General features: G+C 64.8%; 113 protein-coding genes, 1 tRNA gene and 1 pseudogene (2 of these 115 cut by a window edge). 48 read left to right on the top strand and 67 right to left on the bottom strand.

What is annotated here, in order from left to right; translation table 11 throughout:
- Both KUV26_RS14815 and KUV26_RS14810 read right to left on the bottom strand, forming a co-directional pair.
- Positions 1-164, bottom strand: the start of a protein-coding gene (locus tag KUV26_RS14815) for an HlyD family secretion protein (protein ID WP_222508894.1). It extends 1,072 nt beyond the left edge of the window; only the first 164 of its 1,236 coding nucleotides appear in the window; it begins with the start codon at positions 162-164; its stop codon lies off the left edge, out of view.
- A 3-nt stretch (positions 165-167) separates the two neighbouring features.
- Positions 168-632 (bottom strand): hypothetical protein, encoded by a 465-nt coding sequence (locus tag KUV26_RS14810; protein WP_261399903.1) that lies wholly within the window; start codon positions 630-632, stop codon positions 168-170.
- Between the two features lie 138 nt (positions 633-770).
- Here KUV26_RS14810 and KUV26_RS14805 point away from each other — a divergent pair, with 138 nt between their 5' ends.
- From KUV26_RS14805 to KUV26_RS14795, 3 genes are read left to right on the top strand one after another with little or no spacing between them, the layout of a single operon-like run.
- Positions 771-1,733, top strand: coding sequence for an aldo/keto reductase (locus KUV26_RS14805; protein ID WP_222508893.1), 963 nt, complete (start codon positions 771-773; stop codon positions 1,731-1,733).
- Positions 1,734-1,737: 4 nt separating this feature from the next.
- A complete protein-coding gene (locus KUV26_RS14800) occupies positions 1,738-2,808 on the top strand; it encodes an NAD(P)/FAD-dependent oxidoreductase (RefSeq protein ID WP_222508892.1) in 1,071 nt (356 codons plus the stop codon).
- Positions 2,808-3,464 (top strand): DUF938 domain-containing protein, encoded by a 657-nt coding sequence (locus KUV26_RS14795; RefSeq protein ID WP_222508891.1) that lies wholly within the window; start codon positions 2,808-2,810, stop codon positions 3,462-3,464. The genes KUV26_RS14800 and KUV26_RS14795 overlap by 1 nt, the downstream gene beginning before the upstream one ends.
- 23 nt (positions 3,465-3,487) lie before the next feature.
- Here the strand turns inward: KUV26_RS14795 and KUV26_RS14790 are convergent, their stop codons facing one another.
- On the bottom strand, positions 3,488-4,336 hold the full coding sequence (locus tag KUV26_RS14790) for a LysR family transcriptional regulator (RefSeq protein ID WP_261399901.1): 849 nt from the start codon (positions 4,334-4,336) through the stop codon (positions 3,488-3,490).
- Between the two features lie 99 nt (positions 4,337-4,435).
- On the opposite strand from KUV26_RS14790, the gene KUV26_RS14785 reads away from it, so the two are divergent.
- Complete coding sequence (locus KUV26_RS14785; protein WP_222505066.1) at positions 4,436-5,026, top strand: HD domain-containing protein; 591 nt, start codon at positions 4,436-4,438, stop codon at positions 5,024-5,026.
- 87 nt (positions 5,027-5,113) lie between these two features.
- Here the strand turns inward: KUV26_RS14785 and KUV26_RS14780 are convergent, their stop codons facing one another.
- The 8 genes from KUV26_RS14780 to KUV26_RS14745 form a co-directional block, all read right to left on the bottom strand.
- The gene (locus tag KUV26_RS14780) at positions 5,114-5,716 is read right to left on the bottom strand and encodes a class I SAM-dependent DNA methyltransferase (protein ID WP_222508889.1); all 603 of its coding nucleotides are present in this window, start codon (positions 5,714-5,716) and stop codon (positions 5,114-5,116) included.
- Between the two features lie 195 nt (positions 5,717-5,911).
- Positions 5,912-6,916, bottom strand: coding sequence for a PAS domain-containing protein (locus KUV26_RS14775; protein WP_222508888.1), 1,005 nt, complete (start codon positions 6,914-6,916; stop codon positions 5,912-5,914).
- A 131-nt stretch (positions 6,917-7,047) separates the two neighbouring features.
- Positions 7,048-9,555 carry an FAD-dependent oxidoreductase gene (locus tag KUV26_RS14770; protein ID WP_222505069.1) on the bottom strand — a complete coding sequence of 836 codons (2,508 nt, stop codon included), beginning with the start codon at positions 9,553-9,555 and terminating at the stop codon, positions 7,048-7,050.
- Positions 9,556-9,774: 219 nt separating this feature from the next.
- The gene (locus tag KUV26_RS14765; RefSeq protein ID WP_222508887.1) at positions 9,775-10,107 is read right to left on the bottom strand and encodes a hypothetical protein; all 333 of its coding nucleotides are present in this window, start codon (positions 10,105-10,107) and stop codon (positions 9,775-9,777) included.
- Between the two features lie 524 nt (positions 10,108-10,631).
- The gene (locus KUV26_RS14760; RefSeq protein WP_222508886.1) at positions 10,632-11,645 is read right to left on the bottom strand and encodes a VOC family protein; all 1,014 of its coding nucleotides are present in this window, start codon (positions 11,643-11,645) and stop codon (positions 10,632-10,634) included.
- 102 nt (positions 11,646-11,747) lie between these two features.
- Complete coding sequence (locus KUV26_RS14755) at positions 11,748-13,151, bottom strand: FAD-binding oxidoreductase (protein WP_222508885.1); 1,404 nt, start codon at positions 13,149-13,151, stop codon at positions 11,748-11,750.
- Positions 13,152-13,287: 136 nt separating this feature from the next.
- Positions 13,288-15,069, bottom strand: coding sequence for a gamma-glutamyltransferase (gene ggt / locus KUV26_RS14750; RefSeq protein ID WP_222508884.1), 1,782 nt, complete (start codon positions 15,067-15,069; stop codon positions 13,288-13,290).
- Between the two features lie 41 nt (positions 15,070-15,110).
- Entirely contained in the window at positions 15,111-16,097 is a 987-nt protein-coding gene (locus KUV26_RS14745; RefSeq protein ID WP_222505074.1) for a 2-hydroxyacid dehydrogenase, read from the bottom strand.
- Positions 16,098-16,328: 231 nt separating this feature from the next.
- On the opposite strand from KUV26_RS14745, the gene KUV26_RS14740 reads away from it, so the two are divergent.
- Both KUV26_RS14740 and KUV26_RS14735 read left to right on the top strand, forming a co-directional pair.
- Entirely contained in the window at positions 16,329-16,811 is a 483-nt protein-coding gene (locus KUV26_RS14740) for an SH3 domain-containing protein (protein ID WP_261398907.1), read from the top strand.
- Between the two features lie 325 nt (positions 16,812-17,136).
- Positions 17,137-19,350, top strand: coding sequence for an NADP-dependent isocitrate dehydrogenase (locus KUV26_RS14735; protein ID WP_222508883.1), 2,214 nt, complete (start codon positions 17,137-17,139; stop codon positions 19,348-19,350).
- A gap of 80 nt (positions 19,351-19,430) precedes the next feature.
- Here the strand turns inward: KUV26_RS14735 and KUV26_RS14730 are convergent, their stop codons facing one another.
- The 3 genes from KUV26_RS14730 to KUV26_RS14720 all read right to left on the bottom strand — a co-directional run bounded on the left by KUV26_RS14730 (position 19,431) and on the right by KUV26_RS14720 (position 24,384).
- Positions 19,431-21,326, bottom strand: coding sequence for a methyl-accepting chemotaxis protein (locus KUV26_RS14730; RefSeq protein WP_261398898.1), 1,896 nt, complete (start codon positions 21,324-21,326; stop codon positions 19,431-19,433).
- 236 nt (positions 21,327-21,562) lie between these two features.
- Complete coding sequence (locus KUV26_RS14725) at positions 21,563-23,449, bottom strand: methyl-accepting chemotaxis protein (protein WP_222508882.1); 1,887 nt, start codon at positions 23,447-23,449, stop codon at positions 21,563-21,565.
- A 173-nt stretch (positions 23,450-23,622) separates the two neighbouring features.
- The gene (locus tag KUV26_RS14720) at positions 23,623-24,384 is read right to left on the bottom strand and encodes a YdhR family protein (protein ID WP_222508881.1); all 762 of its coding nucleotides are present in this window, start codon (positions 24,382-24,384) and stop codon (positions 23,623-23,625) included.
- An 88-nt stretch (positions 24,385-24,472) separates the two neighbouring features.
- On the opposite strand from KUV26_RS14720, the gene KUV26_RS14715 reads away from it, so the two are divergent.
- The 14 genes from KUV26_RS14715 (at position 24,473) to KUV26_RS14650 (ending at position 37,744) form a co-directional block, all read left to right on the top strand.
- Positions 24,473-24,886: a winged helix-turn-helix transcriptional regulator gene (locus tag KUV26_RS14715; protein ID WP_222508880.1), complete on the top strand. Its 414-nt coding sequence runs from the start codon at positions 24,473-24,475 to the stop codon at positions 24,884-24,886.
- 128 nt (positions 24,887-25,014) lie between these two features.
- Entirely contained in the window at positions 25,015-25,815 is an 801-nt protein-coding gene (locus tag KUV26_RS14710) for a transporter substrate-binding domain-containing protein (protein ID WP_039148525.1), read from the top strand.
- Positions 25,816-25,888: 73 nt separating this feature from the next.
- Positions 25,889-26,551 (top strand): amino acid ABC transporter permease, encoded by a 663-nt coding sequence (locus KUV26_RS14705; protein ID WP_039187376.1) that lies wholly within the window; start codon positions 25,889-25,891, stop codon positions 26,549-26,551.
- Between the two features lie 11 nt (positions 26,552-26,562).
- Positions 26,563-27,225 (top strand): amino acid ABC transporter permease, encoded by a 663-nt coding sequence (locus tag KUV26_RS14700; RefSeq protein WP_222508879.1) that lies wholly within the window; start codon positions 26,563-26,565, stop codon positions 27,223-27,225.
- Positions 27,222-27,944 carry an amino acid ABC transporter ATP-binding protein gene (locus KUV26_RS14695; RefSeq protein ID WP_222508878.1) on the top strand — a complete coding sequence of 241 codons (723 nt, stop codon included), beginning with the start codon at positions 27,222-27,224 and terminating at the stop codon, positions 27,942-27,944. Before KUV26_RS14700 ends, KUV26_RS14695 begins: the two co-directional genes overlap by 4 nt.
- A gap of 65 nt (positions 27,945-28,009) precedes the next feature.
- The gene (locus KUV26_RS14690; protein WP_222508877.1) at positions 28,010-28,969 is read left to right on the top strand and encodes a dihydrodipicolinate synthase family protein; all 960 of its coding nucleotides are present in this window, start codon (positions 28,010-28,012) and stop codon (positions 28,967-28,969) included.
- Positions 28,960-29,910: a proline racemase family protein gene (locus KUV26_RS14685; protein ID WP_222508876.1), complete on the top strand. Its 951-nt coding sequence runs from the start codon at positions 28,960-28,962 to the stop codon at positions 29,908-29,910. Before KUV26_RS14690 ends, KUV26_RS14685 begins: the two co-directional genes overlap by 10 nt.
- Positions 29,911-29,975: 65 nt before the next feature.
- On the top strand, positions 29,976-31,037 hold the full coding sequence (dctP, locus tag KUV26_RS14680; protein WP_222505084.1) for a TRAP transporter substrate-binding protein DctP: 1,062 nt from the start codon (positions 29,976-29,978) through the stop codon (positions 31,035-31,037).
- A 54-nt stretch (positions 31,038-31,091) separates the two neighbouring features.
- The gene (locus KUV26_RS14675) at positions 31,092-31,628 is read left to right on the top strand and encodes a TRAP transporter small permease subunit (protein ID WP_222508875.1); all 537 of its coding nucleotides are present in this window, start codon (positions 31,092-31,094) and stop codon (positions 31,626-31,628) included.
- A gap of 3 nt (positions 31,629-31,631) precedes the next feature.
- On the top strand, positions 31,632-32,942 hold the full coding sequence (locus tag KUV26_RS14670) for a TRAP transporter large permease subunit (RefSeq protein ID WP_222508874.1): 1,311 nt from the start codon (positions 31,632-31,634) through the stop codon (positions 32,940-32,942).
- A 10-nt stretch (positions 32,943-32,952) separates the two neighbouring features.
- Entirely contained in the window at positions 32,953-34,203 is a 1,251-nt protein-coding gene (locus KUV26_RS14665; RefSeq protein WP_222508873.1) for an NAD(P)/FAD-dependent oxidoreductase, read from the top strand.
- Positions 34,204-34,245: 42 nt separating this feature from the next.
- On the top strand, positions 34,246-35,271 hold the full coding sequence (locus KUV26_RS14660; RefSeq protein ID WP_222508872.1) for a trans-3-hydroxy-L-proline dehydratase: 1,026 nt from the start codon (positions 34,246-34,248) through the stop codon (positions 35,269-35,271).
- Positions 35,272-35,411: 140 nt separating this feature from the next.
- Entirely contained in the window at positions 35,412-36,092 is a 681-nt protein-coding gene (locus KUV26_RS14655; protein ID WP_222505089.1) for a GntR family transcriptional regulator, read from the top strand.
- 134 nt (positions 36,093-36,226) lie between these two features.
- Positions 36,227-37,744 (top strand): aldehyde dehydrogenase (NADP(+)), encoded by a 1,518-nt coding sequence (locus KUV26_RS14650; RefSeq protein WP_222508871.1) that lies wholly within the window; start codon positions 36,227-36,229, stop codon positions 37,742-37,744.
- 157 nt (positions 37,745-37,901) lie between these two features.
- Here KUV26_RS14650 and KUV26_RS14645 read toward each other — a convergent pair whose 3' ends face one another.
- The 10 genes from KUV26_RS14645 to rpsL form a co-directional block, all read right to left on the bottom strand.
- Positions 37,902-38,084, bottom strand: a complete 183-nt coding sequence (locus KUV26_RS14645; protein WP_222505091.1) for a DUF3008 family protein — start codon at positions 38,082-38,084, stop codon at positions 37,902-37,904.
- Between the two features lie 192 nt (positions 38,085-38,276).
- A complete protein-coding gene (locus KUV26_RS14640; protein WP_039188990.1) occupies positions 38,277-38,573 on the bottom strand; it encodes a 50S ribosomal protein L23 in 297 nt (98 codons plus the stop codon).
- Positions 38,570-39,187, bottom strand: coding sequence for a 50S ribosomal protein L4 (gene rplD / locus KUV26_RS14635; protein ID WP_222505092.1), 618 nt, complete (start codon positions 39,185-39,187; stop codon positions 38,570-38,572). Before rplD ends, KUV26_RS14640 begins: the two co-directional genes overlap by 4 nt.
- A complete protein-coding gene (gene rplC / locus KUV26_RS14630; protein ID WP_222508870.1) occupies positions 39,184-39,888 on the bottom strand; it encodes a 50S ribosomal protein L3 in 705 nt (234 codons plus the stop codon). Before rplC ends, rplD begins: the two co-directional genes overlap by 4 nt.
- A gap of 18 nt (positions 39,889-39,906) precedes the next feature.
- Positions 39,907-40,221 (bottom strand): 30S ribosomal protein S10, encoded by a 315-nt coding sequence (gene rpsJ, locus KUV26_RS14625; RefSeq protein ID WP_019298501.1) that lies wholly within the window; start codon positions 40,219-40,221, stop codon positions 39,907-39,909.
- 358 nt (positions 40,222-40,579) lie between these two features.
- Positions 40,580-40,978 (bottom strand): hypothetical protein, encoded by a 399-nt coding sequence (locus tag KUV26_RS14620; RefSeq protein WP_222508869.1) that lies wholly within the window; start codon positions 40,976-40,978, stop codon positions 40,580-40,582.
- A 389-nt stretch (positions 40,979-41,367) separates the two neighbouring features.
- Positions 41,368-42,543 (bottom strand): elongation factor Tu, encoded by a 1,176-nt coding sequence (gene tuf, locus KUV26_RS14615; protein ID WP_222505094.1) that lies wholly within the window; start codon positions 42,541-42,543, stop codon positions 41,368-41,370.
- A 63-nt stretch (positions 42,544-42,606) separates the two neighbouring features.
- A complete protein-coding gene (gene fusA, locus KUV26_RS14610; RefSeq protein ID WP_222508868.1) occupies positions 42,607-44,724 on the bottom strand; it encodes an elongation factor G in 2,118 nt (705 codons plus the stop codon).
- 18 nt (positions 44,725-44,742) lie between these two features.
- Positions 44,743-45,213, bottom strand: coding sequence for a 30S ribosomal protein S7 (rpsG, locus tag KUV26_RS14605; RefSeq protein WP_019298618.1), 471 nt, complete (start codon positions 45,211-45,213; stop codon positions 44,743-44,745).
- A 15-nt stretch (positions 45,214-45,228) separates the two neighbouring features.
- Positions 45,229-45,600: a 30S ribosomal protein S12 gene (gene rpsL, locus KUV26_RS14600; protein ID WP_008204009.1), complete on the bottom strand. Its 372-nt coding sequence runs from the start codon at positions 45,598-45,600 to the stop codon at positions 45,229-45,231.
- A 351-nt stretch (positions 45,601-45,951) separates the two neighbouring features.
- Between rpsL and KUV26_RS14595 the strand changes: the two genes are divergently transcribed.
- A complete protein-coding gene (locus tag KUV26_RS14595; protein WP_222508867.1) occupies positions 45,952-46,803 on the top strand; it encodes a putative rhamnosyl transferase in 852 nt (283 codons plus the stop codon).
- Here KUV26_RS14595 and KUV26_RS14590 read toward each other — a convergent pair.
- The 5 genes from KUV26_RS14590 to rplJ all read right to left on the bottom strand — a co-directional run bounded on the left by KUV26_RS14590 (position 46,748) and on the right by rplJ (position 57,430).
- Positions 46,748-47,632, bottom strand: a complete 885-nt coding sequence (locus tag KUV26_RS14590; protein ID WP_222505097.1) for a DMT family transporter — start codon at positions 47,630-47,632, stop codon at positions 46,748-46,750. The genes KUV26_RS14595 and KUV26_RS14590 overlap by 56 nt on opposite strands.
- 145 nt (positions 47,633-47,777) lie before the next feature.
- Positions 47,778-52,019 (bottom strand): DNA-directed RNA polymerase subunit beta', encoded by a 4,242-nt coding sequence (gene rpoC / locus KUV26_RS14585; protein WP_222505098.1) that lies wholly within the window; start codon positions 52,017-52,019, stop codon positions 47,778-47,780.
- Positions 52,020-52,072: 53 nt separating this feature from the next.
- A complete protein-coding gene (rpoB, locus tag KUV26_RS14580) occupies positions 52,073-56,209 on the bottom strand; it encodes a DNA-directed RNA polymerase subunit beta (protein WP_222505099.1) in 4,137 nt (1,378 codons plus the stop codon).
- A 246-nt stretch (positions 56,210-56,455) separates the two neighbouring features.
- Positions 56,456-56,830 carry a 50S ribosomal protein L7/L12 gene (gene rplL, locus KUV26_RS14575; protein ID WP_058286637.1) on the bottom strand — a complete coding sequence of 125 codons (375 nt, stop codon included), beginning with the start codon at positions 56,828-56,830 and terminating at the stop codon, positions 56,456-56,458.
- A gap of 81 nt (positions 56,831-56,911) precedes the next feature.
- Positions 56,912-57,430 carry a 50S ribosomal protein L10 gene (gene rplJ / locus KUV26_RS14570; RefSeq protein WP_222505100.1) on the bottom strand — a complete coding sequence of 173 codons (519 nt, stop codon included), beginning with the start codon at positions 57,428-57,430 and terminating at the stop codon, positions 56,912-56,914.
- 452 nt (positions 57,431-57,882) lie between these two features.
- Here rplJ and KUV26_RS14565 point away from each other — a divergent pair, with 452 nt between their 5' ends.
- Complete coding sequence (locus KUV26_RS14565; protein ID WP_222508866.1) at positions 57,883-58,599, top strand: hypothetical protein; 717 nt, start codon at positions 57,883-57,885, stop codon at positions 58,597-58,599.
- 83 nt (positions 58,600-58,682) lie between these two features.
- Here KUV26_RS14565 and rplA read toward each other — a convergent pair whose 3' ends face one another.
- From rplA to secE, 5 genes are all read right to left on the bottom strand, one after another.
- Positions 58,683-59,381, bottom strand: a complete 699-nt coding sequence (gene rplA / locus KUV26_RS14560) for a 50S ribosomal protein L1 (protein ID WP_222508865.1) — start codon at positions 59,379-59,381, stop codon at positions 58,683-58,685.
- 1 nt (position 59,382) lies between these two features.
- Positions 59,383-59,808, bottom strand: a complete 426-nt coding sequence (rplK, locus tag KUV26_RS14555) for a 50S ribosomal protein L11 (protein WP_019298608.1) — start codon at positions 59,806-59,808, stop codon at positions 59,383-59,385.
- 175 nt (positions 59,809-59,983) lie between these two features.
- Positions 59,984-60,988: a hypothetical protein gene (locus tag KUV26_RS14550; RefSeq protein WP_222508864.1), complete on the bottom strand. Its 1,005-nt coding sequence runs from the start codon at positions 60,986-60,988 to the stop codon at positions 59,984-59,986.
- Positions 60,989-61,264: 276 nt separating this feature from the next.
- Positions 61,265-61,798: a transcription termination/antitermination protein NusG gene (gene nusG, locus KUV26_RS14545; protein ID WP_222456137.1), complete on the bottom strand. Its 534-nt coding sequence runs from the start codon at positions 61,796-61,798 to the stop codon at positions 61,265-61,267.
- 224 nt (positions 61,799-62,022) lie between these two features.
- Positions 62,023-62,220 carry a preprotein translocase subunit SecE gene (gene secE / locus KUV26_RS14540; RefSeq protein WP_019298606.1) on the bottom strand — a complete coding sequence of 66 codons (198 nt, stop codon included), beginning with the start codon at positions 62,218-62,220 and terminating at the stop codon, positions 62,023-62,025.
- Between the two features lie 233 nt (positions 62,221-62,453).
- On the opposite strand from secE, the gene KUV26_RS14535 reads away from it, so the two are divergent.
- Complete coding sequence (locus tag KUV26_RS14535; protein WP_222508863.1) at positions 62,454-64,583, top strand: tetratricopeptide repeat protein; 2,130 nt, start codon at positions 62,454-62,456, stop codon at positions 64,581-64,583.
- A 60-nt stretch (positions 64,584-64,643) separates the two neighbouring features.
- On the opposite strand, the gene KUV26_RS14530 is transcribed toward KUV26_RS14535, so the two are convergent.
- Positions 64,644-64,719: transfer RNA gene (locus tag KUV26_RS14530), tRNA-Trp, on the bottom strand.
- A gap of 177 nt (positions 64,720-64,896) precedes the next feature.
- On the opposite strand from KUV26_RS14530, the gene KUV26_RS14525 reads away from it, so the two are divergent.
- Positions 64,897-65,607, top strand: coding sequence for a lysophospholipid acyltransferase family protein (locus KUV26_RS14525; protein ID WP_222505104.1), 711 nt, complete (start codon positions 64,897-64,899; stop codon positions 65,605-65,607).
- 41 nt (positions 65,608-65,648) lie between these two features.
- Here KUV26_RS14525 and KUV26_RS14520 read toward each other — a convergent pair whose 3' ends face one another.
- The 4 genes from KUV26_RS14520 to KUV26_RS14505 all read right to left on the bottom strand — a co-directional run bounded on the left by KUV26_RS14520 (position 65,649) and on the right by KUV26_RS14505 (position 70,718).
- Entirely contained in the window at positions 65,649-66,146 is a 498-nt protein-coding gene (locus KUV26_RS14520; protein WP_222508862.1) for an NYN domain-containing protein, read from the bottom strand.
- A gap of 193 nt (positions 66,147-66,339) precedes the next feature.
- Complete coding sequence (gene tuf, locus KUV26_RS14515; protein WP_222505094.1) at positions 66,340-67,515, bottom strand: elongation factor Tu; 1,176 nt, start codon at positions 67,513-67,515, stop codon at positions 66,340-66,342.
- Positions 67,516-67,640: 125 nt separating this feature from the next.
- On the bottom strand, positions 67,641-68,240 hold the full coding sequence (locus KUV26_RS14510) for a hypothetical protein (RefSeq protein WP_222505106.1): 600 nt from the start codon (positions 68,238-68,240) through the stop codon (positions 67,641-67,643).
- A 129-nt stretch (positions 68,241-68,369) separates the two neighbouring features.
- Positions 68,370-70,718, bottom strand: a complete 2,349-nt coding sequence (locus KUV26_RS14505) for a DNA topoisomerase IV subunit A (RefSeq protein ID WP_222508861.1) — start codon at positions 70,716-70,718, stop codon at positions 68,370-68,372.
- A 232-nt stretch (positions 70,719-70,950) separates the two neighbouring features.
- Between KUV26_RS14505 and KUV26_RS14500 the strand changes: the two genes are divergently transcribed.
- The 6 genes from KUV26_RS14500 to KUV26_RS14475 all read left to right on the top strand — a co-directional run bounded on the left by KUV26_RS14500 (position 70,951) and on the right by KUV26_RS14475 (position 75,349).
- Positions 70,951-71,649 carry an SH3 domain-containing protein gene (locus KUV26_RS14500; protein ID WP_222508860.1) on the top strand — a complete coding sequence of 233 codons (699 nt, stop codon included), beginning with the start codon at positions 70,951-70,953 and terminating at the stop codon, positions 71,647-71,649.
- Positions 71,650-71,685: 36 nt separating this feature from the next.
- A complete protein-coding gene (locus tag KUV26_RS14495) occupies positions 71,686-72,516 on the top strand; it encodes an SDR family NAD(P)-dependent oxidoreductase (protein WP_222505109.1) in 831 nt (276 codons plus the stop codon).
- A gap of 67 nt (positions 72,517-72,583) precedes the next feature.
- Complete coding sequence (locus tag KUV26_RS14490) at positions 72,584-72,787, top strand: twin transmembrane helix small protein (protein WP_222505110.1); 204 nt, start codon at positions 72,584-72,586, stop codon at positions 72,785-72,787.
- A gap of 6 nt (positions 72,788-72,793) precedes the next feature.
- A complete protein-coding gene (locus KUV26_RS14485) occupies positions 72,794-73,366 on the top strand; it encodes a cob(I)yrinic acid a,c-diamide adenosyltransferase (protein ID WP_174148025.1) in 573 nt (190 codons plus the stop codon).
- Between the two features lie 295 nt (positions 73,367-73,661).
- Positions 73,662-74,420 (top strand): electron transfer flavoprotein subunit beta/FixA family protein, encoded by a 759-nt coding sequence (locus KUV26_RS14480; protein WP_222508859.1) that lies wholly within the window; start codon positions 73,662-73,664, stop codon positions 74,418-74,420.
- A complete protein-coding gene (locus tag KUV26_RS14475) occupies positions 74,420-75,349 on the top strand; it encodes an electron transfer flavoprotein subunit alpha/FixB family protein (protein ID WP_222508858.1) in 930 nt (309 codons plus the stop codon). The genes KUV26_RS14480 and KUV26_RS14475 overlap by 1 nt, the downstream gene beginning before the upstream one ends.
- A gap of 81 nt (positions 75,350-75,430) precedes the next feature.
- Here the strand turns inward: KUV26_RS14475 and KUV26_RS14470 are convergent, their stop codons facing one another.
- Positions 75,431-76,252 (bottom strand): DUF6473 family protein, encoded by an 822-nt coding sequence (locus KUV26_RS14470; RefSeq protein WP_222504901.1) that lies wholly within the window; start codon positions 76,250-76,252, stop codon positions 75,431-75,433.
- 153 nt (positions 76,253-76,405) lie between these two features.
- Between KUV26_RS14470 and KUV26_RS14465 the strand changes: the two genes are divergently transcribed.
- Positions 76,406-77,281, top strand: coding sequence for a 3-hydroxybutyryl-CoA dehydrogenase (locus tag KUV26_RS14465; RefSeq protein WP_222504900.1), 876 nt, complete (start codon positions 76,406-76,408; stop codon positions 77,279-77,281).
- 70 nt (positions 77,282-77,351) lie between these two features.
- On the opposite strand, the gene KUV26_RS14460 is transcribed toward KUV26_RS14465, so the two are convergent.
- Genes KUV26_RS14460 through KUV26_RS14430 form a run of 7 tightly spaced genes read right to left on the bottom strand, consistent with a single transcriptional unit; the run spans position 77,352 to position 82,753 of the window.
- On the bottom strand, positions 77,352-78,248 hold the full coding sequence (locus tag KUV26_RS14460; RefSeq protein WP_222504899.1) for a lysophospholipid acyltransferase family protein: 897 nt from the start codon (positions 78,246-78,248) through the stop codon (positions 77,352-77,354).
- 33 nt (positions 78,249-78,281) lie between these two features.
- A complete protein-coding gene (locus KUV26_RS14455) occupies positions 78,282-78,551 on the bottom strand; it encodes an HPr family phosphocarrier protein (RefSeq protein WP_019296580.1) in 270 nt (89 codons plus the stop codon).
- Positions 78,552-78,959: a PTS sugar transporter subunit IIA gene (locus KUV26_RS14450; RefSeq protein WP_222504898.1), complete on the bottom strand. Its 408-nt coding sequence runs from the start codon at positions 78,957-78,959 to the stop codon at positions 78,552-78,554. It lies immediately after the preceding gene.
- 9 nt (positions 78,960-78,968) lie between these two features.
- Complete coding sequence (gene rapZ / locus KUV26_RS14445; RefSeq protein ID WP_222508857.1) at positions 78,969-79,847, bottom strand: RNase adapter RapZ; 879 nt, start codon at positions 79,845-79,847, stop codon at positions 78,969-78,971.
- On the bottom strand, positions 79,840-80,277 hold the full coding sequence (locus KUV26_RS14440; protein WP_222504896.1) for an HPr kinase/phosphorylase: 438 nt from the start codon (positions 80,275-80,277) through the stop codon (positions 79,840-79,842). Before KUV26_RS14440 ends, rapZ begins: the two co-directional genes overlap by 8 nt.
- 14 nt (positions 80,278-80,291) lie before the next feature.
- The gene (locus tag KUV26_RS14435) at positions 80,292-81,998 is read right to left on the bottom strand and encodes a sensor histidine kinase (protein ID WP_222508856.1); all 1,707 of its coding nucleotides are present in this window, start codon (positions 81,996-81,998) and stop codon (positions 80,292-80,294) included.
- Between the two features lie 50 nt (positions 81,999-82,048).
- Positions 82,049-82,753, bottom strand: coding sequence for a response regulator transcription factor (locus KUV26_RS14430; RefSeq protein ID WP_222508855.1), 705 nt, complete (start codon positions 82,751-82,753; stop codon positions 82,049-82,051).
- 342 nt (positions 82,754-83,095) lie between these two features.
- Between KUV26_RS14430 and KUV26_RS14425 the strand changes: the two genes are divergently transcribed.
- Both KUV26_RS14425 and KUV26_RS14420 read left to right on the top strand, forming a co-directional pair.
- Positions 83,096-84,694, top strand: coding sequence for a phosphoenolpyruvate carboxykinase (locus tag KUV26_RS14425; protein WP_222508854.1), 1,599 nt, complete (start codon positions 83,096-83,098; stop codon positions 84,692-84,694).
- A gap of 173 nt (positions 84,695-84,867) precedes the next feature.
- On the top strand, positions 84,868-85,551 hold the full coding sequence (locus KUV26_RS14420; RefSeq protein WP_222508853.1) for a PAS domain-containing protein: 684 nt from the start codon (positions 84,868-84,870) through the stop codon (positions 85,549-85,551).
- On the opposite strand, the gene dgt is transcribed toward KUV26_RS14420, so the two are convergent.
- The 3 genes from dgt to KUV26_RS14405 all read right to left on the bottom strand — a co-directional run bounded on the left by dgt (position 85,542) and on the right by KUV26_RS14405 (position 88,651).
- The gene (dgt, locus tag KUV26_RS14415) at positions 85,542-86,903 is read right to left on the bottom strand and encodes a dGTP triphosphohydrolase (RefSeq protein WP_222508852.1); all 1,362 of its coding nucleotides are present in this window, start codon (positions 86,901-86,903) and stop codon (positions 85,542-85,544) included. The genes KUV26_RS14420 and dgt overlap by 10 nt on opposite strands.
- A gap of 64 nt (positions 86,904-86,967) precedes the next feature.
- Positions 86,968-87,864 (bottom strand): cation diffusion facilitator family transporter, encoded by an 897-nt coding sequence (locus KUV26_RS14410; RefSeq protein WP_222508851.1) that lies wholly within the window; start codon positions 87,862-87,864, stop codon positions 86,968-86,970.
- A 19-nt stretch (positions 87,865-87,883) separates the two neighbouring features.
- Entirely contained in the window at positions 87,884-88,651 is a 768-nt protein-coding gene (locus KUV26_RS14405) for a sulfite exporter TauE/SafE family protein (protein WP_222508850.1), read from the bottom strand.
- Positions 88,652-88,796: 145 nt separating this feature from the next.
- Here KUV26_RS14405 and KUV26_RS14400 point away from each other — a divergent pair, with 145 nt between their 5' ends.
- The 3 genes from KUV26_RS14400 to KUV26_RS14390 all read left to right on the top strand — a co-directional run bounded on the left by KUV26_RS14400 (position 88,797) and on the right by KUV26_RS14390 (position 91,844).
- Complete coding sequence (locus KUV26_RS14400) at positions 88,797-90,482, top strand: acyl-CoA dehydrogenase family protein (RefSeq protein ID WP_222508849.1); 1,686 nt, start codon at positions 88,797-88,799, stop codon at positions 90,480-90,482.
- Positions 90,483-90,658: 176 nt separating this feature from the next.
- Positions 90,659-91,342, top strand: coding sequence for an SGNH/GDSL hydrolase family protein (locus tag KUV26_RS14395; protein ID WP_222508848.1), 684 nt, complete (start codon positions 90,659-90,661; stop codon positions 91,340-91,342).
- A gap of 109 nt (positions 91,343-91,451) precedes the next feature.
- A complete protein-coding gene (locus KUV26_RS14390) occupies positions 91,452-91,844 on the top strand; it encodes an META domain-containing protein (protein ID WP_222508847.1) in 393 nt (130 codons plus the stop codon).
- Here the strand turns inward: KUV26_RS14390 and recO are convergent.
- The 3 genes from recO to era all read right to left on the bottom strand — a co-directional run bounded on the left by recO (position 91,828) and on the right by era (position 93,946).
- A complete protein-coding gene (gene recO, locus KUV26_RS14385; protein ID WP_222504885.1) occupies positions 91,828-92,553 on the bottom strand; it encodes a DNA repair protein RecO in 726 nt (241 codons plus the stop codon). The two genes, KUV26_RS14390 and recO, sit on opposite strands and share 17 nt — an antisense overlap.
- Positions 92,554-92,622: 69 nt before the next feature.
- Complete coding sequence (locus KUV26_RS14380; RefSeq protein WP_222508846.1) at positions 92,623-92,952, bottom strand: DUF1491 family protein; 330 nt, start codon at positions 92,950-92,952, stop codon at positions 92,623-92,625.
- Between the two features lie 88 nt (positions 92,953-93,040).
- Entirely contained in the window at positions 93,041-93,946 is a 906-nt protein-coding gene (gene era, locus KUV26_RS14375) for a GTPase Era (protein WP_222504883.1), read from the bottom strand.
- Positions 93,947-94,147: 201 nt separating this feature from the next.
- On the opposite strand from era, the gene KUV26_RS23670 reads away from it, so the two are divergent.
- From KUV26_RS23670 to KUV26_RS23655, 4 genes and pseudogenes are all read left to right on the top strand, one after another.
- On the top strand, positions 94,148-94,300 hold the full coding sequence (locus KUV26_RS23670) for a hypothetical protein (RefSeq protein WP_261399900.1): 153 nt from the start codon (positions 94,148-94,150) through the stop codon (positions 94,298-94,300).
- A gap of 53 nt (positions 94,301-94,353) precedes the next feature.
- Positions 94,354-94,532: pseudogene (locus KUV26_RS23665) on the top strand (multicopper oxidase domain-containing protein); the annotation flags it as partial.
- Positions 94,533-94,535: 3 nt separating this feature from the next.
- On the top strand, positions 94,536-94,673 hold the full coding sequence (locus KUV26_RS23660) for a hypothetical protein (RefSeq protein WP_261399899.1): 138 nt from the start codon (positions 94,536-94,538) through the stop codon (positions 94,671-94,673).
- Between the two features lie 451 nt (positions 94,674-95,124).
- Positions 95,125-95,391, top strand: a complete 267-nt coding sequence (locus tag KUV26_RS23655) for a multicopper oxidase domain-containing protein (RefSeq protein ID WP_261399898.1) — start codon at positions 95,125-95,127, stop codon at positions 95,389-95,391.
- 70 nt (positions 95,392-95,461) lie between these two features.
- Here the strand turns inward: KUV26_RS23655 and rnc are convergent, their stop codons facing one another.
- The 9 genes from rnc to folK form a co-directional block, all read right to left on the bottom strand.
- Entirely contained in the window at positions 95,462-96,139 is a 678-nt protein-coding gene (rnc, locus tag KUV26_RS14365; protein WP_222504882.1) for a ribonuclease III, read from the bottom strand.
- On the bottom strand, positions 96,136-96,972 hold the full coding sequence (gene lepB / locus KUV26_RS14360) for a signal peptidase I (protein WP_222504881.1): 837 nt from the start codon (positions 96,970-96,972) through the stop codon (positions 96,136-96,138). The genes rnc and lepB overlap by 4 nt, the downstream gene beginning before the upstream one ends.
- A gap of 58 nt (positions 96,973-97,030) precedes the next feature.
- A complete protein-coding gene (acpS, locus tag KUV26_RS14355) occupies positions 97,031-97,462 on the bottom strand; it encodes a holo-ACP synthase (RefSeq protein WP_222508845.1) in 432 nt (143 codons plus the stop codon).
- Positions 97,459-97,878 (bottom strand): ABZJ_00895 family protein, encoded by a 420-nt coding sequence (locus KUV26_RS14350; protein WP_222508844.1) that lies wholly within the window; start codon positions 97,876-97,878, stop codon positions 97,459-97,461. Before KUV26_RS14350 ends, acpS begins: the two co-directional genes overlap by 4 nt.
- A complete protein-coding gene (locus KUV26_RS14345; protein ID WP_222508843.1) occupies positions 97,878-98,630 on the bottom strand; it encodes a pyridoxine 5'-phosphate synthase in 753 nt (250 codons plus the stop codon). The genes KUV26_RS14350 and KUV26_RS14345 overlap by 1 nt, the downstream gene beginning before the upstream one ends.
- Positions 98,631-98,736: 106 nt before the next feature.
- Positions 98,737-99,378, bottom strand: coding sequence for a DUF2062 domain-containing protein (locus KUV26_RS14340; RefSeq protein WP_222504877.1), 642 nt, complete (start codon positions 99,376-99,378; stop codon positions 98,737-98,739).
- Positions 99,379-99,433: 55 nt separating this feature from the next.
- On the bottom strand, positions 99,434-101,569 hold the full coding sequence (locus tag KUV26_RS14335) for a RelA/SpoT family protein (RefSeq protein ID WP_222504876.1): 2,136 nt from the start codon (positions 101,567-101,569) through the stop codon (positions 99,434-99,436).
- Positions 101,570-101,605: 36 nt separating this feature from the next.
- Entirely contained in the window at positions 101,606-101,959 is a 354-nt protein-coding gene (rpoZ, locus tag KUV26_RS14330) for a DNA-directed RNA polymerase subunit omega (RefSeq protein ID WP_174147996.1), read from the bottom strand.
- Positions 101,960-102,052: 93 nt separating this feature from the next.
- Positions 102,053-102,622: a 2-amino-4-hydroxy-6-hydroxymethyldihydropteridine diphosphokinase gene (gene folK, locus KUV26_RS14325; RefSeq protein ID WP_222508842.1), complete on the bottom strand. Its 570-nt coding sequence runs from the start codon at positions 102,620-102,622 to the stop codon at positions 102,053-102,055.
- Positions 102,623-102,759: 137 nt separating this feature from the next.
- Here folK and KUV26_RS14320 point away from each other — a divergent pair, with 137 nt between their 5' ends.
- Entirely contained in the window at positions 102,760-103,329 is a 570-nt protein-coding gene (locus KUV26_RS14320) for an NYN domain-containing protein (RefSeq protein ID WP_222504874.1), read from the top strand.
- A 65-nt stretch (positions 103,330-103,394) separates the two neighbouring features.
- Here KUV26_RS14320 and KUV26_RS14315 read toward each other — a convergent pair whose 3' ends face one another.
- Complete coding sequence (locus tag KUV26_RS14315) at positions 103,395-103,865, bottom strand: c-type cytochrome (RefSeq protein ID WP_222508841.1); 471 nt, start codon at positions 103,863-103,865, stop codon at positions 103,395-103,397.
- A 140-nt stretch (positions 103,866-104,005) separates the two neighbouring features.
- On the opposite strand from KUV26_RS14315, the gene ispH reads away from it, so the two are divergent.
- From ispH to KUV26_RS14290, 5 genes are all read left to right on the top strand, one after another.
- A complete protein-coding gene (gene ispH / locus KUV26_RS14310) occupies positions 104,006-104,956 on the top strand; it encodes a 4-hydroxy-3-methylbut-2-enyl diphosphate reductase (RefSeq protein WP_222504872.1) in 951 nt (316 codons plus the stop codon).
- Positions 104,957-105,057: 101 nt separating this feature from the next.
- The gene (locus KUV26_RS14305) at positions 105,058-105,672 is read left to right on the top strand and encodes a LysE family translocator (RefSeq protein ID WP_222508840.1); all 615 of its coding nucleotides are present in this window, start codon (positions 105,058-105,060) and stop codon (positions 105,670-105,672) included.
- Between the two features lie 22 nt (positions 105,673-105,694).
- Complete coding sequence (locus KUV26_RS14300) at positions 105,695-106,294, top strand: class I SAM-dependent DNA methyltransferase (protein WP_222508839.1); 600 nt, start codon at positions 105,695-105,697, stop codon at positions 106,292-106,294.
- Complete coding sequence (gene rnhA / locus KUV26_RS14295; RefSeq protein ID WP_174147991.1) at positions 106,287-106,751, top strand: ribonuclease HI; 465 nt, start codon at positions 106,287-106,289, stop codon at positions 106,749-106,751. The genes KUV26_RS14300 and rnhA overlap by 8 nt, the downstream gene beginning before the upstream one ends.
- Positions 106,752-106,767: 16 nt before the next feature.
- Positions 106,768-107,391, top strand: a complete 624-nt coding sequence (locus KUV26_RS14290) for a trimeric intracellular cation channel family protein (protein ID WP_222504869.1) — start codon at positions 106,768-106,770, stop codon at positions 107,389-107,391.
- Between the two features lie 9 nt (positions 107,392-107,400).
- On the opposite strand, the gene KUV26_RS14285 is transcribed toward KUV26_RS14290, so the two are convergent.
- The 4 genes from KUV26_RS14285 to def (KUV26_RS14270) all read right to left on the bottom strand — a co-directional run bounded on the left by KUV26_RS14285 (position 107,401) and on the right by def (KUV26_RS14270) (position 109,695).
- Positions 107,401-107,637: a GlsB/YeaQ/YmgE family stress response membrane protein gene (locus KUV26_RS14285; RefSeq protein ID WP_222504868.1), complete on the bottom strand. Its 237-nt coding sequence runs from the start codon at positions 107,635-107,637 to the stop codon at positions 107,401-107,403.
- Positions 107,638-107,649: 12 nt separating this feature from the next.
- The gene (gene fmt, locus KUV26_RS14280) at positions 107,650-108,555 is read right to left on the bottom strand and encodes a methionyl-tRNA formyltransferase (RefSeq protein ID WP_222508838.1); all 906 of its coding nucleotides are present in this window, start codon (positions 108,553-108,555) and stop codon (positions 107,650-107,652) included.
- Between the two features lie 110 nt (positions 108,556-108,665).
- The gene (gene def, locus KUV26_RS14275) at positions 108,666-109,163 is read right to left on the bottom strand and encodes a peptide deformylase (RefSeq protein WP_222508837.1); all 498 of its coding nucleotides are present in this window, start codon (positions 109,161-109,163) and stop codon (positions 108,666-108,668) included.
- Positions 109,164-109,176: 13 nt separating this feature from the next.
- A complete protein-coding gene (gene def, locus KUV26_RS14270) occupies positions 109,177-109,695 on the bottom strand; it encodes a peptide deformylase (RefSeq protein ID WP_222508836.1) in 519 nt (172 codons plus the stop codon).
- A 98-nt stretch (positions 109,696-109,793) separates the two neighbouring features.
- Here def (KUV26_RS14270) and KUV26_RS14265 point away from each other — a divergent pair, with 98 nt between their 5' ends.
- Together KUV26_RS14265 and KUV26_RS14260 are read left to right on the top strand one after the other, a co-directional pair.
- Complete coding sequence (locus tag KUV26_RS14265) at positions 109,794-110,966, top strand: MalY/PatB family protein (RefSeq protein WP_222508835.1); 1,173 nt, start codon at positions 109,794-109,796, stop codon at positions 110,964-110,966.
- A gap of 2 nt (positions 110,967-110,968) precedes the next feature.
- A protein-coding gene (locus KUV26_RS14260; RefSeq protein ID WP_222508834.1) for a murein L,D-transpeptidase family protein crosses the window boundary here: on the top strand, positions 110,969-111,177 show its start. 322 nt of this gene lie beyond the right edge of the window; the window shows 209 of its 531 coding nt (coding positions 1-209); it begins with the start codon at positions 110,969-110,971; its stop codon lies off the right edge, out of view.

The raw sequence follows: 111,177 nt of genomic DNA, 5'->3' as shown, positions 1-111,177 counted from the left end.
AGCACCATCAGGGTCAGCATCACGCAGGCGGTCAGGCCCCAGCGCAGCTCGTACCAGACGGAAAACAGCGTCAGCTCCCGCCCCAGCCGCTTGCCCTGCACATAGCGGCGGAACAGGAAGTCGGGCAGGATGGTCACCAGCGCGCACAGAAGTGTCTCGATCATGGTTCAGTGCCCCTCCGCTGCCGGTGCCGCCTGCGCAGGCGCAGCGTGCTCAGGTGTGCCCGCCTCCGGGCTGTCCTGCTCCGGGCCGCCGCCCCGCGGCGCCTGCGGTCCCTGCGCCTCACCCTGCCGGCCCTGGCCGCGGATCGCCTCGGCAATCGACCGCAGCGGCGCCGCCAGATCCGGGATCTGGAAACCCGCCATCAGGATCGCCGCAACCCAGAATATGTTGTTGTGGGTGAACAGCGCCAGAAGCGCCAGGATGCCGACCAGCTGGAACTGCGGGTGATTGCTCTTGTGCGCCATCTTCTCGGGCAGCGCGTGCAGGGTAAAATAGGCAACCCCGATCAGCAGGATCAGGGCCAGAGTGAACACCGCCATGAAGCTGAACAGGAAATCGCTGCCGTCCGCCGCGGTGACATAGGAGGGAATGTGCCCCGCCGCCATCGGATGCGCATTGGGCTCCGTCATCGTCCGTCCCCCGTTTCAATAGATTTTTTTAAACTGCCTGCAAATAGTTGCACTCAACCGCGGTTTGACCAAGCATTTTGTCCGCCGGCAGGGGAATTGCCCTTTGCCTGCTCTGCCCTGCGTGCCACTCTCCGCCCCATGACACAGACCCCGGCCAAGATTCTGACCGCCCCCGGCGGCACCCCCGCCAGCCGCTTTGCCTTTGGCTGCATGCAGTTCGGCGGCCGCGCCTCCGAGGCGCAATCGGCTGAGATGTACGCCGCCTGCCGCGCCGCGGGCATCAATCATTTCGACACCGCCTGGGTCTATACCGACGGCAACTCCGAACGGATCCTCGGCCGCCTCATCAAGGCGGAGCGCGACCGGCTGCTGATTGCCACCAAGGCCGGCTACGAGGGCGGCGCCGGCGCCGCCAACCTGCGCGCGCAGCTGGACCAAAGCCGCCGCCGCCTGGACCTGGACATGGTCGATGTCTTCTACCTGCACCGCTTCGACCCCCATACCGATCTGCGCGAAACCATGGACTGCTTCGCCGCCCTGAAGGCAGAAGGCGTGATCCGTTATGCGGCGCTGTCGAACTTTGCCGCCTGGCAGGTGATGAAGGCGCAGATGGCGGGGCTGGCCTCCGGCGTTTCCGTGGACGTGCTGCAGCCGATGTATTCGCTGGTAAAGCGCCAGGCAGAGGTGGAGATCCTGCCGATGTGCGCCGACCAGGGCATCACCGCGGTGCCCTACTCGCCGCTGGGCGGCGGCTTGCTGACCGGCAAATACGCTGCGGGCGGCAGCGGCCGGATCACCGAGGACACGGGCTACGGCATCCGCTACAGCCCCGCCGCCATGCACCAGACAGCCGCGGCGCTGGCAGAGCTTGCCGCCCGGCGCGGCACCCACCCGGCCACCCTCGCCGTGGCCTGGGCCGCGGCGCACCCGTCCGCGCCGGTGCCGATCATCTCAGCCCGCAACGCCGAACAGCTGCAGCCGTCGCTGGCGGCCCTGAACTGCGCGTTGGATGCAGACCTCTACCGCGCGATCGGGGCGCTCAGCCCGCGGCCGTCGCCCGCCACCGACCGGCTGGAAGAACAGGAAGACCACAAGGACTAGACCCATGCAGGATTTCATCGTCATCGGCGGCGGCATGGCCGGCACCAGCGCCGCCGCCCGGCTTGCCCAGCTCGGCAGCGTCACCCTGCTCGAGATGGAGGACGCGCTCGGCTACCACTCCTCCGGCCGCTCGGCCGCGCTGTTCGAGGAAAACTACGGCCACGGCCCCACCCTCGACCTGAACCGCGCCAGCGCCGCTTACCTGCGCGAAAACGGCTACCTGTCGCCGCGCGGGCTGATGCTGCTCGGGGCCAAGGGGGACGCCGAGGGCTTTGCCCGCGACGTGGATGAGCTGGGCATGGCCACGCTGGAGCTGGAGGAAGCCCGCGCCATGGTGCCAATCCTGAACCCGGAGACCGTCGGCTTCACCGCCATCAGCGGCGCCGCCGAGGACATCGACACCGACCGGATGCTGCAGGACTTCGCCAAGGCCTTGCGCGCCGCAGGCGGCCGGACAGTGACCAAGGCGCCGGTGACCGCGATCGCCCGCATCAGCGGCGGCTGGCAGGTCACCGCGGGCGGCGAAACCTACGAAGGCCGCAACCTGGTCAACGCCGGCGGCGCCTGGGCCGACCAGGTCGCGGCGCTGGCCGGCGTCGCCGCCATCGGCCTGCAGCCCAAACGCCGCTCGATGGCGCGGCTGCCCGCCCCGGGCGGCCACGACGTCAGCGGCTGGCCGATGCTGATGGGCGCGGGCGAGACCTGGTACGCCAAGCCTGATGCAGGCAAGCTGCTGGTCTCCCCCGCCGACGCCGACCCGGTGGAGCCGCATGACGCCTATGCCGACGACATGGTGCTGGCCGAAGGGCTGGCACGCTACGAGGAAATGGTGACTGAACCGGTGACCCGGGTCGAAAGCAACTTTGCCGGGCTGCGCAGCTTTGTGGCCGACGGCACCCTGGTGCTGGGGCCGGACCCGGATCAGCCGGATTTCATCTGGTGCGCCGGCCAGGGCGGCTACGGCATCATGACCGCCCCCTCGGCCTCGCAGCTGATTGCCGATCTGGTGGCGGGCCGCAGGCCGGCGCTGGACGCTGCGGTCGTCGCCGCCCTCCTGCCTGACCGGCTGCGCTGATGCCGGTGCGCCCGGTTCCCGGCATGGCGTCAGTTGCCGCGCCGCAGGACGGCAAGCTGTTTGCCCCGGCCGCCGCCCGCAACAGCGGCGCGATCTGCGATCTGCTGGCGGATGCCGCCCCGCCGCGAGGCCGCGCCCTGGAACTGGCCAGCGGCACCGGCCAGCATGTGGCTGCCTATGCCGCCCGCCTGCCCGGCCTGATGTGGCAGCCAACGGAAGTCGACGCCGCCCGCCGCGCCAGCATACAGGCCTATGCCGATGAGGCGGAACTTGCCAATATCCTGCCGCCGGCGATGCTGGATGCCACCGCCCCCGGCTGGGGCGCGGATCATGCAGGTCAGGACCTGATCGTGCTGGTGAACCTGCTGCACCTGATCAGCGCGGGCGAGGCCCGCACCCTGATCCGCGAGGCCGCTGCCGCCCTCGCGCCTGGCGGGCGCTTCGTGATCTACGGCCCCTTCATGCGCGGCGGAGAACTCACCAGCGACGGCGACCGCGCCTTTCACGCCAGCCTCGCCGCCCATGATCCGGAAACCGGCTACAAGGACGATGCCGAGGCCGCTGCCTGGCTGCAGGACGCCGGGCTGGACCTGCTGAGATCGGTGGAAATGCCTGCCAACAACCTGGCGCTGGTTGCGGAACGGCCCGCAAACTGAATTCCGGCGCGGAATTTTCTCGCCTAGCCGCGGCGCACCTCCTGCAGCCCCCGCACCACCTGCCGGATATGCTCCCGCGCCGGGTTGTCGGGCAGATAGAGCGCGCGGCAGCTCAGGCGGATTTCCGGCGCGCCCCCAACCGCATGCAGGTCCCCTGCCGCCAGCGCCTCCTCCGCCATATAGGCGGGGAAATACCCCATGCCGCCGCGTTTGCGCAGATAGCGCAGCCCCATCAGCGCATTGCCCAGCACGATATGCTGGCGGCTGCGGGCGGGCAGAACCTCCTGCAACTGCGCGTCATACTCAGCACCGAATTCCAGATTGATGAAAAGCGGCAGCGCATCGCGCCCCAGCCGCAGGGGACGGTCCGCCACCAGCACCAGCCGCTCCGGCGGCAGTTCCTCAACCGCCTGCCGCGCGCCCGCCGGCACCTCATTGACGATCGCCAGGTCCAGCAGACGGCGCGCCACCGCCTCGCCCATGTCCATCGCGTGGTCGTAATTCAGCGTGAAGGGCACAGTGCCCTGCACCTCCTCCAGCCAGACCGCCACATCGACCAGCAGCGGGTCCCAGACCGACAGCTGTGCCCCCAGCCGCAGCGGCACCCGCCCCGCCAGGCTGGCCTTCAGATCGCCCGCGACAAACTCCCAGGTCCGCATCATCTGCTCGGCATAAGGCCGGAACTGCCGTCCCGCCTCGCTCAGCCGGGTGCCGCCGGGGCCGCGGTCGAACAGCGGCGTGCCCAGCGCCTCCTCCAGCGCCTTGATCCGGGCGCTGACAGCAGTCTGGGTCACGTTCAAGGCCCGCGCCGCGCCGTGAAAGCTGCCTGCGGCCTCGATCGCCAGAAATGTCTTGAATGCGCTGATCTGCATGGCGATCACTATTTCTGCTCAGAGCGAGCAAATCAATTCGTTTTCCTGCTCAGCATGGAGCCGCTAGCCTGCCCAAAGATCAACCAAAGGACCGCGCCAATGCTGGACAAAAGCCACAAGCCAACCTGGACCAGTTTCGAAGAAGCCACCGCCGCCGACTGGGCCGCGGTGGAAAAATACGAAGAGGCATACAACGCCGCCCTGCCCGACCGGATCCTCGATGCGATCCGCTCGCTCGCCGAGGATTGGACCCCCTACCCGGTGAACCGCTACCAGCACAGCCTGCAGGCCGCGACCCGTGCATATGAGGACGGCGCCGATGACGAGATCATCGTGGCGGCGCTGGTGCATGACACCGGCGACATCCTGTCCCCGTACAACCACGGCGAGCTGTCAGCGGCGATGATGAAGCCCTATGTCAGCGAGAAATGCTACTGGATCCTCAAGCACCACTGCGTGTTCCAGGGCTTCTACTACAACCACCATTTCGGCGGCGACCGCAACGCGCGCGACAAATACCGCGACAGCCCCTACTGGGAGGACTGCCGGTATTTCTGCGAAAAATACGACCAATGCGCCTTTGACCCGGACTACCCGACCAAGCCGCTGGAGTTCTTCGAGCCGATCCTGCGCAAGGTGCTGTCGCGCGGCTGGGGCCACATGGAGCTGGCGGAGACAGCGGAGGGCTGAACCGCCCGCGGGGCAGCCTTGGCCGACAGGAATGAGGGGCCGGGCAAGCCGCTTTGCCCGGCCCCGTCAAACGCGCGTGTTTCGATCTCACCCCGCGGCGCGGATGCCAGCACCCATCAGAACCGGCATCGCCGGACCGCCGGCATCCATAGCGAACGCTTGTTCAGCACGTATTGACCCAAGTCCTGCATCCCGCAGCGCCTCTCTCACGTGACGGAGCGTCAGCCCGGAGCCGCCTTCGTCCGAAGCCAGCCAGTCCCACTGCACGAATGTTCCGCCGCGGTTCAATAACCCCGCCAGCACCGCCACGGCACCGTGGTAATCCGGCAAAAAGCTGCAAACCGAAGAGGCGCAGATCAGGTCAAAGCCGCTGAGCCCGTTTCCGGCCCCGCCCGCGCTGCCGCCCAGAATGTCCGCGTGCAGCGCCCTCACGTTGGGCAGCGCCTTGTCCTGCAGCACCGCGATCATCCGCTCCGAAGTGTCAACGGCCACCACCTCTTTCACATGCGGCGCTAGCTTTTCGCTCAAGAGCCCGGTGCCACAGCCGAAATCGAGCACCCGCCTGGCTTGCCAGCCGCCGCCGGAGATGCCCGCGTATTCGTCCAGCGAGGCAAAGGCGCAGTTGGCATAACGCCGGACATCGCTGTTGCCGTCCCAACCGTCGGCATAGTCGTTCCAATCATCATTCATCTTGCCTGCGTGCCCTGCTTTGATGTCTTAAACGCTGGACAGTGAAGGGGAGTGCAGCTGCCGTCAACAGGACGAGGCAAGTGGGCCCGGCCACACTGTGACGCGAGAAAACCAGGGGAAGCGATGGCACTCGAATTCCAATTGCCCCGCTGCAAGGCGCAACCGCCGGGCAGGCGGATGACCGGCCGGCTGGTGTCAGAGCGTGAAGGAGGCAGTGACCACAAGGCCGGTGGCCTGCCAGTCGAAGTCCAGCGCGCCGCCGGAGGCGGAGACAAGCTTGCGGATGATCGCGGAGCCATGCCGGCGCCGGGGCACGGACACTGCCGGGCCGCCGCTTTCCTCCCACCTGAGCTGCAGCGCCTGCCCGTCTGCCGACCAGGACAGCTGCACCTTGCCCCCGGCGCAGCTGAAAGCCCCATGTTTGACCGCATTCGTGGCCAGTTCATGCAGCACCAGTGTGAGCGGGGAGATCAGATGTTCGGGCAGCGCATATTCCGTGCCCGACAGAAGAACCTGCCGTCTGCCCATCGGCGCATAGACGGACAGCAGCTGCAGCGCCAGCGCGCGCAGCTCCGGCGTGCTGCGCGCGGGCTGAACGATGGAATCGATATGCGCCTTGCCCAGGGCCTCCAGGCGGCCGGTCAGGATCCTGCCCAGCTCGCTGCCGCTGGTTTCCTCCTGGGCGGACATCCGGATGATCACCGACATCACGTTCACGATGTTGCCCAAGCGGTGCCGCAGCTCCCGGTCGGCGAGCGCCTGCGCCTGCCGTTCCGCGGCGCGCTTGGCGGAGACGTCCAGCTGCGAGCCGAAGAAATATCTGACCCTGCCCTCCGGATCCAGCACCGGCCCGATCTGCAGCGCATTCAGAAAGGCGCTGCCATCCTTGCGGTAGTTCACGATCTCGACCGTGTCGACCGACTGGCCTGCAAGCAGCTTGCGGACCGCCGCAACGCTCTCGGCCGTGGTGTCCCGCCCCTGCAGGAACCGGCAATTGCGCCCCGTCACCTCTTCCATGGCATAGCCGGTCAGCTCGCAGAATGCGGCGTTGGCGTAAATGATCGGGTTGTCCGGGAGGTTGGGGTCGGTGATGCACAGGGGCAAACGGGCATGGCGCACGGCCTCGGCCATGACGTCATCGCTGCGCAGGAACAGCGCGGTGTCCGGTGCGCCGGGCGCATCTGGAGTTTTTTCCGGCATGCTCTCAGCCTAGACACGAACACTGCGGGCGGCAATTGAATAGTGCGGCCCGCGGGCGGGCGCAGGCGGAGGCCGCAAATGCAAAAGCCCCGGCGCATTGGCCGGGGCTTCCCTGTTTCGTCCGTCAGGCCTTAGCCGTCCTTGCGGATGACCTCGTTCTTCGGATCGTAGGGGCTGTCGCAGGTCACGACCGCATCCCACAGCTTGTCCTGGATCTTGACCTGCAGCTTGGTGCCTTCCACCGCGAACTCGGGCTTCACGTAACCCATGCCGATGGATTTCTCGAAGGCCACCGAGTAGCCGCCGGAGGTCAGGCGGCCCACACGGGTGCCGTCTGCGGCATAGAGCGCCTCGCGGCCCCAGGGATCGGCATCGGCAGGGCCGTCGATCAGCACGGTGCAGCACTTCACGCGCACGCCGGTCTCTTCCAGCTTGGCCTTGCCGTGGAAGTCCTTGGACAGGTCGACAAAGCGCGGCAGGTCGGCTTCCAGCGGGGTCGCGTCGCGGCCCAGCTCATTGCCGAATGCGCGGTAGGATTTCTCCTGGCGCAGCCAGTTCTGGGCGCGGGCGCCGACCAGCTTCATGCCGTGCTTCTCGCCGGCTTTCTCCAGCAGGTCGAACAGGTAGTTCTGCATCTCGATCGGGTGATGCAGTTCCCAGCCCAGCTCACCGGTGTAGGCCACGCGGATCGCGTTGACCGGGCACATGCCCAGTTCGATCTGCTTGGCCGACAGCCAGGGGAAGCGCTTGTTGGAGAGCGCGGTTTCCGGATCGGCGTCGACGATCACCTCTTTCAGCACATCGCGGGACTTGGGGCCTGCGATGGCGAAGACGCCCCACTGGCTGGTCACGTCCTGTATCTCGATGTAGCCGAACTCCTCCATCTTGTCTTCGGCCGCCTTGCGCAGGAAGTCGGCGTCATACTCGGACCAGGCGCCGGCGGAGACCAGATAGTAGTTGTTCTCGCCGTTGCGCACGATGGTGTATTCGGTGCGGGTGGTGCCGGCAACGGTCAGCGCGTAGGTCAGGTTGATACGGCCGACCTTCGGCAGTTTGTTGCAGGTGAACCAGTCCAGGAACTGGGTGGCACCGGGGCCTTTGACAACATGCTTGGTGAAGGCGGTTGCGTCGATCAGGCCAACGCCTTCCCGCACGGCTTTCGCCTCGTCCACGGCATACTGCCACCAGCCGCCGCGGCGGAAGGAGCGGGCGTCGTGGTCGAAGTTCTCCGGCGCGTCCAGCGGGCCGAAGTAGTTCGGGCGCTCCCAGCCGTTGACCCAGCCGAACTGTGCGCCGCGGGCCTTCTGGCGGTCGTATGCCGGCGCGGTGCGCAGCGGACGGCAGGCTTGGCGCTCTTCGTCCGGGTGGTGCAGAATGTAGACGTGCTCATAGCACTCTTCGTTCTTGCGGGCCGCGAACTCGGTGGTCATCCAGTTGGAGGAGTAGCGCTTGGGGTCGAGCGACGCCATGTCGATCTCGGCCTCGCCGTCCACCATCATCTGCGCCAGGTAGTAGCCGGTGCCGCCGGCGGCGGTGATGCCGAAGGAGAAGCCTTCCGCCAGCCACATGTTGCGCAGGCCCGGCGCCGGGCCGACCAGCGGGTTGCCGTCCGGGGTGTAGCAGATCGGGCCGTTGAAGTCGTCCTTGAGGCCGCTTTCGGCGCAGGACGGCACGCGCTCTGCCATTGCCATGTACTGGTCGGCGATCCGGTCCAGGTCCAGCGGGAACAGGTCGGCGCGGAAGCTGTCCGGCACGCCATGCTCAAAGCGCGCCGGCGCGCCGTGCTCGTAGATGCCGAGGATCCAGCCGCCGCGCTCCTCGCGGGCGTAGGATTCGTTGTCGGCGTCGCGGATCACCGGGTGCTCCGGGTTGCCGGCTTCGCGCCATTTGACCAGTTCCGGGTCCTGATCCATGACGATGAAGGTGTGCTCGACCGGGATCGCCGGCATCTTGATGCCCAGCATCTTGGCGGTGCGCTGCGCGTGGTTGCCGGAGGCGGTCACGACGTGCTCGGCGGTGATCACCACCTTCTCGTCGGACTCGACCAGGTTGCCGCCCTTCTCGACCATCTTGGTGCAGGTGACTTCCCAGTGGGTGCCGGTCCAGTGGAACGCGTCGGCCTGCATCTTGCGGACGATCTCGACGCCGCGCTGGCGGGCGCCCTTGGCCATCGCCTGGGTCACGTCGGCCGGGTTAATGTAGCCGTCCTCGGTGTGGTAGATCGCGCCCTTCAGGTCGCCGGTCTCGATCAGCGGCCAGCGCTCCTTGATCTGGTCCGGGGTCAGCCACTCGTATTTGACGTCGCAGGTTTCCGCGGTGGAGGCATAGAGCATGTACTCGTCCATGCGCTCCTGGGTCTGCGCCATACGCAGGTTGCCGACCACGGCGAAACCCGCGTTCAGGCCGGTTTCCTCTTCCAGGGTCTTGTAGAAATCGACCGAGTACTTGTGGATGTGGGTGGTCGCATAGGACATGTTGAACAGCGGCAGAAGGCCGGCTGCATGCCAGGTCGAGCCGGAGGTCAGCTCGTCACGCTCGATCAGCATGACGTCTTCCCAGCCGGCTTTGGCCAGGTGATAGGCAATCGAGGTGCCGACGGCGCCGCCGCCAACAACAAGTGCTTTGACTTGGGTTTTCATTCTCCCGCTCTCCAGCTTAATGAGATTCTTGGATGCGGTTATGCCCGCGCATTGAATTCCGCGCAAAATCAGGCCGACGCAAAAACAACCAAAACCGACCTTGCGCGCCACCGCTTACCGGATTCTGGGGGCGGCCCTGCCGGAAATGGCGTTTTTCTGCGCAAGCAAAAGGGGGCCGCGGCCCCCTGCTGTTCCGCTGTCATGCCGGTGCTGCCGCGGTCAGCAGTCGGCGGCATTGCCGCGGCGGATGCAGACCGGCTGCACCGCGCCGCCGGCGTCCGCCTGCGCCACCTGCTCGCCGCCGCCAAGCAGGCTGCTGCCATAGCTGGCGGCCTCGCTCCAGACGGACTGGCCGTCATCCTGCCCGCCGCGCCCGGCGTGTTCCCGGGCAGCGCGGGCGCGGGCCAGGCGCTCCTGCACGATGGTTCCGTAATCGGTGGCGCTGAGATCGCCCCAGCCAAGGCCGGCATCGCGGGTCTGGAAGTAATAGTCGGCGCCAATCACTGCCTGGGTGCTGACCATCAGGATGCCCATCGCTTTCTTCAGTCCCATCTCTGCCCTCCGGGTCCGCAGATGCCTTGCCGTTCACCTCAGGATCAAAGCTGGCGCAGAAATGCGGCAGTATTCCGGCATTTCAGGGAAATGCCGGCGCAATTGCGCCAGTCCGGCCAGGGCACCTGCCCCGCCGGTTGCTGTCTGATGCTGTCTGATCTGTGCCTGATATTCTGCGGCCAGCGGTTAGGAGTGGCGCCGCCGCCAAGGGGCGGAGGCGGGACGGGAGGATTGCTCCCGCACGCTGAACGTCGTCAGTGCGTGCCCGTGCCAAGGGGCCCTGTTCCTGAGGCCGGGGGTGTCAGGCCCGGCGGGTGACCGCGATCAATTGGGACTATGCCGCAGGCCGCTTAAGATCCCGTGAGGCCAGCGTACGCCGGATGCGCAACACCCCGAACGCTGCGCCTTAGGTCAGTGGTTGCGCAGTGAGTATTTCTGCAAAGATGAAGGCAGAGTCCCGATGTTTTCATCTTCCCCGAACACTCGGAAGCCCGCCCGCTGCGGCGGCCTGCTGCGGGCGCGGGCTACAACGCGGCCAGCGCCCCGGCAATCACCCAGAGGCTCAGCCCGATCCAGGTGCCGGTCAGCCCCCAGTACAGCAGCGGATGGGTGCTGCGGCGGACGGGTTCGATGAAATCGGCGCACCCCGTGCGCAGCGCGGGCCAGCTCCAAAGCAGGAAGAGCACGCCCCAGAACAGCGGGATATCCAGCACCACCGCCAGCCAGATGCACAGCAGGCCCAGCCCGGCCTTCCACGGCAGCTTGACGCTCTGCCCGGCCTTGGCACCAATGCTGTCTTCGGGCTCCAGCGCCCGGATCATGAAAGCCGCACCCTGCGGATCGGCCCCCATCAGGCGGCCGTCCGGCAGCTCCACGGTGACCTCGCCGCCCAGCGCGGACAGGGTCTGTTTTGCCTCCTGCTGCGAGCGGACAGCGAAACAAGGCATCCAGTATCGGAATTTGCCGCGGATCTCTTCCGGCACCTCCTCGGCGACGGCCGCCAGGCTGCCGTCCGGGTGGCGGATATCGTAGACCGGCCAGGGCGTGTCCGCCGTCTTGTGGAAGGTCCAGCCGAACAGATCCTTGTAGAACCCCTCGATCAGTACGACGTCCGGCAGGTGGTGGCAGCGGCGGACCACATGGCCGGGCTGCGGCGGCCCTTGAGGCGGCGCAAGGCTGCTGCCCTCCACCATGGTGAAGCCGGCGCCGGAGGGATCGCGCACCAGCGCGATGCGGCTGTGTTCGTCAAACGGCTGCGGCGAGATCTCGATGATCGCGCCCTCGTGGCGGCGGGCGGCTTCGACACTGGCGTCCAGATTCTCGACATGCACATAGGACATCCAGAAGGAGGGCATGTTTATCCTGGCCAGATACTCCGGCATCGGAAACACCGCCGCGGCAGCCTGCGCCTTGTCCCGGGCGAAGTCGTAGCCGCCATCGCCGCCGAATGACCAGCCGAACAGATCCGCATAGGTCTTGCGCGCCAGTGCCATGTCGAAGGTGGAAAGATCCGTCCAGATGAAATGCCCGATGGTCATGAAGGCCTGCCCGCTTGTTGTGCCTGACCTTGATCTAGGCATTGCGGAGCGCAATCAGAACACGCAAATCCTGCTGTTCTGCAGCTGCGGCGGGCAGGTTGCCTACATCTCCACGATCTTCCCGGGGTTCAGGATGTTCTCGGGATCCAGCGCCGCCTTGATCGCCGCCATATACCGGGTGGCCTCGCCCAGCTCCTGCTGCAGGTAGGGGCGCTTGCCCTGGCCGATGCCGTGCTCGCCGGTGCAGGTGCCGTCCATTTCAATCGCCATCTCGTTCAGCCAGCCGATATATTCGTCCGCCTTCTGGCGTTCGGCATCGCTGTCCATGTCGATCAGCAGCAGCGCGTGGAAATTGCCGTCGCCGACATGGCCGACCATCGGCGCCAGCAGGCCCATGCTCTCGGCCTTTTCCCGTGCCGCGCCGACGCATTCCGCCAGCCGCGAGATCGGCACGCAGACATCGGTCGAGATCCCCTTGGCGCCGGGGCGCAGCTGCAGGCTGGCCCAGTACATGTCGTGGCGCGCCTGCCAGAGCTTGCTGCGCTCCTCTGGCGTCGAGGTGGCGGCGGTATCAAAGCCGCCGAATTCTTCAGCAATAGAGGCAAAGATGTCCGCCTGCTCCACCACGCCTGCGTCGGAGCCGTGGAATTCCAGCAGCAGCAGCGGCGTTTCCGGCAGGTCGAGGCCGGAATAGGCATTGGCGGCGCGCACGCTCATCTCGTCCAGAAGCTCGATCCGGGCCACCGGGATGCCGTACTGGATGGTCGTCATCACCGCGCGGCAGGCTTCATCCACGCTACGGAAGGCGCAGCGGGCGGAGCGGATCGCCTCGGGGATGCCCTGCAGTTTGAGCGTCAGTTCGGTGATCAGGCCCAGGGTGCCTTCGGAGCCGACCAGCAGGCGGGTGAGGTCATAGCCGGCCGAGGATTTCTTGGCCCTTTGCGCGGTGCGGATGACACCGCCGTCGGCCATCACCGCCTCCAGCGCCAGCACGTTGTCCTTCATGGTGCCGTAGCGCACCGCGTTGGTGCCCGAGGCCCGCGTCGCCGCCATGCCGCCGAGCGAGGCATTGGCGCCGGGGTCGATGGGGAAGAACAGGCCCTGGTCGCGCAGATAGGTGTTCAGCTGCTCGCGGGTGACGCCGGGCTGCACCACCACATCGAGATCCTCCGCGTGAACCGCAAGGATCTTGTCCATCCGCATCATGTCGACGCAGATGCCGCCGGCGGGGGCGTTCACATGCCCCTCCAGCGAGGTGCCGGTGCCGAAAGGAATGACCGGCACGCCATGTTCGGCGCAGACCTTGACGATCTCCGCCACCTCTTCGGTGGAGGTCGGGAAGACCACCGCATCCGGCGCCTGGTTGGTGATCCAGGTGGTGGTGTGGCCGTGCTGCTCGCAAATGGCCTGGCCGGTCTGCAGCCGGTCGCCGAACTTCCGGGTCAGCGCCTCGATGGCGGCGGCAATCCCGGCCTCGTTTCGCGGCAGTGATGTGGCTTGGACCATGGCGGCCTCCCCTGAAAAAATTCACCTGTTAACCTATGCCCGGCGTCCGGAGTTCCGCAATACCCAGAACCCCGTAGCCATTGCGCGTCACACTGCGGGCAGCGCCCGTCCCGGCGAGGCGGGCCTGGCAGCTGCCTCAGCCGCCGAGCGCAATCCCCTCGCGTCTCGGATCGGCTGCCCCCTTCAGCCCGTCGCCGATTTCAACCGCATGCAGGCCGGAGGTGAGGTCGCGGGCCTCCACCTCATAACCCATCCCCGTCAGCGCCTCCGACAGGTCCTCGGCGCCGGTGCCGGCCTCCACATCATAGGTGCCGAAGCGGTTGACCAGATGCGGCAGCGCCAGCGCCGCCTGGATATCCATCCCCCAGTCGGCCCAGGCAATGATTGACTTGGCCACGTAGCCGATGATGCGGCTGCCGCCGGGCGAGCCGATGGCCAGCACCGGCTTGCCGTCCTTCAACACGATGGTCGGCGCCATCGAGGAGCGCGGCCGCTTGCCCGGCTCGAGGCGGTTGGCGATCGGCACCCCGTCCTTGTGGGTGCGGAAGGAAAAATCCGTGAGTTCGTTATTCAACAGGAACCCGGCCGCCATCAGCCGCGAGCCGAAGGCGTTCTCGATGGTCGTGGTCATCGACAGCACGTTGCCGTACTGGTCGACGATGGAGATGTGGGAGGTCGAGGGCAGCTCGATCGACTCGTCATCCGCCAGCATCAGAGCATGGTCGAACTCGGGCGCGCCCGGCGCCGCTTCGGGCAGCGCGTCGTCTCCCTGCAGCAGTTCGGCGCGGCCCGCCAGATAGTCCGCAGCGACAAGGCCGTGGGTGGGCACCGGCACATAATCGCTGTCGGCCATGTAGCGGCCCCGGTCGGCAAAGGCGAGGCGCGAGGCATCGCCGATCAGCCGCCAGGCCTCGGCGCTGTCCGCGCCCAGTTCCGCCAGATCATAATTGCCCAGCATCCCCAGAATCTGCCCCACGGTCAGCGCGCCGGAGGACGGCGGCCCCATGCCGCAGGCCTCGAAATCGCGGTAGGCGGTGCAGACCGCCGGACGTTCCTTGACCTGATAGAGCGCCAGATCAGCGGCAGACAGCACGCCGGGGTTGCCCTCGGCAGTGGTCACCGCCCGCACGATCTCCGCCGCGATCGGGCCGGAGTAGAACGCCCCAGCCCCGCCCACAGCCAACGCATGCAGAGTGGCGGCATAGCCGGGGTTCAGCAGCGTTGCGCCCTCGGCAACGGGTTCGCCGTCCGGCAGGAAATAGGCGGCCGCTGCCGGCGAGCGCGCCAGCCGCTCGGCATCTCCCGCCACCAGCGCCGCCAGCCGCGGCGAGACCGCAAATCCCTCCTCCGCCAGCCTGATCGCCGGCTCGAAAAGCGACGGCCAATTGGCACGGCCCCAGCGGCGGTGTGCCTCCTCCAGCAGCGCGGGCGTGCCGGGGGTGCCGACCGACCGGCCGCCGACCACCGCATCGAAGAACTTCAGCGGCTCGCCGTCTTCATCCTGAAACAGGGTTGGCGTCGCGGCCAGCGGCGCAGTCTCGCGCCCGTCAAGCGTGGTCAGCGCGCCCGTCGCGGCGTCATACCAGACCAGGAACGCCCCGCCGCCGAGGCCGGAGGACTGCGGCTCCACCAGCCCCAGAACGGTCTGCACCGCCACCATCGCATCCGCGGCACTGCCACCCGCGCGCAGCACCGCCGCGCCGGCCTCCACCGCATGCGGGTTGGCGGCGGCCACCATCCAGGTTTCGCCTTCGACCGCTTTGCCGTCGGCCTTGGCTTCCAGCGCTGCGGCCACGTCGGGGGAAATCGCCTCGAAGGTGCCAGCTGTAGCGGCCTCGGGCGCAACCGCATCCGCGGCCTCCTGCGCGGCGGCAGGGCCTGCGGCAAGCGCGGCAGCGGCCAGAATCAGATACTTCATGAAATCCCTCCCTGAAAATTCCAGCGGTGCTGCCCGTTGGCTTACAGCATCGACGGCACCACCTGATCCGGCGGCCGGTGGCCGTCCTCGAACGTCTTGATGTTCAGCAGCACCTTCTCGCCCATCTCGATCCGGCCCTCGATGGTGGCGGAGCCCATATGCGGCAGCAGCACCACATTGGGCAGCTCGCGCAGGCGCGGATTGATGTCGGTGCCGTGCTCGTAAACGTCGAGGCCGGCGCCCGCGATCTCACCCGCGCGCAGCATCCGGGTCAGCGCGTGCTCATCGATCACCTCGCCCCGCGAGGTGTTGACGATGACGCCCGAAGGCTTCATCAGCTTCAGCCGCCGCGCGTTCAGCAGATGGAAAGTCGACGGCGTCGACGGGCAGTTGACCGAGATCACATCCATCCGCGCGACCATCTGGTCGAGGCTTTCCCAGTAGGTGGCCTCCAGCCTCTCCTCGATCTCCGGGCGCAGGCGGCGCCGGTTGTGGTAATGGATCTGCATGCCGAAAGCCGCGGCGCGCTTGGCCACGGCCTGGCCGATCCGGCCCATGCCCAGGATGCCCAGGCGGCGCCCGGCGATCCGGCCGCCCAGGAAGGCGGTCGGCGCCCAGCCCTGCCAGTCGCCCTTCTGCATCACCGCCAGCCCCTCGGGCATCCGGCGCACCACGGCCATGATCAGCGCCATGGTCATGTCGGCGGTGTCATCGGTCAGCACACCAGGGGTGTTCGACACCAGGATGCCGCGCTGGCGGGCGGTCGCAACGTCGATGTGATCAACGCCGGCGCCGTAGTTCGCGATCAGCTTCAGCCGGTCGCCGGCCTGGCCCAGCAGCCCCGCATCGATGGTATCGGTGACGGTGGGCACCAGCACGTCCGCATCCTTCAGCGCCGCCGCCAGCTCGCTGCGGGTCATCGGCGTGTCATCCTCGCGCAGGCGCACATTGAACAGCTCGCTCAGCCGGGTTTCCACAGGTTCCGGCAACCGTCGCGTAACGACAACACTCAGTCGGTCTCTTGGCACTTGCGCTCTCCCTTGGGCTTTTCATTTCCTACGCCTCCATGGCATCGTGGCGCAGGATGCGCAGAGGCACAAGAACCCAACCGCATTCCCTTGCCCGCGAGCCGGAAAATTCCCGGCGCGGCGGGGACATAACAAGACGGGCAGAAGACCGGAACAAGAGGCCGGGCGCAACCCGGCCGGGCAAGAAGAGGCGAGCAGGCAGTGAGAAACGCGGCATTGGCAGTCCGCCATCTGGCAGCGGCAGCGGTATCCCTGGTGCTGACCGCCACCGTCTGCACGGCCGAATCCCGCGGCCCAGTCACCAACCTTCCCCTGCCCCGCTATGTCTCGATGAAGGCCGCCACCGGCAATGTGCGCCGCGGCCCGTCGCTCAGCCACAAGATCGACTGGGTGTTCAAGCGCCGCAGCATGCCGCTGGAAATCACCGCCGAGTACGGCCACTGGCGCCGGGTGCGGGACCGCGACGGGGCCGGCGGCTGGGTGCACTATGCGCTGCTTTCGGGCGTGCGCACCGTGCTGGTCGAAGAGGACATGCTGACGGTGCACGCCCGTCCCGACCCCCGCGCGCCGGTCACCGCCGCCTTCGAGCTGGGCGTGGTGGCCCGTCTCGGCGAATGCGAGCTTGACTGGTGCGAAATCTCGGCCGGCGGCTACAGCGGCTGGGCGCCCAAGAAGAAGCTCTGGGGCGTCGCCCCGGACGAGCTGCGCGAGTAACCCCCCCGCGCCCCTTCTACTTTGCGGCATATACTCCGGGGCGAATTGGCCGCCAGGCCAAAAGGGGCAGCGCTTCTTTTCCATTCAAACCTGCGCGGCAGCGCCCCTTTCCCCTGTTGCGGCAATCCGCGCGGGGGCCCGGATGCGCCAAACCATTGCGCCCGCAGCCATCGTGTTCTACATGGGGGCCATACCCTTGGCTGCCCAGGCCGGTCCCGCCCGATATCCGGGCGCCGCTGCGGCAGCACCGGACTACCCGAAACCGGCGCGGCCTGGCCGCGCTGATGCCCTATAAGCCTCCGAGATCGCTGAAAGGTTGTGGAACATGGCAGAAAATCAAACCCCGGACATATTGTATACCATTGTAGACGAAGCACCCGAACTGGCCTCGGCATCCTTCCTGCCGATCATCCGCAAGTTCGCCGCCGCTGCCGGTGTCACTGTCGGCACCAAGGACATTTCGCTGGCCGGGCGCATCATCGCCGCCTTCCCCGAGAACCTGACCGCAGAACAGCGCCAGAGCGATGACCTGGCGGAGCTGGGCCAGCTGGTGAAGACCCCGGACGCCAACGTGATCAAGCTGCCGAACATCTCCGCTTCGGTGCCGCAGCTGACCGCCGCCATCAAGGAGCTGCAGGCTCAGGGCTACGGCATCCCGGATTACCCGGAAGAGCCGAAGAGTGACGCCGAAAAAGAGGCGCGCGCGCGCTATGATGCCATCAAGGGCTCCGCGGTGAACCCGGTCCTGCGCGAAGGCAACTCCGACCGCCGCGCTGCCAAGGCGGTGAAGAACTTTGCCAAGGCGAACCCGCATTCGATGGGGGAATGGTCGGCAGACAGCAAGACCAAAGTGTCGTCGATGCCGGGCAACGACTTCTATGCCAACGAGAAATCCGCCACCATCACCGCGGCCCAGGCCGGTGCCGCGCGGATCGAGTTCGTGGCCAAGGACGGCGCTGTCACCGTGCTGAAGGACGGCTGGGTGCTGGAAGAAGGCACCGTGGCCGATGCCACATTCATGTCGGTCAAGGCGCTGTCGTCCTTCCTGGCGGATGCGATTGCCGACACAAAATCAGACGGCACCATGTTCTCGCTGCACATGAAGGCCACCATGATGAAGGTCTCCGACCCGATCATCTTCGGCCACGCGGTCAAGGCCTGGCTGGCGCCTGTGTTCGAGAAATACGGCGCTGAGCTGGACGCGCTGGGTGTGAACCCGAACTCCGGCATGGGCGACTTGCTGGAACGCGTCAAGGGCAACGCCGAAATCATGGCCGCCATCGAAGCGGTGCGCGCCGAGCGCCCGGACATGTATATGGTCGACAGCGACAAGGGCATCACCAACCTGCATGTGCCCTCCGACGTAATCATCGACGCCTCGATGCCCGCGGTGATCCGCGCCGGCGGCAAGGGCTGGGACCAGGACGGCAACAAGGGCGACACCAACTGTGTGATCCCCGACCGCTGCTATGCCCCGGTCTATGACGAGACCATCAACTTCTTCAAAGCCAACGGCGCGCTGGACGTGACCACCGCGGGCGCCGTCGCCAACGTCGGCCTGATGGCGCAGAAGGCCGAGGAATACGGCTCGCACCCGACCACTTTCGAGGCCCCGGCAGACGGCACCATCCGCATCGTGCTGTGCAACGGCGACACCCTGCATGCGCACGACGTGGAGGAAGGCGACATCTGGCGCGCCTGCACCGTCAAGAAGGCGCCGATCGAAAACTGGATCCTGCTGGCGATGGACCGCCAGCGCCTGACCGGCTCCGAGGCGATCTTCTGGCTGGACGCAAACCGCGCCCATGACGCCGAGCTGATCAAATACGTTCAGCCCGCGCTGGAGAAGGCCGGCGTTGCCGACAAGTTCCAGATCCTGGCGCCGCGCGAAGCCACCCGCCAGTCGCTGGAAACCATCACCGCGGGCAAGGACAGCATCGCCATCACCGGCAACGTGCTGCGCGACTACCTGACCGACCTGTTCCCGATCTTGGAGCTGGGCACCTCGGCCAAGATGCTGTCGATCGTCAAGCTGATGAACGGCGGCGGCCTGTTCGAGACCGGCGCCGGCGGCTCTGCCCCGAAACACGTGCAGCAGCTGGTCGAGGAAAACCACCTGCGCTGGGATTCGATGGGTGAATTCTGCGCCCTCGGCGAGTCGCTGAACTTCCTGGCCGACGTGAAGGGCAATGCCAAGGCCGGGGTGCTGGGCAAGGCCGCGGAAGACGCGACCCAGGGCATCCTCGACAACAACCGCTCGCCCTCGCGCAAGGTCGGCCAGCCCGATAACCGCGACAGCCACTACTGGTTTGCCCGCTACTGGGCCGAGGCGCTGGCGGCACAGACCGAGGACGCGGCCCTGGCGGCGCATTTCGCCCCCATCGCCGAGGAACTGGGCGCCAAGGAGGAGCAGATCATCAGCGAGCTGGCTGCGGCGCAGGGCGAACCTGCCGATATCGGCGGCTACTATCACCCGAGCGTGGAGCTGAAAGCCAAGGTGATGCGCCCCAGCGCAACACTGAACGCGATCATCGGCTGATCGCAGCCGGCAGCCTGAAACAGAAACGCCCGGGGATTTTCCCGGGCGTTTTTTGCTGCTGCCGCGTTCGGGCGGGCGGATCAAAAGTCCTGCCACAGGTCCCGGGCAGCATTGCCGCTGGCCGCCGCCGCGGGCTGCGGCGCGGGCTGCATGTCCCAGTCGCCGCTGCCATGGGCCGTGGGCGCCTGGGCAGGCGCGGCGGCGCTGGTCGCCGGGGCGGCAGGCTGGCGGCCGCCCGCGATCTTGAAGTGGGCGACCAGGTCGCTCAGCTTGGCGGCATCGGTCTTCAGCATGTGACCGGCGGCAGTGGCCTCTTCTACCATCGCGGCGTTCTGCTGGGTCACCTGGTCAAGCTGGGTGACGCCGGTGTTGATCTCGCCCAGGCCGGTGGACTGCTCCGCGGCGCCCTCGGCGATGCCGGAAACCAGCTGCGAAATATGGGTGACCTGGCTGACGATGCTTTGCAGCGCATCGCCCGCCTTGCCCACCAGATCCACCCCGCGCGCCACCTGGCCGGAGCTGTTGCCGATCAGGGTCTTGATTTCCATTGCCGCGTCCGAGGAGCGCTGCGCCAGCGCCCGCACCTCGGAAGCCACCACCGCAAAGCCGCGGCCCGCCTCGCCCGCGCGGGCGGCCTCGACGCCGGCATTCAGCGCCAGCAGGTTGGTCTGGAAGGCAATGTCGTCAATGACGCTGATGATCTGGCTGATCTGGTTCGAGGATTCCTCGATCTCGGTCATCGCGGACACCGCGCTCTGCACCACCTCGCCGCTGGTGCGGGCTTCCTGCTTGGCCTCCTCCATCGTGGCCTCGACGCTGCGGGCGCCCTCGGCGGCGGATTTGACGCTTGCGGTCAGCTCATCCAGCGCCGCGGCGGTCTGCTCCAGCGTCGCGGCCTGGCTTTCGGTGCGGTGCGACAGGTCGTCGGAGGCCTGGCTGATCTCGGCGGCGCCGTTGCGGATGCTGGCGGCGGCGGCAATCACCTGCTCCACCGTGCCGCTGAGGTTCTGCGCGGTGGTGTTGAAGTCGCGGCGCAGCTGCTCGTAATCCTCAGGGAAGACCTCGGTGATCTGCGCCGTCAGGTCGCCCTGCGACAGCGCCGACAGCTTGCTGCTGAGCGCGGCCACCACCCGGCTGCGCTTCTCGTTCAGCGCCTGCTCCGCTTCCTCCAGCTCCTGCTGGCGGATCAGCGCCTGACGGAACACGTCAACGCTTTGGGCGATTTCCCCCAGCTCGCTGCGCGCATTGGCCGAGGGGATCTCGCTGCTGGTGTCGCCGTCCGCCATCGATTGCATGCGGTTCTTGAGGCCGTTCAGCGGCCCGGTGACGCTGCGGGTGATGAAATAGGCGGCAATCACCAGGGCCAGCAGGCTGACACCGAAGATCACCAGCGCCTTTGTGCGCATCACCGCCACGGCAGCCTCGATATCGGAAACATAGGCGCCGGTGCCGATGATCCAGCCCCAGGGCTTGTAGGCCTGCACATAGCCGATCTTGGCTTCCATCACATCGGAATCGGGTTTCTTGAAGTAATAGGTCAGCTCGCCCGCGCCCTTGGCGGCAGCGATCTTCTCCAATTCCTGGAACACCTTGATGCCGGTGACGTCCTCATAGGCGCCCTGGTTGGTGCCGACCCAGTCCGGCACCACCGGATGCGCCTGCACCACCAGGTCATGGTCAAAGACGAAGACATAGCCCGATTCGCCGAAGCGCAGCGCGGTCAGGCGTTCGCGGCCGATTTGGCGGGCCTCTTCCACCGTGAAACGGCCTGCCTTGACGCCCTCCTCCAGGTCGTGCAGCAGGCTGACAGCGGTGTCGGTGACGTTGTGCAGTTCCGTGTAGCGCATCTCATAGGCGTTTTTCACGGACTGCGAGAGCAGCAGGTAGGTCAGCACCGCCATCAGGCTGAGGGCGAGTGCGCCCAGTGCGTAGATCCGGACGGGCAGACGGTAGAGAAAAGCAGGTATTCGGGGCATATATTCAGGCCTTCATTTCAGGTCTATTACCTGCCTGTTTAGGCTGCAGCTTCTAATAAAATCCTACTGCGCGCAGCGCCTCCGGAGCCTCCCGGCCGCATACCGGAAATTTTTTGCCGCATTTTGACAGGAATGCCGCGGACGCGGCCGCAGGCAGCATCCCCGCCCCTCCCCGCAAACGGAAAACGCCCGGGGGGGCCCCGGGCGTTTCCTGGATCCGAGACCCGTCCGGCCGGTCAGAAGTCCTGCCACAGGTCGCGCGCGGCGCTGCCGTCAGCCGGGGCCGCTGCGGCCGGCCGGGGGGCGGGCTGCACATCCCAGTCATCGCTGCCATGGGCGGTCGGCACAGGCGCGGGGGCATGGGCCGCGGGGGCCGAAATCCGGCTGCCGCCCGAAGTTTTGAAGTGGGCAACCAGCTCGGCCAGCTTGCCCGCGTCGGTCTTCAGCAAGTGGCCGGCGGCAGTGGCCTCTTCCACCATCGCGGCGTTCTGCTGGGTCACCTGGTCCAGCTGGGTGACGCCGGTGTTGATCTCATTGAGGCCGGTGGACTGCTCCGCGGCGCCCTCGGCGATGCCGGAAACCAGCTGCGAAATATGGGTGACCTGGCTGACGATGCTTTGCAGCGCATCGCCCGCCTTGCCCACCAGATCCACCCCGCGCGCCACCTGGCCGGAGCTGTCGGAGATCAGGGTCTTGATCTCCATTGCCGCGTCCGAGGAGCGCTGCGCCAGCGCCCGCACCTCGGAAGCCACCACCGCAAAACCGCGGCCCGCCTCTCCCGCGCGGGCGGCCTCGACGCCGGCATTCAGCGCCAGCAGGTTGGTCTGGAAGGCGATGTCGTCGATCACCGAGATGATCTGGCTGATTTTGTTCGAGGATTCCTCGATCTCGGTCATCGCGGATACCGCGCTCTGCACCACCTCGCCGCTGTTGCGGGCCTCCTGCTTGGCCTCCTCCATCGTGGCCTCGACGCTGCGGGCGCCCTCGGCGGCGGATTTGACGCTTGCGGTCAGCTCATCCAGCGCCGCGGCGGTCTCTTCCAGCGTCGCGGCCTGGCTTTCGGTGCGGTGCGACAGCTCGTCGGAGGCCTGGCTGATCTCGGTGGCGCCGTTGCGGATGCTGGCGGCGGCGGCAATCACCTGCTCGACCGTGCCGCTGAGGTTCTGCGCGGTGGTGTTGAAGTCGCGGCGCAGCTGCTCGTAATCCTCAGGGAAGACCTCGGTGATCTGCGCCGTCAGGTCGCCCTGCGACAGCGCCGACAGCTTGCTGCTGAGCGCGGCCACCACCCGGCTGCGTTTTTCATCAAGCTCATGCTTGGCCGCCTCCAGCTCCTGCTGGCGGATCAGCGACTGGCGGAACACGTCGAGGGTCCGGGCCATGTCGCCGATCTCGCTCCGGTTGGCGGTGGCCGGGATTTCGCTGCCGGTATCGCCGTCGGCCATCGACTGCATGCGGCCGCGCAGCGCGCTCACCGGGCCGGTGACGCTGCGGGTTATGAGGGTGGCCCCCACCAGCAGCACCGCCAGCGTGACAAGCAGCGCGGTCACGGTCGTGAGGATGTTCTGCTGCACCTTGGTTTCGATATCGGAGACATAAGCGCCGGTGCCGACGATCCAGCCCCAGGGTTCATAGACCCGGATATAGCCCATCTTCGCCTCGATCACGCCGGTGCTGGCGTTGGCGAAATGGTAGATCAGCGAGCCCTGCCCCTCCGCCTTGGCGATCTTGAGCATCTCCTGGTAGATCTTGACCCCGTTTTCATCGGTCAGCCCCGGCTGGCGCGTGCCCACCCATTCCGGCAGGAACGCGTTTGCGGTGATCACCAGATCGAAGTCAAAGGCGTGAAAATCGCCTGCGGTGCCGAATCTGAAGGCCTCCAGCGTTGCGCGCCCCATCTCGCGGGCGGCGGCCGGATCCAGCTGGCCGGCCTCAGCCTGCTGCTGCAGCACGTGCAGCTGGCTGAACGCCAGATCCGTGAGCTGATGCAATTCACGTTCCCGGCTGGCATATTCGTGGTTGTTTGACCGGATCAGCAGGAACACGGTCAGAAGGGCAAACAGGCAAACCGCCATTGCAGCCAGCGCGTAGATCCGCACCGGCAAACGGTAGAAGAAAGCAGGCATAGTGATTTGGGTCCTTTGTTTCCGGGCCATCGCCTTCATTCAATAGGCAGCCGGCCCTAACAAAGTCCTAGCGCTGCCGCGCCGCGCCGGCGCACCCCCGCCGATCCAGGCCGCCGCGCAAATCCGCCGCGGCCTGGGTTCAGTCAAACCACTTCAGCGCCTGGCGCCGGGCACTAGGCGGCCGGGCTGTAATAGGGGGAGCGCATCGCCCGGCTGGCGGTCTCTGTCACCGAGGCGTCAAACACCCGCGTGTAGAAGGCGCAGCCCAGTCCGGCAGCGGTGTCCGGGAACATGTTCACCGCGAAATCCAGCGCGTGATCCAGCGTATCGAAGGCATCGAAACCGCCCAGCGTCTGCGTCTGCAACCCGCTGAGCCAGACCTTGTTCTGCAGCCCGGGCAGCATCTTCAGCGCCTTGTTGCGGGCCTGCCAGGGCGCGTCTCCAAAGGGCACCGACAATTGCAGCTCGGTATAGACAAAGGCACCGGGCGCGTCTTTCGCGCCGCCGTATTGCACGGCCCCCATGTCGCGGCTGGCGGCTGCGGTCGCCTCGGCGTCAAACACCCGCGTGTTATGCGCCACCCCGAAGACCCGCGGCTCCGACGGGAAATATCCGGTCACGAATTTGCGCGCGTTTTCAATGCTGTCGAAGCCATAGAATCCGCCCAGAGAGTTGTTGCCGTGGCCCGACAGCCAGGTCTTGTTCAGAAAACCCGGCTGCTGCCGGATCGCCTCGTTGATCTCCTGCCAGGGCGCCTGATCGAACGGCACGGAGATGGCAACTTCGGTATAGACAAAGGCTTTGGGGGTCATGGCTGTTTCCTGTGCTTTCGGGAGGGAGGGCAGCAGCAGCGCGCCTGCGGAGGCGGCCAGCAGCTGGCGGCGGGACAGCCGCGATCGTTCGCGGAAATCCGCGTTAGTTGGGGTCTCGGTCATGGTCACTCCTAATTGCTTGCGTTTTGCAAGTGATTAAATGGCTCGCATGAGTGCTTGTATTTTGCAAGTGAAAACTTTAGGCAGGGGCATGACCCGATCGCGCAGCAAATACGACTCCGGCTGTCCCGTTGCCTATGCGCTGGACATATTCGGCGACCGGTGGAGCCTTCTGGTGATCCGCGACATGGCGGTAAAGGGCGCCCGTACCTACGGCGAGCTGCTAGCAGGATGGGAGGGGATCTCCACCAACATCCTGGCACAGCGGCTGAAGCAGCTGGAACAGGCCGGCATCATTACCAAGCAGAAGGACCCGGACAGCGGCCGCAGCTTTGTCTATGAGCTGACGCAGAAGGGCCGCGACCTGGCGCCGGTGCTGATCGAAATCGCCCTGTGGAGCGGCCGGTACAACCCTGACCCGGATGCGATGACGGGGTTCCTCGACAAAATCACGGCTGACCGGACCGGAACCGAGGCCAGAATGCGCGCCGGCGAGCGCCCCTAAACCTCTGATTTACGGCGTTCTTTGACCTGGCCCCTCCGGCCTCGGCGGGCGTTCTCACATATATGTGGATTTTGTATCCATTATCCTGTATCTGATTCTCCACAACAACAAACCGACAGGAGGATCTCATGTTCAAATCGCTGGCCGCGGCTGCGGCGCTTGCCTTGGTGCCGCTGGCACCTGCCCTCGCGGATACGCTCGATGATGTGGTGGACCGCGGCACCCTGCGCTGCGGCGTGGTGCTGGATTTCCCGCCGATCGGCTACCGCGATGCCAACAACGAACCGGCGGGCTTTGACGTCGATTACTGCAACGACCTGGCGGCAGCGCTTGAAGTTGATGCCGAGATCCTGCCGGTCACTTGGGCCGAGCGCCTGCCGGCCATCGTGACGGGCCGAGCCGATGTGGTGTTCGGCGCCACCTCCGACAGCCTGGCACGGGCGCGCACCGTCGGCTTCACCATTCCTTACGCGATCTATTTCGCCCAGGGTGTTGTGAACACCGAGAGCGGCATCGAGAGCTTTGAAGACATCAAGGGCAAGCGGGTGGCGGGCGCCATCGGCACCGTGCCGGAGCAGGAATGGCTGAAGATTGCCGCCGAATGGGGCGAAGAAGGCAACTACCAGGGCTACCAGTCCGAGAACGAGGTGTTCCTGGCGGTGGCCCAGGGCAAGGCGGACATCGGCCTGACAACCAATACCGCAGTGCTCCCGGTGACCCAGCAGTATGAGACCCTGGCAGCCGGCCCGCGGATGCCCTGGACGACCGATTACACCTCGGTCGTGGGCAAGCGCGAGGATGTCACCTGGATCAACTTCCTGAACCTGTTTGTCACCCATCAGGTGCGGTCGGGCCGTTATGCCGAGCTGTGGGGCAAATACGTCGGCGGCGACGCGCCCGAGCTGCGCATCCCCGGCGTGCTGTACTGATCCAAAGGTGAAACCCGCCCCTGCCTGCCGCGCGCTCCCGGCGGCTGGCAGGGGCTAGGGAGCATAACCCCACATGTTCGACTATAATTTTCACTGGCGGCCGGTGATGAAAAGCCTGCCGGACCTGCTGGAGGCAGCCTCCCTGACGCTTCAGGTGGCAGTGCTGGCGATGGTGCTTGGCATCGTGATCGGCCTCTGCCTGGCGCTGGCGCGGCTGCACCTTCGGGGGCCGGTCTACTGGTTCGCCACTGCCTGGGTGGAGCTGGCCCGCAACACGCCCGCGCTGTTCCAGCTGTTCTTCTTCGGCTTTGGCCTCGGCGCCTTCGGCCTTCATCTGTCGCCCTATCTGATCGTGCTGGCGGGGCTGACCTTCAACTGCGCAGGCTATCTGGCCGAAAACTTCCGCGGCGGCTTCAAGGCGGTGCCGGAGACCCAGATCCGCGCCTCCCGCAGCCTTGGGATGACGCCCTGGCAGGCCTACAGCCGCGTGGTGATCCCGCAGGTGTTCCGCATCGTCTACCACCCGATCACCAACCAGATGGTCTGGGCGGTGCTGATGTCCTCGCTGGGGATGCTGGTGGGCTTCCGCGAACTGTCGGGGGAGACCCAGTTCTTCGCCTCCCGCACCTTCCGCATCTTTGAATATTTCGCGGTCACGGCGGTGATCTACTACGCCATCGTCAAGGTGATCCTGCTCAGCTCGCGGCTGATGGCCGCCCGGCTGTTCCGGTACTGAGGGGGCATTTCATGGAACCAACACTCAAATTTTTTAGCGGCTTTGCCCCCAATGACCTGTGGTTCATGGGCGACGCCGCGCTGCGCACCCTGTGGATTTCCGTCCTGTCGATCTCGCTTGGCACGGTGCTGGGCACCCTGTTCGGCTGGATGCTGTACGAGGGCCGCCGCGCCGCCACCCTGACGCTGGCGCCGGTGCTGGATGTGTTCCGTTCGGTGCCGCTGATCATCCAGCTGGTGCTGTTTTACAACTTCGCCCCCATCGTCGGGCTGAACCTCGATCCCTTTGCCTCTGGCACCGTGATCCTGACCGTCTATACCGCGGCGCTGGTGGCCAATGTGGCCCGCGGCGGGATTGAGGCGGTGGGCGCCCCAATGCGCCGCGCCGCACGCAGCCTTGGTATGAGCTACTGGCAGGACCTGCGCCATGTGGTGCTGCCGATCGGCGGGCGGGCGGTGTTTCCCTCCTGGGTCGGCGTTGCGCTGGGGGTGATGAAGGACAGCGCGCTGGTTTCCGTGCTCGGCTATGTCGAGCTCTTGAAAGCCAGCCAGATCCTGATCACCCGCACCCAGGAGCCTTTCCTGATCCTGGCCCTGGCCGGCGCCTTCTATTTCGCGCTGTCCTATCCGGTCTCCCGCTACGCCACACATCTCGAAAACAGGTGGGCCCAATGATTTCCATCCGCGACCTTCACAAGTATTTCGGCGCTCTGCACGTTCTGAAAGGCATCGACCTGGATGTGCAGAAGGGCGAAGTGCTCTCTGTCATCGGCGCCTCCGGCTCCGGCAAATCGACGCTGCTTTACTGCATCAACGGGCTGGAGATGATCCAGGACGGCGCCGTCACCGTCGACGGCATCGATGTGCACGCCAAGGGCACCGACATCAACAAGCTGCGCCAGAAGCTGGGCATGGTGTTCCAGCAGTGGAATTCCTTCCCGCATCTGACGGCGCTGGAAAACGTGGCGCTGGCGCCGCGCATCGTCAAAGGCAAATCCAAGGCCGAGGCCCGCGAAATTGCCGCGAAACAGCTGCAGCATGTGGGACTGGGCGAAAAGCTGAACGTCTACCCCAGCGCCCTGTCGGGCGGCCAGCAGCAGCGGCTTGCGATTGCCCGCGCCCTGGCGATGGAGCCGGAATACATGCTGTTTGACGAGGCAACCTCCGCGCTCGACCCCGAACTGGTGGGCGAGGTGCTGGATACCATGCGCCTGCTGGCCGACGAGGGCATGACGATGATCTGCGTCACTCACGAGATGGGCTTTGCCCGCGATGTCTCCGACCGGGTGGCCTTCTTCCATCAGGGCGTGATGGAGGAAATCGGCCCGCCCGCGCAGATCTTCGGCGACGCCCGGTCCGAACACACCCGCAAGTTCCTCGCCAACGTGCGCTGACCCCTTCCCCCGCAGGCTGCCGTGCCTCCCAGCGGCAGCCTGCCCCTACCTGGAGAAATTGGATAATGTCTACAAACGTCTTCACCGGCACCATGCCGGCCCTGATGACCCCCTGCAACCCGGACCGCACGCCGAACTTCGACGCGCTGGTCAAAAAGGGCGAAGAAATGATCGCCGCGGGCATGTCGGCGGTGGTTTACTGCGGCTCGATGGGCGACTGGCCGCTGCTGACAGATGAACAGCGGATGGAGGGCGTCGCCCGCCTCGCCGCCGCCGGCCTGCCGGTTGTGGTCGGCACCGGAGCGATCAACACCAAATCCGCGGTGGATCACGCCCGCCACGCGCAGGAGATCGGCGCGGCCGGCCTGATGGTTATCCCGCGCGTGCTGTCCCGCGGCACCTCCGTTGCGGCGCAGAAGAACCACTTCAAGGCCATTCTGGATGCCGCACCGGACGTTCCAGCGATCATCTACAACAGCCCCTACTACGGCTTTGCCACCCGCGCCGAGCTGTTCTTTGCCCTGCGCGCCGAGCACAAGAACCTGATCGGCTTCAAGGAGTTCGGCGGCAAGGACGACCTGCGCTATGCGGCTGAACATATCACCAGCCAGGACGATCAGGTGACGCTGATGGTGGGCGTCGACACCGAGGTCTACCACGGCTTCGTGAACTGCGGCGCCACCGGCTCCATCACCGGCATCGGCTGCGCCCTGCCGCGCGAGGCGCTGCTGCTGGCCCGCCTGTCCAAGCTGGCGGCTGAGGGCAGCGCCGAAGCCCGCCTGCGCGCGCAGGAGCTGACCGACGCGATCCATGTGCTGTCTACCTTCGACGAGGGCCCGGACCTGATCCTCTACTACAAGCACCTGCTGGTGCTGAACGGCGAGGAAGACTACCGCCTGCATTTCAACGAGACAGACGAGCTGTCAGACGCCCAGCGCAACTATTGCGAACAGCAGTACAAGCTGTTCCGCAGCTGGTTCGCGGACTGGTCGGCGCAGGGCGGGATCATCGCCGAATGCATGTAGTTGACAGCCACACCGGCGGAGAACCCACCCGGGTGATCCTCGACGGGGGGCCGGACCTTGGGACCGGCCCGCTGGCAGAGCGCGCGCGGCGGCTGGCAGAGGAGCACATGGGCTTCTGCCACGCCGTCATGCGCGAGCCGCGCGGCCAGCCCGCCATGGTCGGCGCGCTGCTGGTCGAGCCCACCGATCCCGCTTGCGCCGCCGGTGTCATCTATTTTGACGCCGACGCGGTCCTGGGCATGTGCGGCCATGGCACTATCGGGCTGGCGGTGACGCTGGCCCATCTGGGCCTGATCACCCCCGGCAGCCACCGCATCGAGACCCCAGTGGGCTTGGTGACGGTGCTGCTGGAGGACGCCAATACCGTCACCGTCACAAACATCGAAAGCCGCCGCGTCACCGCGGCGGCCAATGTCACGCTGCCGGATGGCAGCACGGTGACAGGCGAAGTCGCCTATGGCGGCAACTGGTTTTTCATCGTCGAGCCTAGCCCCCTGCCCCTGCGCACGGAGAACATCCGCGCGCTGACCGATCACGCCATCGCCATCCGCACCGCTGCCAATGCCCAAGGCATCGGCGGTGAGAAAGGCGAGCCGATCGACCATGTGATCTTCCAAGGCCCCTCCACCCGGACGGGCATCCACAGCCGCAACTTCGTGCTGTGCCCGGACGACACCTATGACCGCTCCCCCTGCGGCACCGGCAGCTCTGCCCGGCTCGCCTGTCTGGCGGCAGCGGGGCGGCTGCAGCCGGGCGAGGAGATCATCCAGGAAAGCATCATCGGCTCCCCCTACCGGCTGTCCTATCAGCCGGGGTTGAACGGCGGCGTGATCCCCACCCTCAGCGGCCAGGCCTTCGTGATGGGCGAGGGCAAGCTGTTCTTCAGCCCCGATGACCCCTTCCGCGGCGGCATTTCCAGCCCCGGCGAGGCCGCCGCCTGAACACATTCAACCAAGGCCCGGGCAAGGAACCCGGGCCGCATACCAGCAGAAGAGAGGTTACAATCATGAAATTCACATCCGCACTTGCGGCCGGCTTCAGCCTGGCCCTTGCCACTGCCGCCGCCGCAGCAGAGGTCGAGTGGAAAATGACCGCCGCCGTCGGCGAAGGCTCCTTCCTCTACCAGAACTTCATGGAGCGCTTTGCCGGCAATGTCGAAACCCTGACCCAGGGCCGGATGGAAATCCAGCCGTTCGGCGCCGGGGTGCTTGTGCCCGCCTTCAAGACCTATGAGGCGGTGCAGGAAGGCATTGTCGAGGCCGGTCACTCCACCCCCTCCTACCTGGTCAATCAGGACCCGACCAACGCGATCTTCGCCTCCTTCCCCGGCGGCATGTCGCCCGAAGCCACCCTGCACTGGATCTATGAGGGCGGCGGCGAGAAGATGCTGCAGGACTTCCGGCGCGAGGAGATGGGGCTGCACAGCCTGGTGGTCGGCATCGGCACCTCGGAAATCATGGCGCACTCCAACGTCGAGATCAAAACCGTCGAGGACCTGAAGGGCGTCAAATACCGCACCTCCGGCGCCTTTGCCGCAGTGATGAAGGATGACTTCGGCGGCGTGCCCACGGTGGTGCCCGGCAACGAGATCTACACCCTGCTGCAGCGCAAGGGCGTCGATGCCATCGAATGGTCCACCCCCGGCGCCAACATCTCCGAAGGCTTCCACGAAGTGGCGCCTTATATGATCATGCCCGGCGTGCATCAGCCCTCCTTCCTGTGGGAGGTGTTCGTCAAGCAGGAGACCTGGGACGCGCTGCCCGCTGACCTGCAAGCGCTGGTCGAGGCGGCGGCGAAACTGTCCACCTATGAAGGCTACACCCGCTTCGGCGACGCCGACATCAAGGCGATGGCCGACTTCCGCCAGACCAAGGTGCAGATGGTCCAGATGGAGCACGCCGAGTCCGAGAAGCTGCGCGAGGCCGGCCGCAACTGGGCCCGTGCCCGCGCAGCCGAGCTTTCCGAAGGCGGCAATGCCCGGATGCAGGAGGTGCTGGACAGCTACCTGGCCTACCAGTCCAGCTGGGCCGAGAACTCCGTCTACCTGGTGCGCGACGCCGCCGAATGACCCTGTGGCGCGGGCCGGAACTGTCCGGCCCGCGCCTCCCTTCCGGAGGTTTCCATGCATTTTTTCAGAACCGGCGTTGCGGGGCTGTCCGCCCTGCTCGGCGCGGCCGGCCAGCTGACCATCCTCGCCATGATCGCGGCCATGCTCTACGAGGTCGTGGCCCGCTATGCCTTTGGCGCACCGACGCTCTGGGCCTTTGACATTTCCTACATGCTGAACGGCTCCATCATCTTTCTCGGCGCTGCCTATTCGCTGCGCAAGGAAGCGCATGTGCGGATCGACTTCCTGTCGCAGAAGGCCCCGCTGCGCATCCAGCAGCTGCTGAACGCCGCAGTCTACGCGCTCCTGATGGCGCCGGTCACCGGCGCGCTGACCTGGGTCGCCGCCTCCAAGGCGCTGAAGGCGTTCCAGACCGGCGAGGTGGAAACCGTCAGCCCCTGGGCGCCCCTGATGTGGCCGTTTTACGCGGTGATTGCCCTCGGCCTCCTTGCCTTCTGCCTGCAGTTTCTGCTGGAGGCGCTCCTTTACTTACGCGGCGAGAAGATCCCGGGGCAAACCCCCGACGATCACCACTGCGCGCCGGAGACCTGATTCATGATCCCCCTTCTGATGTTTGCCGCCCTGTTCGCCCTGGTCTTTGCCGGCATCCCGGTGGCGTTTTCGATGATGATCGTTGCGGTGGCCTTCGGCTATGCAGTGTTCGGTGACATGCTGTTCCTGCAGCTCTACGGACCGCTGCTGCACACTGCCTCCAACTTCGTGCTGGCGGCGATCCCGCTGTTCATCTTCATGGGCGCGGTGCTGGAGCGCTCCGGCATTGCCAAGCGGCTGTTCCACGCGCTGCAGATCTGGCTCGGCGGCCTGCCGGGCGGGCTGGCGCTGTCGACCATCGCCATGTGCGCGATCTTCGCCGCCGCCTCCGGCGTGGTCGGCGCGGTGGAGATCGTGGTCGGCCTGATGGCCATCCCCGCGATGCGTGCGGCGGGCTACAGGAACGACCTGATCGCCGGCACCATCTGCGCCGGCGGCTCGCTCGGCACCGTCATCCCGCCCTCGGTGATCGTGGTGGTCTATGCCTCGATCGCGCAGCTGTCGATCGGCCAGCTGTTTGCCGCCTCGATCCTGCCCGGCGTGCTGATGGTGGCCTTCTTCGTCGGCTATGTGCTGCTGCGCAGCCTGCGCCGGCCCGACGACGCGCCGGTGCTGCCGACCGAGGGCCGCGCCCTGCCGACGGGTCAGAAGCTGAAGATCACCGTCACCGCGCTGGTGCCGCCGCTGCTGCTGATTGCCATGGTGCTGGGCTCGCTGCTGGCCGGCGCCGCCTCTGCCACAGAAGCCGCCGCCGTGGGGGCCGCCGGCACGCTGGTGCTGACCTGCATGTTCCGCGAACTCAGCTTCTCCATGCTGCGCGCGGCCCTGGGTGTCACCCTGCGGATCACCGCGATGATCATGCTGATCGTGGCAGGCGGCACCATGTTCACCTCGATCTTCGCCGTCACCGGCGGCGGCGGGCTGGTGCGCGACACGGTGGAGATGATCGGCTACGGCAATGCGGGCCTCATCGCCTTCCTGCTGCTGGTGGTGTTCTTTGCCGGCTTCGTGCTGGACTGGGTGTCGATCGTGCTGATCTTCGTGCCGATCTTCGCGCCGCTGGTGCGCAGTGCCGGCATCGACCCGGTCTGGTTCGCGATGCTGGTGCTGGTGGTGATCCAGACCTCCTATCTGACGCCGCCGATGGCCCCCTCTATCTTCTACCTGCGCTCCATCGCGCCCAAGGACATGACCTACGGCCATATGTACCGCGGGGTTCTGCCCTTTGTGGCCGCACAAGGCCTGGTGCTGGCGGCGCTGCTGGCGGTGCCGGAACTGGCAACCTGGCTGCCCTCCATCCTGGTCGGCTTGTGAAGGATCTGAAATGACCAAAGAACAGGCACACGGCATCCTCGTCATCGGCGCCGGCATCATCGGCCTCAGCGCCGCGCTGGAGCTGCAGAAACAGGGGCATCAGGTGCGCGTGCTCGACCGCACCGGCGTGGCGGCGGAGGCCTCGGCGGCCAGCGCCGGCGCCTATGCCTTCACCGACATAGTGCCGCTCGCCACGCCGGGCATCATGCGCAAGGCCCCCAAGTGGCTGCTGGACCCTTTGGGGCCGCTGTCGGTGCCGCCCGCCTATGCGCTGCGGATCGCCCCCTGGATGCTGCGGTTCTGGCGCGCCAGCTGGCGCAGCCGCTACCAGGCGGCGCTGGCGGCGCAGGTGCAGCTGATGGCGCATTCCCGCGCCGCGCTGGAGCGCCAGATCGCCGATGTGGACGGAGAGCCGCTGATGCAGCGCGAGGGCCAGCTGCAGCTCTATGAGGGCGAGGCCGCCTTCCGCGCCGCCTTGCCGGACTGGGAGCTGCGCCGCGAACACGGCATCCGCTTCGACCTGCTGCACAGCCCCGCAGAGATTGCAGATATCCAGCCCGGCCTGGCGCCGCGCTTCACCCATGCGGGTTTCACCCCCGACTGGATGAACACGGTGAACCCCAGGGACTGGGCCGGACATCTGGCGCAGGCTTTCCTGGCCCGGGGCGGCCGGATAGACACCGCCGGGGTGACGGCGCTGCGCAGCGAGGGCGGACAGGCCGTGGCGCAGACCACGGACGGCCCGGTCGCCGCGAACCATATCGTGGTGGCCTGCGGGGCCTGGTCCCATCACCTCGCCCGCACCCTGGGCGAGCGTTTCCCGCTGGAGACGGAACGCGGCTACAACACCACCCTGCCGCCCGGCGCCTTTGGCCTCCGCACCCATCTGACCTTTCCGGCGCATGGGTTCGTCGTCACCCGGATCAGCGGCGGAGTCCGCGTCGGCGGCGCGGTCGAGCTGGGCGGGCTGAAATTGCCGCCCAACTACCGCCGCGCCGAGACCCTGCTGCAGAAGGCCAGGCGCTTCCTGCCCGGCCTCGACACCTCCGGCGGCACACAGTGGATGGGGTTCCGCCCCTCGATGCCCGACAGCCTGCCGGTCATCAGCCGCTCCGCCCGCGCCGCCAGCGTCGTCTACGCCTTCGGCCACGGCCATCTGGGCTTGACCCAGGCGGCCGGCACCGCAGAACTGGTCGCAGACCTGATAGCGAACCGCCCGCCGGCGCTGCCGATGCAGCCCTACGCAGCCACACGGTTCTGAACCTTTAAATAAGCGGGCCCAGCCCGCAGGGAGGAAACACAAATGCGCAGCAGCAAAACCATCCATGTGATCTCTGCCCACGCCGAGGGCGAGGTTGGCGATGTCATCGTCGGCGGTGTCGCCCCGCCGCCAGGCGAAACCCTGTGGGAACAGCGCGCCTTCATCGACCGCGACCAGACCCTGCGGAACTTCGTCCTGAACGAGCCGCGCGGCGGCGTGTTCCGCCATGTGAACCTGCTGGTGCCGCCCAAGCACCCGGAGGCCGACATGGGCTTCATCATCATGGAGCCGGAATACACCCCGCCGATGTCCGGCTCGAATTCGATCTGCGTCTCCACCGTCCTGTTGGACGGGGGCATCCTGCCGATGCAGGAGCCGGAAACCCGTCTGGTGCTGGAGGCCCCCGGCGGGCTGGTGCGGGTGCGCGCCGAATGCCGGAACGGCAAGGCAGAGCGGATCTTCGTGCAGAACGTGCCGAGCTTTGCCGGTGAGATCGGCGTGGCGCTGGAGGTGCCGGGCATTGGCACGCTGACCGTCGACACCGCCTATGGCGGCGACAGCTTCGTCGTGGTGCAGGCTGCCGATCTGGGGGTGGAGATCACTGAAGGAAACGCCAAGCAAATCGCGCAGCTCGGCACCCGCATCCTCGAGGCCGCCAACGCGCAGCTGGGCTTTTCCCACCCGGAGAACCCGGACTGGAACCACATCTCCTTCTGCGCCTTCTGCGGCCCGCTGGAACAGACGGAAACCGGCCTAAGCAGCCGCTCCGCGGTCGCCATCCAGCCGGGCAAGGTCGACCGCTCCCCCACCGGGACCGCGGTCTCCGCCCGCATGGCGCTGATGCTGGCCAAGGGGCAGATGACTCCGGATCAGACGTTCGAGGCCGTATCAATCATCGGCTCCCGCTTCACCGGGCGCATCGTGGAGCAGACCGCAGTGGGCGGGCGCGCGGCGATCGTTCCGGAACTCAGCGGCCGCGGCTGGATCACCGGCATCCACCAGCACATGCTGGACCCGGACGATCCCTGGCCGGGCGGCTACCGCCTCAGCGACACCTGGGGCGCCTGAGAACCCGGTTTTTGGATACAAAAACCGGCGCCCGGGCGGCAGAACCCGCCGCCCGCGCGAAACCCGGCCAATTGCTTGAAGAAACGGGACGGACCTACTAGCGTATCCAAAATACGAACAGCAAATTTCATGAGGCCCCCATGGCAGGCAAACGCGCCGTTACCCGCAGCTCCCTTCCGGAAGTGATTGCCAGCGACCTGCGCGAGCGCATCCTGAGCGGCGAGCTGGCCGAGGGCGAAACCATCCGGCAGGAGGCGCTGGCAGAGGAATACGATGTCTCCCGGATGCCGATCCGCGAAGCGCTGAAGCGGCTGGATGCGGAGGGGCTGGTGCAGTTCACCAACAACCGCGGCGCCTCCGTCACCAAGCATTCCCTGCGCGAAATCGCCGAGATCTTCGACCTGCGCATCCTGCTGGAGGTCGACCTGTTCCGCCGTGCGATCCCGGCGATGACGGCGGAGGATTTCACCCGCTGCACCCGGATCCTCGACGACATGGACGCCTCCTACGATGCCAATGACGTCGCCAAATGGGGCGCCCTCAACCACAAGTACCACTCGGCGCTTTATGCCGCCGCGGACCGCAAGCTGACCAACGAAGTGCTGCAGGGCATCAGCCTGCATTGCGACCGGTTCATCCGGATGCACCTCAGCGTGATGCAGCAGCGCGAACCGGCCAAGAAGGAGCACCGCGACCTGCTGGACCTGGCCCAGGCCCGCGATGTGGAAGGCGCCTGCGCCGCGCTGACCCTGCATATCTCCCGCACCAAGGAGGCCCTGCTGTCCCTGGTTGCCGAGCACCGCGCCACCACCGGCGGCTAGGCCGCCGTTTCCCCTTCTGCGCCTCCTCCCGCCCGGATTTCTCCGGCAGGCCCCTTGCAGTAATCGCATTTTGTATCCATTATCCCATATCAGATTCACCCTGCCGCCCGGCAGCACCAGACAGAGGCCCGCCCATGTTCACACCGCACGGAAACCACCTGATCGCAGGCGCCTGGGCGCCCGGCGACACCCGCTTCCACTCCGCCCCCGCCAGCGGCCCCAGCCATCAGTTCTCCGTTGGCCGCGTCAGCGACGTGACAGCTGCGGCAGAGGCGGCCGAGGACGCCTTTGCCAGCTACGGCAGCACCAGCCGGGCGGAGCGCGCCGCCTTCCTCAACGCCATCGCTGACGAGATCGAAGCCCGCGCCGAGGACATCACCGCCATCGGCACCCAGGAGACCGGCCTTCCCGAAGCCCGCCTGCAGGGCGAGCACGGCCGCACCACGGGCCAGCTGCGCCTCTTTGCCGACCACATCCTGAAGGGCGATTACCTCGACCGCCGCTATGACGCCGCCCTGCCGGACCGCGCCCCGCTGCCCCGCCCCGACCTGCGCATGATGCAGCGCCCGCTGGGGCCGGTTGCGGTCTTCGGCGCCTCAAACTTCCCGCTCGCCTTCTCCACCGCCGGCGGCGACACCGCCGCAGCTCTGGCGGCCGGCTGCCCGGTGGTGGTCAAGGGCCACAGCGCCCACCCCGGCACCGGCGAGATCGTCGCCGAAGCCATCCTTGCCGCGATTACCAGATGCGGGATCCACCCCGGCGTCTTCAGCCTGATCCAGGGCGGCAACCGCGAGGTCGGCGCGGCGCTGGTGCAGCACCCGCTGATCAAGGCGGTGGGCTTCACCGGCTCCCTGGCAGGCGGGCGCGCCCTGTTCGACCTTTGCGCCGCACGGCCAGAGCCGATCCCCTTCTTTGGCGAGCTGGGGTCCGTGAACCCGATGTTCATCCTCGACGCCGCCCTCGCCAATCGCGGTACGGAAATCGCCACCGGCTGGGCCGCCTCGCTGACTATGGGCGCGGGCCAGTTCTGCACCAACCCCGGCATCGCCGTGCTGCGCGCAGGCGCAGAGGCGGACCGCTTCATCGACACCGCCACCGCCGCCCTGTCAGCGGTCGCCCCCCAGACCATGCTGACCGAGGGCATCGCCAGCGCCTACCAGGACGGCCAGCGCCGCGTCGCCGCCACCGCCGGCGTGCGCGAACTGCTGACCACCAGCTGCAACACCCGCACCGCCGCGCCCTACCTCTATGTCACCGAGGCGCGCACCTGGCTGGACAACGAGATCCTGGCCGAGGAGGTCTTTGGCCCGCTGGGTCTGGTGATCACCGCCGACAGCGACGCCGAGATGCTGGAAATCGCCCGCGCGCTGCAGGGCCAGCTGACCTGCACCCTGCATCTGGACGACGGCGACACCGCCCAGGGCCAGGCCCTGCTGCCGGTGCTGGCGCGCAAGGCGGGACGGGTGCTGGCCAACGGCTTCCCCACCGGGGTTGAGGTCTCCGACACCATGGTCCACGGCGGCCCCTACCCGGCCTCCACCAACTTTGGCGCGACCTCGGTGGGCACCCTGTCCATCCGCCGCTTCCTGCGCCCGGTCTGCTACCAGAACATCCCCGCCGCCCTGCTGCCGGAGGACCTGCGGCAGGGGTAACCCGGAACGAAAGAAAGGGAGCCACCTAATCGGGTGGCTCCTGACGCACTGAGCGTTTGACCGGAACAGGCCGCGCGCCGGCCCTTTCCTGGCGCAGCCTGCAGGAGCCAAGCTTTCCGCAGAAGGCTGGCGCGGACAGTTTCCCCGTCTGGTTCGGTTAGTCCTTCTTTTCGGGAAGACCGTCATGATCGGTCGAGGCGATCTCTTCCAGTTCCTCCTCGGTCATGGTCTCGTACATTTCCTTCGAAGCCCCATACAGCTCCGATTTTTTGGTCTCGCCCCGTTTCGCCGAGAGTGCAGCCCCGGCGGCTTTCTGTTGCGCTTTCGATTTGGCTGGCATGGCAATTCTCCTGTGATGGCAGAACCAGAACGCTTGGGCGTTAGGCCAGGTTCCCGCTCCGGGCGGCAACAGCCCCGAAACCGCCAGCGGCCCTGTTCCGAACCCCCTCGCTGCAGCCGCCCTGCTTCCGCCACCACAACGAAAAAGGCCCCCGCTTGCGCGAGGGCCTTCCAATAGTCAGAGAGGCAAATCTCAGAGTCCGGTGGACACGTCGATGGTGTTGCCTTCTTCCAGGGTGACATAGGCTTTTTTCACGTCTTTACGCTTGCCCATCTGGCCGCGGAAACGCTTGACCTTACCCTTGGTGACGGTGGTGTTGACCGCTTTCACCTTGACGCCAAAGAGAGCCTCGACGGCTTCCTTGATCATCGGCTTGTTGGAGTCGATTGCCACCTCGAAAACCACTGCGCCGTTCTCGGACGCCATGGTGGACTTCTCGGTGATGATCGGCTTGCGGATCACGTCGTAGTGTTCTGCCTTCACGCTCATTTCAGACGAGCCTCCAGTGCTTCGACACCCGCCTTGGTGATCACCAGGGTGTCACGCTTCAGGATGTCATAGACGTTGGCACCGATGGTCGGCAGGATGTCCAGACCTTCGATGTTGCGCGACGCTTGCAGGAAGCCTTCGTTGACCGATGCGCCGTCGATGATCAGCGCGCGCTTCCAGCCCAGGTTTTTCACCTGCTTGGCCAGAGCTGCGGTCTTGCCTTCGGCAGCAGCGTCCTCGATGATGACCAGTTCGCCCGCTTTGGCTTTGGCGGACAGCGCATGGCGCAGGCCCAGCTTGCGGAACTTCTTGGTCAGCTCGTGGCCGTGCGAACGCGGGGTCGGACCCTTGTAGATACCACCCTTGCGGAAGATCGGCGCGTTGCGGTCACCGTGGCGAGCGCCGCCGGTGCCCTTCTGGCGGTAGATCTTCTTGGTCGAGTAGGAAGTCTCGGAGCGGGTCTTCACCTTGTGGGTGCCCTGCTGCGCGTTGTTGCGCTGCCAGCGGACCACGCGGTGCAGGATGTCCGCACGCGGCTCCAGGCCGAACAGGTCTTCGGACAGCTCGATGTCGCCAGCCTTGCCGCCGTCGAGTTTGATCACGTCAAGTTTCATGCTTCACCACCTTCCGCGGGAGCTTCCGCAGTTTTCAGAGCGGCCGGGAACGGCAGACCCTCGGGAGCTTTCTTCTTCACGGCGTCCTTGACGGTGACCCAGCCGGATTTCGGGCCCGGTACGGCGCCCTTGATGAAGACCAGGCCACGCTCGGCGTCGGTTTTCACCACTTCCAGGTTCTGGGTGGTCACGCGGGCTGCGCCCATGTGGCCGGCCATTTTCTTGCCTTTGAAGACCTTGCCCGGGTCCTGACACTGACCGGTCGAACCGTGCGAACGGTGCGAGATCGACACACCGTGCGAGGCGCGCAGGCCGCCGAAGTTGTGCCGCTTCATGGCACCGGCGAAACCTTTACCGATCGAGGTGCCGGTGACGTCCACTTTCTGGCCAGCCAGGAAGTGTTCGGCCGAGATTTCGGCGCCGACTTCGATCAGGCCGTCCGCGGGAACGCGGAATTCGACCAGCTTGCGCTTGGGTTCGACCTTGGCAGCTGCAAAGACGCCGCGCATGGCTTGCGAGGTGCGCTTTGCCTTGGCGGAGCCAGCACCCAGCTGAACGGCGGTGTAGCCGTCTTTTTCCTCGGTGCGCTGAGCAACGACCTGCAGGCCGTCCAGGGACAGAACGGTCACAGGGATCTGCTTGCCGTCTTCCATGAACAGGCGGGTCATGCCCACTTTCTTAGCGATAATTCCGGAACGCATAATCAATACCCTCCGAACTTACGACTGCAGCTTGATTTCGACGTCAACGCCGGCGGCCAGGTCGAGCTTCATCAGCGCGTCCACGGTCTGCGGGGTCGGGTCGACGATGTCGAGAAGGCGCTTGTGGGTGCGGATCTCGAACTGGTCGCGGGATTTCTTGTCAACGTGGGGGCCACGCAGAACAGTGAATTTCTCGATCTTGTTCGGCATCGGGATCGGGCCGCGCACTTGCGCGCCGGTCCGCTTGGCAGTGTTGACGATCTCTTGCGTGGACGCATCCAGCACGCGATAGTCAAATGCCTTCAGCCGGATACGGATGTTTTGGCTTTGCATCGTACAGCCTTTTATTCAGGCGTTGGGGTTGAGAGGAGGGCCTGCGACCACCGCAACCCCTCATCGAACCCAAAAGGCGGGAATCATCCCGCCCCTGTTCGCACGCGGCGAACCCGCGCCCTATACGCCCTATGGCCCCATGAGGCAAGGGGTTTCGCCGCGAAACAGTTGCGTTTGCGGCGCACGGCGGGTTAGCGGTTTGCTTACCCTCTTCCCACCCAAGAATTTAAGCCTCCAAACAATTGACGGCTTCCTCCGGTGTTCTAACACTGACCGACCCAAAACCTGCCGCTCCGTCGATCTTCTTGAAGTTTGAGACGCTGGTTACAAAAATGTCTCTTTCATTAGAGATATGCGCTCACATCATCTGCCGGTCGCACCAGCGATTACGCCATTTCTTGTCTACCAAAATATCGCCGGTTGCTTCTGGAGTCCGCCTTTTGAAGTCCGAGTAGTTGAAGGCTACAGTCGGAAATAGAACATTGTGAATTCGTTCCTCGAGGTCACACTCTTCGTCCGCAAAGACAGCATGATCCCAATAGCTGATGTCAAAATAGGCTATTCCTAGCAGCAGAGGAATGTCATCTACGTTCAGCTTCTTCAAGCGAGCTGCGAACTCGCAAAAGCTATCCAGGTATCTGTCTCCTGGCTGGCGTTCGGATGCAGAAACCGCAACAAAGGCTACTTCCGCCTTTCCAGCTCTGTGAGCCGAGATTAATTCCTGAACCTTCGCCGCGTTTGGACGACCAAGATCCAAGTCTATTAAGCAATTAGTATCAAACGTAAATTTCAAACCCCAACCCTCACATGGCAATCAATTGGAAGGACTCTGCTTCGTCTTTCTGAGAGTTAGTACCCAGTTGCAAACACGACCATGCCCGGACGCCCCGCGTTCGGGCCGCGCCCGGCCTGCCCGGAGGGCGGGCGCGATTGCATCGCACCCGGAGCTGGCGCTCCCTGCGGCCTCAAAAGCTCCACCGGAGCTTTTGCAGGACGGCCTCCGGCCCCAGGCCGGTCCCTGCCCTGTTCTGAGGTTGGCGCATAGAAAAAGGGCCTCCCGAGGGAGGCCCTTTCTGTAATCAGAACCGTGTGGGCTCTCGGCGATTTTCTAGCGAAAACCGACTGCCGCCCACCGTTTCAAAATCATTATTCAATGATTTTGGAAACGACGCCGGCGCCGACGGTGCGGCCGCCTTCGCGGATGGCGAAGCGCAGGCCGTCTTCCATCGCGATCGGCGCGATCAGCTCAACGCCGAACTTCAGGTTGTCGCCCGGCATCACCATCTCGGTGCCTTCCGGCAGGGTCACGGTGCCGGTCACGTCGGTGGTGCGGAAGTAGAACTGCGGACGGTAGTTCGCGAAGAACGGGGTGTGGCGGCCGCCTTCTTCCTTGGTCAGGATGTAGGCTTCGGCTTCGAACTTGGTGTGCGGGGTCACGGAACCCGGCTTGCACAGCACCTGGCCGCGCTCAACACCGTCACGGTCCACACCGCGCAGCAGGGCGCCGATGTTGTCGCCGGCTTCACCGCGGTCCAGCAGCTTGCGGAACATTTCCACACCGGTGCAGGTGGTGGTGGTGGTGTCGCGGATGCCGACGATCTCGATCGAGTCGCCGACGTTGATCACGCCGCGCTCGACACGGCCGGTCACAACGGTGCCGCGGCCGGAGATCGAGAACACGTCTTCGATCGGCATCAGGAACGGCTGGTCAACCGCACGCGCCGGGGTGTCGATGTACTCGTCGACAGCCGCCATCAGCTCTTTGATTTTCTCGGAACCGATGTTGTCGTCACGGCCTTCCATCGCCGCCAGCGCGGAGCCTGCGATGATCGGGATATCGTCGCCCGGGTATTCGTAGGAGGACAGCAGCTCGCGGATTTCCATTTCCACCAGCTCCAGCAGCTCTTCGTCGTCGACCTGGTCAACCTTGTTCATGAACACGACCATCTTCGGGATGCCAACCTGGCGGCCCAGCAGGATGTGCTCGCGGGTCTGCGGCATCGGGCCGTCAGCTGCGTTCACAACCAGGATCGCGCCGTCCATCTGGGCCGCGCCGGTGATCATGTTCTTCACGTAGTCGGCGTGGCCGGGGCAGTCGACGTGCGCGTAGTGGCGGTTCTCGGTCTCATACTCGACGTGCGCGGTCGAGATGGTGATGCCGCGGGCTTTTTCTTCCGGTGCGCCGTCGATCTGATCGTAGGCTTTGAAGTCACCGAAGTATTTGGTGATAGCCGCGGTCAGAGTGGTCTTGCCGTGGTCAACGTGGCCGATGGTGCCGATGTTGACGTGCGGTTTATTGCGTTCAAACTTTTCCTTAGCCATGATGGCCTCCTTTTGTTTCGAGGGAGGTCCGCAACGGTTGCGGACCCCCTGATTTGCTGACGCTTACGCGTATTTCGCCTGGATCTCTTCCGAGATGTTCTGCGGCACCGGATCGTAGTGATCGAACTGCATGGTGAACTGGGCGCGGCCCGAGCTCATCGAACGCAGGGTGTTGATGTAGCCGAACATGTTGGCCAGCGGCACGAAGGCGTCGATGGCGATGGCGTTGCCGCGGTTCTCCTGGCCGGACACCTGGCCGCGGCGGGAGGTCAGGTCGCCGATGATGCCGCCGGTGTATTCTTCCGGGGTGATCACTTCGACCTTCATCACCGGCTCGAGCAGTTTCGCGCCAGCTTTGCGCATGCCTTCGCGCATGCACATGCGGGATGCGATTTCAAAGGCCAGAACCGAGGAGTCCACGTCGTGGAACTTACCGTCGATCAGGGCAACCTTGAAGTCGATCACCGGGAAGCCTGCCAGCGGACCGGAGTCCATGACCGACTGGATGCCCTTCTCGACGCCCGGGATGTATTCCTTCGGAACCGCACCGCCGACGATGCGGGATTCGAAGGAGTAGCCTTCGCCGGCTTCGGTCGGGGAGATGATCAGCTTCACCTCGGCGAACTGGCCCGAACCACCCGACTGTTTCTTGTGGGTGTAGGTGTGCTCGACCTCTTTGGAGATGGTCTCGCGGTAGGCCACCTGCGGCGCACCGATGTTCGCCTCGACCTTGAACTCGCGCTTGAGGCGGTCCACCAGGATGTCCAGGTGAAGTTCGCCCATGCCCTTCATGATGGTCTGACCGGACTCGATGTCGGTCTCGACGCGGAAGGACGGGTCTTCGGCGGCCAGACGAGCCAGACCCTGGGACATCTTCTCCTGGTCGGCCTTGGTTTTCGGCTCGACCGCGATCTCGATCACCGGATCGGGGAAGGTCATGGTTTCCAGAACGACCGGGTCGTTGACGGCGCAGAGGGTGTCACCGGTGGTGGTGTCCTTCAGGCCTGCCAGCGCGATGATGTCGCCTGCGAACGCTTCCGTGATTTCCTCACGGTTGTTCGAGTGCATCATCATCATCCGGCCAACGCGCTCTTTCTTGCCTTTGGTCGAGTTCAGCAGGGTGTCGCCCTTGTTCATCACGCCGGAGTAGATCCGGGTGAAGGTCAGGGAGCCGACGAACGGGTCGTTCATGATTTTGAACGCCAGGCCCGCGAAGGCCATGTTGTCGTCCGCGCGGCGGGCGATGTTACGCTCTTCGTTCTCGTCGCCCGGCTTGAAGCCCATGTAGTCGACAACGTCCAGCGGGCTGGGCAGGTAGTCGATCACGGCGTTGAGCAGCGGCTGAACGCCTTTGTTCTTGAACGCGGAACCGCCCAGGACCGGAACGAAGTGCAGCGCCAGGGTGCCCTTGCGCAGCAGTTTGCGCAGGGTCGGCACGTCGGGCTCTTCGCCTTCCAGGTAGGCTTCCATGGCGTCGTCGTCTTCTTCGACGGCGGCCTCGATCATCTTGCCGCGCCACTCTTCGGCCATGTCCTTGAGCTCGTCGCGGATCTCGGCGTGGACCCAGGAGGCGCCCAGGTCTTCACCCTGCCACAGCCACTCTTTCATGGTGACCAGGTCGATCAGGCCTTCCAGCTCGTTCTCTGCGCCGATCGGAATGCCGACCGGAACCGCACGGGCGCCGGTGCGGTCTTCGATCATGCGGACGCAGTTGAAGAAGTCGGCGCCGATCTTGTCCATCTTGTTGACGAACACCATGCGCGGAACCTTGTAGCGGTCAGCCTGGCGCCACACGGTTTCGGTCTGGGGCTCAACACCGGCGTTGGCGTCGAGAACGCAGACAGCACCGTCGAGAACCGCCAGCGAACGCTCGACTTCGATGGTGAAGTCGACGTGGCCGGGGGTGTCGATGATGTTCAGGCGGTGCTTCGGGGTGTCAGCGGTCTTGCCGTCCTCGGTGCGCTCCCAGAAGGTGGTGGTCGCAGCCGAGGTGATGGTGATGCCGCGTTCCTGCTCCTGCTCCATCCAGTCCATGGTGGCTGCACCGTCGTGCACCTCACCGATGTTGTGGGATTTGCCGGTGTAGAACAGGATGCGCTCGGAGCAGGTGGTCTTGCCTGCATCGATGTGCGCCATGATACCGAAGTTACGGTACAGTTCGAGGGGATATTCGCGTGCCATAGGTCTAGGTCCTCTAGCTTACCAGCGATAATGGCTGAAGGCTTTGTTCGCCTCGGCCATCTTGTGGGTGTCTTCGCGCTTCTTGACCGCGGTGCCACGGGACTGGACGGCGTCCAGCAGCTCGCCTGCGAGGCGCTCTTCCATGGTGTTTTCGTTGCGGTTGCGGGCAGCAGCGATCAGCCAGCGGATGGCCAGCGCTTCGCGGCGCTCGGGGCGGACTTCAACCGGAACCTGGTAGGTCGCGCCGCCAACACGGCGGGAGCGGACCTCGACGGACGGTTTGATGTTGTCCAGCGCTTCGTGGAAAACTTCAACCGGAGCGCGCTTGATCTTGCCTTCAACGCGGTCGAACGCGTTGTAGACGATGCGCTCTGCGACCGACTTCTTGCCGTCGATCATCAGGTTGTTCATGAACTTGGTCAGAACGCGGTCGCCGAACTTGGCGTCGGGCAGGACTTCGCGTTTTTCAGCGGCGTGACGACGTGACATATCAGCCTCTCCTTCTTACTTAGGACGCTTCGCGCCGTACTTCGAGCGGCGCTGCTTACGGTCTTTGACGCCCTGGGTATCCAGAACACCGCGCAGGATGTGGTAACGGACACCCGGAAGGTCTTTTACACGGCCGCCGCGGATCAGAACCACGGAGTGTTCCTGAAGGTTGTGGCTTTCACCGGGGATGTAGGAGATCACTTCGAAACCGTTGGTCAGGCGGACCTTCGCGACTTTCCGCATAGCGGAGTTCGGCTTCTTCGGAGTGGTGGTGTACACGCGGGTGCAGACGCCGCGCTTCTGCGGGCACTGCTCGAGGTGCTGGGACTTCGAAACTTTGCGTTTCGGCTGACGCGGCTTGCGGATCAGCTGCTGGATCGTTGGCATTCAGGTATTCCCCGTTTAGCAACTTGTCATGCACGCCGGCGCGTGCGGGTGATTTCGCTGCACCTGTGCGTCCACAAGCGCAAAAACCGCAATCGCTCCCATTCCGAGGTGAGACGACGCGGTGTGTTTACAGAGGATCCGGGTGGTAAAAGTGCCCGGACCTTGAGCCACTGCAATTTTGAATTCGGCTGACGAAGAATACACTCCGGGTGCCGGATAGGCGCGCGTATATGGGGAGTCGCGGGGGTTGTCAACAGCAGCCGGGCGCCGCGGCCCGGCGCGGCGGTTGCCAGCGGGCCTCCGCACCGCCATAGTCGCCGGCGCAGGCATTGGCAACAAGCGGATTTCACTATGCAGGTCATCGGGCTGTGCCGGTTCTCCTACCCGGCCATCGGCGGGTTCCAGGTCGAGCACGGAACGATGGCGGAGCGCATCGCCTATCTCTACTCGGACGCGCGGATGGAGGAGCGGTTCCGGCTGTTCGAGACCGTCGCCCTGCCCTCGCTCCGGGCGCAGAGCGATCCCGATTTCGATCTGGTCATCGTGACCGGCGACAGCCTGCCCCGGCAGCACCGCGACCGGCTGTGCGACCTGACCGCCGGCCTGCCGCAGGTGCGGATTGCGGCAGAGCCGCCGCGCCGCCACCGCGAGGTGATGAAGGAACTGCTGAACCGCGCCCGCCGCGACCCGGACCGGCCCTGCCTGCAGTTCCGCTTCGACGACGATGACGCGGTGGCGGGCGAATTCGTCGAGCGGCTGCGCGAAACCGCGGCCGACTGCGCGCCGCTGCTGGCCAAGACGGACACCGCGGCGATCGATTTCAACCGCGGCTACATCGCCGAGTTCAGCGCCGCCGGGATCGCCGCCACAGACCCCGCGGTGCACCCTTACTTCACCGCGGCGCTGGCGATGTATGCGGCCGGCGGCTGCCGCAAGTCTGTCATGAACTTCGCCCACCACCGCATCCACCACCATATGCCCACGGTGACGGTGACCGACGTGCCGATGTGGGTACGCAGCCACAACCGGTTCAACGACTCCCGCCAGGAGCGCGCCAGACCGGCGGCGGTGGCGCCTCTGACTCCGAAGCAGGAACGCGAATTCGCAACGGTGTTCGGCATCGACGCTGCCCGGGTGCGCGCGGTCTTCAGCGCAGGACAGGACGGCGCCGGCGGCCCGCCTGGCGCTCCCGGTAGAAGGTGAACACCCCGGCCCCGGCCACAACGGCCGCGCCCAGAAGGGTCAGCGCATCCGGCCATTCGCCGAACACCAGCCAGCCCAGCAGCAGCGCCCACAGCAATCCGCTGTAGCGCAGCGGCGCAATCACCGCGATCTCGCCCACCCGCATGGTCATCACCGAACACAGGTAGCCCGCGAAGATGAACAGGGCGGCACCGCCCAGGATCAGCAGCTCCGCTGCGCCCATCGGCTGCCACTCGACCGCAGCGGAACTGGCGACGCCGAAGGCCAGCACCGACAGCGAGGACATCAGCGTCACCGTTGTCGAGGGCACCTCCGGCGGCATCCGGCGGGTCGCCAGGTCGCGGGCGGTGATGCAGGCCACCGCCGCCAGCGCGTAAAGCGCGCCGTCGCTGAACCCCTCCGGCCCCGGCCGCACGATCAGCAGCATGCCGCAGAAACCCGCGGCAATCGCCGCCAGCCGGCGCCAGCCCACGGGTTCACGCAGAAACAGGGCCGCGCTCAGCGTCACCGCCAGCGGCAGCACCTGCAGCACCGCGGTGACATTGGCAAGCGGCATCAGCATCAGCGCCGTCAGGAACAGGTAGGTGGCCGCGACCTCGCCGCCGCAGCGCAGGGCGATCATGCCCCAGGCCCGGCGCGGCAGCCGCAGCTGCAGACCGCCCATCCGCCGCACCAGCAGGTAGATCAGGGCGCTGGCCGCCAGCCCGCGGACGGTCAGGATCTGCGGCAGCGGCAGCGTGCCGCCGATCATCTTGATCAGAACGTCATTGAAGGTATAGGCCGCCATCGCCCCCATCATCAGCAGCGCGCCGGTCTGGTTTGCTGTCATCGCCGCACCGCCGTTGTGATCATCCGCAGACCGTCTTTCATCCCTGTGTCCTCCCTGCCCCGCAACAGATAGCCCCGGCCGCAGATGTGAAAAAGCCCCCGCATGCATCCATGCGGGGGCTTTTCCGTTTGCCGTGTGCCGGAGCTTAGTCGCGGCTTTCCGGAGTATCGACCAGGTTGTCCAGGCCGCTGTCCATCGCGTCCTCGTCCATCACCGGCGCAGCCAGGGCTGCAGCGGCTTCGGCTTCCTCGCGGCGGGCTTCCAGTACCACGTTGTCGCGGCCCTGGGCGATCTGGCGCACCCGCTGGGTGGCGCCGCCGGTGCCGGCCGGGATCAGGCGGCCCACGATGACGTTCTCCTTGAGGCCGACCAGCTTGTCCTTCTTGCCCTGCACCGAAGCCTCGGTGAGAACCCGGGTGGTCTCCTGGAAGGAAGCCGCCGAGATGAAGGAACGGGTCTGCAGCGACGCCTTGGTGATGCCGAGCAGGATCGGTTCGCCCTGAGCCGGACGCTTGCCGCGGGCCAGCGCCTTCTCGTTGGCGGCATCGAACTCCTGCTTGTCGACATGTTCACCCTTCAGAAGGGTGGTGTCGCCGGAGTCGGAGATCTCCCACTTCTGCAGCATCTGGCGGACGATCACCTCGATGTGCTTGTCGTTGATCTTCACACCCTGCAGGCGGTAGACGTCCTGGACCTCGTCGATCATGTAGTTCGCCAGTGCCTCGACACCCATGATGGACAGGATGTCATGCGGCGCCGGGTTGCCGTCCATGATGTAGTCGCCCTTCTGGACAAAATCACCTTCCTGGACCGGAATGTGCTTGCCCTTGGGCACCATGTATTCGACGGGCTCCATCGACTCGTCCGACGGCTCGATCGAGATGCGGCGCTTGTTCTTGTAGTCGCGGCCGAAGCGCACGTAACCATCGATTTCGGCGATGATCGCGTGATCCTTCGGACGGCGGGCTTCGAACAGTTCCGCAACGCGCGGCAGACCACCGGTAATGTCCTTGGTCTTGGCGCCTTCGCGCGGAATACGCGCGACAACGTCACCGGCCAGGATCTGCTGGCCGTCTTCGACCGACAGAATGGCATCCACGGACATCGGGTAGGTCAGCGGGTTGCCCTGATCGTTGCGCACCGGCTCGCCGTTGCTGTCGACCAGGATGATTTCCGGCTTCAGCTCGGAGCCCTTCGGAGCCGCACGCCAGTCGATCACGATCTTCTGGGTCATGCCGGTGGCTTCGTCGGTCTCGTCGCGGACAGCCAGGCCCGAGATCAGGTCGACATACTTCGCGGTACCCGGCTTCTCTGCGATGATCGGCAGAGTATAGGGATCCCACTCGAACAGCTTGTCGCCGCGGCTGACCTGCTGGCCTTCCTTGACGAACAGCTTGGAGCCGTAGCCCAGCTTGTGGCTGGCGCGCTCTTCGCCGTGCTCGTCCTGGATGATCAGCTTCATGTTGCGGCCGACAACCAGGGTCTCGCCGTTGGCGTTCTCCAGGGTCTGCGGCATCTCGAAGACGATCTTGCCGGACTGCGAGGCTTCCAGGAACGACTGCTGGCCGCCCTGGGCAACGCCGCCGATGTGGAAGGTCCGCATGGTCAGCTGGGTGCCGGGTTCACCGATCGACTGCGCCGCGATGATGCCGACGGCCTCGCCGGTGTTCACGCGGGTGCCGCGGGCCAGGTCGCGGCCGTAGCACATGGCGCAGACACCCTCTTCCGATTCGCAGGTCAGCGGCGAGCGGATGCGGGTCGACTGCACGCCGGCCTCTTCCACTGCGTCGGCCATGCGCTCGTCGATCAGCTGGCCTGCGGCCACGATGATCTCTTCGGTGCCGGGCTTCTTGATGTCATCCGCAGCCACACGGCCCAGGATGCGCTCGCCCAGGGACGCCACGACTTCACCGTCGTTCACAGCCGCTTCCGCGGTGATCGCACGCTCGGTGCCGCAGTCGATCTCGCGAACGATGCAGTCCTGCGCCACGTCCACCAGACGGCGGGTCAGGTAACCCGAGTTCGCCGTCTTAAGCGCGGTATCCGACAGACCCTTACGGGCACCGTGGGTGGAGTTGAAGTACTCCAGAACGGTCAGGCCTTCTTTAAAGTTCGAGATGATCGGGGTCTCGATGATGTCGCCGTTCGGCTTGGCCATCAGGCCGCGCATGCCGCCCAGCTGCTTCATCTGGGTAACCGAGCCACGCGCGCCGGAGTGGGCCATCATGTAGACCGAGTTCGGTTCCATCACGGCGCCGTTCTCGTCCCGCTTGTCAGCGGAGATGGTGCCCATCATCGCTTCGGTGACCTTGTCGTTACACTTCGACCAGGCATCGACAACTTTGTTGTACTTTTCGCCCTGGGTGATCAGGCCGTCCATGTACTGCTGTTCGAAGTCCTTCACCTGCTCGCGGGTGTCGTCGACGATGGTCCACTTGGTGTCGGGGATCACCATGTCGTCCTTGCCGAAGGAGATGCCGGCCTTGAACGCTTCACGGAAGCCCATGGTCATGATCTGGTCGCAGAAGATGACCGACTCCTTCTGGCCGCAGTAGCGGTAGACGGTGTCGATGACCTGCTGAACCTCTTTCTTCCGCAGCAGGCGGTTGACCAGCTCGAAGGGTGCCTTGGCGTTCTTCGGCAGCAGCGCGCCCAGACGGACACGGCCCGGGGTGGTCTCAAAGCGCTTGAGAACCTCGTTGCCTTCCTCGTCGATCTGGGTGATCCGCGCGGTGATCTTGGAGTGCAGATGCACTTCGCCGGCGTCCAGCGCGTGCTGAACCTCGTCGATGGTGCCGAAGATCTTGCCTTCGCCGGGCATGCCTTCGCGTTCCAGGGTCACATAGTAGAGACCCAGGATCATATCCTGCGAGGGAACGATGATCGGCGCGCCGTTGGCGGGCGACAGAACGTTGTTCGTGGACATCATCAGGACGCGCGCTTCCAGCTGGGCCTCGAGGCTCAGCGGCACGTGCACGGCCATCTGGTCGCCGTCGAAGTCCGCGTTGAACGCCGAGCAGACCAGCGGGTGCAGCTGGATCGCCTTGCCTTCGATCAGCGTGGGTTCGAACGCCTGGATGCCGAGACGGTGCAGCGTCGGTGCGCGGTTCAGCATCACCGGATGCTCGCGGATCACCTCATCCAGGATATCCCAGACCTCGGGACGTTCTTTCTCGACCAGCTTCTTCGCCTGCTTCACGGTCGAGGACAGGCCCTTGGCCTCCAGACGCGAGTAGATGAAGGGCTTGAACAGCTCCAGCGCCATCTTCTTGGGCAGGCCGCACTGGTGCAGCTTCAGTTCCGGACCGGTCACGATCACCGAACGGCCGGAGAAGTCGACGCGCTTACCCAGAAGGTTCTGGCGGAAGCGGCCCTGCTTGCCTTTCAGCATGTCGGACAGCGACTTCAGCGGGCGCTTGTTGGCGCCGGTGATGACGCGGCCGCGGCGGCCGTTGTCGAACAGCGCGTCCACGGATTCCTGCAGCATCCGCTTTTCGTTGCGGACGATGATGTCCGGCGCGCGCAGCTCGATCAGCCGCTTCAGGCGGTTGTTCCGGTTGATCACGCGGCGGTACAGGTCGTTCAGGTCGGAGGTCGCAAAGCGGCCGCCGTCCAGCGGCACCAGCGGGCGCAGTTCCGGCGGGATGACCGGAATCACGGTCATGATCATCCATTCCGGACGGTTGCCCGATTCCAGGAAGGATTCCACGACTTTCAGACGCTTGATGATCTTCTTGGGCTTCAGTTCGCCGGTTGCTTCGGCCAGTTCGGCGCGCAGCTGCTCGGCTTCCGATTCCAGGTCAATCTGGGCCAGCATGTCACGGATCGCTTCAGCGCCGATGTTGGCGGTGAAGGCGTCCATGCCATAGGCGTCCTGGGCGTCCATGTACTCTTCTTCGGTCATCATCTGGCCGTACTGCAGGTCGGTCAGACCCGGCTCGATGACAACGTAGTTTTCAAAGTACAGAACCCGCTCCAGGTCGCGCAGGGTCATGTCCAGCATCAGGCCGATGCGGCTCGGCAGCGACTTCAGGAACCAGATGTGCGCAACCGGTGCGGCCAGTTCGATGTGGCCCATGCGCTCGCGGCGCACTTTCTGCAGGGTGACCTCGACGCCGCATTTCTCGCAGACGACGCCGCGGTATTTCATCCGCTTATATTTGCCGCACAGGCACTCGTAGTCTTTGATCGGGCCAAAGATCCGGGCGCAGAACAGGCCGTCGCGCTCCGGCTTGAAGGTCCGGTAGTTGATGGTCTCGGGCTTTTTGATTTCGCCATAGGACCAAGACAGGATCCGTTCCGGGCTGGCCAGCGAGACTTTGATTTCATCAAAGACCTTCGGCGGGGTCAGCGGGTTGAACGGGTTGTTGGTGATTTCCTGGTTCATTTTGATACCTCAAATCTTGCGGAAGGGGGGAACGGGAGAAGGGCGCGGGGCCCTTACTCCTCAACCTCCGCATCCAGGAGTTCCATGTTCAGGCCGAGGCCGCGGACTTCTTTGACCAGAACGTTGAACGATTCCGGCACGCCCGCCTCGAAGTTATCCTCGCCCTTGACGATCGACTCATAGACCTTGGTCCGGCCGGCGACGTCATCCGACTTGACGGTGAGCATCTCCTGCAGGGTGTAGGCGGCGCCGTAGGCTTCCAGAGCCCAGACTTCCATCTCACCGAAGCGCTGACCGCCGAACTGCGCCTTACCGCCCAGCGGCTGCTGGGTGACCAGCGAGTACGGGCCGGTGGAACGCGCGTGGATCTTGTCGTCCACCAGGTGGTGCAGCTTCAGCAGGTACTTGATGCCGACGGTCACGGGGCGCGCAAACTGCTCGCCGGTGCGGCCGTCGAACAGGATCGACTGGCCGGACTGGTCAAAGCCCGCACGCACCAGGGCGTCGTTCACATCGTCTTCCTTGGCGCCGTCGAAGACCGGCGTCGCAATCGGCACACCGCGGGTCACGTTGCCTGCGGCTTCGATCAGCGTGTCCTCGTCCATGTTGGCGATGCCTTCGTCGTAGACATCGTCGCCATAGGCGTGGTGCATCGCTTCGCGGACCGGGGTCAGGTCGCCCGAGCGGCGGTATTCCTGCAGCGCTTCGTCCACCTTGATGCCGAGGCCGCGCGCGGCCCAGCCCATGTGGGTCTCCAGGATCTGACCGACGTTCATCCGCGACGGCACGCCCAGCGGGTTGAGGCAGAAGTCGACCGGGGTGCCGTCGGCGAGGAACGGCATGTCCTCCATCGGCACCACTTTCGAGATCACACCTTTGTTGCCGTGACGGCCGGCCATCTTGTCGCCCGGCTGCAGCTTGCGCTTCACCGCGATGAAGACCTTGACCATCTTCATCACACCCGGCGGCAGGTCGTCGCCGCGGCGGACCTTCTCGACCTTGTCCTCGAAACGGGCGTCCAGGGCACGCTTCTGCGCCTCGTACTGCTCGTTCAGGGCCTCGACGATCTGGGCGTCCTGCTCATCCTCGAGGGCGAGCATCCACCACTGGCCGCGGGACAGGCTGTCCAGCAGCTCCTCATCGATCGGGGAACCGGCACGCACGCCTTTCGGGCCTTTGACGGCCACTTTGCCCAGAAGCATGTCGCGCAGGCGGGCATAGATGTTGCGGTCCAGGATCGCCAGCTCGTCGTCCCGGTCACGGGCCAGACGCTCGACTTCCTCACGCTCGATCTGCAGCGCACGCTCGTCTTTCTCCACGCCGTGGCGGTTGAAGACGCGCACCTCGACCACAGTACCGTAGTCGCCCGGCTTCACGCGCAGCGAGGTGTCGCGCACGTCAGATGCTTTCTCGCCGAAGATGGCGCGCAGCAGCTTCTCTTCCGGGGTCATCGGGCTTTCGCCCTTCGGAGTGATCTTGCCGACCAGAATGTCGCCCGGCTCCACATCGGCGCCGATGTAGACGATGCCCGCCTCGTCGAGGTTGCGCAGGGCTTCCTCGCCGACGTTCGGGATGTCGCGGGTGATTTCTTCCGGCCCAAGCTTGGTGTCACGGGCGGCGACTTCGAATTCCTCGATGTGGACCGAGGTGAAGACGTCGTCACGCGCGATGCGCTCGGAGATCAGGATCGAGTCTTCGTAGTTGTAGCCGTTCCACGGCATGAACGCGACAACCACGTTCTTGCCCAGAGCCAGTTCGCCCATATCGGTCGACGGGCCGTCGGCAATCACTTCGCCCTTGGCAACCGTGTCGCCCACCTTGACCAGAGGCTTCTGGTTGATGGTGGTGTTCTGGTTGGACCGCTGGAACTTGCGCAGACGGTAGATGTCCACGCCCGCATCGCCCAGCTCCAGATCCTCGGTGGCCCGGATCACGATACGCTGCGCATCGACCTGGTCGATGATGCCCGCACGCTTGGCCTGGATGGCGGCGCCGGAGTCGATCGCAACCTTTTCCTCGATGCCGGTGCCAACCAGCGGCGCCTCGGCCCGCAGCAGCGGAACCGCCTGACGCTGCATGTTCGAGCCCATCAGAGCGCGGTTGGCGTCGTCGTTTTCCAGGAACGGGATCAGCGAGGCCGCAACCGAGACCAGCTGCTTCGGCGACACGTCGATCAGGTCCACGCTTTCGCGCGGCGCCAGGGTGTAGTCGCCGGACTGGCGGGTGGAGACCAGCTCGTTGATGAACTTGCCGGTTTCGTCCAGGGTCGCGTTCGCCTGCGCCACGGTGTGGCGCATTTCCTCGGTCGCCGACATGTAGTGCACTTCGTCGGTCACCTGGCCTTCGTTCACAACCCGGTAGGGGGTTTCGATGAAGCCGTACTTGTTGACGCGCGCGAAGGTCGCCAGCGAGTTGATCAAACCGATGTTCGGGCCTTCCGGGGTCTCAATCGGGCACATCCGGCCATAGTGGGTCGGGTGCACGTCGCGGACCTCGAAGCCGGCGCGCTCGCGGGTCAGGCCGCCCGGGCCAAGCGCCGACAGGCGGCGTTTGTGGGTGACTTCCGACAGCGGGTTGGTCTGGTCCATGAACTGCGACAGCTGCGAGGAGCCGAAGAATTCACGCACCGCCGCCGCCGCGGGTTTCGCGTTGATCAGGTCCTGCGGCATCACGGTGTCGATCTCGACGGAGGACATCCGCTCCTTGATCGCACGCTCCATGCGCAGCAGGCCGACGCGGTACTGGTTTTCCATCAGCTCGCCGACGGAGCGCACGCGGCGGTTGCCCAGGTGGTCGATGTCGTCGACATCGCCGCGGCCGTCACGCAGGTCGACCAGCGCCTTGATGCAGGCGACGATGTCTTCCTTGCGCAGGGTGCGCTGGGTGTCCTCGGCGTCCAGTGCCAGGCGCATGTTCATCTTCACGCGGCCGACGGCGGACAGGTCGTAACGCTCGGAGTCGAAGAACAGGGTGTCGAACAGCGCCGATGCGGCCTCGACGGTGGGCGGCTCGCCCGGGCGCATCACGCGGTAGATGTCCATCAGCGCGCTGTTGCGGTCCATGTTCTTATCTTGCGCCATGGTGTTGCGCATGTACGGGCCGACGTTGACGTTGTCGATGTCCAGCACCGGAATGTCGGTGATGCCCGCGTCCAGCAGCTCCTTCAGGGAGCCGCCGATCAGCTCGCCGTCCTTGTCGTATTCCAGGGTCAGCTCATCGCCGGCCTCGACGTAGATCGCGCCGTTGTCCTCGTTGATGATGTCCTTGGCCACAAACTTGCCGACGATGTGGTCGAAGGGCACCAGCAGCTCGGTGATGGAGCCTTCCTCGATCATCTTCTTGACGGCGCGCGGGGTGACCTTCTTGCCGGCCTCGCAGATGATCTCGCCGGTGGCAGCGTCCACCAGGTCGTAGGTCGGGCGGGTGCCGCGCACGCGTTCCGGGAAGAACGGGGTGACCCAGCCGCGGGATTTCTCCAGCTTGAAGGAGACGGTGTTGTAATAGGCATCCATGATGCCTTCCTGATCCAAGCCCAGGGCATAGAGCAGGGTGGTCACCGGCAGCTTGCGGCGGCGGTCGATACGGGCAAAGACGATGTCCTTGGCGTCGAACTCAAAGTCCAGCCAGGAGCCGCGGTACGGGATGATGCGGCAGGCGAACAGCAGCTTGCCCGAAGAGTGGGTCTTGCCCTTGTCGTGGTCGAAGAACACGCCCGGCGAGCGGTGCATCTGGGACACGATCACGCGCTCGGTGCCGTTCACGATAAAGGTGCCGTTCGGGGTCATCAGGGGCATGTCGCCCATGAAGACGTCCTGCTCCTTGATGTCCTTCACCGACTTGGCGCCGGTGTCCTCGTCGACATCGAACACGATCAGGCGCAGGGTGACCTTCAGCGGCGCGCTGTAGGTCATGTCGCGCTGCATGCACTCTTCGACGTCGTATTTCGGCTTTTCAAACGAGTACTTCACGAACTCCAGAACGGAGGTTTCGTTGAAATCCTTGATCGGGAAAACCGACTGGAACACACCTTTGATGCCTTCGCCGTCCAGCGGCTCTGCTGCATCGCCGGAGCGCAGGAAAAGGTCATAAGAAGATTTCTGCACCTCGATGAGGTTCGGCATCTCCAGCACTTCGCGGATTTTGCCGTAATATTTGCGTAGACGTTTCTGGCCAAGGAACGATTGAGCCATGTCAGATGTCACCTTTCGAGTTCTCACCGGTCAAGGATGCCGCCGGGCCCCGGCTCCTTGCCCATACGAGACAGCGTGTTCGGATCAATTCATGGCCACCGTCCCGAAGGCAGCCTCCCGATCCCTTGAACCCCGCCTGAAAAAGCGCCCTGTCAGAAGGCCCTTTTTAAGACAGGTTCGGCTGGGCCCGGAAAATCCGGACCCAGCCAAATTCCTGATGCATCAGAAATGCACCAGAGACAGTGCTTAGGCCAGCTCGACTTCGGCGCCAGCTGCTTCCAGCTTGCCTTTGATGTCTTCCGCTTCGTCCTTGGACACGCCTTCTTTGATCTTGCCGCCAGCTTCGACCAGCTCTTTGGCTTCTTTCAGGCCCAGGCCGGTGATGCCGCGGACTTCCTTGATCACGTTGATCTTGGACGCGCCGGCGTTCTTCAGAACGACGTCGAATTCGGTCTTCTCTTCTTCGGCTGCACCGCCGGCGTCGCCGCCAGCTGCCATGACAACCGCGCCGCCTGCTGCGGGCTCGATGCCGTATTCGTCTTTCAGGATGGTTTTCAGTTCTTGTGCTTCCAGCAGGGTCAGACCCACGATGCTTTCTGCGAGTGCTTTCAGATCAGCCATTGTATCAGCTCTTTCCGTTTACAGTATGTGTGTTCCAACGTGCGGGCTTCAGCCCCACGCCAGCCATTCAGTGCCAACCGCTTACGCAGCTTCCGCCTTCTCTTCGATGGTCGAAAGGATGCTTGCGATGTTGCTTGCAGGTGCGCCAATCGCGCCGGCGATGTTGGAAGCGGGTGCGCCAATGCAGCTTGCGATCTGAGCAATGAGCTCGTCGCGGGACGGCATTTTCGACACGGCTTCGACACCGGCACGGTCCAGAGCGTTCTCACCCATCGCACCGCCAAGGATCTCAAACTTTTTGTTTTCCTTGGCGAAATCCTCGGCCACTTTCGCAGCGGACACGGGATCTTCGGAGTAGGTCAGAACGGTCATCCCTGTCAGCAGGCCGGCCATGCTTGCACACGGCTTACCCTCGAGGGCGATTTTGGCGAGCCTGTTCTTGGCAACACGCACGGAGCTGTTCGCGTCACGGGCACGTGCGCGCAGGTCCTGCATCTCGGCAACTGTCAGACCGGCGTAGTGAGCTACCACCACGACGCCAGAGCTTTCGAAGATCTGGCCGAGTTCCTCGACCACTTTCTCTTTCTGGGCTCTATCCACAGTTCTCTCCAAGTTAGGGATGCTTGCGCATCCCGGCTCATATTTGCCGGCTCAGGAAGAACCGGCGTTCAGGTCCGTTTTACGGGATGAGCCAAATCCGCCCGAGGGATTGAAAACCCCCGATCTTCTTGGTCTGTACCCGTCTCAGGAGGGAAATTAAGGCCCGATCGGAGGCCACCCACCATCTTGGACGAAATGAAATAAAGCGCACGACGAATCGCACGCTTTATCTCGTAGCCGTAGTTAGTCCCATTTGCGGGGATTTCCAAGGGCAAATCCGCCCCGCAGGCCAAGTTTGCCCGGCACACCGCCGCGGCAGGCCCCGGCCGCGCCGCCACTGCGGTGTGCCGGGCAAGGCACAGCTTCCGCAGGGTTTCCGCCGCCGCCTCGACAAGCCGCCGCCGCCCGCTCCATACCGGAACCATTGACCCGCAGCGCCCCGTGTCTCCCGCATGCAGCTTACCACCGACCTCATCGCCCGCAACGGGGATCACAGCATTGCCCATCAGCACGGCAGCGGCAGCAGGCTGTTCGTCTGCCTCAGCGGCGTCGGCACCAAGCGGCATGAGATGCCGCCCTTCGAGTTCCCCGGCACCGCCTCGGACGGCGGACGCAACCACATCCTGATGGTCGCGGAAAAGCGCCGCAGCTGGATGAACGACCCGGACCTCACCGCCCTCATCGTCCAGGAGATCGAACGCATCCGGGTGCAGTTCTCGATCACCGAGACGGTCACCCTGGGCAACAGCATGGGCGGCTTCATGGCACTGGTGCTGCCGCAGCTCACCCGGATCGACCGCGCCATCGCCTTCTCGCCGCAATTCTCCATGCACCCGGAGCACGTGCCGGAGGAAACCCGCTGGCAGTACTGGCGCCGCCGCTTCCCGCCCTACCGGTTCGAGACGGTTGGCTCCCTCGACCCGGAGCGATGCGGGCACTTCATCTTTCACGGAGATGCGCCGGAGGAGGAGATCCATTGGCGCCGCTTCCCGGCCGGCCGCAGCATCCACCATTACATTCTGGAGGGCACCGGCCACAATCTGGTCGCCGGGCTGAAGGCGCAGGGGCTGCTGGCCCGCACCGTGCAGCTGGCCGCCGCAGGCAAGCCCCGGCTGCTGCGGCTGCTGCTGGAGCAGCACTACGGCCCCTGCCGCCGCGGGTTGCGCTGAGCGCCCGCATGCCGGCGCCCGACAAGGAAAAGGCCCGGCCGGATCAGATCCGCCGGGCCTTCTGGCATCAGCTGCGCTTCCGATTACTCGGTGACAGCGTTGTCCACATCAACCGTGATGCCCGGACCCATGGTCGAGGACAGGTTGATCTTTTTCATGTAGGCGCCTTTTGCGCCGGCCGGCTTGGCTTTGGCCACGGCCGACACGAAGGCACGGACGTTTTCGACCAGCTTGGCTTCGTCGAAGGACGCTTTGCCGACGCCGGCATGCACAACGCCGCCTTTTTCCGCCTTGAACTGCACTTCGCCGCCCTTGGCTGCTTCCACGGCCGCTTTCACGTCCATGGTCACGGTGCCGACTTTCGGGTTCGGCATCAGGTTGCGCGGGCCCAGGATTTTGCCCAGACGGCCGACGACCGGCATCATGTCCGGGGTTGCGATGCAGCGGTCAAAGTCGATCTTGCCGCCCTGGATCGCTTCCATCAGGTCTTCGGCGCCGACGATGTCTGCGCCAGCCGCGGTGGCTTCGTCCGCTTTCGGGCCGCGGGCGAAGACGGCTACGCGCATGTCCTTGCCGGTACCGTTCGGCAGGCCGACCACGCCGCGGACCATCTGGTCAGCGTGGCGGGTGTCGACGCCCAGGTTCATGGCGATCTCGACGGTCTCGTCGAACTTGGCGTTGGCGTTGGCCTTGATCAGGGCAACAGCTTCTTCCACGGACAGGTTTTCCTTGCCAGCGAAAGCTTCGCGCGCGGCGCGGGTGCGTTTACCGAGCTTTGCCATCTTACTTCACCTCGATGCCCATGGAGCGGGCAGAGCCCAGGATGATCTGCATTGCCGCGTCGATGTCGTTGGCGTTCAGATCTTTCATCTTGGCTTCGGCGATCTCTTTCACCTGGGCCACGGTCACGGTGCCGACGGTTTCGCGCGACGGGTTGTTCGCGCCGGATTTCACCTTGGCCGCCTTCTTCAGGTAGTAAGACGCGGGTGGCGTCTTGATGTCCATGGTGAAGGACTTGTCCTGATAGTAGGTGATCACGGTCGGGCACGGCGCACCGGGTTCCATGTCTGCGGTCTTGGCGTTGAACGCCTTGCAGAATTCCATGATGTTGATGCCGCGCTGACCCAGGGCCGGGCCGACGGGCGGAGAGGGGTTTGCCTGACCTGCAGGAACCTGCAGCTTCATCGAACCAACAAGCTTCTTAGCCATTTGGTTTTCCTTTCAACGAGGACGGAACGCGTTCCGCCCGGAGAGTGTTGCGTGGTCGGATTTCAGGATCGCGATCCCTTGATCTCCCACGAGAGAATCTCGCCCGAAGACGATTGGGCGCGTTTACAGGGGAATGCGGGAGTTGGCAAGTGGTAGCTGAGCTACGCACGATCAGTCACCAATCCATGTTCGCTGCATCATCCCACATTCGCGTCAGACCCTCTAGAAAAGCCTTCATATCTTCTACGGTACGCATGGCACGTTGGTACTTGCCGTTAGTCACGTACGTCAGGATGCACGGAAGGTTGGTTTCAATGTATAGCTTCGCTGGCTCTCTCTTCCCGGACCAAAGCTGACTCAAAAAACGTTCGATCCTTTCAAAATCACGCCGCTGATCGTAATCACTTTCGGTTACAAATGCGAAGCTACCAGATTTTGGAGCGTCCAAAATCTTTAGTGGAACCGCGCCGACTTTGGAATGAAACTGGAAAGTGGAGCCATCCTTTCCAAACGAGCCATGAGCAACATAGTTTCTTATCTCGGTGCGTAAAGCGAGTATGTCGTCGCAAGCACGCTTGTCCGCGGGATCAGCATAGTTAAAAACCAATCGGCATTTGTCCCCAAAGTTCCCATTGAGGAGGTCTGTAATTTCCCGACCATTCTTCAGCTTCCCCAGCAGCACGGCCACATGAACCAAAGCCTGCTCACACCAAGCAAAAAATGCATCCACCGCTGCCTCGTGGAGCCAGTCAGCTTGCTGTTTGTATTCAAAGCTGGGAAAGCTAAATGTGGCCCATATACTCCCCTCATGATCACCACTGCCTTTTTCGTGATGAACCTCGCCCTTCGAAGCTTCAGCTTGATCGCGGAGATTTTCGGATCGCCCCCTAAGGAAGAGGTATTTCTCCCAGAGCGAATGACACTTTGAGACTAGATTGAGATTGTCTGTGCCTGCTGCCTGGTCAGCCCTCCACAAAAAGTACCGCTTAGCAGCTTTCATTCCTTTTTCGAGCTGTCGATAAAGGCCTTGCGGGTCCCCATTTTCTGGAACAATGATCCGCATTCCGAATTTTTCGTAGTTTACCCTGTAAATCTGCCCTTTGTACTCCACAGGTATGGAGTAAGCGAGCTTCTCGAAGGGACCTGAGTACTCAAATTCCAGCAGGTCCACCAACAGCATAAACACTCTATAGTAGTCACTGTGCGGCAACCCCCTATGCACGCGCCACTCTCGCGGGAGATGCGGGCCAGATCGAGGTACTCTCAGGGGAGCCATTGCACGCGTAACGCTCTCGCGGAGCTGTTCCAAAGAAAAATCTTTCAAAATTGTCACCCCCGGAATGAAACGTCAAAAATGCTGCCAGAGCATGAGTAGCACAGATAACTTTTTACGAACCCAAACAAAAAACGCCGCGTTGAACCCAACGCGGCGCCTCAAATTCCACTGTGGGATCAATCACCCCTGCTTGGTGACCTGGGTGAAGTCCAGCTCCACCGGGGTCTCGCGGCCGAAGATCGACACGGTGACCTTGAGCTTCTGGTTGTCGTCGTCGACTTCTTCGACCATGCCGTCGAAATCCTCGAACGGGCCGTCGTTCACTTTGACCTTCTCGCCCACCTCGAAGGTGATCAGGGTGCGCGGTGCCTCGACGCCTTCCTCGACGCGGCCCAGGATGCCCTGCACCTCGGCGTCGCGCATCGGCATCGGGCGCCCCTGCGGGCCGAGGAAGCCGGTGACCCGGTTGATCGAGGAGATCAGGTGATAGCCGCGGTCCGACATTTCCATGTGCACCAGCACGTAGCCGGGCATGAAGCGGCGTTCGGTCGAGACCTTCTTGCCGCGGCGGATCTCGATCACCTCTTCGGTGGGGACCAGAACCTCGTCGATCTCGTCCTCAAGGCCCTGTTCTGCGACCGAGGTGCGGATCTGCTCTGCGATTTTCTTTTCGAAGTTCGAAAGAACGCTGACCGAATACCACCGTTTCGCCATGAACCGTTGTCCTTGTTCTGCCGGGCGGGCCTTTGCCGCGCCGCTGCCTGATCATCCCGCTGCAGCCGAAACGCTGCGCTCTCCAACAAAAAGCGGCGTGCAAACCGAATCGCTGCACGCCCGCCTCAATAGTTCCGGATCACCTACCGCCCATTGCTGCCAAGATCAAGGGCCGCCAAGATAAAGGCCTGCGCGGCAGGGGACGCCTGAAAACCGCTGCGGGCTTACCCGAACATCCCCAGAAGCCCTTGCAGGCCAAAGCGGATCAGCAGATCGACCAGCGCAAAGAACAGCGCCGTCAGCGCCGCCATGATGAACACCATGACCGTGGTCAGCAGCACTTCGCGGCGGGTCGGCCAGACGACCTTGGATACTTCGGCGCGAACCTGCTGGATGAACTGAACGGGGTTGATAGTCGCCATACTGGGGGTGTCTCTCTGCTAGCAGTCAGGGCGATGTAACCGGTGGCGGGCCTGAATTCAAGCCCCGCACCGCCTGCCCGGCCCTCCTCCCCCTCCCGCGCCGTTGCGCGGGCAGCGGACGCTGGGTCAATCCAATTTTAATCCACTACTGGCAAAAATGACTCCAGCGGTTCCCTGCGGCCGATCGCGCCGCTTCGGGGGCCGGACTGCGTGAATTATCGAGATAGGATGCCATGACGCCCGCATATTCCTTGTCCCAGGCCGAACAGTTCGAACGCGATGCCCAGTTGGAGGATGCCGCCATGGCCTACGCCGGCATCCTGTCGCGCAATCCCAGGAACACCCGCGCCCAAAGCGCGCTGGAAGGCTTGCGAAAACGGCTCGACACCCAGACGGACCCGTCCCCCGTGCATCAGGCCGGGCTGGAGGCCGCGCTGGCGGAGGGCCGCCATTTCGAGGCCGCGGAAAGCTGCGGCGCGCTGCTCAAGACCTTCCGCGAATCGCATTTCCTGTGGGATTTCCTGGGCCGTTGCCATCTGTCCGCCGGCCATCTGGACAATGCCGCCACCTGCCTGAACAAGGCGGCGGGCCTCAACCCGCGCGCCGCAGGCACCTATGCCGCGATGGGCCGGGTGAAGACCGCCCGCGGCGAACTGGACAACGCCATGGCGCTGTTCGACAAGGCGCTGTCGCTCAGCGCGGGCTGCCTGCAGGCGGTGCACGGCAAGGCAGAGGTGCTGATCCAGCAGGGCCGCAGCCGGAAGGCCGCGGTCATGCTGCGCAAGGCGGTGGCCCAGGCACCGGATAACGCCGGGCTGCACTTCACGCTGGCGGGCCTGCTGAACCGGCAGGGCGCCGCGGCGGAGGCCAAGGAGCATTACAGCCGGGCCGTCAGGCTGAACCCCGCCCTGACAGAGGCGCAGTACCAGCTCGGCCTGCTGCTGAAGGCGGAAGGCGCCTTCGCCGCTGCCCTGCCCTGTTTCGACAAGGTGCTGAAAGCCAACCCCGCCGATGACCGCGCCCGCACCCAGCGGCTGCATGTGCTGGCGGAGCTGTGCGACTGGAAATGGCTGCCGGAATATTCAGACCACCGCCGCCAGCTGGGCCTGCGCGGCAGCGGCTGCGACCCCAGCGCGCTGATGCTGATGGAGGACAACCCCGATCTGCTGCGCGCCCGCGCACAGGCCAATGCCGGCGACCTGTTCGGTGCTGCGGAGCTGAACAGCACCCCGCCCGCCGGGCAGCGGCCGGACCGGCTGCGGATCGGCTACTTCTTTGCTGCCGGCGATGCCGCTTCGGTGCTGGAGCAGCACGGCGCCATGCTCGCTGCCCACGACCGGACCCGGTTCGACATCCGCGCCTATGCCATCGGGGCCGGCCTGCCGGACACCGCTGCACAGGCGTTTGCCGGACTGAATTGCGGGATCACGGTTCTGGACAGCGGCGGCGCCGGCCAGATGGCCGGCACCGTGAAGGCGGACCGGCTGGATGCCGCGGTGGACCTCTCCGGATATTCCGGCGGCGGCGCGCTGCAGCTGTTTGCCGCCCGCCTGGCGCCGCTGCACATCGCCTTCCCCGGCTACCCCGGCACCCTGGGCACCGCGGCCTACGACTACCTGATCAGCGACGCCGCCGCCTGCCCGCCCGGCAGCGAACGCTATCACAGCGAACACCTCCTGCGCCTGGCCGGCGGTTTCCAGGCCGCCGCTCCGGCCGCGCCGTCCGCCGCCCCGGACCGGGCAGCCTGCGGCCTGCCCGAAGCAAGCTTCGTCTTCTGCAGCTTTGCCAGCGGCAGCCGGATCACGCCGCTGGAATTCGATATCTGGATGCGGCTGCTGCAAGGCGCCCCGGACAGCGTGCTGTGGCTGCGGGACAACGGCGAGCACGCCGTATCCAACCTGCGCCGCGCCGCCGCCGCCCGCGGGACAGACCCGGACCGCCTGATCTTTGCCCCGGCTGCCAGCCGCGCGGACCACCGGGTCCGGCTGCCGCTGGCGGACCTGTTCCTGGACAGCTTCACCGTGAACGCCACCGCCGATGCACGCGACGCTTTGGCCGCGGGGGTTCCGGTGCTGACGCTGCCGGGCCGGCAATTCGCCGCCCGCACCTCGGCCAGCCTGCTGCACTCGGCCGGACTGCCGGAGCTGATTGCCGAAAACACCCGGGACTACGAAGCCAAGGCCGCAGCTCTGGCCCCGGACAGTAACGCCCGCACCGCGCTGCGCGGCAAGCTCCGCAGCCGGCAGCAGACCGCCGCGCTGTTCAGCCCGGAACGGCTGGCCCGCCAGGTGGAGCGCGCCTTTGACGCCGCCTGCGAGCGGCAGCTGCAGGGGCTGGCGCCGGGCCACATCGATCTGGAGTGAGGAGACACGCCAAACGGCCTGCCCGGAAGGGCAGCGCTGGACTGGCGGTGTTCGGGAAAATGGCAGGGGCAGCAGGGTTCGAACCCGCGACCTACGGTTTTGGAGACCGTCGCTCTACCAACTGAGCTATACCCCTGTGGTGCGGCATGTCCTACGGCAGCCGGGCTGCGGAGGCAAGAGGGAAAAGCGGATTTTCTTGCGCTGCCCGCGCGGTTTGCGGGCGGCGGGCTTTGCCCCGGCGCAGCCATGCAGTATGACGGGGCAAATACCGGGGCCGAGGCCCTGTCCCCCAGCAGGAATGAGCCCAAGCCCCGTGAGCCTGAGAAAGAAAATCGCCGACAGCCCAAGGGTCAACCGCGCCGTGGAGGGGCTGTTTGCCGCCTATGTGCGATTCGCCTTCCGCACCTCGCGCTGGACCCGCAGCGGATTCGAGGAGATGGACGCCTGCGTGCGCCGCGGCGAGCCGGTGATCTTCGTGCTGTGGCACCAGCGGCTGATCATGGCGCCCTATCTGTTCGACACCTCGCTGGGCCGCATCTGCGCCCTGACCTCCGCCGCCCGCGCCGGGCGTCTGGCGGGGCAGATCCTGGTGCGCCTGGGGTTCGAGACCATCCCGATGTCGAGCCATAAGCGCCACGTCGCCCTGTCGCGCGAGGTGCTGCGCCGCACCAAAGACGGCTGCTCCATCGGCATCGCCGCCGACGGCCCGCGCGGACCCGCGCGGGTGTCCTCGACGGTGCCGGTGGTCTGGGCCCGGATGACCGGCTGCCGGGTGTTCACCGTGGCCTTTGCCGAAAAGAAGGTGATCAAGCTGCCGACCTGGGACCGGCAGATGCTGCCGCTGCCGTTCTCGCGCGGTGTGCTGATGTGCCGGGAATGGACCGATGAGGTGCCGAAAAAGCCGAGCGACGAGCAGGTGGAAACGCTCCGGCTGAGCCTGGAAGCGTCGCTGGATGCCATTACGGACGCGGCAGATGCGGCAGCCGGGCGCGGCAGTGAGGTTGCGGAGAACCGGGCGGGCTGAATTGCACTTCGCCTTCGCGATCGGACTGCCGCCTTCCTCATTCAGGTTTTTGAAAGGCGCTCCAGGTTCAGCTGAAACCTGCCGCCTCTGTATCCGCCACTGACAACCCTGCCGGGCGCAGTTTCAGCCGGAAAGGCTTCGGCCCAGTCCCGGAACCTGTCGCGTGAGATCACGATGCCCCCGCTGTCCCGCGCAAACGCGAGGATCAAAGGATCCGCAGGCTGGCCCCGTGGGGCAACTAGGGTCTGGCTTACGGAGAGACCCAGGCGCTTCGCGAAGTTCCATCCATTGAGATACCGGTTCTCGACAAGGTAGCCTGCATTGGCGTCAAAGATCACATATGGCCTGTAGCCGGCAGCCTTCAGCAGTTGCACCGCTTCCCGAACCGGATCGAGCGAGAGAGAATTGTCCCTCCAATAGAGCAGGTTGGAACCGTCTATGACGGCGGGACGGCTACTTCTCCTCCGGTTTCGCAGCCGAAGCAGAATATACAGCAGGCCGGCGAATAAAAAGAAGAAGAAGAGGAAAGACTCAAGCATGAGGCGAATACTCGCGGAGCCGCTTTGTCTTTGCAAGGTGCGGCTCTGGCCAATGGCGGCGGCAGATGCCGGCCGGTTCAGCCGTTTACAGATTTGCGCGACCGCTACCTGCCGCCTTTCGGTCAGCTCCGCTCAGCACAAAAAAAGGGCCGCCCTTGGGGCGGCCCTTCCGTCGACCATTCAGGAGACCTGATTACTCGATGATTTTGGAAACGACGCCGGCGCCGACGGTGCGGCCGCCTTCGCGGATGGCGAAGCGCAGGCCGTCTTCCATCGCGATCGGCGCGATCAGCTCAACGCCGAACTTCAGGTTGTCGCCCGGCATCACCATCTCGGTGCCTTCCGGCAGGGTCACGGTGCCGGTCACGTCGGTGGTGCGGAAGTAGAACTGCGGACGGTAGTTCGCGAAGAACGGGGTGTGGCGGCCGCCTTCTTCCTTGGTCAGGATGTAGGCTTCGGCTTCGAACTTGGTGTGCGGGGTCACGGAACCCGGCTTGCACAGCACCTGGCCGCGCTCAACACCGTCACGGTCCACACCGCGCAGCAGGGCGCCGATGTTGTCGCCGGCTTCACCGCGGTCCAGCAGCTTGCGGAACATTTCCACACCGGTGCAGGTGGTGGTGGTGGTGTCGCGGATGCCGACGATCTCGATCGAGTCGCCGACGTTGATCACGCCGCGCTCGACACGGCCGGTCACAACGGTGCCGCGGCCGGAGATCGAGAACACGTCTTCGATCGGCATCAGGAACGGCTGGTCAACCGCACGCGCCGGGGTGTCGATGTACTCGTCGACAGCCGCCATCAGCTCTTTGATTTTCTCGGAACCGATGTTGTCGTCACGGCCTTCCATCGCCGCCAGCGCGGAGCCTGCGATGATCGGGATATCGTCGCCCGGGTATTCGTAGGAGGACAGCAGCTCGCGGATTTCCATTTCCACCAGCTCCAGCAGCTCTTCGTCGTCGACCTGGTCAACCTTGTTCATGAACACGACCATCTTCGGGATGCCAACCTGGCGGCCCAGCAGGATGTGCTCGCGGGTCTGCGGCATCGGGCCGTCAGCTGCGTTCACAACCAGGATCGCGCCGTCCATCTGGGCCGCGCCGGTGATCATGTTCTTCACGTAGTCGGCGTGGCCGGGGCAGTCGACGTGCGCGTAGTGGCGGTTCTCGGTCTCGTATTCCACGTGCGCGGTCGAGATGGTGATGCCGCGGGCTTTTTCTTCCGGTGCGCCGTCGATCTGGTCGTAGGCTTTGAAGTCACCGAAGTATTTGGTGATAGCCGCGGTCAGAGTGGTCTTGCCGTGGTCAACGTGGCCGATGGTGCCGATGTTGACGTGCGGTTTATTGCGTTCAAACTTTTCCTTAGCCATTGCTTAGGCGCCCTTTTGAAATGAGGGGTCTCTTGCTGACCCGGTTTCCTCTGCGCCGGCGGATTATTTGGTTTGCCGGCAAAAATCAACCCGTTCCTGCTTGACAGGGGCGGTTTTCACAAGGCTCAGCCGGCCGGTGCCGCTGCGTCCGCAGCAGCGTCCGTGCCGCCCGTGGCGTCCGCCTCCGCGCGCGGGGCAAACCAGCCTTCCGCCTCGTGCTGCTCGGCCATCCACTCCTCGACCTTGTCGGCGATATTGATGGCCAGGCCCTGGATCTGCTCTTCCTTGGTGCGGGCATGGCCGGAGCCCAGGAGGGCGCTTTCGCCGGTGGTGCTTTCGAAGATCTCCATCTGGTGCTTCTTGGCCAGAAATTTCTTCTGCGCCACGTCATAGACGAAGACGTTCACCACCACCGCGCTTTTCGGCGAGAACAGCACCGGCACGCCGGGGGGCGCCAGCATGAAGCCCTCGAGGGTCACCGCGACGTCGTATTCCTGGGCGCCCCGGTAGCGGCGCAGGCGGGTGTTGAGGGCGTTCTCGATCGGCGCGGTCCATTCGCTGTGGTCAGCATTGCGCGACAGCGGCCATTGCAGCGCCTTTTCGGTGTAGACATGGGTCACGCGGGCCTGGAAGGCGCCCAGATCCTCCGGCGCTTCGTCCAGGCGGGTTTCGCCGCAGGCGGCAAGCAGGGCCAGAGCAGCCAGCATGGAAAGGGTGCGGATCATGGAAGTCCCCCAAGAGAAATTCGGTCCTGACCTGATAGCCGGGGACGGCCCGCAGGGTAAAGGCCCCGCTACAGCCCCCCCCGCGCGGGTGGCGCGGGGGGCACAGACAGGCAGCAGCTTTCTGCGGCCTTACTTGAACTTGTAGTGGCGCGGGAAACCGTGCGGCGGGCGCTTGCCCACCCCGGCGCGCTTGCCCAGCCACTGGGTCAGGTCGGCCTCGTGGCGGGTCTTGCCGCCGCCCATTTCCCACTTCAGCCCGTCATCCCAGTTGAAGGTGGTGATATCGCTGAGGCCGCCGTCCAGTTCCAGCGAGCCCTGCTTGCCGCGGGCCATGTTGTATTTCTGCAGGCGCACGCCCTTGCCGCGGGTCAGTTCGGGCATCTCCTCGACCGCGAAGACCAGGAACTTGCCGTTCTCGGAGACCACGGCGACGTGGTCGCCCTCCACCGGGATGCAGATCTTGGCGCGCTCGTCGTCCTTGACGTTCAAGACCTGCTTGCCGCTGCGGGTCTGGGCGACGATTTCCTTCTCGGCGCAGATGAAGCCGTTGCCCGCATCCGAGGCGACCAGCAGGCGGCCGTCGGGGTTGTGGATCAGCAGGTCGACGATTTCGGCCTCGTTCGGCAGGTCGACCATCAGGCGCAGCGGTTCGCCCATGCCGCGGCCGCCCGGCAGGTTGGCCGCCGACAGCGTGTAGAAGCGGCCGTTGGAGCCGAACACCAGCAGCCGGTCGGTGGTTTCCGCGTGGAAGATGAAGCGCGGGCCGTCGCCGTCCTTGAACTTCAGCTCGCGGTTCAGGTCGATGTGGCCGGTCATGGCCCGGATCCAGCCCATCTGCGAGCAGACCACGGTGATCGGCTCGCGGTCGATCATCGCCTCCAGCGGCACCTCTTCGACTTCGCCCGCCTCGGCAAAGAGGGTGCGGCGGGCGCCGCCGGCGTAATCCTTGCCGAACTGTTTCTTGGTTTCTTTCAGCTGTTCGGAGATGCGGGACCACTGCAAGTCCTCGGAGGCCAGCAGCTCGACCAGCCCGGCACGCTCCTCGCGCAGGGCATCGCGCTCGCGGGTCAGTTCGATTTCCTCAAGCTTGCGCAAGCTGCGCAGGCGCATGTTAAGGATCGCCTCGGCCTGCACCTCGGTCAACTCACCGGTGCCGGGGGCCGGGGTGACATACTCGGCCTCGGTGAAGGCGCGGGGATGGTCCTTGCTCCAGTCCTCGCGGATCAGGGCGGCCTTCGGGTCCTCGTCATAGCGGATGATGTCGATCACCCGGTCGAGGTTCAGGAAGGCGATGATGAAGCCCTCCAGCACCTCCAGCCGGTGGTCGATCTTTTCCATCCGGTGGCGGGAGCGGCGCTGCAGCACGTCGCGGCGGTGGTCGAGGAAGGCGCGCAGCACCTCCTTCATCGAGCAGACCTTGGGGGTCACGCCGTCGATCAGCACGTTCATGTTGAGGCTGAAGCGGATTTCCAGGTCCGAGTTGCGGAACATCATGTTCATCAGAACCTCGGGGTCCACGTTCTTGGACTTGGGTTCCAGGATGATGCGGATGTCGTCCGCCGATTCGTCGCGCACATCGGCGAGGATCGGCACCTTCTTGGTCTGGATCAGCTCTGCGATCTTCTCGATGAGCTTGGACTTCTGGACCTGATAGGGGATCTCGGTGACGACGATCTGCCACTGGCCGCGTCCCAGGTCCTCGACCTCGTGCTTGCAGCGCAGGCGGAAGGAGCCGCGCCCGGTGCTGTAGGCCTTGGCGATGTTTTCCTTGGGCTCGACGATGATGCCGCCGGTGGGGAAGTCCGGGCCGGGCACGTAGTTCAGCAGGGTGTCGTCGCGCGCATCCGGCGTGCGGATCAGATGCAGGCAGGCGTCGATCAGCTCGGCAATGTTGTGCGGCGGGATGTTGGTGGCCATGCCCACCGCGATGCCGGCGGCGCCGTTGGCCAGGATGTTCGGGAAGGTCGCGGGCAGCACGGCCGGTTCGGTCAGGCGGCCGTCGTAGTTGTCGCGGAAATCGACCGAATCTTCGTTGAGGCCTTCCAGCATCGCCTCGGCCACGAAGGTCATCCGCGCCTCGGTGTAGCGCGAGGCCGCCGGGTTGTCGCCGTCGATGTTGCCGAAGTTGCCCTGGCCGTCGACCAGCGGGTAGCGGACGTTGAAGTCCTGCGCCAGGCGCGCCATCGCGTCATAGATCGCGGCGTCGCCGTGGGGGTGGAAGTCGCCCATGGTGTCGCCGGAAATCTTGGCTGACTTCAGGAAGCCGCCGGTGGAGCTGAGGCGCAGCCGGTTCATCGCATAGAGGATGCGCCGGTGCACGGGCTTCAGGCCATCGCGGGCATCGGGCAGCGCCCGGTGCATGATGGTGCTGAGCGCATAGGTCAGATAGCGCTCGCCGATGGCGCGGCGCAGCGGTTCCAGGATTTCACCCTGTTCGGGGGCAGACGGCATGTCGGGATCTTCTACCAGGTCGGTCATGAAATCGTGATACTGCCGCCGCCGGAATTGGTAAAGCGGGGCGCGCGCGAATTTCGCGCAGTGCAGCGCCGCGCCAACGGGTTTCGGGGAGAAGTCGGCGGACTCTCCCCTGTTTCCCCGCTGTTAACTTGCCCTAGTTTAAATGGAACCAGGCAGCCGCGCCGCGCGTTTATTTCCAAACCAATGCAATTCAGTGCAGCTGCCCGTGTGGTGGTACTAGGGGGGACCGGTTATGTCGCGTTTTATTTTTGTCTCTTTCGCTTTTCTGGGCTGGGGCTTTTACGAGCTGAGCGGCGGGGCTGATTTCGAGCCGCGCAAAGAGCGCCCGGACACTCTGGAAATTGCCAAGGCTGCGTTTGCCGCGCCGGATGAAGCCCGGCAAGGCAGCCGCAGCAGCCGCGCCAGCGAAGATGCCAAATCCCTGATCCGCAACGTGACTTTCCGCCCTGCTGACAGCACACAACAGGCGGAACGGCCGGTGCGCCCCGCCGCAGACCCGCAGCTCCGCTCGCGGGTGGCGCTGCGCCAGATCACACAAGCGCGGCTGGCCATCGGCGACAGCGGCAATGTGTTCCCGGCGGTGGCAGACCAGAGTGCGCAGCTGCAGCTGGCATCGCTGGAGGGCGGCATTTCCGGCATCCAGACCGCCTCTGCCGGGCTTGAGACGCAGAGCGACGCGGCCGAACCGGCCGGCGAAGCGCTCGCCGAGCCGCAGCCTGAACCGGAGAAAGACGTCCGCCGAATCAGGGCGTCGCGCGTGAATATGCGCCAGGGGCCGGGCACCAATTACCCGGTGATTGCCCGCCTTCTCGGCGGTGACGAGGTGATCGTGTTCGAGGACAGCGGCACCGGCTGGCTGCATCTGCGCGCGCCAGGCAAGGGCAAGGTCGGCTGGATTGCCGCTTCCCTGGTGAGCAAGAAACGCCCATAACGGGTCCCGGGAATTCCCGGGCTAGAGGGCACGACTTTGAAAAAATCCATTCTGATCACAGGCTGCTCCTCCGGAATCGGCCTGGATGCGGCCCGCGGCATGCGCGCGCGCGGCTGGCGGGTGTTCGCCTCCTGCCGGCAGCAGCGCGACTGCGACCGGATGCGGGCCGAAGGGTTTGAAAGCCCGCGCATCGACTACACCGACCCGGAGAGCATCACCGCAGGCCTGGCGGAAGTGCTGGAGGCCACCGGCGGCACCCTGGATGCGCTGTTCAACAATGGCGCCCACGGGCTGCCCGGCGCAGTGGAGGACCTGCCGACTGAAGGCCTGCGCGCGATCTTCGAGGCCAATTTCTTTGGCTGGCACGAGCTGACGCGGCAGGTGATTCCGGTGATGCGCAGTCAGGGGCACGGGCGCATCGTGCAGAATTCCTCGATCCTGGGGTTCGTGACCTTCCCCTGGCGCGGCGCCTATGTGGCGACGAAATACGCGCTGGAGGGGCTGACCGACACGCTGCGGGTGGAGCTGCGCGGCACCGGCATCCACATGGTGCTTATCGAGCCGGGACCGGTGACCTCCAAGATCCGCGAAAAATCGATCCCGCATTTCGAGCGCTTCATCGACTGGAAAGCCTCGCCGCTGCGCGAGCTTTATGAATCCCGGCTGCTGAAGCGGCTGTATGAGGCGAACGGGCCGGACCGGTTCGAGCTGCCGGCCTCAGCCGTTACCGCCAAGCTGGCCCATGCCTGCGAATCGCGCCGCCCGCATCCGCGTTATTACGTGACCACCCCGACCCATATCGCGGGCTTCCTGCGCCGCATCCTGCCGACCCGGGCAATTGACCGCATCCTTGTGAAGCTTGGATAGGGTCGCCATCGGCGGCTGCGCAGGGTAGAGGAATGCCAACAGAGAACGGATGGTCTTGGGGGACAGGATGAGCGAACCGCTGTATTATTTGGGCTTGGCCGCCATGGCCGCCGTGGTTGTAGCGCTGGTTATCGGCATCGGCGGTTTCGGCAAGGGCGGCGCGTTCAACCGCCGCAATGCCAACAGGATGATGCGTCTGCGCATTCTGTTTCAATTCATTGCTGTGGTTCTGCTGCTGGCCTACATCTACCTGCAAAGCCAGGGAGGATAAGCGGCAATGGTCGTTCTCAACAAGATTTACACCCGCACCGGCGACAAGGGCGAAACCGCGCTCGGCAACGGCGAGCGGGTGGCCAAGCATTCGGCGCGGGTCAATGCCTACGGCACCTCGGATGAGCTGAACTCCTTTGTCGGCGTCGCCCGGCTGGAAGCGGACGGCGAGATGGACGCGGCGCTGGCGCGCATTCAGAACGACCTGTTCGATCTGGGCGCCGACCTGTGCCGGCCGGAGATGGAAAAGGACGCCGAGGCCGAATACCCGCCGCTGCGGGTGGCCGTGGCGCAGGTCGAGCGGCTGGAAGCCGAGATCGACGTGATGAACAAGGATCTGGAGGCGCTGCGCAGCTTCATTCTGCCGGGCGGTTCGAAACTGGCGGCGCATCTGCATGTCTGCCGCACCGTGGCGCGCCGCGCCGAACGGCTTGCCACCGACCTCAGCACAACGGAAGATGTGAACCCGGCGGCAGTGAAATACCTGAACCGCCTGAGCGACTGGTTCTTTGTTGCCGCCCGCACCGCCAACAACGGCGGCAAGGACGACGTTCTGTGGGTGCCCGGCGCCAACCGCTGAGCGCCCCGCGCGCCCCTTTTTCCTGACCGATTCGCCCTTTGGCGCCGGATTCTGGCGAATCCGGTGCCAATCGCGTCATGCGGGCCGCCTGGGCGCTGCCGTTGCGGAAGGCGGATTTCCCACTGGAAACATTCTTGCGGAAATGATGTTCCAAATGCGCAAACGCGACGTCGCCGTGCGCTAACGTGACGATTTTGCCCTGTTGCGAGCCCGCACCAGCCGGTATCAACGCTGCGAGAGCATAGAGGGGGAGTCGCCCTGGGCGGCTTGCCGTTTGTTAAGGAGAGAACGCAAAATGAAGGTACTCGTGCCTGTCAAACGCGTGATTGACTACAACGTGAAGGTCCGCGTCAAAGCGGACGGCAGCGGTGTCGATCTCGCCAACGTGAAAATGTCGATGAACCCCTTCGACGAAATCGCCGTCGAAGAAGCCATCCGCCTGAAGGAAGCCGGCAAGGCTGATGAGGTGGTTGCGGTGTCGATCGGCGTGAAGCAGGCCCAGGAAACCCTGCGCACCGCGCTGGCCATGGGTGCGGACCGCGCCATCCTGGTGGTTGCTGCCGACGACGTGCACACCGACATCGAGCCGCTGGCCGTTGCGAAAATCCTGGCCAAAGTGGTCGAGGAAGAGCAGCCCGGCGTCGTGCTCTGCGGCAAGCAGGCGATCGACAACGACATGAACGCAACCGGCCAGATGCTGTCGGCACTGCTGGGCTGGTCCCAGGGCACCTTCGCCTCCGAACTGGACATCGAAGGCGACAGTGCCAAGGTGACCCGTGAGGTTGACGGCGGCCTGCAGACCATTTCCGTGAAGATGCCCGCCATCATCACCGTGGACCTGCGCCTGAACGAGCCGCGCTATGCGTCGCTGCCGAACATCATGAAGGCGAAGAAGAAGCCGCTGGACGAGAAAACCGCCGCCGACTACGGCGTCGACGTCACGCCGCGTCTGGAAATCGTCAAGACCGAAGAGCCGCCGGCGCGCGCCGCAGGCATCGTGGTCGGTTCGGTTGACGAGCTGGTTGAGAAACTCAAAGAAGCGGGGGCTGTGTAATGGCTGTTCTTCTCCTTGCTGAAGTGACCGACGGCGCGCTGGCGCTGGACGCGACCGCAAAAGCTGTTGCCGCTGCCTCCAAGCTGGGCGACGTGACCGTTCTGGCCGCCGGCGCCTCCGCTGCGGCGGCCGGCGAAGAAGCCGCCAAGATCGCAGGCGTGTCCAAGGTGCTGGTCGCCGAAGACGCTTCGCTGGGCCACCGCCTGGCGGAGCCGACCGCGGCGCTGATCGCAGGCCTGGCATCCGACTTCGAGCACATCGTTGCTCCGGCCACCACCGACGCCAAGAACGTTCTGCCGCGCGTTGCCGCGCTGCTGGACGTGATGGTGATCTCGGACGTCTCCGGCGTTGTCGACGGCAACACCTTCGAGCGCCCGATCTATGCCGGCAACGCGATCCAGACCGTGAAGTCGAACGACGCCAAGAAAGTCGTCTCCTTCCGCACCGCGTCCTTCGACGCGGCCGGCGAAGGCGGTTCCGCATCCGTGGAAACCATCTCTGCCGCTGACAACCCGGGCCTGTCCGAGTGGGTCGAGGACAAGGTTGCCGCAAGCGACCGTCCCGAGCTGACCTCGGCCGGCATCGTTGTCTCCGGCGGCCGCGGCGTCGGCTCCGAGGAAGACTTCAAACTGATCGAGAACCTGGCCGACAAGCTGGGCGCCGCTGTTGGCGCTTCCCGCGCCGCCGTCGACTCGGGCTATGCCCCGAACGACTGGCAGGTGGGCCAGACCGGCAAGGTTGTTGCCCCGGACCTGTATATCGCTGTCGGCATCTCCGGCGCGATCCAGCACCTGGCCGGCATGAAGGACTCCAAGGTCATCGTGGCGATCAACAAAGACGAAGAAGCACCGATCTTCCAGGTTGCCGACTTCGGCCTGGTTGCCGACCTGTTCGAAGCCGTCCCGGCCCTGACCGAGAAGCTGGGCTGAGCCCGGCCGGACAGCCGACCAAAAAGAAGGCCCGCCAACTGGCGGGCCTTTTTCGTTCCGGCGGCATGGGCGGCGCCGGCCCTAGGGGCGCAGCAGCGGCTCCAGATCGCAGGCGAGGGCTTCCGCGATCTTCAGGTGTTCCTTGGGGCCGATCATATGGCGGGCGGCCGGCAGTTCCATCGGGCCGAAGATCATGCCGGAAATATCCTGCGCTGCGGCCGCCGAGGCAGCCCTGATCTCGAGGATGCCCTGCACCCCGGGGCGAAGCGCATCCGCCATGGCGCGGTCGACCAGCACCGGCTCTTCGGGGAAGCCGGCGCCGGCGTCCAGCGCGTAGCGCAGCCACAGGAGCAGCACACGGCCGTCGAGCGCGCCGATCAGCCTGTTCATCCGTTCCACCCAGCTGCGCTGCAACTGGTCGCGCACCTGCCCGAACCGCTGGTCCGAAATATCCCGCAAGGTGCACAGCAGGTGCTTGTTGAAGTGGAATTCGGTGAAGTCGACCTCGGGGTACAGAGTCTTGAGCGCGGGCTGGGCCTGCAGGAAGCGGTCGTTGCGGCGCGGATGCACCCGGTAGTAGGGATTTGAGATATTCTGCGCCCCGAGCATCTGCACCACGGTCACGCGGGCGTTGCGGGCCACCTCGATCAGGCTGTCATCCTGCACGAAACTGTCCAGCCCGGCATTCACGCTGCCGAGGTTGACGCAATCCACGCCCAGCCGCGCCTGCAGCGAGTCGACAAACGGAAATTCAACGAATCGGCCGTAGACTTCGGTTCCGCCCAGAAAGGCAACATAAGGGTCGTCCAGGGACCTCTGCGGCCCCCGCACCAGCAGTCTGGATTGCCCATACCTGCATGGTTCCCCCGCAAGCGCCCCCGCGCTTTTGAGTTCATAGCTCATAATACCACCAATTTTTCACCCGAGACTCACCTTGGCGGGCAACCATTTCAATTTCCCTAAAGTGCGAATTTGCCTCAAATCCGCCGCAGCTGCCCTTGTGCCTGCCCGTGCCCGGCCAGTAAGGTTGCCGCAGCTATTTCAGGAGCCCGAGGCATGGAAATTCAGAAGGTTGGTGTGATCGGCGCGGGTCAGATGGGCAATGGCATTGCCCATGTCATGGCGCTGGCCGGATACGAGGTCGTGCTGAACGACGTCAGCCAGCAGGCGCTGGATGGCGCGCTGAGCCAGATCCACAAGAACATGGAGCGCCAAGCCAGCAAGGGGAAGATCTCCGAAGCGGACGTGAAGGCGGCCCTGGCCCGCATCAAGCCCTCGCTGACGCTGGCGGACGTCGGGGCGACCGATCTGGTGATCGAGGCCGCCACCGAGCGCGAAACCGTGAAACAGGCGATTTTCGAGGATCTGCAGCCGCATCTGCAGCCGCACACGATCCTGACCTCCAACACCTCCTCGATCTCGATCACCCGGCTGGCCAGCCGCACCGACCGACCCGAGCGGTTCATGGGCTTCCACTTCATGAATCCGGTGCCGGTAATGCAGCTGGTGGAGCTGATCCGCGGCATCGCCACCGACGAGCCCACCTTCAGCGCCTGCCAGGAAGTGGTGGCGCGGCTGGGCAAGACCTCGGCCAGCGCCGAGGATTTCCCGGCCTTCATCGTCAACCGCATCCTGATGCCGATGATCAATGAGGCGGTCTATACCCTGTACGAGGGCGTCGGGTCGGTGAAATCGATCGACGAGTCGATGAAGCTGGGCGCCAACCATCCGATGGGTCCGCTGGAGCTGGCGGATTTCATCGGGCTGGACACCTGCCTGGCGATCATGAACGTGCTGCACGACGGGCTGGCCGACACCAAGTACCGCCCCTGCCCGCTGCTGACCAAATACGTCGAGGCCGGCTGGCTGGGCCGCAAGACCCAGCGCGGATTCTATGACTACCGCGGCGAGGTACCGGTGCCGACCCGGTAGACAACCGGGACAGAACAAGAAAGCGCCCCGCGGGGCGCTTTTTCGTTTCCAGCAGAGTGTTCAGGCCGGCTCAGCCCTGTTTGCCGAGGCCGAGCGTGTGCTCGCGCAGCCAGGCCATGAAGCCGCGCGGATCGGTGTGCAGCTTCTCCATCTGCGCATCGGTCAGCGGCTTGCCGACCACCGGCGCCTGCGGCTTGTTGCAGGACCGCACGATTTCATGCAGCAGCAGCCCCTGGCGCAGGATCGGCGAGATCTGGCAGGCGATCTGGTACCAGCGCGAGTTCGCGCCGGGGAAATAGATCGGCACCACCCGGGCGCCGGAGCGGCGGATCAACTGGGCGGTGAAGACGTTCCACTCGCGCTCGACCGCGGGGCCGAACCAGCTGTCCGACGACATCACCACGCCCGACGGAAACAGCGCCACGGCGCCGCCGTCCTTGAGGAAGGCCATGGTCTTGGCGCGCATGTCCACCATCTTGCGCTGCGCTTCCGGGTCATGCGGGAAGGGCACCGGGATCATGAAGGAGGTTGCGGCCTCGTCCAGGCCGGTCAGCACCGAACGGGTCAGGATGCGGTAATCGAGGCGGCGGCGGCCGATCAGGTCGGCAAAGATCATGCCGTCAACCATGCCATGCGGATGGTTGGCGACGATCACCACCGGGCCGTCGGCGGGAATGTTGTTGATCTGCTCCTCGGGCGTCTGCAGATCGATCCCCATGGTGTTGAGCGCGCCGCGCCAGAATTTCTGGCCGCGGTATTCGGCATTCTGCTTCTCGAACTTGCTGACCATGCGCAGAATCGTCAGCTTGCCGGTCAGCCATTCGATGGTCTTGATCGCCAGAGCGGTCCAGCGGTCATCAAAGGAATTGGCATAGGTCAGCGTGCGGCGGTCATAGACCTCGCCCGTAGTCTGCTCAGCGGTGTCCGGCGCGATGCCGGTATTCCTGTCGTGTGCGGTATCCGCCAATGTGCCTTTTCCCGTCCCGTCGCCGGCGCGGGGCTAGTAGCCCTCGCCGAACTTGTCGGCCACCAGGGCCTCCAGCGCATGCGCCAGCGCATCAGCATCGGGCCCCGAAGTTTCGACGTCAATAGTCGTTCCTTTCGAGGCTGCCAACATCAAAAGGCCCATAATACTGTCGCCGGAGGCGGACATGCCGTCCTTCAGCACCTCTGCCGTGGCGTCAAACGCTTCGACCACCTCGACCAGTTTGGCAGAGGCGCGGGCGTGCAGCCCTTTTTCGTTGATGATTTTCAGCGTCTTCAGAGCCATTTAATGTGCCTGCTCCCCGTCAGGGTTTATGTTTTGCGCGTTGATATACTTGCGCCCGGCCTCCATCGCCTGCCGGACCGCATCGGCGACCGGCAAGTGGCGGGATTTCGCCAGTTTGATCAGCATCGGCAGGTTCGCGCCATAAAGAATGCGGCGGTCCGCGGGCGCGCAGGCCTTGAGGCTGAGGTTGGAGGGCGAACCGCCGAAGAGGTCGGTCACCACAACAACGCCGCCGCCGCTGTCGACCTTGTTGGCGGCGATGCAGATCTCATCCTGCTTGGCGCCCCGGTCGTCATCCGGGCCGATGGCGATGGCCATGAGGCTGGGCTGCGGACCCACAACGTGTTCCACAGCGGCAAGGTATTCCCTTGCCAGTCCGCCATGCGCTACGATCACAATCCCGATCAACCCGGCCTCTCACTTCTTTTGCTGGCCTTGCAGCTCGCGGTGTCTAATTGACACCTGCAGCCCGTCCTCCGCAAGGGCATTCGCCAGGGTTTCCGCCATTGTGACCGAGCGGTGCTGGCCGCCGGTGCAGCCGAAGGCGATGGAAAGATGCGACTTCCCCTCCTCCCGGTAGGCCGGCAGCAGAAGCCGGGTGAGGTCCAGGACCCGGGAAAAGAACGGCTGAAACCGGGCGTCGGCGCGGACGTAGTCCTGCACTGCGGCGTCCCGGCCGTCGAGCGCGCGCAGGCCCGGCTCCCAGTAGGGATTGGCCAGGAAGCGGCAGTCGAACACCATGTCGATGCCATGCGGCATGCCGCGTTTGTAGGAGAAGCTTTGAACCGACAGCGCCAGGGTGCGGCCGCCGGGCGCGAACCAGCGTTCGATCTCGGCCTTGAGCTGGTGGACGTTCATCTCCGAGGTATCGAGCAGGATGTCGGCCCGGTCGCGGATCGGCGCCATCAGATCCAGCTCGCGGCGCACGCCCTCCCCCGGGGATTCCGCCGGTGCCAGCGGGTGGCGGCGGCGGGTTTCCGAATAACGGCGCAGCAGCACGTCGGACTGCGAGTCGAGGTAAAGCACGGTCAGCTCGACGCCGCGGCGGCCGGACAGCATGTCGATCACATCGAGCAGCGCCCGCGGGGAGAAGTCCCGGTTGCGGCTGTCCAGCCCGAGCGCCATCGGCCGCGGCAGGGCGGCGGCATCGAACAGCCCGGGCAAGAGGCGCAAGGGCAGATTGTCGATCGCCTCGAAGCCGAGATCCTCCAGCACGTTGATCGCGGTGGTCCGCCCGGCGCCCGAGGGGCCGGTGACCAGAACCGCCGGCACCGCCTGATTCACCTGCTCAGGCATCGGGGTCCAGCGCCCCGCATCTGAGGTATTGCATCAGCGCCGGAGCGAAATGCGCGCCGTCGACTCGTTTGACCAGAGCCACCTCCTGGTCCAGCAGCCGGGTGGTGTGGCGCACCGGCAGCCGTTCGGTTTCGGCCTCGTCAAGGTCCACCAGCGCCGCCACCGGCACCGGGCTGCGGATCTGCGCCCGCAGGAGACCCATGAAGCGCGCCTCGATCAAACCGCGGATCGGCTCCGGCGCGCTGGCGACCACCTGCCCGTGCAGCAGCTGCAGCAGCACCCGGTCGTCCGCCACCAGCTGGGCGCCGAAAGCCATCAGCTGCAGCGCCAGTGCCGACTTGCCCTGGCCGGAGACGCCGGTGATCAACAGTCCCCGCCCCTCCAGCGCGACGCAGGAGGCATGCAGGATCAGGCTTTGGGTTTCAGACATGGGCTGCACCGGCTTCAGACAGGCAAGCCTACCACAAAACGCGCGCCAAGCGGCTCAGAAGTGACATCGGCTTCGGTCGGGCGGATGTTTTCGGCCCAGATCACGCCGCCGTGCGCCTCGACAATCTGTTTGGAGATCGCCAGTCCAAGGCCGGAGTTATTGCCGAAATGCTCCACCGGGCGCTGCGAGTAAAAGCGCTTGAAGATCTTGGAGAGCGCCTGATCCGGGATGCCGGGACCGGTGTCCTCGACCACCACCAGCACCCGGTTGGCCCGGCGCCGTGCCCAGACGCGGATGGCGTCGCCCTCCTCGCAGAATGAGATCGCGTTGGTGATCAGGTTGACGAAGACCTGCGCCAGCCGCGCCTCCAGCCCCTGCAGCAGGATCGGCTGGGCGGGAAGGTCAGTGATATAGTCGATGCCCTTGGCGCGGGCGTCCTCGCCCAGATACTGGTTCAGGTTGCCCAGCATGGTCAGGAGGTTGAATTCTTCCTCTTCCTCCTTGACCAGTTCGGCATCCAGCCGCGAGGCGTTGGAGATGTCGCTGACCAAACGGTCGAGGCGGCGCACGTCATGTTCGATCACATCCATCAGCTTCTGCCGCTGGTCGTCGCGCTTGACCATGCGCAGCGTGCCGACCGCGGACTGCAGGCTGGCGAGCGGGTTCTTGATCTCATGCGCGACGTCCGCGGCGAACTGCTCGTTGCTGTCGATACGGGAATAGAGCGCCTTGACCATGCCGCGCAGGGCGCGGCTGAGGCGGCCGATTTCATCGGGGCGCGCCGACAGGTCCGGGATGCGGATCCGGCCCGGGTTGGATTTGCGGCTGCCGCGGTCGCGGCCCAGTTCCGCCGCCTCGGCCAGGTCGGCCAGCGGGTTGGCAATGGTCGAGGCCAGCACCAGGCTGAGCCCGACGGAGACCAGCAGCGCCACCACGAACATCTGCAGCACCCGCTCCTTCTCGCCGCGGACCAGCGCATCCACCTCTCCGGTTGGAGAGGCCAGCGCGATCACCCCCACCGCGGTGCCGTTGTGCATGATCGGGGTGGCCGCGGAAATCACCCGGTGGCCGCCGGTGTCCACCACGGTTTCCACCCCGGTGCCGCCGTTCATGGCCTGGTCCACCAGCCCGCTGAGCCGCTCCTCCAGCGACCGGCCGGAGGCCGCGGCAGGCGTGCCGCCACCATCTGCCAGCCCCCAGAGGCCGGCCAGCGCATCGCTGATCAGGGTGCGGCTGCGGCCGCTGTCATTGAGCACGTTCAGCGCGTCGCTGCGGTCCACGCCCTTGATGCTGGAAATCAGGTTGCCGGTGGTGTCGAACACAAAGGCCTCGACGCCGCCGCGCAGGCTGAGCCGGGCCAGCGTGTCCTCCACCCTGATGCCGTCGCCGGCCGCGAAACTGACAGCGCCGGCCGTAGGCATCTCGGCCTCGAACACGTCAGCGGCCAGCATCGCCTCGGAGACCAGCGCGCCGGCCCGCTGCTGCACCAGGCTCTGGCGCGAGGAGTTCAGGTAAAGGATGCCGGTGACAAGGATGATCAGAGCGATCAGGTTGAAGGTGATGATCCTGCGGGTCAGCGGCGAGCCCTTGAGGGGCAGGAAACCGCGGCGGGCGCGCTTGACCTGCATTTCCCGCGCGACCGACTGGTCGGGGGTGACCCAGTCCTCCCCCAGAACCACGTCGCCGTCCTGCTGGCGTTGCATAATGCTGGTATCGCGCATCCGCGCCGCTCCCTTGGCCGGGGGCATGACGCCCCGCTTAGATGTGCCGCTTATTCTTCATTATAACGGTAACCGATCCCGTACAGGGTCTCGATTGCCGCGAAATCCGAATCCGCGCTGCGCATCTTCTTGCGCAGCCGCTTGATGTGGCTGTCGATGGTGCGGTCGTCCACATAGACCTGATCGTCATAGGCCACGTCCATCAGCTGGTCGCGGCTTTTGACGAAGCCCGGCCGCTGGGCCAGCGCCTGCAGCAGCAGGAACTCGGTCACCGTCAGCGACACGTCCTTGCCCTTCCAGCTGACCGCGTGGCGCAGCGGGTCCATCCGCAGGTTGCCGCGCTCCATCACCTTGGCCTCGGGCGAGGCGCTGCCTTCGCTATCGCTGCTGATCGCCTCCTGGCGGCGCAGCAGCGCCCGGATGCGTTCGACCAGCAGACGCTGCGAAAACGGTTTCTTGACGTAATCATCGGCGCCCATGCGCAGGCCAAGCACCTCGTCGATCTCGTCATCCTTGGAGGTGAGGAAGATCACCGGCATCTGGGACTTCTGGCGCAGCCGCTGCAGCAGGTCCATGCCGTCCATGCGCGGCATCTTGATGTCGAGCACGGCCATGTCAGGCAGTTTCTTGTTGAAGGCGTCCAGCGCGGCCTGCCCGTCATTATATGTTTCGACCTCGAAGCCCTCGGCCTCAAGAGTCATGGAAACCGATGTCAGGATGTTCCTGTCATCGTCAACCAAAGCAATCTTTGACATCGGAATTGCCCCTAATCTGCTCTGTTCTGGTTTGTTTTTACCACTTTCATCGCCGTTATAGGGCCCCGAATCAATCCCATTTGAGGAAACGGGGCGATCTTTGGACTCAATTGGGGCAAAAATACCTTAGCATCTGCTGAACAGGGAGGCACTTGCCGCGGTGCAGAACAATGGTTGCGCTAAACATCGCCTTGATGGCGCTAACTAGTTGAAACCGGCCTGTTCACCGCCCAAAACGCCATGTTAAGACCGCGCCACCGGCAGCGATGCCGTTTTCTATTGCCCCAATGGCGCAGCCGCGCAGCCAGCGTGCCGCCCGCGCCGCCACAGGAGAAAAAACGCATGACATCTGGACGGGTTAACCCGCAATTCCGCCTCGAGGATCAGGGCATCGAGGGTCTGGGCAATGTCTATTACAACTTCATGGAGCCGGCGCTGATCGAAGCCGCGCTGAAGCGCGGCGAAGGCACGCTGGGCAATGGCGGCGCTTTCCTGGTCACCACCGGCAAGTTCACCGGCCGCTCGCCCAAGGACAAGCATGTGGTGAAAACCGACAGCGTGCGCGACACCATCTGGTGGGACAACAATGCCGCGATGAGCGCCGAGGGCTTTGACGCGCTTTACGCCGACATGCTGGAGCACATGAAGGGCAAGGACTACTACGTCCAGGACCTGGTGGGCGGTGCCGACCCGGCGCATGCGATCAATGTCCGCATGGTCACCGAGCTGGCCTGGCACAACCTGTTCATCCGCCACCTGCTGCGCCGTCCCGACCGCGAGGACCTGGACGATTTCGTGGCTGACTTCACCATCATCAACTGCCCCTCGTTCCAGGCCGACCCGAAAAAGCACGACTGCCGGTCCGAGACCGTCATTGCGCTGAACTTCGACAAGAAGGTGATCCTGATCGGCGGCACCGAATACGCAGGCGAGAACAAGAAGTCGGTGTTCACCCTGCTGAACTACCTGCTGCCGGAAAAGGGCATCATGCCGATGCACTGCTCCGCCAACCACGCCAAGGGCAACCCGGTCGACACCGCCGTGTTCTTCGGCCTCAGCGGCACCGGCAAGACCACCCTGTCCGCCGACCCGGACCGGGTGCTGATCGGTGACGACGAGCATGGCTGGGCCTCCAACGGCACCTTCAACTTCGAAGGCGGCTGCTATGCCAAGACCATCAACCTGAATGCCGAGGCTGAGCCGGAAATCTACGCCACCACATCCAAGTTCGGCACCGTGATCGAGAACATGGTGTTCGACGAGGAAACCAAGGAGCTGGATTTCAACGATGACAGCCTGACCGCCAACATGCGCTGTGCCTACCCGCTGCATTACATCTCCAATGCATCGTCCAGCGCCCGCGGCGGCCACCCCAAGAACATCATCATGCTGACCTGCGATGCCTTCGGCGTGCTGCCTCCGATCGCGCGGCTGACCCCGGCGCAGGCGATGTACCACTTCCTGTCCGGTTTCACCTCCAAGGTGGCAGGCACCGAGCGCGGCGTGACCGAGCCGGAACCCACCTTCTCCACCTGTTTCGGCGCCCCCTTCATGCCGCGCCGCCCCGAGGTCTACGGCAACCTGCTGCGCGAGAAGATCGCCCAGCACGGCGCGACCTGCTGGCTGGTGAACACCGGCTGGACCGGCGGCGCCTACGGCACCGGCTCGCGCATGCCGATCAAGGCGACCCGCGCGCTGCTGACCGCGGCGCTGGACGGCTCGCTGGCGGACGCGGAATTCCGCAAGGACGCGAACTTCGGCTTTGATGTGCCGGTCAACGTGCCGGGCGTGCCGGAACTGCTGCTGGACCCGCGCCGCACCTGGGATGACAAGGCCGCCTACGACGCGCAGGCCGCCAAGCTGGTGCAGATGTTCTCCGACAACTTCGAGCAGTACCTGCCGTTCATCGACGAGGACGTGAAAGCCGCAGCCATCGGCTGACGCGCTTTCAATTCCTGCAGGTAAAGAAAACCCCGGTTCCGCACCGGGGTTTTTCATTTCAGGAAATAAATTTTCCGGTAAACGCTTCCTTAACCATTCCACCGCAAATCTTCCGCAAGCGCAGCTTTACGGCTGTTTTACTGAGTTTTGCGCCACACCCAGGGAGGGGCGGGATGGACCAACAGGCATTGACCGTTTTCAACAGTATTTTCAGTTCTGGCAGCGCCTTCGTGTACCGCTGTGCCAATGACGAGAATTTCACGATGAAATTCATGGCCGGCCAGGTTGAGAAACTATGCGGCTGCCCGACATCGGACATCCTTGGCAATGCCAAGGTATCCTATGTCGGCTTGACCCATGCCGATGACATTGACCGTGTCTTTGCGGATGTGGATGCAGCCATTGCAGCCGGGGAAAACTGGGACGTGGCCTACCGGCTGCGCCGGCCCGACGGCACCGCCGCATGGGTCCGCGAGCGCGGCAATGCAGTTTACGACGACAGCGGCGAGATGGTCTTTCTGGAAGGGCTGGTGGTGGATGCATCGGCCGAAGTCAGCCTGCGCAATGAACTGGAAGGCACGCTGAAGAAGACCGAAGCGGATAATGCCGAGATCCTCAAGCTGGCGGAGAACATCCTGCGCTCGGTGCAGAAGCTGTCCATCCTGGCCATCAACGCGGGCATCGAGGCCGCACGGGCAGGCAAAGCCGGCCAGGGCTTTGCCTTTCTGGCGCGGGAGATCAAGGCGCTGGCGGACGAAAACAACGCCTGGGCCAACCGGATCACCGACCAGATGGCAGGCCGCGACAGCAGAGCCCGCGAAAAGATCATGCGCGCGCGGGAGACCGATCAGACCTGAAGGGAACCGCTGACCATGTCGCGGACCTTGACAGCATAGCGGTCGGTCATGCCGGAGACGAAATCCGCCAGAGAATGCATGGCGGTGCAGGCGTCCTCTACCCCGCGCAGGTCGAGGTCCACGGCACGGATCAGCTGCGCCCAGTGGGAATGCTCCTTGGCCAGCCCGGCCGGATCCCAGCCGCAGGCGGCCAGATCGGTGTAGAGCCCGTGGAAATGGTCGAGAATGCGGTGCAGGACCTGGCGGCCGGCCACCTCCAGCTCGGTCTTGCGGCGGGCGGCGAAGATCCGTTCCACCGACAGCCGCTGCAGTTCGGCAAAGGCGTCCGCCTTGGCGGAGGCGCCGATCAGGTCGCCGTCGAACTCGCCGCTCATGATGGCGTCGTAATTGTCCATGAACGCCTGCACCGCGGCGCTGGTGGCTGCGCCGATGGCCAGCGCCCGCAGCAGGGATACACGCTCGCTGAGCGGCATCGCGGCGTCATCCTCGCGGTTGGGCTTGCCGGTGATGTCTTCCAGCACCGCAGCGACATCTGCCCGGTCCAGATCGCCCACCGCGCCCGCGTCCTCGATGTCCATGATGCGGTAGCAAATGTCGTCGGCCGCCTCGACCAGGAAGGCCAGCGGATGGCGGCGGTACCAGCCTGCGTCTTCGCGGATCATGCCGGTGGCGGCACAGATTTCGTCGAGCAGCGCGGTATCAGCGGCGAAGACGCCGAATTTCTTGAGACCCGCATAGGGGGCAGGACCGCCGCTGCAGACGGCATCGCGCACCTGCCGGGTGCAAGGATATTTCAGGAAGGCGCCCAGCGTTGCATAGCTGAGCCGCATGCCGCCCTCGCGCCGCGCCATTTCCAGCCGCCCGGCGATGCGCAGGCCCTGGGCGTTGCCCTCGAAATGGGCGAACTCCGCCTGCCGGTCCGCCGGGACGTGTGCAGCCAGCCCCCTGCCTGCCTTGAACTGCGCAGCGAACCAGCCGCCGATGCTGTCCTCGCCGGAATGGCCGAAGGGCGGGTTGCCGATGTCATGCAGCAGGCAGGCAGCCTGCACATGGCCGGCGATGCGCAGGACCTGGCCGGGGCTGATGCGGCCCGCGGCCAGCAGCGCCTGGCCCACGCCCGCGCCCAGCGAGCGGCCGACACTGCAGGTCTCCATGCTGTGGATCATCCGGTGGTGCACATGGTCGTGGCTGTAGAGCGGATGCACCTGGGTCTTCTGCGCCAGCCGCCGGAACGGCTCGGAGAACAGGATGCGGTCATAGTCCTGCAGGTATGCCTCGCGCCCCGGTGCCTCGGGGAACTCCGGCCGGCACAGCCTTCCTGCGTTCAGCAGCCTGTTCCACTCCATCGCCATGTGCCTGCTCCTTTGCCAGATTCAAGCGCGGTTAAACGGGAGGCGGCGGGGAAATGCAAACGGTTCAGCGCGGCTCGATTCCCGCGGGCTCCAGCTTGTGCTCCGGCTCCACGTGAATCACCGGCTGCACGTCGGGAATGGCGGCGCGCAGGGCGGACTCCACCCGGTCGCAGATGTCATGCGCGGCGCGGACCGTCATGGCGCCGTCAACCACCATGTGGAATTCGACAAACAGGGCCCGGCCGGCGCGGCGGGTTTTCAGCCCGTGAACCTGCATCGCGCCATTGGCGGTGCGGTGGATGATCTCTTCCACCCGGGCGCGGTCCTCCTCCGGGGCGGCGGTGTCCATCAGGCCGTTCACCGAGGCGGCGATCACCAGCCAGCCCTCGCGCAGGATGTTGACGCCGACCAGCAGCGCCAAGAGCGGGTCGAGCACCGCCCAGCCGGTGGCAAGCGCCAGACCCAGCCCGGCCAGCACGCCGGCAGAGGTCCAGACGTCGCTCATCAGGTGGCGCCCGCCGGCGGACAGGGCCGGGGATTTCAGCCGCCCGCCCGCGCGCAGCAGCACCCGCGCCCAAGCGAGGTTCACCGCCATTGCCAGCCCGTTCACCGCCATGCCCGCGGCGCCCCAGTTTGCAGCCGCAGGCCGGGTCAGCGCGCCGATGGCCTCATGCAGGATCACCAGCGCGGCGATCACGATCAGGATGCCTTCGATCACCGCCGAGAAATACTCCGCCTTGTGGTGGCCGTAGGGGTGGCCGGCGTCCGGAGGCCGCTGGGCGTAACGCACCGCGATCCAGGCCATCACCGCGCCGCCGATGTTGACCAGCGATTCCAGCGCATCCGACAGCAGCGCCACGGAGCCGGTCATCTTCCAGGCCGCAACCTTCAGCGCCATGACCGCAAGCGCGATCAGGATGGAGCCGGTTGCCAGCTGCGATGCGTTGAGCCGTTGATGCATGCTGCCCTGGTCCTCCCCGCTACATCAGCAAGCCGCGGCGCAGCAGGTTCAGCCCGGCGATCAGCAGAACTACCAGGGTCGCGCGGCGGAACAGAACCTGGTCGATCCGGTCGTGCAACTGGCCGCCGATCCACATGCCCGCCACGGCCGGCACGATCAGCGCCAGCGAAAACGGTGCTGTCTCGGCCCGGATCACACCCGACCCCACATGCGCAACCAGCAGCGCCACCGCGCCGAGGCCGTAGATCACGCCCTGCACCCGGATCTGCTCTGTCTTCTCGGTATTCAAAGCGGTGAGATAGGCCACGGTCGGCGGCCCCCAGACGCCGGAGACACCGCCGATCAGGCCCGCAATACCGCCCACCATGGCCTCGCTGCGCGGAGAGGGATTGGAGATCGCAAACACCTTGCCCATCAACTGGATGCAGGCAAAGACCGTGACCGGCAGGCCGATCACCAGGAGCAGCGCCTGCTGCGGCAGCAGCCGCACCATCTGGGCGCTGAGAAGCAGGCAGACCAGCCCGACCAGCAGGAACACCCGGAATTTGCGGATCGAGGCCAGCGCCGCGCCCGGCCCCTGCCGCAGCGCCTGCATGCCGTTTGTCACCAAGGTGGGCAGAATCAGCCCGGCCAGCGCCAGGTCCGGCGCCAGGAACATGCTGAGGCCGGAGATGAAGATCATCGGCATGGCGAACCCCACCAGGCCCTTGACCGTGCCGGCCAGCAGCGCGATGCCAAAGGCCGCTGCCAGCTCAGCCGGGGAAAGAAGCGCAAACAATTCAGTCATGCCCCCGCTCTATCACATCCTCAGCGTGCTGCACGGGCAAAATCAACACGCAAGATTTGATCCAAATGACGCACCAGTGAGTATTTTTGTTGCGCTGCGCCTGCAAAATGATTTACCACCGGGCGACCGAAGAAGGATCTGATTCATGGCCCACGACGGACAGGACTTGCATATGAAACCGACTCTCATTCCCGACTTGCTGGCGCTGACCGGCGCCGCGCTGGAACCGCTGGACCAGCTGCTTGAGGCCGCGCGCGCCTCCGTCAAGGAAATGGTGAGCAGCGACGGCCGTGTGTCCGGCAAGCTGATCGAGGAAAACCAGGTGGCTGCGCACGGTCTGTCCTGGCTTGCCACTTATGTTTACTCGCTGCGCCAGATGCAGAAATGGGCCGAGAAGCTGCAGGCTGAGGGCAAGTTCGGCGAGATGGAGCAGCTGATCCACCAGATCGGCTTTGGCGAATACCTGTGGCAGGTCTACGGCGGCATCCAGATGAACCAGGGCGAAATCATCCGCCTGCAGGATCTGGGCCTGAGCCAGGACGCCCAGCGTGCTTTGATGGTGCCTGCAGTGATGACGCTCTGCGAGCAGGGCAACAGCCAGGCCGCCCGCTCCCGTCTGGTGGAGCTGATGGAGGAACAGGCCGGTTCCACCATGTTCGGCGCCTCCGGCCTGGAGGAAGAGCTGGAAATGATCCGCGACCAGTTCCGCCGCTATGCGGTGGAGAAGGTCGAGCCGAATGCCCACGAGTGGCACCTGAGGGATGAACTGATCCCGATGGAAGTCATCGAGGAACTGGCGGAGATGGGCGTCTTCGGCCTGACCATCCCGGAGGAATACGGCGGCTTCGGCCTCTCGAAGGCCTCCATGGTGGTGGTTTCCGAAGAACTGTCGCGCGGCTATATCGGTGTCGGCTCGCTGGGCACCCGGTCCGAGATTGCGGCGGAGCTGATCCTGTGCGGCGGCACAGAGGAGCAGAAGGCCAACTGGCTGCCGAAGCTGTCCAGCGCGGAGATACTGCCGACGGCCGTGTTCACCGAGCCGAACACCGGCTCCGACCTCGGCTCCCTGCGCACCCGTGCGGTGAAGGACGAGAACGGCGATTACAAAATCACCGGCAACAAGACCTGGATCACCCACGCCGCCCGCACCCATGTGATGACCCTGCTGGCGCGCACCGATCCGGACACCACCGACCACCGCGGATTGTCGATGTTCCTGGCGGAGAAGACCCCAGGTACCGACGAAGCCCCTTTCCCCACCCCCGGAATGACCGGCGGCGAGATCGAGGTGCTGGGCTACCGCGGCATGAAGGAATACGAGCTGGGCTTCGACAATTTCCATGTGAAACAGGAGAACCTGCTGGGCGGCGAGGAGAACAAGGGCTTCAAGCAGCTGATGGAGACCTTTGAATCGGCCCGCATCCAGACCGCGGCCCGCGCCATCGGCGTGGCCCAGTCGGCGCTGGACATCGCCATGCAGTACGCGCAGGAGCGCAAGCAGTTCGGCAAATCGCTGATCAACTTCCCGCGGGTGTCCGGCAAACTGGCGATGATGGCGGTGGAGATCATGATCGCCCGCCAGCTGACTTATTTTTCGGCCTGGGAAAAGGACCACGGCCACCGCTGCGACCTGGAGGCCGGCATGGCCAAGCTCCTGGGCGCGCGGGTTGCCTGGGCGGCGGCCGACAATGGCTTGCAGATCCACGGCGGCAACGGCTTTGCGATGGAGTACAAGATCTCCCGCGTGCTGTGCGACGCCCGCATCCTCAACATCTTCGAGGGTGCCGCGGAAATCCAGGCGCAGGTCATCGCCCGCCGACTGCTGGGCTGAGCCCCGCCAGTTACCACCGCAGGGGAGCAATCCCCTCCTTGCCCGGCGTTCGCGCCGGGCTTTTTTGTGCGGCTGCGCACTGCGGGCTCTGCGGCCGGACTGCAACCACGGCGCGGAATAAGTCTGTTTCCAATCCAGGTTATTCGATCCTTAACGATTCGTGGTTAACAAGGGGCATGACATTATTCCGCTGCCTTCTTCTGCCCGCCCTGCTATTGCTTTCCGCCTGCGGCGACACCGTGCCTGCAGGTCAATCCCCGCGCATTCTGGCGATGGGGGATTCACTTCTGGCCTGGCACAGCCTGGCGGGCAAATCGATATCGGACACGGTGGCGCGGGAGTTGCAGGAACCGGTGGTGGACCGCTCGGTTTCCGCCGCGCGGATCATCTATAAGCTGCCCATTTCCGGTGCCGCAGGGATGAACATCCGCAAACAGTACACCCCCGGCAAATGGGACTGGGTGATCGTCAACGGCGGTGGCAATGACCTGTGGCTGGGCTGCGGCTGCTTCGCCTGCAACCGCAAGATGGACAGGCTGATCTCCTCTGACGGGCGCACTGGCGCCATTCCCGGCATGCTGGCGGAGCTGCGCGCGACCGGTGCCCGGGTGATCTATGTCGGTTATCTGCGCAGCCCGGGCGTGGGATCGATGATCGAGCACTGCCGTGACGAGGGCAATGAGCTGGAAGCCCGCATCGACCGGCTGGCAGATATGGATGAGGGCATCTTCTTCCTGTCGAACAAGGACATGGTGCCCTACGGCGACCGGTCCTACCACGCGCTGGACATGATCCACCCGTCCGTCAAGGCCAGCAGCGAAATCGGCCGCAAGGTGGCCGAGATTATCCGCACGAACTGAGGGAGCCCCGGGCCGAACGCGCGGTTCTCCCGCCCGCTTGCGCCTGCGGCCTTGCGCTGACCGCTGCACCCCTTCAGTTTGGAATTAGAACCTGCCACCGGAGGTCTTGATGCTGCGTGCTGCCCTGATCACCTCCCTGCTGCTGCCAACCGCCTGCACCGGGGATGAGAGCCTGTCGGCCTACGGCGCCGCGGGCAAGGAGTGGAAGTTGCAGAGCATTGACGGTGCTGCCTTTGCCGCCGCTGCCACCCTGACCTTTCCGGAGCCGGGCAAGATCGCCGGGCGGGGACCTTGCAACAATTTCCTGGGCCGCCAGACCGCGCCCTATCCCTGGTTTGAAACCGGGCCGCTGGCGGTGACGCGCATGGCCTGCCCGGAACTGGAGGCTGAGGACGCATTCCTGAAGGCACTGCAGGAGATGACGCTGGCCGAAGTCTCAGGCGATGTGCTGATCCTGAGCAACGAAGCGGGCCGCGAGATGCTGTTCAAAGGCGGCGGCTGAGCAGATCCAGCAGCCGCCCCCGCGCCTCCGGCGGCGGGTGGTTGCCCAGCGATGGCGCCAGATGCGCCTCCAGGAAATAACCGGTTGTGCACAGGGCCTGCACGATTTCTGCGTCCCCCGCATCACCCTGCCCCAGCATCACCGGCGGCAGCGGCAGGAGGCGCTCCGCCCAGTCCCCGGCCCCTTCACGTGAAACAGCCCGGCCCGTTTTCGGCGATACATATGCCAGCGCGAAACGGCTGCCGGTCACGGCACAGGCGGAGAGGTCGAGACCAAAGCCCATCTCCTCCAACAGCGCCAGTTCCCAGCGCAGGTAGGCGAGCGGCCAAAGCTCTTCGTTGCCCAGCAGGTCCAGCAGCCGCTCGCTACGGGTGTAAAGGTCCGGATGCGGCTCGCGCTCGGGCAGGCAGAAGGACAGCAGCGCCGTAACCGTATTGAGCCCTGCCAGCGCCAGCCGCCCGGAGAGCGCTGCGGCGGCCCGGCTGCGCAGCGGTTCGGCCTGGTAGCTGCCGAGGTGGTCCTCCAGCCGCGCCCGCCAGGTCACGTCCAGCTGTGCGCCGGGCTGCAGGACGGGCGCCATCCGGCGGCCGGCCCCGCCGCGCACCACACCCGCGTGGCGGCCGTGCTCTTCGGTGAAGACATCGATGATAGCCGAGCTTTCGCCGTGGCGGCGCACTGAAAGCAATATGCCCTGATCACGCCATTCCAATGGCGGGCCTCCCTGTCCTGCGGTCCGCCCCACCAGAGCGCATTGCAGGACGGGCTGCAAGCGGCAGGGTCATTCCAGGCCGGGTTCGTCCAGCAGATGGCGTCCCTGCCGGTCTTCGACCTCGATCACCCAGAGATCCGGGTCGAAGTCGCGCTGGCGGCGGATGAAGGCATCGACCTCGGCCTCGGCCCCGGCGGCCAGCTCATCCCATTTGCGGGCGCCGCTCATCAGGTCATAGGTGCGGTGAAAGGCGCGGGCCTTGCCGTCAAGCGAGTTGAGCTTCACAAGCACCGCGCCCGCGGTGTCATCGCCATGAGAAGTGATGAAGGCCGGGATGTCCTGAAACCGCAGGCGGGCCAGGTAGGCGTCGATCCAGAACCGGGCGGTGAGGCGGGTCATGCCGCGCCCCTGCCTGTAACAGCGCCTGCTGTTAGTGCCGGAGCCTCCGGCGGGAGTATTTTCACAAAAGTGAACAGCATGGGGCTCTTCAGTTGCCGTCCTTGAAGTCGAGGCCCATTTCCGAGTAGCGCTCGGCCTCTTCCAGCCAGTTCGGGCGCACCTTCACCTGCAGGAAAAGGTGCACCTTGCGGCCCAGGAATTCCTCCAGCTCGGTGCGCGCGGCCTGGGAGACGGACTTGATGGTCTCGCCGCGCTTGCCCAGAACGATGCCCTTATGGCCGTCGCGGACCACGTAGATGATCTGGTCGACCCGGGCGGAGCCGTCCTTGCGCTCTTCCCATTTCTCGGTCTCGACGGTCAGCTGGTAGGGCAGCTCCTGGTGCAGGCGCAGGGTCAGCTTTTCGCGGGTCATTTCCGCCGCGATCATCCGCATCGGCAGATCGGCGATCTGGTCCTCGGGGTAGAGCCAGGGGCTTTCCGGCAGCTTGCCCGCCAGCCACTGGCGCAGGTCGTCGACGCCATGGCCGCGCTCTGCCGAGATCATGAAGGTTTCGGCAAATGTGTAGCGGCTGTTCAAGTCCTGGGTGAGGCCCAGCAGTTTCTCGGCCGGCACCTTGTCGATCTTGTTGATCGCGAGCGCCACGGTGCGGCCCTCGCCGATTTCCGCCAGACCTTCCAGGATGGTCTCGACACCTTCGGTGATGCCGCGGTGGGCCTCGACCATCAGCACGACAACATCAGCGTCGGCAGCGCCGCCCCAGGCGGCGGCCACCATCGCCCGGTCCAGGCGGCGGCGGGGCTTGAACAGGCCGGGGGTGTCAACAAACACCAGCTGCGCGTCGCCCTCCATCGCCACGCCGCGGATGCGGGCGCGGGTGGTCTGCACCTTGTGGGTCACGATCGAGACCTTGGCCCCGACCATGCGGTTCAGAAGGGTCGATTTGCCCGCGTTGGGCTCTCCGATCAGGGCAACGAATCCGGCGCGTGTTGTCATCTCAACTGGTCCTGTTTGCAGATCAGTGCCTCTACAGGAATTTACCCACAGGGGCCAGAGGCGTTTTTTTCGGGCATGTGCCACCATTCCGCAAGCTTGCCCTATGTCAACGACCTGTGGCAGACCCGGTGCAAGAACCGCGGCGCCGAGCCAATCTGACAGCCAGGCCTTTCTTTGAGAGCACAACAGGAGGCATGCCTGATGAACCGCCGTGATATTCTGCTGGGAACTGCTGCATCTGCCGGGGCGCTTGGCGCAGGCGGCTGGGGCTCGGCAAGTGCCGCCCGGGCGCAGCGGTTGACCATTCAGCCTGCCAGCTTTGCCTTTCGTGACACTCCGACCCGGGGCTGGTGAGCCTGTCGCCGGATGCGCTGCCGCCGGTTCTGTTGGGCACTCAGGGCAAGCCCATGCACTTGCGGGCAGAGAATGGCACCGAAGATTATACCGCGATGCATTGGCACGGGCTGCGGATTGCCAATGCGATGGACGGGGTACCCTATCTGACCCAGATGCCGATCGCAGGCGGCGAAAGCTTTGACTACACGTTCCCCCTCCGGATGCCGGCACCTTTTGGTATCACCCGCACTGCATGACCATGGCGCAGATGGTGCATGAGCTGACCGGGGTGATGGTGATCCGGGAGGCGGAGAATCCAGGGTTCGACGGCGACCAGGCGGTCAACTTGCGGGATTTCCGGCTGAATGATGACGGCACCTTCCTGCCCTAATATACCGCGCGGAGCGCGGCCCTCGGCGGAACGCATTGCAATGTGCTGACCGCGAACTGGCTGCAGGCGCCGGTTTATGATCCCCCTGCGGGCGGCTTGTTTCGGCTGCGGATGGTGAACACCGACACCTCGCGGATCTACAAGCTGCACCTGAGTACGGATCAGGCGCGGATCATTGCCTGGGACGGGCATCCGGTGGAGTTGGAGCTGCCCCTGCTCTCCGCTGGGGTGCCTTTGCTGGTGGGCCCCGGCCAGAGGGTGGATTTCGCGGTGCGGATGCCTGCGGGCGAGGAGCAAACAGCGGATCTGCTGGCAGAGCTTCCGGGCCAGCCAACCCGCACAATGGAACCACTGCGCTCCGTTGGGGCGGACTTGGCGCGGGATTTGCGGGAGCTGAAGCCGCTGCCTACTAATCCGGTTTCCCGGCCTGATTTGGCAAACGCCGAGGTGCATGACTTCGTCTTGGGCTGGACCCCTGAGGGCGGGCGACGCGGCCAGCGGCACTGGGCCGCTGGTCACGCTGGAGCGCGGCAAGAGCAATGTGCTGCGGCTCAGGAATGAAACGCCGAACCTGCATCCGATCCACCTGCACGGGCTGGCATTTGTTCCGATCCGCTCCAACCTGCGCAAGCTGCCGCCGCTGGTGACGGATACCATGCTGCTTTTGAAGGATGAGGTGGCCGAGATTGCCCTGGTCGCTGACAACCTGGGCGACTGAGCGGTCCACTGCCATGTGATCGAGCACCAGAAGACCGGGCTTGCCGGTTTTATCCGGGTGGTCTGACGGGTCAGCCGAGCTGTTCCAGCAGCGCCTTGGCGGCGGCCTGTTCGGCCTGTCGCTTGGAGCCTGCGGTGGCCTGCGCCTCGGAGCCGTCCTGCAGCCGCGCGGCGATGGTGAAGACCGGCGCGTGGTCCGGACCGCTGCGGGAGACCTCGACATAGGACGGCGGTTTCTGCCCGCGGGCCTGCGCCCATTCCTGCAGGGAGGTCTTGGCGTCGCGCGCGTCGGTTTCCACCTGGTGGATACGGCTGCCCCACAGGCGCAGGATCACATCCGCCGCGGCGTCAAAGCCCGCGTCCTTGTAGACGGCCGCAATCACCGCTTCCATCGCGTCGCCGAGAAGCGCCTGCTTGCGGCGGCCGCCCGACATCATTTCGGAACGGCCCAGCTTCAGCACCGCGCCGAGGTCAATCTCCTTGGCGACATCGGCGCAGGCCTCCTTGCGCACCAGCGCGTTGAAACGCGGCGCCAGCTGGCCCTCGGTGGCGGTCTTGTCATGCTCCAGCAGCGCGGTGGCCATCACCAGCCCCAGCACCCGGTCGCCCAGGAACTCCAGCCGCTGGTTATCCTTGCGCGTGGAGGACGACACGGAGGCATGGGTCACGGCGCGCTGCAGCAGGTCGGGGCGGGCGAATCTATGCCCGATCCGTTCCTCGAACGCGCGCAATTCCTTTGACAGCTTCACTGGATCCCCTTGAAGAAACGGTCGCCGCGCCAGGTCCAGAAATAGAGCATGGAGCGCCCGGCGGAGGAGAACATGATCCGGTCGGCGCGGCCGATCAGGTTTTCATACGGCACGAAACCAACCCCGCCTGCGGTCTGCGGCAGGCGGCTGTCCGAGGAGTTGTCGCGGTTGTCGCCCATGAAGAAGTAGTGGCCTTCGGGCACATGGTAGACGCGGGTGTGGTCGACGCCCTGATTGGTGATGTTGAGCACAACGTGCTCGGTGCCGCCCGGCAGGGTTTCAATCTGGCGCGACTTCTTGCAGATGGCCCCTTGGCCCACCGGCGCGTTCTCGCAGCGCGGCATGGAGCCTTGCGGCCCCTGGCGTTCCATCACTTCCTCGAACTCGCCCGCGTCCTGCAGCTTGACCGGCTCACCGTTGATGAACAGCACGCCGTTCTTCATCTGGATCTTGTCGCCCGGCAGGCCGACCAGACGCTTGATAAAGTCACTGCCGTTCACGGGGTGGCGGAACACCGCCACGTCGCCGCGCTCAGGCTCGCTGCCGATCAGACGGGTGTTGTCGCCGTCCAGAAAGCCGCAGATCTTCTTGGCGTCGATGTTCACGCCGATCGCCGGGAAGCGGATGCTGGGGCAGGACGCATAGGAATAGCCGTAGGCCATCTTGTTCACGAACAGGAAATCCCCGATCAGCAGGGTCTCTTTCATCGATCCGGACGGAATCCAGAAGGGCTGGAAGAACAGGGTGCGGAAGACACCGGCGATCAGCAGCGCGTAGACGACCGTCTTGATCGTCTCGATGATCGAACTGCTGGTCTTTGCTTTGGCCGTCATCAGGCTCTCCGGTTTGGAAACAGGGTCCGGGGCTACATGCGGGCCTGAAGGGGGCAAGTCAAGTTCCGGCGGGTAAATCCGCCGGGTTCGCCGCCACGGGACGCGCCTCGATCAGCACAAAGGCCTGCGCCCAGGGGTGGTCGTCGGTGAGAGTGACATGAATCACCGCTTCGTGTCCGGGCGGGGTCATCTTGCGCAGCCGCTCGGCGGCCCAGCCGGTCACATGCATCACCGGCTGGCCGGTGCGCAGGTTGGAAACCGCCATGTCCTTCCAGGCGATGCCCATGCGCAGGCCGGTGCCCAGCGCCTTGGAGCAGGCTTCCTTGGCGGCCCAGCGCTTGGCATAGGTGCCGGCCGCATCACGGCGGTGTTCGGCCTTGCGCTGCTCCACCTCGGTGAACACCCGGTTGCGGAAGCGGTCGCCGAAGCGGTCCAGCGTGCGCTGGATTCGCTCGATATTGGCGAGATCGGTTCCGATGCCCAGGATCATTCTTCCAGCCGCTTCAGCCCCAGTTTGATGCCATGGCCGAGAAACAGCCGGTTGACCATGAGGATGACCGACAGCAGCAGAAGGAAAATCCCGGCGAGGTAGACAAAGGGAATTGTCTGCCGCGCTTCGATCACCATCGGGCTGTTCCAGTAAAACGGCAGCTGGATGACGGTCAGCACCGCCACCACCCCGGTCATGGCCGCTGCACATGTCCAGGCGTCCCTGCCGGGCAAGGGCGCGCGGGTAACTTGGGCAATCCGCATGCCTTCCGCAACAGATGCGACCATTGGCGGCAGCACCGTGGCGAGACCGGCCGGCATGCCCAGACCGAACTGCGCCAGCAGGAGACCAGCCAACAGCATTGCGACGGAGGCACCCATCCACCAGAGAGCGTACCGGATCAGATTGACCTGCATCACTCGTGCCCCCGTGCCGCGTCCATCAGGCGGCGCATTTCGTGCACTGCAGGGGTCAGGCCGCGGAAGATCGCCTCCCCGATCAGGAAATGACCGATGTTGAGCTCCTTCACCTCCGGGAAGGCCGCGACCGGCTGCACGGTGTCATAGGTCAGGCCGTGGCCCGCATGCACCTCCAGCCCCAATGTATGGGCATAGGCGGACATTTCCCGCAGCGCCTCCAGCTCGCGGTCGCGCTCCGCAAACTTGCCCTCAGCGTGATAATCGCAATAGGCACCGGTATGCAGCTCGATCACCTCGGCTCCGATACGGTGGGCGGCGTCGATTTGCTTCCTGTCGGCGGCGATGAAGATCGACACCCGGCAGCCCGAATCCCGCAGCGGCGCGATGAAATGGGCCAGGCGGTTCTCCTCGCGCGCCACTTCCAGCCCGCCCTCGGTGGTGCGCTCCTCGCGTTTTTCCGGCACGATGCAGACCGCATGCGGCTTGTGGCGCAGGGCAATTTTCTGCATTTCCGCCGTCGCCGCCATCTCGAAATTGAGCGGCACGTTCAGCGCCTCCATCAGCGCGTCGATGTCCCCGTCGGTGATATGACGGCGGTCTTCGCGCAAGTGGGCGGTAATGCCGTCGGCGCCCGCCTCCTCTGCGAGTTTTGCTGCCCGGACCGGATCCGGATAGGCGCCGCCGCGGGCGTTACGCACAGTGGCCACGTGGTCGATATTCACGCCCAGGCGCAATTGGTGGTCTGTCATGAGAGGTATCTCATCCGTCTGAAGTCAAAGGCTTGGCACAAAGACTAGACAGACCGCGGGCAAGAGCAAGCCTGCTGGAAATAATGGTACAATCCCGCAGCCCGGCTCAGGCACCGGTATCGACCTCAGCGCGCTTCTTGATCGCTTCGAACTTAGCCTTGATTTTGGCCCGGCGGCGCTGCTGGTAGACCCGGATCACCGGCAGGCTGAGCACATAGCAGACCGTGGCAGCAATGATGCCCGGAATTATGCCGCCGATCATGTAGGGATAGAACACCTCGTTATAGAACAGGTGCAACCCCTGCCAGTCGGCGGGACGGTCCATGAACAGGGCAATCAGGTTGTTCTTCAGATCGCCGCCGGCGGCCAGAAACTTGCCCACCAGGGACTTGTCGACCTCCTGGTCGAACTCTGTACCCAACAGCCAGTGCCCGGTTTGCAGGGACGCCACGCCGATCGGCACATAGGTCAGCGGGTTGCCGAAGAAGGTGGCGCTGAGCGAGGCCAGAATATTGCCGTTCATCATCCGCGCGATGAGCGCCGCGACAAAAAAGTGAAGCCCGTAAAACGGTGTGAAAGTGGTGAACACCCCGGCCCAGATGCCGCGGGCGATGCGTTCAGGCGAATCGGGCAGGCGCCGGACCCGGTGCTTCACATACAGGAACGCCCGCCCCCAGCCGCCGCGCGGCCAGAGAAAATCCGCCAGCGCCCGGAGGGGCGGACGTCTGTCCCGGCGCCTGAATACCAAAGCTGTCCGTCCTTCCCAGTTCCCGGCCCAGTTCCCGGCTCAGAGTTTCAGCGGCCTATCCCGGAAAGTGGCGCTCTTCCGGCCGCTCCCGGAACCGCGCCACCGCGGCAACATCGCTTTCCGCCTCGAGTGTCAGCATCAGCGAGTGCAGCTGCTCCACATCCCGCAGCTCCACATTGATCATAAGCCGGTAAAAGTCTGGTTTCCTGTCCACAAATTCCAGATCGGAGATATTTGCCTTTTTCTCGCCGATCAATGTGCAAATCCGCCCCAGAACGCCGGCATCATTGCCGATGGTCAGCTCCAGCGTGGTGCCATACACAGCCGGATGGGTGCCGCTATGCCAGTGCACGTCCATCCAGCGTTCCGGCTGATCCTCGAACTCGCCCAGCTTGTCGCAATCGGCGGCATGCACCACCACCCCGCGGCCGCGGTAGGTGATGCCGATGATGCGCTCGCCCGGCAGCGGCTGGCAGCAGGTTGCACGCTCAAAGCTCTGCCCCGGCTCCAGGCCGATCACCGCGCGGCGCGGCGAGATCTCATCGCCGTCGCCGGTGGTGGTCAGTTCCGGATAGACCGACTGCACCACGTCATGGGCAGTGATTTCTGCCGCGCCCAGCCGCGCCAGCAGCTCATTCACTCCGCTGGCGCGCAGCGCGCGGGCGGCCGTTTCCAATGCCTTGTCGGTGGCCTTCTTGCCGACGTGCTCGAACGCCGAGCGCGCCAGCTCATGGCCCAGTTTCACAAACCGCGCCCGGTCGGCCTCACGCAGGGCACGGCGGATTGCGGTGCGGGCCTTGCCGGTGGTGGCGATCTCCAGCCAGCTGACCTGCGGGGTCTGGCCTTCGGCGGTGATCACGTCCACCGACTGGCCATTCCGGAGCCGGGTCCACAGCGGCACCCGGATGCCGTCCACCTTGGCGCCGACGCAGGCATGGCCGATGCGGGTGTGGATGGCATAGGCAAAGTCGATCGGCGTCGCGCCCTTGGGCAGCTTGATCACGTCGCCCTTGGGGGTGAAGCAGAACACCTGGTCGGAATACATCTCGAGCTTCACAGCCTCGAGGAATTCGTCGTGGTCGTCCTCGGCATCGAATTGCTCGGTCAGCGAGGCAATCCACTTGGCCGGGTCAACGGCAAAGGGGTTTTCGGTGCGCACGCCATCGCGGTAGGACCAATGCGCCGCCACGCCTGTCTCTGCCACATCATGCATCTGCCGGGTGCGGATCTGCACCTCCACCCGCTTGCCGTCGCGGCCCGACACGGTGGTATGGATCGACCGGTAGCCGTTGGATTTCGGCTGGCTGATATAGTCCTTGAACCGGCCCGGCACCGCCCGCCAGCGCTGGTGAATGGCGCCCAGCGCCCGGTAGGCGTCTTCTTCCGACAAGGTGATCACCCGGAAGCCGTAAATGTCGGACAGCCGCGAGAAGCCCTGGTCCTTGGCCTGCATCTTGCGCCAGATCGAATAGGGCTTCTTGGCACGGCCGAAGACCTCGGCCTCGATGCCCGCCTTCTCCAGCTCCAGCCGCATGTCGCCGGTGATCCGGTGGATCACGTCGCCGGTTTCCCGCTGCAGGGTCACAAAGCGGCGGATGATCGACTGGCGCCCTTCGGGATTGAGCACGCGGAAGGCCAGATCCTCCAGCTCCTCGCGCATCCACTGCATGCCCATGCGGCCCGCCAGCGGCGCGTAGATGTCCATCGTCTCGCGCGCCTTCTGGGCCTGTTTCTCGGGCCGCATCGCCTTGATGGTCCGCATGTTGTGCAGACGGTCGGCGAGCTTCACCAGAATCACCCGCAGATCCTTGGACATTGCCATGAACAGCTTGCGGAAGTTTTCCGCCTGCTTGGTCTCGCGGCTGCTGAGCTGCAGGTTGGTCAGCTTGGTGACGCCGTCGACCAGCATAGCCACCTCATCGCCGAAACGGCGGGCGACCTCTTCATAGTTCGCCTTGGTGTCTTCGATGGTGTCGTGCAGCAGCGCGGTGATGATGGTTGCATCATCCAAGCGCTGCTCGGTCAGGATGGCGGCCACCGCCACCGGATGCGTGAAATAGGGTTCGCCCGAATGCCGGAACTGGCCCTCGTGCATCTGCTCGCCGAAAGCATAGGCCTCGGCGATCCTGTCCGCGTTGGTTTTGGGATTGTAGTTGCGGACCAGAGCAATCAGGTCGTCAGGGGAAATCATGTCCGGTCCGCAGCCTCAAATGTCCAGACGCGCGCCTCAGCCCTGGCCCTGGGCCTCCATCAGCGCGCGCAGCAGTTTCTCTTCCGACATGTCGTCGTCGGCGGGTTTGTCGTTGTCCGCGCCCATCAGGAGAGCCATGGAATCCTCTTCCGGCTCATCGACCTCGATCTGGGTCTGGTTGCTCTCGATCAGGCGCTCGCGCAGCTCGTCGGCGCTCTGGGTCTCTTCAGCGATCTCGCGCAGGGACACGACCGGATTCTTGTCGTTGTCGCGCTCGACGGTGATCGGGGCGCCGGCCGAAATCTCGCGGGCACGGTGCGCAGCCAGCATCACCAGCTCAAAGCGGTTAGGCACTTTATCGACGCAATCTTCAACCGTCACGCGGGCCATCAGCGACTCTCCATTTCATTCCTGGTCCAGAAGGCAGACATTTACGCCCATATCTTTCTCTTGACAAGGGCGGAAAACAACGCATTGCGCGGCTCAGAGCGGGGTCACCCCGGCCACATCCTGCGGCGGCAGGTCCGCCAGCATCTCGGTCACGGATTTCCGCAGCACCGGGTGGCGCCAGCGCGGTGCGATATCTGCCAGCGGCACCAGCACAAAGGCGCGGTCCTGAATGCGCGGATGCGGCAGGATCAATTGCCCTGGCGCTTCCTGCATCTGGCTCACCAGAGGGAGGCCCTGCCAGCGGGCATATCCGGCCTCGTCCGGAAGCACCGCGCCGTCATAGTCCACCAGATCCAGATCCAGCGTCCGCATCCCCCAGCGCTGCTCGCGCACCCGGGAAAACTGCGCTTCGATGTCGTGGAGCCGTGCAAGCAGGCCGCCGGGGGACAGGCTCGTTTCTACCGCCGCAGCAGCGTTCACGTAGTCCGGCCCCGCCCCCGCAGGGAAGCAGGGGGTCTGAAAGAACCGGGACACGCTGCGCAGTGAAGTCTCCTCCGACCGGAGCGCGCGGATGGCATTGGACAGGGTCATTTGCGGCGTATCAGCGCCGGCAGGCAGATTGCCGCCGAGCGCAATCAGCGCCAATTTACGGTTTGCGGCCATCTTTGACCCTATTCAAACGGACAGTCTACTTGCGGCAAATGACAAATAACTTACATTAAGTCTACCCGTTTCGCCGATTTCAAGCATTCACTCACGGAACCCCCGGCCGAGGCGGATATACCGGAAGGAAAAATTTGATGTTTTACAAGGACGAACGGCTCGCGCTGTTCATAGACGGATCAAATCTATACGCCGCGGCCAAGGCGCTTGGATTTGATATCGACTACAAGCTTCTGCGGCAGGAATTCATGCGCCGCGGCAAGCTTCTGCGGGCCTTTTATTACACCGCCCTGCTGGAGAATGACGAGTACTCTCCGATCCGGCCGCTTGTCGACTGGCTGCATTACAACGGCTTCACCATGGTCACCAAACCGGCCAAGGAATACACCGACAGCATGGGCCGCCGTAAGGTCAAGGGCAACATGGACATCGAGCTGACGGTCGACGCCATGGAGCTGGCGCCGCGGGTGGACCATATCGTGCTGTTCTCGGGCGATGGGGACTTCCGCCCGCTGATTGCCAGCCTGCAGCGCCAGGGCGTACGGGTTTCGGTGGTTTCGACCATCCGCAGCCAGCCGCCGATGATCTCTGACGATTTGCGCCGCCAAGCCGACAATTTCATCGAGCTGGAAGAGCTGCGCGACGTGATCGGCCGCCCGCCGCGTGAACAAAACGAACCGCGTTCCGCCACAGCCGCCCAGGGCTGATCCCGGACCGCATTGCCAAAAACCGGAACAGGGGCCTGATGGGGCGCCCCCTGTTCCGGCGAAACTCAGTCGCGCGCGTGACCGCCCTGGCCATTGATCCTGTTGTGGCGCGCGATGATCTGTGCGGGCCAGCGGCTTTTGATATAGGCAAGCGCCTCCCGCATTTCCTGTTCGCTCAGCACTCCGCTGAAACCGGCCATCCGGCTTTGGTACCCGTTGCCGGCAACGGCTGCGACACCCGCTCTGACAACCTCCAGCAATTGCGTGTCAGGATGGTGCCAGGTATGACCCGTCCCGTCCAAAGGCGGCGCCGGCAGATACCCCTCGCTGTCGCGGATTTGCCAGTCCGGCTCCCCCTGCAGATCGCTGCCGTGGCAGCTGGCGCAATGGCCCTGGTAGACCGCCCTGCCCGCTTCCACAGCGTCCGGCTTGTCATAGGGCAGGATATCCCCTGCCTGCCCCTGTGCAGCTGCAAACCCTGCCGCAGCACTGCACGCCAGCACCAAAGCCGCAGCCCTTGAGTTTCCCCGCGTCAAATCTGCCTCCCGTGCTGATGGGCCTTGAAACTAGCTGCAGCCTTCCGGCGCTGGAAGCCCCTATCACATCCGTGTGAGGCGTTTGCGGCACTGGACCTCGCCGCCTGAAGCGCTTACCTCTGGCGCGCAAGGAGACGCCCATGACCAAGCCAGCCCTGACTCTCTACCTCGCCGCGCCGCGCGGATTTTGCGCGGGCGTGGACCGCGCCATCAAGATCGTCGAGATGGCGATCGGCAAATGGGGGGCGCCGGTCTATGTGCGCCATGAGATCGTGCACAACAAATTCGTGGTTGATTCCCTGCGCGAAAAAGGCGCTGTGTTTGTCGAGGAGCTGGACGAATGCCCCGATGACCGGCCGGTAATTTTCTCCGCGCACGGGGTGCCGAAATCGGTGCCCGCCGCCGCTGAAGCGCGCGAGATGATCTATGTGGACGCCACCTGCCCGCTGGTCTCCAAGGTGCATATCGAGGCGCAGCGCCACGCCGAGGCCGGGCTGCAAATGATCATGATCGGCCACAAGGGCCATCCGGAGACCATCGGCACCATGGGCCAGCTGCCCGAAGGCGAGGTGCTGCTGGTGGAAACCGCGGCGGACGTGGCTACGGTCGAGGTGCGCGACCCGGACCGGCTTGCCTATGTCACCCAGACTACCCTGTCGGTGGATGACACCAAGGGTATCGTTGCGGCGCTGGAAGAGCGCTTCCCCAACATCATCGGACCGCACAAGGAAGACATTTGCTATGCCACCACCAACCGCCAGGAGGCGGTGAAATCGGTGGCTCCCAAGGCCGATGCCCTCTTGGTGGTCGGCGCTCCGAACTCCTCGAACTCCCGCCGCCTGGTCGAGGTCGGGGCCAAGAACGGCTGCGATTACGCCCAGCTGGTGCAGCGCGCCGAAAACATCGACTGGCGCGCGCTGGATGGCATCCGCTCCGTGGCCATCACTGCCGGCGCCTCCGCCCCGGAACTGCTGGTCAACGAGGTGATCGACGCGTTCCGCGAGCGCTATGACGTCACGGTCGAAGTGGTGGAAACCGCCGTCGAGACCGTCGAGTTCAAAGTGCCGCGCGTGTTGCGGCAGCCTGCATGAGCGCACAGGCCTGAGTGCAATCCGGGCCTCAGAAAATGCACCTGCTTCGGGCTAACCGTGTTACGCATTAGTCCCCGGGCATTATTTCTGGAGCCATATTGATGATCACGCTGCACTTTCTGATAACCGCCTTTGTTGTCGTCCTCGCGCCGGGCACGGGTGTCATCTACACGCTGGCGCTTGGCCTCGGCCAAGGCTGGCGCGCTTCCATCTGGGCCGCAATCGGTTGCACCTTTGGCATTGTTCCGCATCTGGCCGCTGCCACGCTGGGGCTGGCGGCGGTGCTGCACAGCTCCGCCCTGCTGTTCCAGATCGTCAAGGCCGCGGGTGTTGCCTATCTCCTGTACCTCGCCTGGCAGGCGCTGCGCAGCGGCGGCGTGCTGGCAGTGGATTCGAAACGCACCAGCCAGCCCGGCTGGAAAATCGCCTGGCGCGGGGCGCTGATCAATATCCTGAACCCCAAGCTGTCGGTGTTCTTCCTGGCGCTGCTGCCGCCGTTCCTGAGCGGCAATCCCGCCAGCGCCACGCTGGAGATGTCCGTTCTGGGGCTGGTGTTCATGGCGATGACCTTTGCCATTTTCGTGCTTTACGGGCTGTTTGCCGCCCAGGCCCGCACTTACCTCTTGAACAGCGAGCGGGTGCTGAAGTGGCTGAACCGCGGCTTTGCGACCGTCTTTGCGGGCCTTGCCGCCCGGCTGGCCATGGAACGCGCCTGACCCTGTCCTGAGGGAAGCCCAGATGAGCGATGACAGAACCATCAGCGTCTACGACGACCGTGCCGCGGACTACGCCGAGTGCTTTACGGGCCGCGGGGATGAAGGCGAAGAAGCTGATTATCTCGCTTTCACCGCCCGGCTCCCCGAGGACGGCACGGTGCTGGACCTAGGCTGCGGCCCCGGCCATTGGGCAGCGCGGTTCCGGGATGCGGGCTACCGGGTGGCGGCGCTGGACGCCTCGCCGGAAATGGCGGAAGCCGCCCGCGCCGCCTATGGGGTCGAAGTTACGGTCGCAGGGTTTGAGGCCTTGGACGCAGAGGCGGTATTTGACGGCATCTGGGCTTATTTCAGCCTGCTGCATGTGCCGAAAGCTGAACTGCCCATTCACCTGACCGCCACGCACCGGGCATTGACGGCTGGCGGCACGCTGTGCCTGGCGATGAAGCTGGGCGAGGGCGAAGGCCGCGATGAACTGGGCAGATTCTATGCCTATTACAGCGAAGACGAACTGCGCGAAAAACTCGAAACCGCCGGCTTCACCATCCTTGGCAACCGCCGCTGCGAGGGCAAAGGACTGGCTGGCACTACCCAAGAGTTCGTAGTACTGACGGCGCATGCCTGAATTATTTGCTTATACCGATGGCGCCTGCTCTGGAAACCCCGGCCCCGGCGGCTGGGGCGTTCTGCTGCGCGCCATGGACGGTGACACCATCGTCAAAGAAAAAGAACTGAGCGGCGGCGAGGCTGAGACCACCAACAACCGGATGGAACTGCTGGCCGCGATCAACGCGCTGGAGAGCCTGGCGCGGCCGTCCACCATCACCGTGGTCACCGACTCGGCCTATGTGAAGAACGGCGTCACCGGCTGGATCTTCGGCTGGAAGAAGAACGGCTGGAAAACGTCCAGCAAGAAGCCGGTGAAGAATGTCGAGCTGTGGCAGCGCCTGGACGAAGCGCAAGCCCGCCACAAGGTGACCTGGGAATGGGTAAAGGGCCACGCAGGCCACCCCGAAAACGAACGCGCCGATGAGCTGGCACGCGCAGGCATGGCCCCCTTCAAGAAGAAGAAAAGCGCCTGATGCGCGAGGCCTATACATGAGCTTTCTGACCCTGCTCGATTACGCCTCGGTGCTTGTCTTTGCCCTGACCGGGGCGCTGGTCGCCAGCCGGGCGCAGCTCGACATTGTCGGCTTTGCCTTCGTCGCCTGCCTGACGGCGGTCGGCGGCGGCACGGTCCGGGATCTGCTGCTGAACCGTGATCCGGTGTTCTGGGTCGGTGACCCCAACTACATCCTGCTGGCAGCGGGCGCCGCTGTGGCGGTGTTCTTTACCGCGCATCTGGTGGAAAGCCGGATGCGCTGGGTGATCTGGCTGGACAGTTTTGCCCTGGCGGTCGCCGTGCCCGCCGGCACCGGCGCCGCAATTGCACTGGGAAAAGAGCCTGTGATCGTGGTGCTGATGGGCATGGCCACCGGCTCGCTGGGCGGGCTGATGCGCGATGTGGTCTGCAACGAGGTGCCGCTGGTCCTGAAACAGGGCGAGCTTTACATCACCTGCGCCATGGCCGGCGCAATCACCGCTGTGCTGGCAATCTGGGCCGGGCTGGAGCTGCGGTTTGCCTTGCTTGCCTGCGCCGGCGTCTGCTGGACCCTGCGCGCGGGCTCGATCACCTTCGGATGGCACCTACCCGTCTACAAAAGCCGCCCGCCACGCAGCTAGTTGCGGCGGCTAACGCTGAATGTAGCGCTGCCAAAGCCAGATCAGCACAAGGGCGCCCAAGACGGCTCCAACAAAGCCGGCCATGAACCCCATCACTGCCAGCAGAGCGCGCAGCACTAAGCCGCCGATCAGCGCTCCTGCCATACCGATACAGACCGTGGTGATGATATCGGTCTCAAGCCGCATCAGCCGGGTTGCCAGGAAACCGGCTGCGGCGCCGATGATGATCAGGGCAATGATGGGCATCAGACCCTCCGGTTACAGGCGGCGGCCCTTCGGAACCGGGAAGCCGCGCAGGAATACATCGGGATCCTGCGCGCTTTTGCCCGCGCGTTGCAAGCGCAACAGCTGCACCGCGCCGGCCCCGCAGGCAACCGTCAGGGCGTCGTCCAGCACCTCGCCGGGCACGCCCTGCCCCTCCGCAATCCGTGACGCCAGCAGCTTGACCCGCTGGCCTTCGATCTCGCACCAGGCTCCGGGGAAGGGCGACAGGCCGCGGATCTTCCGGTCCACTTCCGCTGCCGGGCGGGACCAGTCGATCTGAGCCTCCGCCTTGTCGATTTTTTCCGCGTAGGTGACGCCATCTCCGGGCTGCACTTCCGGTGTCAGCTCCGGCAGGCGCCGCAAGGCCTCAACGATCAGTCCGGCCCCCATTTCCGAAAGCCGGTCATGCAACTGTGCGGTGGTTTCCTCTGCACTGATCGCAGTGGCCTCACGCAGCAGCACCGGGCCGGTGTCGAGCCCCGCTTCCATCTGCATGATGCAAACGCCGGTTTCCGCGTCGCCCGCCATGATCGCCCGGTGGATCGGTGCCGCGCCGCGCCAGCGCGGCAGCAGGCTCGCATGGATGTTCAGGCAGCCGTGCCGGGGCGCATCCAGAATGGCCTGCGGCAGGATCAGACCGTAGGCCACCACCACCGCCACATCCGCATTCAGCCCCGCAAATGCTCCCTGCTCCTCCTCGCCTTTGAGCGAAACCGGGTGGCGCACTTCCAGCCCCAAGTCCGCGGCGCGGGCGTGAACGGGTGCAGGCCGGTCCTTCTTGCCGCGGCCGGCCGGCCGGGGCGGCTGGCAGTAAACAGCGGCAATCTCATGCCCGGACTCCACCAGCGCGTCCAGCACCGGCACCGAGAAATCGGGCGTTCCCATGAAGATGATGCGCATCTATGCCTCCGTAGGGCGGGCAATCTGCCCGCCAAGCCTTCCCCGGGGCGCCTTGCAGTTTGCCGCCAGGCGCGAGCCGGATCGCAGGCGATCCGGAAAAAATATCAGTTTCAGCCGTTCAGCTTCTTTGCCTTGCGGATCAGCATGTCGCGCTTCACCTTGCTGAGACGGTCGAAATACATCCTGCCGTTCAGGTGGTCGATCTGGTGCTGCACCGAGGTTGCCTCGATCCCGACGAAATCCTTGCGGTCCACCATGCCCTGCTCGTTGATGAACCGGACCGTGACGGCGCGCGGGCGTTTGATCCTGGCGGAGACGCCGGGCAGATTGGGGCTGGCCTCGTTATGCTCGCGCAGCTCGACCGAGGCATGCAGAATCTCGGGGTTGGCGAGCTTCACGGCACGGCCGCGCTCAGTCGAGCCGTCCACCACCGCAAGCCGCAGCATCACGCCAATCTGGTTGGCGGCCAGGCCGACACCCGGCATTGCCTCCATCGTATCGACCATGTCGTTCCAGATTTCACGGATCTCATCGGTGATCTCTGTCACCTCTTCAGCCTTCGTGCGCAGGCATTTGTCGGGCCAGGGCAGGCAGGTGCGGACGGTCATGTCTGGGCTTCCCTCAGGCGCGGGCGCGTTCGCGCTTCAGTTTCTGCATCTTGCGGGTGATCATCTGGCGCTTCAGCGGCTTCAGATAGTCGATAAACAGTTTACCGTTCAGGTGGTCGATCTCATGCTGGACGCAGGTCGCCCAGAGGCCACCGAAGGTCTCGCGCTGCGCATTGCCGTCGCGGTCCATCCATTCGACCTCCACCACCTTGGGGCGGGTCACCTCGGCATATTGATCCGGGATCGAGAGGCAGCCTTCCTCATAGACATTGGTTTCGTCCGAGGCGGAAATGATCTCGGGGTTGAACATCACCAGCGGGCGCGGCTCACCATCTTCTTCCTTGACGCAGTCCAGCACGATCAGCCGCTGCAGGATGCCGATCTGCGGCGCCGCCAAGCCGATGCCCGGTGCGGCATACATGGTTTCCAGCATGTCGTCCGCCAGCACGCGCAAGTCGTCGCTCAGGTCCGGCACAGCCACGCAGACCTTTTTCAGGCGGGGATCGGGGTGGATCAGGATCGGTCTTTTCATGTGCTTCATGTATGCGATTGCAGCCCCCATCGCAACGCCCCCTTGCGCGCGCCGCTGCAGCGATTAGCTTCGCTTGCAACGATACGGGAGCTCACCACATGAATTTTGACAAACCGACTGACCGCCGCGGCACACACAGCTCGAAATGGGACAAGATGGAGAAGCTGTTCGGCGTCTCCCCCGAGGATGGTCTGGCGATGTGGACGGCGGACTCAGACTATGAGACCGCGCCCTGCGTGATCGAGGCGGTCAAACAGGCCGCAGAGCATGGCGTGTTCGGATATTCCTGGCAGCACCCGGAGTATCTGAAGGCGGTGCAGTGGTGGATGAAAAACCGGCACAGCTGGGAGATCGAGACCGAATGGGTGCTGACCTCGCAAGGTTTGGGCAACGCCATTGCGCTCTGCATTGATGTCTGGAGCGAACCCGGCGACGGCGTCGTGATCTTCTCGCCCGTCTACCATGAATTTGCCCACAAAGTGAACAAGGCGGGCCGCAAGGTGACCGAATGCCCGCTGGCGCGGGACGGCGGCACGTACAACCTGGACCTTGATGATGCGCAATCCCGCTTGAACGGGACTGAGAAGCTGCTGCTGTGGTGCTCGCCGCAGAACCCCTCGGGCCGGGTCTGGACGCCGGAGGAACTGCGTGCGGTGGCGGCGTTCGCCAAGCGCAACGGGCTGATCCTGGTATCGGATGAAATCCACCATGACCTGGTCTACCCGGGCAGCACCTTTGTGCCGATGGATGTGGCCGCGCCCGATGCCCGTCCCTGGACCGTCACCCTGACGGCGCCCTCTAAGACCTTCAACATCGCCGGTCAGCGCACCGGCAACATGATGATCCCGGACCCGGACCTGCGGGCGGCGATGCGGCACCGCCAGGCCACCTTGGATTATGACCCCAGCGCGCTTGGCGTGGCGATGATCACCGCCGCCTATTCGCCCGAAGGCGCAGAATGGGTCGATGCCCAGATCGCCCATCTGGAGGGCAACCGGAAACTGTTTGACGAGACCGTGAACGCGCTGCCGGGACTGAAGTCGCTGCCGCTGCAGTCGACCTACCTGGCCTGGGTCGATTTCTCCGGCACCGGCATGAGCCGAGCGGAATTCATCAAGCGGCTGCGCGAGGACGCCAGAATCGCCACCTCGCCGGGCGACGGTTTCGGAGCCGGCGGCGAATTCATGGAGCGTTTCAACCTCGCCACACAGCGGGCACGGGTTGAGGAAGCCTGCCGCCGCCTGACCGCAGCCTTCTCGGACCTGCAGTAACAGTGAAACGCCTGCTGCGCCTGCTGGCGCTGGTTGTCGTGACCGGCGCCGCCTGGGTGGCCTGGCAGGCCTTTGCGCCGCCCCCCGCACCGCCGCCGCATGCCGCAGCGGTGGACCGGATCGACCGCATCCTGATCGAGAAATCCGCCCGCCGCCTGACCGCCAGCCGCGGCGGGGAGACCGTGCTGAAATTCCCCATCGCGCTGGGATT

The sequence above is a fragment of the Leisingera daeponensis genome, assembly GCF_019801465.1.
In the GTDB taxonomy this organism is placed as follows: domain Bacteria; phylum Pseudomonadota; class Alphaproteobacteria; order Rhodobacterales; family Rhodobacteraceae; genus Leisingera; species Leisingera daeponensis_A.
Note: the sequence above shows the minus strand (reverse complement) of the source record. Positions and strands in the feature narration are given on the sequence as shown.

Coding starts and splice junctions, on each gene's coding strand:
- KUV26_RS14810 (WP_261399903.1), bottom strand. CDS start 632: ATGACGGAGCCCAATGCGCATCCGATGGCGGCGGGGCACATTCCCTCC.
- KUV26_RS14805 (WP_222508893.1), top strand. CDS start 771: ATGACACAGACCCCGGCCAAGATTCTGACCGCCCCCGGCGGCACCCCC.
- KUV26_RS14800 (WP_222508892.1), top strand. CDS start 1,738: ATGCAGGATTTCATCGTCATCGGCGGCGGCATGGCCGGCACCAGCGCC.
- KUV26_RS14795 (WP_222508891.1), top strand. CDS start 2,808: ATGCCGGTGCGCCCGGTTCCCGGCATGGCGTCAGTTGCCGCGCCGCAG.
- KUV26_RS14790 (WP_261399901.1), bottom strand. CDS start 4,336: ATGCAGATCAGCGCATTCAAGACATTTCTGGCGATCGAGGCCGCAGGC.
- KUV26_RS14785 (WP_222505066.1), top strand. CDS start 4,436: ATGCTGGACAAAAGCCACAAGCCAACCTGGACCAGTTTCGAAGAAGCC.
- KUV26_RS14780 (WP_222508889.1), bottom strand. CDS start 5,716: ATGAATGATGATTGGAACGACTATGCCGACGGTTGGGACGGCAACAGC.
- KUV26_RS14775 (WP_222508888.1), bottom strand. CDS start 6,916: ATGCCGGAAAAAACTCCAGATGCGCCCGGCGCACCGGACACCGCGCTG.
- KUV26_RS14770 (WP_222505069.1), bottom strand. CDS start 9,555: ATGAAAACCCAAGTCAAAGCACTTGTTGTTGGCGGCGGCGCCGTCGGC.
- KUV26_RS14765 (WP_222508887.1), bottom strand. CDS start 10,107: ATGGGACTGAAGAAAGCGATGGGCATCCTGATGGTCAGCACCCAGGCA.
- KUV26_RS14760 (WP_222508886.1), bottom strand. CDS start 11,645: ATGACCATCGGGCATTTCATCTGGACGGATCTTTCCACCTTCGACATG.
- KUV26_RS14755 (WP_222508885.1), bottom strand. CDS start 13,151: ATGGTCCAAGCCACATCACTGCCGCGAAACGAGGCCGGGATTGCCGCC.
- ggt (WP_222508884.1), bottom strand. CDS start 15,069: ATGAAGTATCTGATTCTGGCCGCTGCCGCGCTTGCCGCAGGCCCTGCC.
- KUV26_RS14735 (WP_222508883.1), top strand. CDS start 17,137: ATGGCAGAAAATCAAACCCCGGACATATTGTATACCATTGTAGACGAA.
- KUV26_RS14730 (WP_261398898.1), bottom strand. CDS start 21,326: ATGCCCCGAATACCTGCTTTTCTCTACCGTCTGCCCGTCCGGATCTAC.
- KUV26_RS14725 (WP_222508882.1), bottom strand. CDS start 23,449: ATGCCTGCTTTCTTCTACCGTTTGCCGGTGCGGATCTACGCGCTGGCT.
- KUV26_RS14720 (WP_222508881.1), bottom strand. CDS start 24,384: ATGACCGAGACCCCAACTAACGCGGATTTCCGCGAACGATCGCGGCTG.
- KUV26_RS14715 (WP_222508880.1), top strand. CDS start 24,473: ATGACCCGATCGCGCAGCAAATACGACTCCGGCTGTCCCGTTGCCTAT.
- KUV26_RS14710 (WP_039148525.1), top strand. CDS start 25,015: ATGTTCAAATCGCTGGCCGCGGCTGCGGCGCTTGCCTTGGTGCCGCTG.
- KUV26_RS14705 (WP_039187376.1), top strand. CDS start 25,889: ATGTTCGACTATAATTTTCACTGGCGGCCGGTGATGAAAAGCCTGCCG.
- KUV26_RS14700 (WP_222508879.1), top strand. CDS start 26,563: ATGGAACCAACACTCAAATTTTTTAGCGGCTTTGCCCCCAATGACCTG.
- KUV26_RS14695 (WP_222508878.1), top strand. CDS start 27,222: ATGATTTCCATCCGCGACCTTCACAAGTATTTCGGCGCTCTGCACGTT.
- KUV26_RS14690 (WP_222508877.1), top strand. CDS start 28,010: ATGTCTACAAACGTCTTCACCGGCACCATGCCGGCCCTGATGACCCCC.
- KUV26_RS14685 (WP_222508876.1), top strand. CDS start 28,960: ATGCATGTAGTTGACAGCCACACCGGCGGAGAACCCACCCGGGTGATC.
- dctP (WP_222505084.1), top strand. CDS start 29,976: ATGAAATTCACATCCGCACTTGCGGCCGGCTTCAGCCTGGCCCTTGCC.
- KUV26_RS14675 (WP_222508875.1), top strand. CDS start 31,092: ATGCATTTTTTCAGAACCGGCGTTGCGGGGCTGTCCGCCCTGCTCGGC.
- KUV26_RS14670 (WP_222508874.1), top strand. CDS start 31,632: ATGATCCCCCTTCTGATGTTTGCCGCCCTGTTCGCCCTGGTCTTTGCC.
- KUV26_RS14665 (WP_222508873.1), top strand. CDS start 32,953: ATGACCAAAGAACAGGCACACGGCATCCTCGTCATCGGCGCCGGCATC.
- KUV26_RS14660 (WP_222508872.1), top strand. CDS start 34,246: ATGCGCAGCAGCAAAACCATCCATGTGATCTCTGCCCACGCCGAGGGC.
- KUV26_RS14655 (WP_222505089.1), top strand. CDS start 35,412: ATGGCAGGCAAACGCGCCGTTACCCGCAGCTCCCTTCCGGAAGTGATT.
- KUV26_RS14650 (WP_222508871.1), top strand. CDS start 36,227: ATGTTCACACCGCACGGAAACCACCTGATCGCAGGCGCCTGGGCGCCC.
- KUV26_RS14645 (WP_222505091.1), bottom strand. CDS start 38,084: ATGCCAGCCAAATCGAAAGCGCAACAGAAAGCCGCCGGGGCTGCACTC.
- KUV26_RS14640 (WP_039188990.1), bottom strand. CDS start 38,573: ATGAGCGTGAAGGCAGAACACTACGACGTGATCCGCAAGCCGATCATC.
- rplD (WP_222505092.1), bottom strand. CDS start 39,187: ATGAAACTTGACGTGATCAAACTCGACGGCGGCAAGGCTGGCGACATC.
- rplC (WP_222508870.1), bottom strand. CDS start 39,888: ATGCGTTCCGGAATTATCGCTAAGAAAGTGGGCATGACCCGCCTGTTC.
- rpsJ (WP_019298501.1), bottom strand. CDS start 40,221: ATGCAAAGCCAAAACATCCGTATCCGGCTGAAGGCATTTGACTATCGC.
- tuf (WP_222505094.1), bottom strand. CDS start 42,543: ATGGCTAAGGAAAAGTTTGAACGCAATAAACCGCACGTCAACATCGGC.
- fusA (WP_222508868.1), bottom strand. CDS start 44,724: ATGGCACGCGAATATCCCCTCGAACTGTACCGTAACTTCGGTATCATG.
- rpsG (WP_019298618.1), bottom strand. CDS start 45,213: ATGTCACGTCGTCACGCCGCTGAAAAACGCGAAGTCCTGCCCGACGCC.
- rpsL (WP_008204009.1), bottom strand. CDS start 45,600: ATGCCAACGATCCAGCAGCTGATCCGCAAGCCGCGTCAGCCGAAACGC.
- KUV26_RS14595 (WP_222508867.1), top strand. CDS start 45,952: ATGCAGGTCATCGGGCTGTGCCGGTTCTCCTACCCGGCCATCGGCGGG.
- KUV26_RS14590 (WP_222505097.1), bottom strand. CDS start 47,632: ATGACAGCAAACCAGACCGGCGCGCTGCTGATGATGGGGGCGATGGCG.
- rpoC (WP_222505098.1), bottom strand. CDS start 52,019: ATGAACCAGGAAATCACCAACAACCCGTTCAACCCGCTGACCCCGCCG.
- rpoB (WP_222505099.1), bottom strand. CDS start 56,209: ATGGCTCAATCGTTCCTTGGCCAGAAACGTCTACGCAAATATTACGGC.
- rplL (WP_058286637.1), bottom strand. CDS start 56,830: ATGGCTGATCTGAAAGCACTCGCAGAAAGCATCGTGGGTCTGACCCTG.
- KUV26_RS14565 (WP_222508866.1), top strand. CDS start 57,883: ATGCAGCTTACCACCGACCTCATCGCCCGCAACGGGGATCACAGCATT.
- rplA (WP_222508865.1), bottom strand. CDS start 59,381: ATGGCAAAGCTCGGTAAACGCACCCGCGCCGCGCGCGAAGCTTTCGCT.
- rplK (WP_019298608.1), bottom strand. CDS start 59,808: ATGGCTAAGAAGCTTGTTGGTTCGATGAAGCTGCAGGTTCCTGCAGGT.
- KUV26_RS14550 (WP_222508864.1), bottom strand. CDS start 60,988: ATGCTGTTGGTGGACCTGCTGGAATTTGAGTACTCAGGTCCCTTCGAG.
- nusG (WP_222456137.1), bottom strand. CDS start 61,798: ATGGCGAAACGGTGGTATTCGGTCAGCGTTCTTTCGAACTTCGAAAAG.
- secE (WP_019298606.1), bottom strand. CDS start 62,220: ATGGCGACTATCAACCCCGTTCAGTTCATCCAGCAGGTTCGCGCCGAA.
- KUV26_RS14535 (WP_222508863.1), top strand. CDS start 62,454: ATGACGCCCGCATATTCCTTGTCCCAGGCCGAACAGTTCGAACGCGAT.
- KUV26_RS14520 (WP_222508862.1), bottom strand. CDS start 66,146: ATGCTTGAGTCTTTCCTCTTCTTCTTCTTTTTATTCGCCGGCCTGCTG.
- tuf (WP_222505094.1), bottom strand. CDS start 67,515: ATGGCTAAGGAAAAGTTTGAACGCAATAAACCGCACGTCAACATCGGC.
- KUV26_RS14510 (WP_222505106.1), bottom strand. CDS start 68,240: ATGATCCGCACCCTTTCCATGCTGGCTGCTCTGGCCCTGCTTGCCGCC.
- KUV26_RS14505 (WP_222508861.1), bottom strand. CDS start 70,718: ATGACCGACCTGGTAGAAGATCCCGACATGCCGTCTGCCCCCGAACAG.
- KUV26_RS14500 (WP_222508860.1), top strand. CDS start 70,951: ATGTCGCGTTTTATTTTTGTCTCTTTCGCTTTTCTGGGCTGGGGCTTT.
- KUV26_RS14490 (WP_222505110.1), top strand. CDS start 72,584: ATGAGCGAACCGCTGTATTATTTGGGCTTGGCCGCCATGGCCGCCGTG.
- KUV26_RS14485 (WP_174148025.1), top strand. CDS start 72,794: ATGGTCGTTCTCAACAAGATTTACACCCGCACCGGCGACAAGGGCGAA.
- KUV26_RS14480 (WP_222508859.1), top strand. CDS start 73,662: ATGAAGGTACTCGTGCCTGTCAAACGCGTGATTGACTACAACGTGAAG.
- KUV26_RS14475 (WP_222508858.1), top strand. CDS start 74,420: ATGGCTGTTCTTCTCCTTGCTGAAGTGACCGACGGCGCGCTGGCGCTG.
- KUV26_RS14470 (WP_222504901.1), bottom strand. CDS start 76,252: ATGAGCTATGAACTCAAAAGCGCGGGGGCGCTTGCGGGGGAACCATGC.
- KUV26_RS14465 (WP_222504900.1), top strand. CDS start 76,406: ATGGAAATTCAGAAGGTTGGTGTGATCGGCGCGGGTCAGATGGGCAAT.
- KUV26_RS14455 (WP_019296580.1), bottom strand. CDS start 78,551: ATGGCTCTGAAGACGCTGAAAATCATCAACGAAAAAGGGCTGCACGCC.
- rapZ (WP_222508857.1), bottom strand. CDS start 79,847: ATGCCTGAGCAGGTGAATCAGGCGGTGCCGGCGGTTCTGGTCACCGGC.
- KUV26_RS14440 (WP_222504896.1), bottom strand. CDS start 80,277: ATGTCTGAAACCCAAAGCCTGATCCTGCATGCCTCCTGCGTCGCGCTG.
- KUV26_RS14435 (WP_222508856.1), bottom strand. CDS start 81,998: ATGCGCGATACCAGCATTATGCAACGCCAGCAGGACGGCGACGTGGTT.
- KUV26_RS14430 (WP_222508855.1), bottom strand. CDS start 82,753: ATGTCAAAGATTGCTTTGGTTGACGATGACAGGAACATCCTGACATCG.
- KUV26_RS14425 (WP_222508854.1), top strand. CDS start 83,096: ATGACATCTGGACGGGTTAACCCGCAATTCCGCCTCGAGGATCAGGGC.
- KUV26_RS14420 (WP_222508853.1), top strand. CDS start 84,868: ATGGACCAACAGGCATTGACCGTTTTCAACAGTATTTTCAGTTCTGGC.
- dgt (WP_222508852.1), bottom strand. CDS start 86,903: ATGGCGATGGAGTGGAACAGGCTGCTGAACGCAGGAAGGCTGTGCCGG.
- KUV26_RS14410 (WP_222508851.1), bottom strand. CDS start 87,864: ATGCATCAACGGCTCAACGCATCGCAGCTGGCAACCGGCTCCATCCTG.
- KUV26_RS14405 (WP_222508850.1), bottom strand. CDS start 88,651: ATGACTGAATTGTTTGCGCTTCTTTCCCCGGCTGAGCTGGCAGCGGCC.
- KUV26_RS14400 (WP_222508849.1), top strand. CDS start 88,797: ATGGCCCACGACGGACAGGACTTGCATATGAAACCGACTCTCATTCCC.
- KUV26_RS14395 (WP_222508848.1), top strand. CDS start 90,659: ATGACATTATTCCGCTGCCTTCTTCTGCCCGCCCTGCTATTGCTTTCC.
- KUV26_RS14390 (WP_222508847.1), top strand. CDS start 91,452: ATGCTGCGTGCTGCCCTGATCACCTCCCTGCTGCTGCCAACCGCCTGC.
- KUV26_RS14380 (WP_222508846.1), bottom strand. CDS start 92,952: ATGACCCGCCTCACCGCCCGGTTCTGGATCGACGCCTACCTGGCCCGC.
- era (WP_222504883.1), bottom strand. CDS start 93,946: ATGACAACACGCGCCGGATTCGTTGCCCTGATCGGAGAGCCCAACGCG.
- KUV26_RS23670 (WP_261399900.1), top strand. CDS start 94,148: ATGAACCGCCGTGATATTCTGCTGGGAACTGCTGCATCTGCCGGGGCG.
- KUV26_RS23660 (WP_261399899.1), top strand. CDS start 94,536: ATGACCATGGCGCAGATGGTGCATGAGCTGACCGGGGTGATGGTGATC.
- KUV26_RS23655 (WP_261399898.1), top strand. CDS start 95,125: ATGACTTCGTCTTGGGCTGGACCCCTGAGGGCGGGCGACGCGGCCAGC.
- lepB (WP_222504881.1), bottom strand. CDS start 96,972: ATGACGGCCAAAGCAAAGACCAGCAGTTCGATCATCGAGACGATCAAG.
- acpS (WP_222508845.1), bottom strand. CDS start 97,462: ATGATCCTGGGCATCGGAACCGATCTCGCCAATATCGAGCGAATCCAG.
- KUV26_RS14350 (WP_222508844.1), bottom strand. CDS start 97,878: ATGCAGGTCAATCTGATCCGGTACGCTCTCTGGTGGATGGGTGCCTCC.
- KUV26_RS14345 (WP_222508843.1), bottom strand. CDS start 98,630: ATGACAGACCACCAATTGCGCCTGGGCGTGAATATCGACCACGTGGCC.
- KUV26_RS14335 (WP_222504876.1), bottom strand. CDS start 101,569: ATGATTTCCCCTGACGACCTGATTGCTCTGGTCCGCAACTACAATCCC.
- rpoZ (WP_174147996.1), bottom strand. CDS start 101,959: ATGGCCCGCGTGACGGTTGAAGATTGCGTCGATAAAGTGCCTAACCGC.
- folK (WP_222508842.1), bottom strand. CDS start 102,622: ATGGCCGCAAACCGTAAATTGGCGCTGATTGCGCTCGGCGGCAATCTG.
- KUV26_RS14320 (WP_222504874.1), top strand. CDS start 102,760: ATGTTTTACAAGGACGAACGGCTCGCGCTGTTCATAGACGGATCAAAT.
- ispH (WP_222504872.1), top strand. CDS start 104,006: ATGACCAAGCCAGCCCTGACTCTCTACCTCGCCGCGCCGCGCGGATTT.
- KUV26_RS14305 (WP_222508840.1), top strand. CDS start 105,058: ATGATCACGCTGCACTTTCTGATAACCGCCTTTGTTGTCGTCCTCGCG.
- KUV26_RS14300 (WP_222508839.1), top strand. CDS start 105,695: ATGAGCGATGACAGAACCATCAGCGTCTACGACGACCGTGCCGCGGAC.
- rnhA (WP_174147991.1), top strand. CDS start 106,287: ATGCCTGAATTATTTGCTTATACCGATGGCGCCTGCTCTGGAAACCCC.
- KUV26_RS14290 (WP_222504869.1), top strand. CDS start 106,768: ATGAGCTTTCTGACCCTGCTCGATTACGCCTCGGTGCTTGTCTTTGCC.
- KUV26_RS14285 (WP_222504868.1), bottom strand. CDS start 107,637: ATGCCCATCATTGCCCTGATCATCATCGGCGCCGCAGCCGGTTTCCTG.
- fmt (WP_222508838.1), bottom strand. CDS start 108,555: ATGCGCATCATCTTCATGGGAACGCCCGATTTCTCGGTGCCGGTGCTG.
- def (WP_222508837.1), bottom strand. CDS start 109,163: ATGACCGTCCGCACCTGCCTGCCCTGGCCCGACAAATGCCTGCGCACG.
- def (WP_222508836.1), bottom strand. CDS start 109,695: ATGAAAAGACCGATCCTGATCCACCCCGATCCCCGCCTGAAAAAGGTC.
- KUV26_RS14265 (WP_222508835.1), top strand. CDS start 109,794: ATGAATTTTGACAAACCGACTGACCGCCGCGGCACACACAGCTCGAAA.